The sequence below is a fragment of the Comamonas koreensis genome (assembly GCF_021026195.1).
Lineage (GTDB): Bacteria > Pseudomonadota > Gammaproteobacteria > Burkholderiales > Burkholderiaceae_C > Comamonas > Comamonas koreensis.
Window position 1 is genome coordinate 57,672 of the sequence record NZ_JAJNCT010000028.1, and the last position, 115,343, is coordinate 173,014.

Genomic DNA, 115,343 nt, shown 5'->3' on the forward strand with positions numbered 1-115,343 from the left:
CCAGGCCAAGTTCCTGCACGTCTGCGAAAAGCTCGCATCGACGGCACAGGCTGGCCGCGCAGCCACCATCCTGTACGCACTGGGCTGGACCCAGCACTCGATCGGCGCGCAGATCTTGCGTACCGGCGCCATGGTCCAGCTGCTGCTGGGCAATATCGGTGTCGCCGGTGGCGGCATGAACGCCTTGCGCGGTCACTCCAACATCCAGGGCCTGACCGACCTGGGCCTGCTGTCCAACGCACTGCCGGGCTACCTGACCCTGGCCAACCAGGGTGAGCAGGACTACCAGAAGTACATCGACGCGCGCACGCAAAAGCCTTTGCGTGCCAACCAGATGAGCTACTGGCAGAACTATCCCAAGTTCCATGTGAGCCTGATGAAGGCTTTCTGGGGACCGGCGGCCACCAAGGACAACAACTGGGCCTATGACTACCTGCCCAAGCTCGACAAGCAGTACGACATGCTGCAGATCTTCGAGTTGATGAACGAAGGCAAGGTCAACGGCTACATCGCGCAGGGCTTCAACCCACTGGCGGCGTTGTCCAACAAGAGCCGCGTGCGCGACGGTCTGGCCAAGCTCAAGTTCCTGGTCGTGATGGACCCGCTGGCCACCGAGACCTCGGAGTTCTGGAAGAACTACGGCGAGCACAACGACATCGACACGGCATCGGTGCAGACCGAAGTGTTCCGCCTGCCCACCACCTGCTTCGCAGAAGAGGATGGCGCAGTCGTGAGCTCGTCGCGTGTGCTGCAGTGGCACTGGAAGGCCTCCGAGCCGCCGGGTGAAGCCAAGACCGACATCGCGATCATGTCGGCCCTGCACCTGCGCATGAAGGCGGCCTACCAGAAGGATGGCGGCAAGTTCCCGGACCCGATCCAGAACCTGTGGTGGCCCTATGCGCAGCCTGCGCACCCTTCGTCCGAGGAAATCGCCAAGGAGTACAACGGCCGGGCGCTGACCGACCTGACCGCGCCCGATGGCAAGGTGCTGCGCCCTGCCGGCCAGCAGCTGTCCGGCTTTGGCGAGCTGCGTGACGATGGCTCCACGATGAGTGGCTGCTGGATCTGGACAGGCAGCTGGACCGAGGCGGGCAACCAGATGGGCCGCCGCGACAACAGCGACCCGACCGGCATCGGCAATACGCTGAACTGGGCCTGGGCCTGGCCGGCCAACCGCCGCGTGCTGTACAACCGCGCATCGGCGGACCTGGAAGGCAAACCGTTCAACCCGAACCGCACCTTGGTCAAGTGGAACGGCAAGACCTGGGGCGGCGCTGACGTGCCGGACTACGGCCCGACCATCGCGCCCGAGACCGGCACCGGTCCGTTCATCATGAACCCGGAAGGGGTGGCACGCTTCTTTGCCCGCAAGGGCATGAACGAAGGTCCGTTCCCGACGCATTACGAGGCATTCGACAACCCGCTGGGCTACAACCCGATGTACCCGAAGAACGACAAGGCCGTCAGCAACCCGGCAGCCCGCGTCTTCCCGGCCATCTGGGAGACCTTCGGCAAGGCGGACGAATTCCCGCATGTGGGCACGACCTACCGTTTGACGGAGCATTTCCACTACTGGACCAAGCACGCGTTGCTCAACTCCATCATCCAGCCCGAGCAGTTCGTCGAGATTGGCGAGGCGCTGGCCAAGGAGATCGGGATTGCGACGGGCGCGATGGTAAAGGTCAGCTCCAAGCGGGGCTACATCAAGGCCGCTGCGGTGGTGACCAAGCGCATCAAGCCCATGCAGATCGAAGGCAAAACGGTGCACCACGTGGGTATTCCTATCCACTGGGGCTTCAAGGGCCTGACCAAGCCTGGCTTCCTTGCCAACACCCTCACCCCGTTTGTGGGTGATGGCAACAGCAACACGCCAGAGTTCAAGACCTTCCTCGTGAAGGTTGAGAAGATCTAAGGAGCAGCGATGTCATCTCTTCAATCATTGGATATCAAGCGCCGCTCCGCCACCACCACCCCATCGCCCAGCGTGCGCAGCCCGCATGGCGGCGAGGTGGCCAAGCTGATCGATGTCTCCAAGTGCATCGGCTGCAAGGCCTGCCAGACCGCCTGCATGGAGTGGAACGATCTGCGTGACGATGTGGGCACGGTTGCGGCCGGGGTCTACGACAACCCGACCGACCTGACGGAAAACTCCTGGACGGTGATGCGGTTTTCCGAATACGAAAACGAAGCCACCGGCAATCTGGAATGGCTGATCCGCAAGGACGGCTGCATGCACTGCGAAGACCCGGGCTGCCTCAAGGCCTGCCCGTCTCCCGGTGCCATCCTGCAGTACACCAACGGCATCGTGGATTTCCAGGAGGAAAACTGCGTGGGCTGCGGCTACTGCGTGACCGGCTGCCCGTTCAACATCCCGCGCATCTCCAAGAAGGACCACAAGGCCTACAAGTGCACCTTGTGCTCGGACCGCGTGGCCGTTGGCCAGGAGCCTGCCTGCGTCAAGACCTGCCCGACCGGCGCGATCATGTTTGGCACCAAGACCGCCATGCAAGAGCGTGCCGAGGAGCGCATTGTCGATCTGAAGGAGCGCGGCTTTGACAAGGCCGGCCTCTACGATCCGCAAGGCGTGGGCGGCACCCACGTGATGTATGTGCTGCACCATGGCGACAAGCCCTCGCTCTACCACGGCCTGCCCGATGATCCATCGATCAGCCCGATGGTGAGCCTGTGGAAGGGTGTGGCCAAGCCACTGGCGCTGGCAGCCTTGGGCGTTGCGGCCGTCGGCAGCTTCTTCCACTACATCACCAAGGGCCCGCTGGAAGTGCCCGAGGAGCTGGAAGAGGAAGAGGCCGCCAGGGCGCGTGCGGAAAAGGGCATTGACCACCACGAGGAGTCTGGACGATGAAAAGCAAGACCCGTGATATTCAGCGCTACACCGCTGGCGAACGCGTCAACCACTGGGTGGTCGCGATCAGCTTTGTGCTGCTGGCCCTGTCGGGCCTGGCCTTCTTCCACCCCTCGTTCTTCTTCATGACGAACCTGTTTGGTGGCGGACCCTGGACCCGCATCCTGCACCCCTACATGGGCCTGGTGATGACCGTCGGCTTCGTGCTGATGTTCTTCCGCTTCTGGCAGCTCAACATCATTCGCAAGAACGATGTGGAGTGGCTCAAGAACGTGCCGGCCCTGGTCAACGGAGAGCACGAGAAGATGCCACCGGTGGACAAGTACAACGGCGGCCAGAAGGCGCTGTTCTGGATGCTGGTGCTGTGCATGGCGGGCCTGCTGGTGACCGGCGTGCTGATGTGGCGCGCCTGGTGGAACCTGCCGGTGAATGTGGTGCGCGCTGCGGCGTTGCTGCATGCACTGTCGGCCTTCGGCCTGATCGGGCTGATCATTGCCCACATCTACGCCGCCATCTGGACCAAGGGCACGATCCGCGCGATGACGCGTGGCACGGTCACCCGCGCATGGGCGCGCTTTCACCATCCGCTGTGGTACCGCCGCATGACGGGCGACAGCTCGGACATGGACAAGCAGGCCCGTCCCAAGCACGGCGCCTGATGCGCTCGCCGGGCATGCCCCGGCAAGCGGCCCTGCCCCGGGTCGGCCCCGCCCTGCCCCCCAACGCCGATAGCCCCGCCAGGACTATCGGCGTTGATTTTTGAGAAAATCCCCGTATGCAACGCATTCTTCAGCCCGGTGAGATCGAGTCGCTCGACCACACCAGTTTTCCACGCGTGCTGCTGCCCAACACCAGCAGTCTGTTTCTTGACCGTGCCCAGCGCATTCGCCAGCTGGCCGACGGCAACCCGATTGCGGATTACCTGCTGTTCATCGCCAAGCTGGTGGAAGCCCAGCACAAGGCGGCCCAGGGCCTGCAAGTCGCCGCACCCGATGCAGCGGCCATGGCCCAGGCCCAGCAGTTCTCGTCGCCACTGCTGCCCGCCGCTGACCACCTGGACCCCATCTGGCACCAGGTGCTGGACGGCATGCTGAGCCAACTGGCCAGTGCCGATGGCCTGCCCCCAGCCCTGCAGCCGCTGATTGCCGAGCTGCAACGCAGCAACACCGACGACCGCAATGCACTGGCCAAGCGCCTGCTGACCAAGGAGCTGGCTGCGCGCGATGTGGGCCTGGCGCCTTTTGTCATGGCCGCCTTGCAGGTGGTGTTTGCCACCCGCGCCAGCCAGCTCAGGCTGGCCGATATTCCCTTTACCGACCCGGCCACCATCTGCCCGGTCTGCGCCACCGAGCCCGTCGCCGGCGTGGTGCGCATTGGCGGCAAGATGGCCGGCCACCGCTACCTGCACTGCGGCTGCTGCGCCACCGAATGGCATATGGTGCGCGTCAAATGCAGCCATTGCGAATCGACCAAGGGCGTGCGCTACCAGGGTCTGGAAGGCGGCAAGGATGTGGTGCTGGCCGAAACCTGTACCGAATGCGGCAGCTACCGCAAGCTGGTCAACCAGGAAAAAGACCCGCTGGCCGAGCCGCTGGCCGATGACCTGGCCAGCCTGATGCTGGACTTGCTGATGAGCGAGCAGACCTCGTTCTCGCGCGCCAGCGGCAACCCGCTGCTGTTTGTGGCCGTGGCCGAGCCGCAGGCGGCCGATGCCGATGGCAGCGTGCCCGATCTGCACTGAGCGCGAGCCCAGCAGCTGAACGTTTTGGCACCATGCCATACTGGACGATGGCGCTGCTGCCGCAGCCCATCGTTTTTTTATTTCTGCCCCTGTTTGAGCTGGTTTGCCCATGAATGCACCGACCCACCTGCCCTCTGTTGACAAGCTGCTGCAGCACCCGCGCACCGCTGCGCTGTTGGACAGCTATGGCAAGGCCCAGTGCACGCAGGCCATCCGCGCCGCGCTGGGCGAGGCCCGCAGCCGCTGGCTGGCACAGGCGGGCAGCAGCGCAGACGGTGCCGATGCCTTGCTCGACGCTGCCGAGCAAAAACTCCAACAGCTGTTTGCGCCGCGCCTGAAGGCCGTCTACAACTTGACCGGCACGGTGCTGCACACCAACCTGGGCCGGGCACTGCTGCCGCAAGAAGCCATTGACGCGGTGGTGCAGGCGCTGGCAACCCCCAGCAATCTGGAATACGACTTGGCCGACGGCGGCCGGGGCGACCGCGATGACCTGGTCGAAGACCTGGTCTGCCGCCTGACCGGCGCCGAAGCGGCCACCATCGTCAACAACAATGCGGCCGCCGTGCTGCTGGTGCTGTCCACCCTGGCGCGCGACAAGGAGGTGGTGGTCTCGCGCGGCGAGCTGGTCGAGATTGGCGGCGCCTTCCGCATCCCGGATGTGATGACGCGCGCCGGCGCCCGCCTGGTCGAGGTGGGCACCACCAACCGCACCCATGAGAAAGACTACGAAGCGGCGCTGGGCGAGCACAGCGCCGCGCTGATGAAGGTCCACTGCAGCAACTACGCGATCAGCGGCTTCACCAAGTCAGTGGCCGAGGCCGATGTGGCGCGCATCGCCCATGCGCGTCAGCTCCCGCTGATCGTGGACCTGGGCAGCGGCACCCTGATCGACATGCGCGACTGGGGCCTGCCCTATGAGGTGACTGTGCGCGAGACCATCGAGGCCGGCGCCGACATCGTCACCTTCAGCGGCGACAAGCTGCTGGGCGGCCCGCAGGCCGGCATCATCGTCGGCAGCAAGGCCTTGATCGCCCAGATCAAGAAGAACCCGCTCAAACGCGCGCTGCGCGTGGGCAAGCTCACCTTGGCCGCGCTTGAACCTACCTTGCGCCTCTACCTGCACCCGGAAAAGCTGGCCGAGCGCCTGACCACGTTGCGCCTCTTCACCCGCCCGGCTGCCGCCATGCAGCAGCAGGCGATCGCGCTGCAGGCACCGCTGCAAAGCCTGCTGGGGCCGGACTACCGGGTGGAGCACGCCGCGATGACCAGCCAGATCGGCAGCGGCGCCTTGCCCGTCGAAAGCCTGCCCAGCCATGGCCTGGTGGTGCGCCCCCAAGAGCGCAAACGCGCCGGGCGCCTGCTGCAGCAGCTGGAAGCCGCGCTGCGCCAGCTGCCGCGCCCGGTGATCGGCCGGCTGCGCGACGATGCGCTCTGGCTGGATCTGCGCTGCCTCGAAGCCGCGGACCAGGCAGCCTTTGCCGCCAACCTGCAGCAGCTGGCACTGGACACCAGCGCCACGGACGGTCAGCCATGATCATCGGCACCGCAGGCCATATCGACCATGGCAAGACCACCTTGGTGCGCGCGCTCACCGGCGTGGAGACAGACCGCCTGAAGGAAGAAAAGGCGCGCGGCATCTCGATCGAGTTGGGTTACGCCTACACCCTGCTGGCCAATGGCGATGTGCTGGGCATCATCGATGTGCCCGGCCATGAGAAATTTGTGCACACCATGGCCGCCGGGGCCGTGGGCATTGACCATGCCTTGCTGGTGGTGGCCGCCGATGACGGCGTGATGCCCCAGACCCTGGAGCATCTGGAAATATTGCAGCTGCTGGGCATCCGCCAGGGCACGGTGGCCCTCACCAAGGTGGACCGCGTGCCCCGCGCCCGCATCGATGAGGTGCGGGACGAGATCACCGCCATCCTGGCGCGCAGCAACCTGGCCGATGCGCCCATCTTTGAAACCGCAGCCGCGCTGCCCGATGATCCGGGCGTCTGGGCCCTACGCCAGCACCTGCACCAGCAGGCCCAGGCCATGCCCCCGCGCGCACAGGGCGGGCTGTTCCGCCTGGCGGTGGACCGGGTCTTCAGCCTGCCCGGCCAGGGCACGGTGGTGACGGGCACCGTCTTCAACGGCCAGGTGGCCGTAGGCGACAGCCTCGTGCATTCGGCCAGCGGCGCGCCCGTGCGCGTGCGCAGCATCCATGCGCAAAACCAGGCCAGCGCTCAGGGCCTGGCCGGCCAGCGCTGCGCGCTTAACCTGGCAGGCATTGCCAAGGAAGCCATCACGCGCGGCGACTGGATCATGGACGCCCGCCTGCGCCAATCCACCCAGCGCATCGATGTACGCCTGCACCTGCTCGCCGATGCGCCACCGCTGGCGCAATGGTCGGCCGTACACCTGCACCTGGGCACCATGCGCTGCACCGGCCATGTCGCCTTGCTGCAGGATGGCGACCTGACCCCAGGCACCGAAGCACTGGCCCAGCTGGTGCTGGATGCACCGGCGCTGGTGCTACCCGGCGACCGCGTCATCGTGCGCAATGCCCAGGCCAACCGCACCATTGCCGGTGCCATGGTGCTCGACCCCTATGCCCCCGCCCGCAAACGCCGCAGCGAAAGCCGCATGGCCTACCTGGCTGCCTTGGCGCACTGGATTGGCACCGCCGACACCGGCCCGCTGCTAGCCGAAGCCCCGCTGGGCCTGGCACGCTCGCAGCTGGTACGGCTGACCGGCAGCGCCATCCCAGCTGTTGCAGAGAACAGCACCCAGCTGCCACTGCCCGACGGCGATGCGCTGCTGGTGGACCAAGCTGCCTGGCAGACGCTGCAGGACCAGCTGCTGCAGGCCCTGCAACGCTTTCATGCACTGGCACCCGATGAACCCGGCATCAACGCAGCCCGGCTGCGCCGCATGGCCCTGCCTGCGCTGCAGCATGGCCACCACGATGCGCTCTACCATGGCCTGCTCGATGCGCTGATCGCTGCCGGCCAGATCGCCAGCAGCGGCGCTTGGCTGCACCTGCCCGGCCACACCGTGCAACTGAGCGACGCCGAGCAGGCGTTGGCCCAGCGCCTGCTGCCCGCCATCACTGAAAGCCGCTTTGACCCGCCCTGGGTGCGAGACCTGGCCCGCGACCATGGCGCCGGAGAGGAAGTGGTGCGCCAGCTGCTCAAAAAGCTCTCGCGTCAGGGTCTGGTGTTCCAGGTGGTCAAGGACTTGTTCTATGCCGCACCCTCGATGGATGCGCTCGCCGCGCTCACCGCAGAATTGGCGCAGCAAGCTGAACGCGGCGAAGTGCAGGCCCATGTGTTCCGCGACGCCACCGCCCTGGGCCGCAAGCGCGCCATCCAGATTCTGGAGTTCTTCGACCGCGTAGGCTACACCCGCCGCGTGCGCGATACGCATGTACTGCGTCCCGGTGTGCGCTGGCAGGCAGGCTCGACCTCGTAAGCCACTTCAGAGTCTGCGGCCGGGCTGGCCGCAGCCCCCCAACAGAGCCGCTACAATCGGCGATCTTGCCCAACACACGCGTGTTGCAGGGAAGGCAATCGTGCCCGGTGGCGCGGCCGGGCTTCAAACCCGGTGAGGGGTGTCAGCCACTCCTGGGTTGGTTCGACTCCAGCTGTCTTCCGCCATCTGGTTCACCCTCCAGGGATACGAACCGGCTGAGTCGTGCACCCACCCCTCCTCAAGTTGCTCCCGCCGCAGACGCAATATCCTGCTGGCTCATGCGGGCTGCATGTTTTTACGCTCGGATCGATGTGCAGCAGACTTCAGCTATACAGGCAGCAGCCGACCACCATTTTCTCGCATGCCTTCTTGTCCAAAAATCAGCGCGTGGCTTATCGCAGCTGTTTATCTTTTTTGAGCGCACTGAGAGGAGATGCATCCCAGGGCAGAGGTTTGAGCCAGCGATTGATATTCTCGCGACAGAGCATATAAAGAGGACGCTCTATGGCGTGATAATAGAGAGCCGATCCGAATAGCAAAGCCAACAGAACCAGAACGGTCATAACGCGATGGAGCTGGCCATCCAAATTATCCCAGGGCAGAAGCACCAACACCATATTGAATGCCAGTATGTGCAGCAAATAGAGAGAGTAAGAATAATTGCCAAGCTTTACCATCAAGAGTGCAATTTTGCTTCGCGGAGAGGGTAACGTCAATGCCAAGCCCATGATAGCCAAAGCAGCTCCGCCGATCAGCAAAGTGCGTTCCGGCCAATAATGAAAATTTGCCAGACCGTATGGATGATCCTCAAAGTGGGGCACCAGATGAATCACCAGTGCGATGGTTGCTATCGCGAATAGGCCCCACATTTTCCATGAAGATGAAGAGTGGGCACGAAGATAATAGTATAAGAAATACCCCATGAAAAATTCCGCGACTATCGGAGCCACATAAAAAAGTTTGATCCAATCGCTCTGTAATGCATCGCCTGTACCAGCGCGGCCTATTAAAAAGTAAACATTTACTACTACAAGCACTCCGAATACAAGTTTCAAGAAATTTTGGCGCTGATCACGAGAGAAAAGAAGGCCTATTGCGATCAAAACGTAAAAATACAACTCGAACATCAGCGACCAAATCACGATATTGATCAAGCCCGAAAGCTCGGTGAAATACAGATAAAAAGAGCCTTGAAAGTTTATATGTGGATCAAGTTGCCGCGTCGCTTTGAAAAATATGACATACAGCAGCAATGCAGGCCACCATCCCATGTAAATTCTTGAAAAGCGGGTGAGAACAAATGTCCCGGCGATACGAGGACCATGCGCTGTGTCTTTTGTAGAATGCGCCATGATCACGCCACTGATGACGAAAAATATATCTACACCTGCATAACCCATACTGACTATAAAATTCAGCCAGTGGGGAAAGTCCGCAAAAACCCCGAGCACAGATCCGTGAAAAACGGCTACCCACATCGCGGCTAAAAATCGAACTATTTGTATATGCTTAATCATTTCCTAGATTGTGAATGGCTCACCAGACCATGCGCATTCTAAGTGTCCCAAGCAGGTCAAAAAGGACGAGTTACTAGATATCTACGAAAAGATGTAACCAATGACCGAGACCATGCGATGGCCGGTCGTTCTATAACGATCCATGAAGCCAGCGCCAGTATCAACACCAGGCTCAACGCTACAACCATGTACACAGGCTTTGAGAGCCCATGTCGAAGACTGATCTCAGCGATCGCCTGCTGGACCGGAAAGGCATAGATGTAGATGCCGTAGGACAGATCATGGCGCAGGCGGATACGGGTCAAGGGCCTCCAGTAGGCGAGCAGAAAAACAACGCAAGGCAAGCAAAGGAAGACCCCGCCCTGTACGACGGCCAAGTTGGTGCCAGTACAGGCAATGACAAAGCCAACCAGCATGGGCGGGATCACCCAATGCCGCTGGTTCACAGGGATGTAGTTGAAGGCCGCACCGGCGAAGAAGATGGCCGCGAATTGCCAGAAATCTCGCCAAGTCACCGCTCCTTCATCCAGGCTGGGATCCTTGACCAGTAGAAAGGCTGCAGCCGAGACGAGCACTGCTGCAACCAAAAGCCGGCGGGACAGCCCAAACGCCATGCCAAACACGACGAGCAGCGCATACATCATGATCTCGTACTTGATGGTCCACAACGAACCGTTGACCGCATGGGGGATCGGGTTGTTTGCAAACACGCCAGGCAGGTCATTCTGCGTGGCGAGAGCGCTGGCATAGTTGAGGAATAACACCCAGGTTTGCTCAGCCGCGAGAAAGTCCGTCAGGTCCAGCGTTGTCATCAACCCACCGATGACAAACACCGATACGAAGGCCGCCACCAGCAGCCCGGGAAAGATCCTTAGCGCACGCTTGGTCGCGAACGAAGCCCATTGTGGGCCTCGGCTCCAGCTCTGGAAATTCAGATAGCCACTGACGAAGAAGAAGACATATACAGAGAGCGATCCAATGCTGTAGACACCGTTGAAAAACGATGAAATCTGTAAATCATAGAAGAGTGAACCATGGGCAATAAAAACGCCCAGCGCTGCCGTCAGCCGCAGTAAATCGAAATTATTTTCTCGCATTCAAGCTTCAACTTAATTTTGCAAAAAGTCCAAAAGCATACTCGATGGCGCATTGAATCTAACGACTTGCACGACAAGGTACACAAAACAATATTTGTTATTTCAATCAATTATGCAACACTGATTAGCAGCTTCTTCTATGGAATAGTCAAGATTGCACATGAGACGGCGAAAGAGAGGACCTAATGCTCCAGTGTGGTTATTAATAGCGACGTGGAGCTTGGCAATTGCAGATGCTGAATGTGCACCTCTTGGGTGATTTCCAGGCGATCGGCTTCGGCACCGTTTGGCCCACCGTCTCGCCTTTCGCAGCGTGGTCGATAGGCACTTCCTCCTCCACAAAACTAGACAGCACACACCCGCCAGCCAAATGCCGATAATGGTGGGTCGCCATTGGCGTTACCGCCTTGCTTGCCACCTTGAACCCATGAGGATGTCTGTATGAATGCCCCCACCGCCCCCCTGCCCGCTTCGCCGCGCCTGACCTCGCTGTCGCATGGCGGTGGCTGCGGCTGCAAGATCGCCCCCGGGGTGCTGGCCGATCTGATGAGCCGCAGCGCGGTACCCAAACAGTTCTATGCACCTTTGCTGGTGGGGACCGAGACGGCAGACGACGCGGCGGTCTACCAGATCAACGACACGCAGGCGATTGTCGCGACCACCGACTTCTTCATGCCCATCGTCGATGACCCCTATGACTTTGGCCGCATTGCCGCGACCAATGCGCTGTCGGATATCTACGCGATGGGCGGCACGCCGCTGATGGCGCTGGCCATTGTCGGCATGCCGATCAATGTGCTGCCCCATGAGGTCATCGCCAAGATTCTGGAAGGCGGCGAATCAGTCTGCCGCGACGCGGGCATTCCGCTGGCCGGCGGACATTCCATCGACTCGGTCGAGCCCATCTATGGCCTAGTGGGCATCGGCATCGTCAACCCCGCGCAGCTCAAGCGCAACCGCGATGCCCAGGCGGGCGATGTGCTGATCCTGGGCAAGGCCATCGGCGTCGGCATCCAGTCAGCCGCTTTGAAAAAAGGCCTGCTCAGCGACAGTGCCTACGCCAGCATGGTGCGCACTACCACCCAGCTCAACCGGCCCGGTGCAGCGCTGGCGCAGCTGGCCGATGTGCATGCGCTGACGGACGTTACCGGCTTTGGCCTGCTGGGCCATACGCTGGAGCTGGCACGGGGCGCGCAGCTGACTGCAGTGATCGACAGCCAGACGCTGCCGCTGCTGCCCGGCGTGCTGGACTTGGCCCAGCAAGGCGTGGTGACCGGCGCATCGGGCCGCAATTGGGCGTCCTACGGCAGCCATGTGGCGCTGGATGCGCAGGTTCCCGATGCCATGCGCAGCCTGCTGACCGATCCGCAAACCTCCGGCGGCCTGCTGGTTTCCTGCACGCCCGATGCTGTTGGCCAGGTGCTGGACATCTTCAAAACCCAGGGCTTTGGCGATGCCTGCGTGGTCGGCCATATGCAGGCGGGCGAGGCCAAGGTAGTGGTGTCATAACACTGCAGTGTCTGGATGCACAAACGCCTGCTGGATGCAGGCGTTTTTGTTGAAGCAGGCCTTGCAAGCCAGGCGTACTGAGGTGCTTAGAACGGCAGCTTGGGCATGCCTCCGCCCATCATGCCCTTCATGCCGCCCATCTTCTTCATCATCTTCATCAGGCCGCCACCCTTCATCTTCTTCATCATCTGCTGCATCTGGCCAAACTCGTTGAGCAGGCGGTTGACCTCTTGCACCTGCACGCCAGCGCCGGCCGCAATGCGCTTCTTGCGCGTGGCCTTGATGAACTCGGGCTTGGCGCGTTCATAGGGGGTCATCGAGCAGATGATGCCTTCCTTGCGGCGCACTTCGCGCTCGGCTTTGTCCATGTCGACCTGACCGGCCTTGCCTGCCAGCTCGGAGGGCAGCTTGTCCATCAGGGTGGACAGGCCGCCCATCTGCTTCATCTGCTGGAGCTGGCCGAGGAAGTCGTTGAGGTCAAAGCCGTCGCCGGACTTGATCTTCTCGGCCATCTTCTGGGCCGCCTGCAGGTCCACGCCCTTGGAGACCTGCTCGACCAGCGCGACGATGTCACCCATGCCCAGCACGCGCTGCGCATGGCGCTCGGCGTCGAACACTTCCAGGCCGTCGAGCTTTTCGGACACACCGGCAAACTTGATCGGTGCACCGGTGATCTGGCGCACCGACAGCGCTGCGCCGCCGCGCGAGTCACCGTCGAGCTTGGTCAGCACAATGCCGGTGAGTGGCAAGGCCTCCTTGAAGGCCTTGGCGGTATTGATCGCGTCCTGGCCCTGCATGGCATCGACGACGAACAAGGTCTCGACCGGCTTCAGGGCGCCGTGCAACTGCTGGATTTCGGTCATCAGCACCTCGTCGATCGCCAGGCGTCCGGCGGTATCGACCAGCAGCACATCAAAGTAGTGCTTCTTGGCGTAATCCAGCGCTGCGTTGGCAATGTCTAGGGGCTTTTGGTCGGGGGTGCTGGGGAACCACTCGGCACCCGCCTGCTGGGTCACCGTCTTGAGCTGCTCGATAGCAGCGGGGCGGTACACGTCACCGGAGACGGTCAGCACTTTCTTCTTGCGGCGCTCGATCAGGTGCTTGGCCAGCTTGGCTGTGGTGGTCGTCTTGCCGGCGCCTTGCAGACCGGCCATCAGGATCACCGCCGGCGGCTGGGCCTGCAGGTTGATGTCGGCCACGCCTTCGCCCATCGTGGCGGCCAGTTCCTTGTTGACGATGGACACCAGGGTCTGGCCTGGCTTGAGGCTGCCCAGCACTTCCTGGCCCAGCGCCTTTTCCTTGACGCGGGCAATGAAATCGCGCACCACGGGCAAGGCCACATCCGCCTCCAGCAGCGCCATGCGCACTTCGCGCAGCATGTCCTGCACGTTGGATTCGGTGATGCGGGCCTGGCCACGCATTTCCTTGACGAGGCGCGAGAGTTTATCGGTCAGTGCGGAAGCCATAGGGTGGAGTCTTGAGTAATCGTGGCGAACGTGGCAAAGAGGGCGCCGAATGGAGGCCGAGACCCGGTACCCGGGCGCAAAGGGCTGGCGCGCAAGGAACCGTGAGCTACATCTGAGCCACAGCCCTGCAAACCCTTGATTCTACCCGCTCACCCCAAAACCGGGGCGGGCCGGGGCTGCCGGCCCGCTGCCACCGCAAGAAACTATGGCCCACGCCTCCCCATAGGCAAATGTTTGCCCGCCCCATGCCAAACGAATTTAGCCTTTGAGGCTGCGCACCTACCTGCCTGGAACCACGACAATACGCCACCGGCCTCTGCATGTCTGTGCGGATGCAGCATGGCCACCCGCAATGTCCCAGCCCGTCACCCGGAGGTGGCGTTTTCTTTGACCAGGATCAACGATGCCAGATACGCCGTATCGCCACTTGCTAGACCATTTCTCGGACGCCTTTTTTGTGACCGATATGCAAGGCCGGATCCTGGATGTCAATGCCCAGGCCTACCAGGAGATGGGTTACTCCCGGGCAGAACTGATGGCCATGAATGTGGCAGATTTTGCGCTGGACCTGTCCCAGGATGAGCTCCATGCCATGTGGCAGAAGATGGCGCCTGGAGACCATGCCGTGGCGACTAATACGCACCAGCGCAAGGACGGCTCCTGCTTTCCGGTGGAGGTGCACATCACCTGCCAGTTGGTGGGCGGAGAAAAGCAGTTTTTCACCATCGCCCATGACATCACCGAGCGCGTGCGCCGCGACCAGGAGATCCAGCTGCTCAATGCGGCGCTGGAGCAACAGGTAGAAAAAAGCACCCAGCAGTGGCGCCATTCCACCCACTTGCTCGATGCGGTGATGCGTGGCACCTCGGACATCGTCTTTGTCAAGGACCGCCAGGGCCGCTATGTGTTCGCCAACCCGGCCGCTGAGGCCATCACGCAGATGCCGCCCGGGGGGCTGATCGGCAAGACCGATGCCGAGATTTTGGGCGGCCGCAACAATTTTGCCGAGGATGATGCTGCCGTGTTTCGCAGCACCACGCCGGTGGTGTCGGAGTCGCATGCGCTGATCGACGGGCGCCGGCTCAGTTTTCAGTCCATCAAAAGCCAGTACCGCGACGAGCATGGCGAGGTCATTGGGCTGCTGGGTATCTCGCGCGACATGACGCAGATGCGCGAATCGGAAAGCCAGCTGCGCCAAAGCTACGATTCGTTGCGCCGCGCCGAGCGCCTGTCGCGTATCGGTAGTTGGACCTTGGACCTGGCCAGCGGTGAGATCGAAGCCTCGGAGATGATGTACGAGATGAATGGCCTGGACCCGCAGGGACCCAAGCTGACCCAGGACAATATCGCTCACATGATGCCGCCGCAGGACTATGCCAAGGTGACTGCCGCCATCGCCCAATGCGCCCAGACCGGCCAGCCCTACCGGCTTGATGTGACCCATTACACGCCCGATGGCGGCCAGTTCCCGGCCAGCATCCTGGGCCAGGCCGACTATGACAGCAGCGGCCGCATCGTCAGCCTCAGCGGCACCTTGCAGGATCTGTCGGAACGCGAACAGGCGCGCCAGCGGCTCGAAGCGCTGGCCGACAACCTGCCCAGCGGCGCAATCTACCGCGTCGAAGGCGACACCGTCCCCTTGCGCATGAGCTATATCAGTGCCGGTATCGAAAAGCTCATTGGCGTCAGCGCCCAGGCGATCATGGCGGACAACGCGGCCTATATCAAAACCATCCACCCGGCTGATCTGGCCATGTACCGGCAGCAGCAGCGCGAGGCGCTGGAGCGCATGAGCCTGTTTGACTGCAGCTTCCGCATCATCCGGCCCGACGGCGGCCTGCGCTGGCTGCGCTGCCGCTCGGCGCCCAGCCGCCAGGAGGCGGGCACGGCCTGGGACGGCATCATGCTCGACATCACCCGCGAGCGCGAGGCCGAGCTGGCGCTGCAAAAAGCCAAGGAAATGGCAGAAGCGGCCGAGCGCGCCAAGTCCGAGTTCCTGGCCACGATGAGCCATGAGATCCGCACCCCGATGAACACCGTCATCGGCATGACGCGCCTGATCCAGCAAACCCCGCTGTTGCCCAAGCAGCGCAACTATCTGGAGAAGGTGGAGCTCTCAGCCAATGCGCTGCTGTCGGTGATCAATGACATTCTGGATTTTTCCAAGATCGAAGCGGGCATGCTCACCTTGGAGAATGTGGAGTTTGCGCTGGACGATGTGCTGGAGACCGTCTCGGCCGTCACCACCTTGCGTGCCGAGGAAAAGGGCATCGAGGTGGTCTACTCGGTCGCGCCCGATGTGCCCCGGCAGCTGAGCGGCGATCCGCTGCGCCTGAGCCAGGTGCTCAACAACCTGGTCAGCAATGCGATCAAGTTCACCCACCTGGGCGAGGTGGTCATCAGCATCCGCACTGCAGAGACAGCCGGCAATCGGCCAGTGGCCCCCGGCAAGATCGTGCTGGAGATCACCGTCAAGGACACCGGCATCGGCATGAACGCGGCACAGATGAGCCAGCTGTTCCGCCCCTTCTCGCAGGCCGACAGCCAGACCACACGGCGCTATGGCGGCTCGGGCCTGGGCCTGGCCATTTGCCAGCGCCTGGTGGGCCAGATGGGGGGTGAGCTCAAGGTCGAAAGCCAACCCGGGCTGGGCAGCACCTTCTCCTTCAGCGTGCAGTTGCACCCCGCCCAGCTGCAGCAGGCGCCCAAGCCGGCCCACTACCACGGCACGCCGGTGGACCGGGTGCTGATCGTTGACGACAACGCCAGTGCGCGCGACATCCTGGCCGAGATGGTGCGCGGCTTTGGCATGCGCGCCGATACCGTGGATTCGGGCGAGCAGGCCTTGTCCGATCTGCAGCTCGCCTCTCGCGTCGGCACGCCCTATGGGCTGGTGCTGATGGACTGGCGCATGCCTGGCATGGACGGCCTGGAGGTGGCGCGCCGCATCCGCGAGGAAGAGCACCTGTCAGCCACGCCGGCGGTGCTGATGGTGACCGCCTATGGCCGCGACGAAGTCATGCGCAAGGCCGAGGCGCTGCGCCTGCAAGGCCTGCTGATCAAGCCGGTGACGCAGTCGGTGCTGTTCAATGCGATTTTGGAGGCGCTGCAATCGCAAGGTGGCAGCGTATCGCGGCGCGCATTGTCCGATGCGTCCGGCCATCCGCAACTCTTGCACAGCAACCCGACGCAGCTCTACCCCCATCTGCAGGGCAAGAATGTGCTGGTGGTGGATGACAACGCGCTCAACCGCGAGGTGGCGGCCGACTTTCTCAGCCTTGTCGGCGTGCAGGTGAGTCTGGCCACCAATGGTGCCGAAGCACTCAGCATGCTGGACCAAAACCACTACGACGCCGTGCTGATGGACGTGCACATGCCGCAGATGGACGGACTGGACGCCACCCGTGCACTACGCCAGCTGCCGCATCTACAGCAGCTGCCGGTGATTGCGCTCACCGCACAGGCCCGGGTGGAAGACCGCGCCGCCATCGAAGAAGCGGGCATGAATGCCCATTTGACCAAGCCTATTGACGAGCGCAAGCTGTACGAGACCTTGAGCGAATGGATCGCCGGCCCAAGCGGTCAAGCCGAATCCCTGGATGCGCCCGAGTCCGAGTTTCTGCGCGACGAGGCCCGCGTGGCAGCCACGCCCGGCATCAACCATAGCAAGATGCTGCAGCGCTTTCACGGCAATGCCGAGCGGGTCGAGCGGGTGCTGGCGGGCTTTTACCGCGACTTTGCCGATGCGCCCCAGACCCTGGTGCTGCATGTGCAGCAGGGGGACTGGCAACCGCTGTCCATGCTGGCCCATTCGCTCAAGGGCGCGCTGGGCTACCTGGATGCCGCTGCGCTGGTGCAGGCCGCTGAAACCATCGAGAACCAGGCCCGGGATTGGACCCAGGCCCCACCACCGGCCGCTCAGCCCCAGCAACAATTGCATGCCGAGACCACCGAGTTTGCCGCCCAACTGCAGACCTTGCTGCAAGGCCTGGCCTCACGCCAGAATCCAGCAGCAGCCCAGCCTGATGCAAGCGAGGAAGCAGCGCCTGCGGCACACCCAGCCCACACCAACAACCTGCGCGAGGAGCTCAAACACCTCAAACGCCTGGTGGCCGATGGTGACTATGCCGCGGTCAGCGAACTCGAGCACATGCTCTCGGCCAGCCCCGCCGCGCGCTGGACGCCACTGCTGCAGCAAATCCTGCAGCATGTGGAAGACCTGGACGCCGATGCCGCGCTGGCCGCGATCGATCGGCTTGAAAACATTCTCCCTTGACGGCTATGCGGCCCGCCCCTAGAGACCTCTTACCATCGCACCATGCAAGCTGAGCCCGATAACGACCAACCCACCATCCTGATTGTGGATGACGAGCGCGTCAACCGCTCCATGCTCGCCGAACTGCTGGGCCAGCAGTACCGCGTACTGCTGGCCAAGGACGGCCCCAGCGCCCTGACCATCGCGGCGCGCGAATCGCACCGCCTGCTGCTGGTGCTGCTCGATGTCAGCATGCCCGGCATGAATGGCTACGAAGTGCTGACCCAGTTGAAAAAACAGGAAGCCACCGCCGGCATCGCCATCATCTTCATCACCGGCCAAAGCGATGCGGCTGCCGAGGAATACGGCCTGCGCCTGGGCGCGGCCGACTATGTCTCCAAGCCCATCCGCCCGGCGGTCGTCAGCGTGCGGGTGCGCAACCAGATCGACCTGGCCTTGCAACGCCAGGCCTTGCAGCGCCTGGCCCAGGTCGATGGACTGACCAGCCTGGCCAACCGCCGGCATTTTGATGACATGCTGCAGCGCTGCCACCGCATGTGTCTGCGCAGAAATGACCCCTTGGGACTGGCGCTGATTGATATCGACCACTTCAAGCTTTACAACGACCACTACGGCCATGTGCAAGGCGACGAGGCGCTCAAGCAGGTGGCAGGCACCTTGGCACGCCATGCCCGCCGCCCCTATGACCTGGCTGCCCGCTTTGGCGGGGAGGAGTTTGCGCTGATCCTGCCCGGCCACGCCGACGCGGTGGAGGTGGTGGAGCGTTTTCGTCTGGAGGTGCAAAGCATGGCGATTGCCCATGCCGCCTCCACCACCGCCCCCGAGCTGACGGTGAGCTGCGGGGTACTGACCATCCATTGCGGCCAGACCGACGGCATGGAGGACTGCCTGCGCCGCGCCGACGAACTGCTGTATGAAGCCAAGACCCGAGGCCGCAACCGCGTCTGCGCGACCAGCATCGGCCTGTGAGTTGGCCTTGCAGCGGATGGCTTCTGTGGTCTATCGCTGGCAATAGCCAGCCGATTGGCAGGCGCTAGCACTGGCGCAGGCTACACAGGCCCTGCGCCGCAGCTATGATAGCGGGCATGCTCTCTCCCGCCATTGCCGCAGCCAGCACCAGCCCCATCGGCTGGGCGCTGGCCATTGCTGCAGCCATTGCCTACGCCATACCCGCACTTGCGGCCCGACGCCTGCAAGAGCCCAGCGCTCGGCTGGGCTTGCGCGCGGCCTGGGCCCTGCACCTGGCAGCCATCGCCTGGAGCCTGATTGGCGATATGCCGCACTTCGGCTTTGCGCCGGCGCTTTCGGTCACCGCCTGGCTGGTGCTCACGGTCTACGTGGTCGAGCAGCAACTCTATCCGCAACTGCGCTCGCGCTGGCCGCTGTCGGCCATGGGCTGCATTGCCGTGCTGCTGGCCGGTGTCTTCCCTGGCAGCCCCTTGCATGTGAATGCCTCGCCCTGGCTGCCGCTGCACCTGGCGCTGGGCATTGCTTCGTATGGCCTGTTTGCCGCCGCCGTGGTGCATGCCGCGCTGATGACCCGGGCCGAGCGCCAGATGCGCCAGGATGGCAGCCATGACGGCGGTCTGCCGCTGCTGGCGCTCGAGCGCCTGACCTTCCGCTTTGTCACCGCCGGCTTCATCCTGCTGTCCGCCACCTTGCTGGCGGGATGGTGGTTTGGTGAGGCGCTGTACGGCAAGGCCTGGGTCTGGAACCACAAGTCGGTGTTCTCGCTGATGGCCTGGCTGACCTTTGCCATCCTGCTGGTAGGCCGCAAGCGCTTTGGCTGGCGCGGGCAGCGCGCCGTCAACATGCTCTATGTGGGTGCCACCTTGCTGCTGCTGGCCTATGTGGGCTCGCGTTTTGTCCTTGAAGTCATCTTGAAACACTGAGCCACCATGAAGTATTTGCTGGTATTGCTGGTGCTGGCCGTAGGCTGGCACATGTGGCGCAGCCAACGGGTCAAGCGCACGCCGCCACCACCGCCCAAGAAAAGCCTGGCCAAGCCCGAACCCATGGTGCACTGCGCGCACTGCGGTGTGCACCTGCCGCAGTCCGATGCCATCCGCTACCAGGGCGCGCATTACTGCTCGCAAGCCCATCTTGCCCAGGCGGTGCCGCCTGGCAAGAGCTGAGCCTTGGGCATCGCGACCATGGCAGCGCTGGAGTTGATGGAAACCCCCTTCAAGCGCCTGTGGCGCGGCTACCTCGTAGCCCGCGTGTTTGTGGCTTTGCTGCTGGCACTTGGCGTGATGGCCATCACGCCAGCGCAGTCGGGCCAGCTGCTGTCGCAACTGGCGCTCCTGGGGGCCTACGGCATCTCGGCCATGCTCTATGCCGCACTCAGCCACAAGCCACCGCCGCAACGCCGTGTCTATGCTTGGCTGCCGACGGTGGGCATGGACCTGCTGCTGATCTCATTGCTGGAAGTCACCAAGACCGGCAGCTACACCCTGACCCCCATGTTTGGCCTGGCGGTGCTGTTTGCCGGCACCTTGGGCGGCTGGCTGGTGACCCTGGGCAGCTGCGCCTACATCACGATTTTTCTGATTGTCGAGTCGCTGAGCTTTCGCTTTTCGCTTCTGGATCCCGATGCGACCCAAAGTACCGTGCAGGCAGGGCTTGCAGGCGCTGCCTATTTTTTGGTGGGCATTCTGGTGCGTCTGCTCGCGTCGCGCGTGGAGCGCGAAACCCTGCATGGCCTGCGCAATGCTGCTGCTGCCAACCAGCAAGAGCAGATCAATGCGCTGATCCTGCAGAACCTGCCCGACGGCGTGATGGTGGCAGATCAGGCCTTGCAGGTACGCATTGCCAACCCGGCAGCGATGGACTTGCTGGGCCATCCCCACCTGCCCCTCGAATTGGCGCAGTTACCTGCCTGGCGCGGCGTTGTCGAGCAGGTCACGCGGACCTTTGCCGAGCAAAAGCCCATCTCGCAAGACCTGGCCCTGACCGCACCGCAGATGGCACCCATTGGCCTGCATGTGCGCACCTGGCTGACCCATCCGCTGCCGACCTTCGGCACCATCGGCAGCCATGACAACGACCCGCTGTGCCTGGTGTTTCTGCATGACCTGCGTGAGATAGAGGCACGGCTGCGCACCGAGAAAATGGCGGCCATGGGTCGCATGTCCGCTGCCGTTGCCCATGAAATCCGCAACCCGCTGACCGCGATCACCCAGGCCAACGCGCTGCTCGACGAGGAGCTGACCGACCCCGGCCAAAAGCGGCTGACCTATATGGTCGAGCAAAATGCCCAGCGGCTGGGCCGCATTGCCGAAGACATTCTGGACATTGCCCGTGTGCACAACCAGATCCAGCCGGGCGATGGCGACTCCATTGCGCTCAATGACACGGTGCTGCAGATCTGCCATGACTGGATGGCGATGGCGCCTGCCGCCCACACGGTAGCGCTGTCGCTCAAAGCCGATGACAGCCTGGTGGCCTTTGACACCGGCCACCTGCGCCAACTGCTCTACAACCTGCTCAACAACGGCCAGCGCTACCGCCGCGACTGCGCGGACTCCTTGCGCGTGAGCACGCACAGCAGCCTGACGGGCACCACCACCTTGTTGGTCTGGAGCGATGGCGCGCCCATCGAGCCCACCATTGAAAAGCATTTGTTCGAGCCCTTCTTCTCGTCCGAGAGCCGATCGAGCGGGCTGGGCCTGTACATCTGCCGCGAGCTCTGCACCCGCCATGGCGCTATGATCCGCTACGAAAGGCAGAGCACGGAGCTGCCCGTGCCGACCCAGGGCAATGCCTTCATTGTGCAGTTTCGCAGGGCCGCCAGCCCCGCGCATCCCCAGCAGACTGATTTGATCCACCAGGCATGAGTTTTGAAAACACCACTGTTCTGGTCGTGGACGATGAGCCCGACCTCAGAACCCTTTATGAGCTGACCTTGCTGCGCGAAGGCTACCGCGTCTACACGGCGGGCTCGGTGCTGGAAGCCCGTGCCCAGCTTCAGCAGCGCCGCTTCGAGATTCTGATCACCGACATGCGCCTGCCCGATGGCCTGGGTATGGAACTGCTGCAGGACCTGCGCAGCCAGGGCCGCAGCGAGCGCGCCATCGTCATGACCGCCTATGGCTCGGCGGACAATGCCGTCGCCGCGTTGCGCGAAGGCGCCTTTGACTACCTGACCAAGCCGGTGGACCTCAAGCAGTTTCGCCAGGTGGTGGCCTCCGCCAGCCAGGGCCTGCAGGATACCCCTGTGCAAGGGCAGGCACAGACCACGTTTCAGCCCCTACCGGCAGCAGGGGCGCCGCCGTCTGGCGCACCTGGCCAGCGCGAGCTGATTGGCCCATCGCTGGTGATGCAGCAGGTGCGCGAGCGCATTGCCAAGGTAGCCGGCAGCATGGCGCCCATTCTGGTACGCGGAGAATCGGGCACCGGCAAGGAGCTGGTGGCCCAGTCCTTGCACCGCAGCAGCCAGCGCGCCAACGGCCCGATGGTGGCGGTCAACTGCGGCGCCATCCCCGAGAACCTGCTGGAAGCTGAGTTCTTTGGCGCGCGCAAAGGCGCCTACACGGGCGCCAACCAGGACCGCGAAGGCTATTTCCAGGCCGCCCATGGCGGCACCCTCTTCCTTGATGAAATCGGCGAGCTGCCGCTGTCGATGCAGGCCAAGCTCCTGCGTGCGATCCAGGAGCGCAAGGTGCGGCCTCTAGGCGCCCAACAGGAAGAGGCGGTAGATGTACGCATTGTCAGCGCCACCCACCGCGACCTGGCCGCCGATGTGCAAGCGGGTCGCTTCCGCCAGGACTTGTACTACCGCTTGAACGTCATCGACATCTTTATCCCACCGCTGCGCGAGCGCCGCGAGGACCTGCCCGCACTGTGCCAGGTGCTGCTGGAGCGCATTGCCAATGAGAGCGGCCAGCCCGTGCCCCAGCTCAGCGCCGAAGCGCTGCAGACCTTGGCAGGCCATGCGCTGCCGGGCAATGTACGAGAGCTGGAAAACCTCTTGCTGCGCTCGGTGGCGCTGAGCGACGGGGCTTTCCTGCAGGTGGAGCCGGCCGACGCCGCATCCCCCGTGCCGGTGCCAGCCAGGGTGGCCGAACGCATGCCCACCTATGAACCAGGCGCTGCACCGCCGGAGCCGAAGGCCGAAGCTGCGGCGCCCAGCAGCCTGCAGCGCTTTCCTCCGCCGCAGGATCTTCCCTCCGATCTGCAGTCCTGGCTCGATGCGATCGAGCGCGACATCCTTGTGCGCGCTCTGCAGGAGTTTGGCTTTAACCGCACCGCCGCTGCCAACCGCCTGGGCATCAGCCTGCGCCAGATCCGCTACCGCATGGAGCGGCTGCAGATCCACGACCCCAGCGATGGGGTGCAGCCCTAGGGCCTGAGACGATGGCAACCACACCGGGCAACCCTGCCGACATCGACCCGCCAGCGCCAACGCAAGCGCTCTGGCAGGACGGCTGGCTGCGCAGCGCCAGGCACTGCCCCTCGCCCAATTTCGGGCCCCGGCCCGAGGGCGCATGCACCGACCTGGTGGTCGTCCACTCCATCAGCCTGCCGCCCGGCATCTACGGCACGGGCGATGTGCAACGCCTCTTTACCAACCAGCTCGACTGGGATGCCCACCCCTATTTCCAAAGCATCCGGGGCCTGCAGGTGTCCTCCCATTTCTTCATCACCCGCCAAGGGGAAGTGTGGCAGTTTGTCAGTGCCGACCTGCGCGCCTGGCATGCTGGCCAATCGTTCTGGCGCGGCCGGCCCCTCTGCAATGATGACTCCATCGGCATCGAGCTCGAAGGCCTGGAGGGCCAAACCTTCGAGCCCGCCCAGTACGACAGCCTGGTGCAGCTGTGCCAGCAGATCCGCGCGCAGTATGCGATTGCCTATATTGCCGGCCATGAGCACATTGCGCCGGGCCGCAAAAACGACCCGGGCCCGGGCTTTCTCTGGCCCCGGCTGCAGCAGGACCTGGGCTGGCCGGCAGCCATGTTCCCCGCCTCACTCCATCTCTGAATCGGGCTATTACCAAACTCTCTAAGCAGCCTGCATTTGTCATGCATCCGGGCGCAATGCAAGGCATACGCGCCACAAAAAACACAGCAAATCTCCACATCTGAAAAAAATTTTTTCAGATGCAATGCCTATGTTTTACGCAGGCTCGCAACGGGGATGGCGCAGAAACACACACACAGCGGTGGTTTGCCTGCGCAAACCACGACGCCATGCGCAGTTGCCGCCGTTTTGCTGCGCAGCATGGTCCACAGCGCTACACACAAAGCGCGCAATGCGCCATACACTACAGGTAGTGTCCAGCGCTTCAAAAAACACTATATGTAGTGTCAGGTGGTATCCGGCGGCTCAGTGATACCGGCATGCCCAGCGCTGTTTCTCCGGCTTTTCACACACGACAGAGAGGACATCATGAGCGCTGCTTCGCTTTCCGAGCTACGGGCCACACCGGCCGCCAGCTCGCGCACCCTGGATGGATTCACCGTACTGCCGGACTACCAGATCATGCGGCGCAACGGAGCAGTCGTCCCTTTCGAGCCCCCCAAGATCACCACCGCCATCATGAAAGCCTTTCTGGCCGTGCATGGCAGCCAGGGCTCGGCATCGGCCAGCGTGCGCGAAGTGGTCGAGAACCTGACCCACACGGTGGTGCGTGCGCTGATGCGTTCCCGCCCAGGCGGCGGTACCTTCCATATCGAAGACGTGCAGGACCAGGTCGAGCTGGGCCTGATGCGTGGTGGCAACCATGAGGTGGCACGCGCCTATGTGCTGTACCGCGAGCGCCGCAACCAGGAGCGCACGCAGCTCCAGGCCCAGCACACACCGGCCCATGCCAGCTTGCATGTGCAGGACCGGGGCCAGCAGGTGCTGCTCGATGTCAAGAAACTCCATGACCGCATTGCCGCCGCCTGCCAGGGCCTGGGCCAGGACGTCGACCCCGCGCCCATCCTGAGCGAGACCCTGCGCAACCTCTATGACGGCGTCAACATGGACGAGGTGTTCAAGGCCTCCATCCTGGCCGCCCGCACCCTGATCGAAAAGGACCCGGACTACAGCCTGGTCACCGCGCGCCTGCTGCTGCATACCATCACGCGCGAAGTGATCGGTCAGGACGTCAGCAGTGCCGACATGGGCACCGCCTACCGCAGCTACTTCCCCGGCTTTGTCGCGCAGGGGGTGGAACATGAACTGCTCACCCCTGAGATGCTGGACTTCGACCTGCCACGCCTGGCCGCAGCCCTCCAGCCCGAGCGTGATCTGCAGTTTGACTACCTGGGTCTGCAGACCCTGTATGACCGCTACTTCCTGCATGTGCGCAAGCAGCGCATCGAGCTGCCCCAGGCCTTCTTCATGCGCGTGGCCATGGGCCTGGCGCTGAAAGAGGACGACCGCAATGCCAGGGCCATCGCCTTCTATGACCTGCTCTCTTCCTTCGACTTCATGTCGTCCACCCCCACCCTGTTCAACAGCGGCACTTTGCGCTCGCAGCTGTCGTCCTGCTACCTGACCACGGTGGCCGATGACCTGGGCGGCATCTACGATGCGATCCGCGAGAACGCGCTGCTGTCCAAGTTTGCCGGTGGCCTGGGCAATGACTGGACCCCTGTGCGAGCGATGGGCGCCCGCATCAAGGGCACCAATGGCGAATCGCAAGGCGTGGTGCCTTTTCTCAAAGTGGTCAACGACACCGCCGTCGCCGTCAACCAGGGTGGCAAGCGCAAGGGCGCCGTCTGCGCCTACCTGGAGACCTGGCACCTGGACATCGAGGAGTTTCTGGAGCTGCGCAAGAACACCGGCGATGACCGCCGCCGCACCCATGACATGAACACCGCCAACTGGATCCCCGACCTGTTCATGCAACGGGTCATGGAAAAAGGGACGTGGACCTTGTTCTCCCCATCCGATGTTCCCGATCTGCATGACCGCTTTGGCCAGGACTTTGAGCGCGCCTATACCGCCTACGAGGCCAAGGCCGCGACCGGCGAACTGGCGCTGAGCAAGACGCTGCCTGCGGTCGATCTGTGGCGCAAGATGCTGTCCATGCTGTTCGAGACCGGCCATCCCTGGATCACCTTTAAGGATGCCTGCAACCTGCGCTCGCCCCAGCAGCATGCCGGCGTCGTGCACTCGTCCAACCTCTGCACCGAGATCACGCTCAACACCAGCGACACGGAAACCGCTGTCTGCAACCTGGGCTCGGTCAACCTCGCTCGCCACCTGAAGGACGACGGCCAAGGCGGCCTCACCCTCGACCATGACAAGCTCAAGCGCAGCATCGCCACGGCCATGCGCATGCTCGACAACGTCATCGACATCAACTACTACGCGGTCGACAAGGCACGCGACTCCAACCTGCGCCACCGCCCGGTAGGCCTGGGCATCATGGCCTTCCAGGACAGCCTCTACCAATTGCACATCCCCTACGCCAGCGATGCGGCGGTGCAGTTTGCCGACACCTCGATGGAGGCCGTCTGCTATTACGCCTACTGGGCCTCGACCGAGCTGGCGCGCGAGCGCGGCGTCTACAGCAGCTACCCTGGCTCGCTGTGGAGCCAAGGCATTCTGCCGCTGGACACGCTGGACCTGCTCGCCCAATCGCGCGGCCAGGCCGACTATGTCCAGGTGGACCGCAGCATGCAGCTGGACTGGGAAGCCTTGCGCCGCAAGATCGCACAGGACGGCATGCGCAACTCCAATTGCGTGGCCATTGCGCCGACGGCCACCATCTCCAACATCGTCGGTGTCGATGCCTCCATCGAGCCCTCGTTTGGCAACCTGTCGGTCAAGTCCAACCTCTCGGGTGAGTTCACCGTGATCAACCAGTACCTGGTGCGCGACCTCAAGAAGCTGGGCCTGTGGGACGATGTAATGGTGATGGACCTCAAGCACTTTGATGGCTCGCTGCGCCCCATCGACCGCGTGCCCCATGCGCTCAAGGCCCTGTATGCCACGGCCTTCGAAGTCGATCCCGTCTGGCTGGTGGAAGCGGCCTCGCGGCGCCAGAAATGGATAGACCAGGCGCAGAGCCTCAATATCTATATGGCAGGGGCCTCGGGCAAGAAGCTCGACGACGCCTACAAGCTTGCCTGGGTGCGCGGCCTCAAGACCACCTACTACCTGCGCACCACCAGCGCGACGCAGGCCGAAAAATCCACCGTCCAAAGCCGCGTGCTCAATGCCGTGCCCAGCAGCCATGCCTCACCCGTTGCCCAGGCCGTAGCCAACGCCGCCGCTGCTGCATCGCAGGCCGGCGCGCCCGGCACCGACATCCGTTTTTGCGCCATCGATGACCCCGGCTGCGAAGCCTGCCAGTAGACCCCGCTGACCGTCTGAACCTGGCCGCAGCAGCGGCCACCACCAGGAGCATTCATCCATGCTGAGCTTTGAAGAAGAATCCATGGACGCGCTGGCCACGCCAGTCACACCGGCCCCCGCGGCTGCCGCGCCTTTGGCATCACAACCTGCAGCTACTTTCAAGCGCGTCAATGCCGCCGACAAACGCATCATCAACGCCAAGACCGATGTCAACCAGCTGGTGCCCTTCAAATACAAATGGGCCTGGGAGAAATACCTGGCTACCTGCGCCAACCACTGGATGCCTCAAGAGGTAAACATGACGCGTGACATCGCACTGTGGAAATCGCCCAATGGCCTGACCGAGGATGAGCGCCGCATCGTCAAGCGCAACCTGGGCTTCTTCGTCACCGCCGATTCGCTGGCCGCCAACAACATCGTGCTGGGCACCTACCGCCACATCACCGCACCGGAGTGCCGCCAGTTCCTGCTGCGCCAGGCCTTTGAAGAAGCCATCCACACCCATGCCTACCAGTACATCGTGGAGTCGCTGGGCCTCGATGAGGCCGAGATCTTCAACGCCTACAACGAGGTCCCGTCGATCCGCAACAAGGATGCTTTCCTGATCCCCTTTATCGAGGCGATCATGGACCCCAACTTCCAGACCGGCACGCCCCACACTGACCAGACCCTGCTCAAGAGCCTGATTGTTTTTGCCTGCCTGATGGAGGGTCTGTTCTTCTATGTGGGCTTCACGCAGATCCTGGCGCTGGGCCGCCAGAACAAGATGACTGGCGCGGCCGAGCAGTACCAGTACATCCTGCGCGACGAGTCCATGCACTGCAACTTCGGCATCGACCTGATCAACCAGCTCAAGCTCGAGAACCCGGACCTGTGGACCACAGCATTCAAGGACGAGATCAAGGCCTTGTTTATTCAAGCAGTCGAACTTGAATACCAATATGCAGAAGACACGATGCCCAGAGGAGTTCTGGGCATGAACGCATCGATGTTCAAAGGCTACCTGCGCTACATCGCCAACCGCCGCGCAACGCAGATCGGACTCGATGCATTGTTCCCCAACGAGGACAATCCTTTCCCGTGGATGAGCGAGATGATCGACCTGAAAAAGGAGAGAAATTTCTTCGAGACGCGCGTCATCGAATACCAGTCCGGTGGCGCGCTTTCCTGGGATTGACGCCGTCCCTGATGTGCAAACCCCGTCAGAATGTGGTTTTCCTGAGAGAAAACTGTGAAATTTGGCGTCTTTATTGAGGTTTGCACTATGCCAGTTGCTAGCAGCTGATGCACAATTCAGTTTGCTATCAAAACTTCGTGTCGAATTCAATCAGGCATGAAGTCTGCTTTCTAAATTGACCCGAAGGAGAAGAGCATGGCAACGTCCAAAGCAAGCAAGAAAACTGCTGACACCAAGGCAACTGCCAAGAAGGCAGTTGCAACCAAGGCAGCCGCCCCCAAGGCAGCTGCAAAGCCCAAGGCCGCTGCCAAGCCAGCAGCCACCAAGGCAGCGGCAAAGCCTGCTGCCAAGGCCGTCGCCAAAAAGGCAGCTGCTAAGCCAGCCGCCAAGAAGGCAGTCGCCAAGCCCGCAGCCAAATCCACCGCAGCCGTGAAGAAGGCCGCAGCACCAGCCAAGAAGGCTGCTGCTCCTGCGAAGAAGGCCACCGCTCCAGCCAAGAAGGCTGCGGCTCCTGCGAAGAAGGCTGCTCCAGCTAAGAAGGCTGCAGCTCCCGCCAAGAAGGCTGCTCCAGCTAAGAAGGCCGCAGCTCCTGCCAAGAAGGCTGCTCCAGCTAAGAAGGCCGCAGCTCCTGCCAAGAAGGCTGCTCCAGCTAAGAAGGCTGCAGCTCCTGCCAAGAAGGCTGCTCCAGCTAAGAAGGCTGCAGCTCCTGCCAAGAAGGCCGCTCCAGCTAAGAAGGCTGCAGCTCCTGCCAAGAAGGCCGCTCCAGCTAAGAAGGCTGCAGCTCCTGCCAAGAAGGCCGCTCCAGCTAAGAAGGCTGCAGCTCCTGCCAAGAAGGCCGCTGCTCCAGCTAAGAAGGCTGCCGCTCCTGCCAAGAAGGCTGCTGCTCCAGCTAAGAAGGCTGCCGCTCCTGCCAAGGCTCCAGCGCCCGCCAAGAAGGCAGCTGCTCCTGCCAAGGCCCCTGCTCCTGCCAAGGCCCCTGCTCCAGCAAAGGCTGCAGCTCCTGCCAAGAAGGCTGCACCCGCCAAGAAGGCAACCGCTCCTGCCAAGGCACCATCTGCTGCGCCTGCCGCTGCAGAGCCTGTCAAGACCGTGCTCAGCACCAATGCTGCATGGCCTTTCCCTACCAACAGCCGCCCACAATAAGACTACCAAGCCGGGCAACATGCCCGGGTGCTGCAAGGCACCGCTTGGTCACCAAGGCAACGCAGTGCGTTGCCTTTTTTCTTGTCTGTCGTGCGCCGCTATTCATGTCTGGCTACAAGGCCTCCCAAATGCCAGACAATACGGGCTCATGAACGATGCCCTTCCCACACCGCCAGCCAACGCGCATGCAGCCACTGCCGCGATGGCACGCAAACCCAGTGCTGCCCGCCTGCGCAAGATTGACATGATCCTGAGCTCGGCAGAGCGGCATTTCGCGTTGCTGGGTTTTGAAGGTGCACCACTGGAGCAGATCGCGCAGGACGCCGGCTTCAGCCGCCACAACCTGCTGTACTACTACCCCAGCAAAGAGGCGCTGTACCAGGCCGTGCTGGCCTCGGTGATCGATGACTGGCTGGGCCATATGACGGGCCTGTCCAAGGACGGAGACCCGGCGCAGCAGATCCGCCAGTACATCCGCGAGAAGTTCGAGTTCGCCCGCACCCGCCCCTATGGCAGCCAGCTGTTCACCAAGGAGATGATTGCTGGCGCCCCTTTTGCGGCCTCTGCGGTGCGCGAGCGCATCGCACCGTTGCTGGCGGCCAATGTGGCGGCGTTTGCGCACTGGGCCGAACAAGGCCTGATCGCGCCCGTCAATTTCCAGCATCTGATGTTCAGCATCTGGGCCATCACCCAAGGCTATGTCGACCAGCAAACCCAGTTTGCCTTGCTGCAGGACAAGGCTGCTTTGGACGCTGGCGACTTCGCCCAAGCCGAGGCTTTGCTGGTGCAGATGCTGTCGGCCACGCTCAAGATTGAACTGCCGGATTGAGCACGGGACTGCGCCCCCCGGAACGCCGCAGCGTAACCCATGGTGCAGCGCTTGTCCCCTGCGCTGCATGCTGCACTCGCATGCGAACCTACAAATTTGATAGCAACACCCAAAGCATCCATCAATGCTTGCGCGAATCCCGCGCTGAGGGATCGCGATTCGACAGCACAGCCCGCACGATTTTTTAGCCCCCGCAGTCTTGAACTGTCATCAAATGACCTTATTATTAGCACTCGAAGGGGTAGAGTGCTAAAACCACCGCTTCTCAAACATTTTTGCGTATTTGGCGCGGCATCTGCTGGGCCATCTTTCATCCAACCTGGTATTGAAATTGAAGGAGTTGTTATGAACCTGCGTCCTCTGCACGATCGCGTGATCGTTAAGCGTCTGGAAAACGAAACCAAGACCGCTTCGGGCATCTACATCCCCGACAACGCTGCTGAAAAGCCAGACCAAGGCGAAGTGCTGGCGGTTGGCCCAGGCAAGAAGAACGACAAGGGCGAGTCCATCACCCTGGGCGTGAAGGTCGGCGACCGCGTGCTGTTCGGCAAGTACTCCGGCCAATCGGTCAAGGTGGACGGCAATGAACTGCTGGTCATGAAGGAAGAAGACCTGTTCGCTGTCGTAGAGAAGTAATGCAGTGGCGCTGCTGCGAATGGCTGCAGCGCGCTCGATGCCCTGACCGGGCCAACTCTCCCAGTTTTCATAGCTGCTGACCCTTGCGCAAGACGCGCTCCAGCAGTCCCATTGATTCAGATTTTAGGAGCCAAAAATGGCAGCAAAAGACGTAGTATTCGGCGGTGAAGCACGTGCACGCATGGTTGAAGGCGTGAACATTCTGGCTAACGCCGTCAAGGTGACCCTGGGCCCTAAGGGCCGCAACGTGGTGCTCGAGCGTTCGTTCGGCGCCCCTACCGTGACCAAGGACGGTGTGTCCGTGGCCAAGGAAGTGGAACTCAAGGACAAGCTGCAGAACATGGGCGCCCAGCTCGTGAAGGAAGTGGCTTCCAAGACCAACGACATCGCTGGTGACGGCACCACGACCGCTACCGTGCTGGCCCAAGCCATCGTGCGCGAAGGCTCCAAGTACGTGGCCGCCGGCCTGAACCCGATGGACCTCAAGCGCGGTATCGACAAGGCTGTCGCCGCCCTGGTGGAAGAGCTGAAGAAGCAATCCAAGGCCACCACCACCTCCAAGGAAATCGCCCAAGTCGGTTCGATCTCCGCCAACTCCGATGAATCCGTGGGCAAGATCATTGCTGACGCGATGGACAAGGTCGGCAAGGAAGGCGTGATCACCGTGGAAGAAGGCAAGTCGCTGGACAACGAACTCGACGTCGTTGAAGGCATGCAGTTCGACCGTGGCTACCTGTCGCCCTACTTCATCAACAACCCAGAAAAGCAAGCCGCGATTCTGGACAACCCCTTCGTGCTGCTGTTCGACAAGAAGATCAGCAACATCCGTGACCTGCTGCCTACGCTGGAAGCCGTGGCCAAGGCCGGCCGTCCTCTGCTGATCATTGCAGAAGACGTCGAAGGCGAAGCACTGGCTACCCTGGTGGTCAACACCATCCGTGGCATCCTGAAGGTCGTGGCTGTGAAGGCTCCTGGCTTCGGCGACCGCCGCAAGGCCATGCTGGAAGACATCGCCATCCTGACCGGCGGCAAGGTGATCGCTGAAGAAGTGGGCCTGTCGCTGGAAAAGGTGACCCTGGAAGACCTGGGCCAAGCCCAACGCGTCGAAATCGGCAAGGAAAACACCACCATCATCGACGGTGCTGGCCAAGCTGCTGAAATCGAAGCCCGCGTCAAGCAAATCCGCGCTCAGATCGAAGAAGCCACCTCCGACTACGACCGTGAAAAGCTGCAAGAGCGCGTGGCCAAGCTGGCCGGCGGTGTTGCCGTGATCAAGGTGGGCGCTGCCACCGAAGTCGAAATGAAGGAAAAGAAGGCCCGCGTGGAAGACGCCCTGCACGCTACCCGCGCTGCTGTGGAAGAAGGCATCGTGGCCGGTGGTGGCGTGGCTCTGCTGCGCGCCAAGCAATCCGTGGGCGCCCTGGCTACCGGCAATGCCGAGCAAGACGCTGGTATCAAGCTGGTGATGAAGGCCATCGAAGCGCCTCTGCGCGAAATCGTGTCCAACGCTGGTGGCGAGCCATCGGTGGTGGTGGATGCCGTGCTCAAGGGCAATGGCAACTTCGGCTTCAACGCTGCCAACGACACCTACGGCGACATGCTGGAAATGGGTATCCTGGACCCCACCAAGGTGACCCGCACCGCGCTGCAAAACGCTGCGTCCGTGGCTTCGCTGCTGCTGACCACCGAGTGCATGATTGCTGAAGCCCCCAAGGCTGACGCAGCACCTGCCATGCCCGACATGGGCGGCATGGGTGGTATGGGCGGCATGGGCATGTAATTGCCCCGGCTGTCATAGCGCAGCACCAAGCCTGCAAGCAAGCTTGCGGGCTTGGTGCCAGACACCAAAAAACCCGGCACCGTCAAGGTGGCCGGGTTTTTTATCGTCTCTGGCTCAGCGAGTCCATCCGCACCGACTCAGCGGCAGGCGCGCTCCAGCATCGCATGCAGCAGCACATTGCAGCCTGCGGTGATGTGCTCGGGCTTGGCGTCTTCGATCTCGTTGTGCGAGATGCCATCCTTGCAGGGGATGAAGATCATGCCCGCCGGCGCCAGGCGCGCCATATAGACGGCATCATGGCCCGCGCCGGAGACGGCATCCATGTGGGAATAACCCAGCATCTGCGCGCCGCGCCGCACGGCATCGATGCAATCGGGGTTGAAGGGCTGGGCGGTGTAGCTGGACACCAGGTCGATCTTGATAGGCAGGCCGGTCTCCTGACTGATGCGCGCGGCCACCGCGCGGATGTCCTGGTCCATCGATTCGCAATCGGCATCGGTGGCATTGCGCAGGTCGATGCTGAATTTCACCTCGCCCGGAATCACGTTGCGGCTGTTGGGGTGCACATGCACCATGCCCACCGTGCCGCGCCCGTGCGGCGGATGGCGGTGCGCGCAGGCCACCACCTCCTGCATTACCTGGGTGGCAACCTGCAAGGCATCCTTGCGCAGCGCCATCGGCGTGGGGCCCGCATGCGCTTCCATGCCGGTGACGGTACAGTCATACCAGCGGATGCCGAGCACGCCGGTCACCACGCCAATGGTCTTGTCGTGGTCCTCCAGCACCGGGCCTTGCTCGATATGGGTTTCAAAGTAGTGGCCAATCGGGTGGTCACCTGGTTCCTGCGGGCCGATATAGCCGATGCGCGCCAGCTCGTCCTGCACGCTTTTGCCGTCGGTATCCTTGGCGGCATAGGCATGCTCCAGGCTGAAGGCTTTGGCAAATACGCCCGAGCCCATCATCACCGGCACAAAGCGCGAGCCCTCCTCATTGGTCCAGAAGGCCACCTCGATGGGCGCCTCGGTCTCGATGCCATGGTCATTGAGCGTGCGCACCACCTCGATGCCGGCGAGCACCCCATAGTTGCCATCAAACTTGCCACCCGTCGGCTGCGTATCGATATGGCTGCCAGTCATGATCGGCGGCAGGCTGTTGTTGCGGCCCGGGCGGCGCATAAAGCCATTGCCGATCTTGTCGATGGTGACCGTCATGCCCGCCTCCTTGGCCCAGCGTGTCACCAGGTCGCGGCCCTGGCGGTCCAGGTCGGTCAGGGCCAGGCGGCAGACGCCCCCTTTGGGGGTGGCACCAATCTGGGCCAGCTCCATCAGCGATGCCCAGAGCCGGTCGCCATTGATGCGCAGCTGGCTGGTATCCGTTTTCACTTTTGTGTCCATGCTCAATCTCCTTGTTTCATTGCGCGCGTGCCACGGCCGTGGGCGCCGTCTCTTGCGCACGCTTTTGCACCGCCTGGAAGTTGGGGCCAAAAGCCGGGCGCTTGAAATACTGGCCAGCGCCCTTCTCGGCCCGCAGGTCGCCATTGGCATATACCAGCCGGCCTCGGCTGATGGTGTGGCTGGGCAGGCCCGTCACCTGCCGGCCTTCAAAGATGTTGAAGTCGCCCTTGGAATGCTGGGTCTTGGCAGACAAGGTCTTGGTGGCCTTGGGGTCCCAGAGCACCACATCGGCATCGGCGCCCACACCGATAAAGCCCTTGCGCGGGTAGACATTGAAGAGCTTGGCCGTGTTGGCCGAGGTGATCGCGACAAACTCGCTGGGCGTCAGGCGCCCGGTGTTCACCCCGGCATCCCAGACCACGGCCATGCGTTCTTCGACGCCGCCAGTGCCATTGGGCGTCTTGGCAAAATTGTCCTTGCCCACCGCCTTTTGCTCGGCGCAGAAGGTGCAGTGGTCCGTCGCCGTGGTGTGCAGGAGCCCGGCCTGCAGGCCGCGCCACAGTGCCTCCTGGTGTTCCTTGGGGCGGAACGGCGGGCTCATCACATAGGCGGCGGCGGTGGCGTAGTCCGGATGGCGGTAGACGCTGTCGTCAATCGTCAAATGGCCGGCCAGCACTTCGCCGTAAACACGCTGGCCCCTCGCCCGGGCACGCGCAATGGCGTCGGCCGCCTCAATGCAGCTCACGTGTACCACATAGATGGGCACGCCCAGCACATCGGCAATCGCAATGGCGCGGTTGGCGGCCTCGGCCTCCACCATCGGCGGGCGTGACAGCGGATGCCCTTCTGGGCCAGTGATGCCCATGCGCGCCACCTCCTGCTGCAGCAGGTAGACCAGCTCGCCGTTCTCGGCATGCACGGTGGGCATGGCGCCCAGCTCCAGCGCGCGCCGGAAGCTGTTCACCAGGGTTTCGTCGTCACACATGATGGCGTTCTTGTAGGCCATGAAGTGCTTGAAGCTGTTGATGCCCTCGTCGCGCACCAGCCGGCCCATGTCCTCGCGCACCTGGTCGCTCCACCAGGTCACCGCCACATGGAAGGAGTAGTCCGCCGCCGACTTCTCGGCCCAGCCGCGCCACTTGCGGTAGGCCTCCATCAGCGGCTCCTGCGGCGCAGGAATCACAAAGTCGATGATGCTGGTGGTGCCACCGGCCAGGCCGGCGGCGGTGCCCGTGAAGAAGTCGTCAGCCGTGACCGTGCCCATGAAGGGCAGCTGCATATGGGTGTGCGGATCGATGCCGCCGGGCATCACATACTGGCCGCTGGCATCCAGCGTTTCGGTACCGGCCGGCGCCTGGGCCGCAGCGCCCTCACCGACGGCCACGATCTTTCCGTCCACCAGCAGCACATCGGCGCGCTCTTCGCGGTCCGCATTCACGACGGTACCACCACGGATCAGAAGGGGGTGGCTGGATGTGCTCATCATGTCTCTCCTTTGCGTTCAGGTCACAAAATCGGCCGCTACTGCGCTCAAGCGCGCCGCAGCATGGCCTGCGAAGCCGCCACATGGCTGGCCATGCCGATGCGGTACACCACACCGGCAATGAACAGGCCAATGAACCAGGCATAGGCATACAGGTCTTTGAAGATCACGCCCACATCGGGGAAGCTGGCAGGAAACGCGGCATTGAGAAAGCCCGGAATATTGGGCGCCACGCCGCAGACAAACGCGGCCACGGCCACCCAATTCCAGCCGCCGGAATAGCTGTACTTGCCGCCCTCGCGGTAGAGCTCTTCCACATCCAGCTGGGTGCGGCGAATCAGGAAATAGTCGACCATCAGGATGCCGGCGATCGGGCCCAGCAGCGCCGAGTAGCCGATCAGCCAGGTGAAGATGTAGCCCTGGGTGGACTCCAGAATCTTCCAGGGCATCATCAGGATCGCAATCGCCACGGTGATGTAGCCGCCCGTGCGGTAGCTGATGCGCTTGGGGTTCAGCGCAGAGAAGTCATAGGCCGGCCCCACCAGGTTGGCAGCCAGATTGACGCTCACCGTATCCACCAGCAGCACGATGAGGGCGATGAGCACCGCTGCGCCCGTCATGCGCGCCGCCACATCCACCGGATCCCACAGCGCCTTGCCATAGATGACGACGGTGGCCGAGGTGACGATCACCGCCAAGGCCGCGAGCAGGCCCATGGGCACCGGCAGGCCAATCGCCTGGCCCACCATTTGGTCCCGTTGCGAGCGGGCAAAGCGGGTGAAGTCGGGAATGTTCAGCGCCAGGGTCGCCCAAAAGCCAATCATGGCCGTGAGCGACGGCCAGAAGGTGCCCCAGAACTGGCCCGCCTTGGCTTCGCCTGCCGCAAAGGCCGACGGTTTGCTCAAGATCGGGCCAAAGCCGCCCGCCTTGTCATACACCCACCACAGCAGCACAAAGCAGATCACGATCTTGGCCGGTGCCGTATAGGTCTCGAGCTTGCGGATGGATTCGATGCCATGCACCACAAAATAGAACTGGATGGCCCAGAACACCAGGAAGCAGACGAGCTGCGCAATGTTGATGCCCAGCCACGAGATCTTCTCGCTCTCCAGCGGATGGCCCAGGATCACCCCGAGCAAGGTATAGATCATCAGGCCGCCGAACCAGGTCTGGATGCCATACCAGCCGCAGGCCACCAGCGCGCGCAGCACCGCAGGCAGCTTGGCGCCCCGGGTGCCGAAGGAGGCACGGGCCAGCACCGCATACGGGATGCCGTACTTGGCGCCCGCATGCCCGATCAGCAGCATCGGCACCAGCACAATCAGGTTGGCCAGAAACACCGTCATCACCGCCTGGAACGCCGACATGCCGCCCTCCACCAGGCTCGCCGCCAAAGTGTAGGCGGGAATGCACATCACCATGCCTATCCACAACGCCGTGAAGTGGTACCAGGTCCACGTTCGCTGTGATGCTTGCGTGGGTGCGAGGTCGTCGTTCCAAAGGCCACCGGCTTCACTGCCAGTGGCACCTCCTGCTTGCGCGTCATGGGACATTGCTCACTCCTTGAGTGGTGTTATCGAGAGGTTCTAAGCGTCCAAATCCAAATCCGAATCCAAAGTCTTGCGTTCCATCCTGTAGCCAGGTTCAATCATGCAAAAAGCGCGCCATCCCGGTTGATGGCGCGCTTGCGATTCAGGGTGATATCTGCGCGGCCACCCTGGATGGGTTGTTGGGGTGGGTGGTCCAGTTGGCGTACTCGCCGGTGACGGTCTTGCCGGTGCGCGCGTCCACCTCGCCGGGCTGCAGGCTGCGCATCACAATCGTGTCGGGCACCGGGCAGATGGAGACGCAGAGGTTGCAGCCCACGCATTCGGCCTCGTTCACCTCAAAGCGGCGCTCACCGGCATCGCCCTTCTGGTAGAAGATGGCCTGGTGCGAAGTGTCTTCGCAGACCACATGGCAGCGGCCGCACTGGATGCAACTGTCCTGGTTGATCACCGCCTTGTCGATGTGGTTGAGGTTCAGGTCCTTCCAGTCCTTGACGGTGGGCACCGCGCGGCCCTGAAAGTCGTCGATGGTCTGGAACCCATGCGCATCCATGTAGTTCGACAGGCCGTCGCACATGTCCTGCACGATCTTGAAGCCATACACCATCGCGGCGGTGCAGACCTGCACCGTGCCGCAGCCCAGCGCAATGTATTCGGCGGCATCCCGCCAAGTGGTGATGCCGCCAATACCCGAAATCGGCAGGCCCGCAGTCTGCGGATCGCGGGCGATCTCGGCCACCATGTTCTGCGCAATCGGCTTGACCGCCGGGCCGCAGTAGCCGCCGTGCGAGCCCTTGCCATCGGTACTGGGGTGCATCACCAGGGTGTCCAGGTTCACGCCCATGACGGAGTTGATCGTGTTGATCAGCGACACCGCATCGGCGCCGCCGGCCTTGGCGGCACGTGCCGGAAAGCGCACATCGGTGATGTTGGGCGTGAGCTTGACGATCACCGGCAGGCGGCTGTAGTGCTTGCACCATTCGGTGACCATCTGGATGTACTCGGGCACCTGGCCCACCGCAGCGCCCATGCCGCGCTCGCTCATGCCGTGCGGGCAGCCAAAGTTCAGCTCTATGCCATCGGCACCAGTGTCTTCCACCATCGGCAGGATGCGCTTCCAGCTCTTCTCCACACAGGGCACCATCAGCGAGGCAATCAGCGCCCGGTCCGGCCAGGCCCGCTTCACGCGGGTCATCTCGTCCAGGTTGATCTGCAGGGGCCGGTCGGTGATCAGCTCGATGTTGTTCAGACCCATGACGCGCCGGTCCTGCGACATCAAGGTGGAGTAGCGCGGCCCGTTAACGTTGACCACATGCGGGTCCTCGCCCAGGGTCTTCCAAACCACACCGCCCCAGCCTGCTTCGAAGGCGCGGGTGACATTGATTTCCTTGTCGGTCGGCGGCGCAGAGGCCAGCCAGAAGGGGTTGGGACTGCGGATGCCCAGAAAATTGCTGCGAATATCGGCCATGGCGATTCCTTGGTTCGGTGAATGGAGGGCGGGGGCTGTGCCGTCAGGCGCTGACGCCCACTTCGCGCATCAACATGCGGTGCATCGCGGCTGCGGCGCGCTTGCCGTGCTCCACGGCTTCCACCGTCAGGTCACGCCCGCCCCAGCGGCAGTCCCCGCCCGCCCACACCCGCTCCAGGCTGGTCTGGCCGTCTTCGTCCGTCGCAATCCGCCCTGCCTTGAGGGCAATGCGCGCACCGGCCGGCTCGGCGATATAGCTCTGGCCAATGGCCTTGAGCACCATGTCGGCCGCCAGCACCGTGGTCTCGCCAGTGGTTTGCAGCTTGCCATCCACCTGCTGGGTGCCGGCCAGGCGGATGCCGCTGACGGCACCGTTGTCCACCAGCAGCTCCTGCGGCGCTTCCCACAGCCGGATCGTCACCCCATGGGTCTGCGCCCATTGCTGCTCCACGGCAGAGGCTGACATCGCATCCTGGCCGCGCCGGTACACAATGCTGACCTCTTCGGCGCCCAGCAAGCGCGCCTGCACGGCGGCATCCACGGCCGTCATGCCGCCGCCAATCACCACCACGCGCCGGCCTACCGGCACCGTGGATTTGTCGGAAGCCTGGCGGATATCGGCAATGAAATCGACCGCATTGCGCAGGCCCTGCGCGCTGGGCTCAGCGATGCCCAGGTCATTGACTCCTGCCAGGCCCAGGCCCAGAAACACCGCATCATGGCTGGCCAGCAGGCTGTCGATGGTGAAGTCGCGGCCCAGGCGCTGGTTGTTGCGCGGGGCAATGCCACCCACGGACAGCAGCCAGTCAATTTCCTTCTGCGCAAAATCGTCAGTGGTCTTGTAGCTGGCCAGGCCATACTCGTTCAGGCCGCCCAATTTAGGCTTGGCATCAAGCAGGCTGACATCATGGCCCTGCAAGGCCAGCAGGTGGGCACAGGCCAGCCCGGCAGGGCCGGCGCCCACAACGGCCACTTTCTTGCCCGTTGGCTCGGCACGCTTGAACAGCGGCGCGCCGCCAGCAGCCATGAAGCGGTCGGTGGCATAGCGCTGCAGCGCGCCAATCTCCACCGGCTTGTCCTCATTGGTGTTGCGCACGCAGGCCTGCTCGCAGAGCACCTCGGTAGGGCACACCCGGGCGCACATGCCGCCCAGCGGGTTCGATTCGAGAATGGTCTTGGCAGCACCCCGGATGTTGTCCTGCGCAATGCGGGCAATAAAGCTGGGGACATCAATGCTGGTGGGGCAAGCCGTCGCGCAGGGCGCGTCGTAGCAGTAATAACAGCGCTCGGCTTCGATCGATGCCTGCGCCCATGTCAGCGGCGGGTGCGCATCCGAGAAATTTTCAGCATATTGGTCCGCGCCAAGCCGTCCTGCGCGCACACCGCATCCCTTGGGTCCATTCATGGCTCATCCTCCTCGACTGGGTTACCAGCGCGAGTGCGAACGGCTCCTTGAGCATGCCGCCTGCGACCGCGCCACTGCATCTACAACCGGGTGCGGTAAATGGCATTGCTGTGCAAGGCATTCACCGCCAAAGCTGCACCAACCAGGGAGGGTTCATCAGGCCCTCATCGTGGGTGTTTTATCCAAGCTGCGCTGCTGTTTTCGCAACGCTTATGAACCCATTAAAAGCCTGAATAAAATTTTACGCACTGGTAAAAACACTAGGCTAAGAGAATTAATGAATAGCTCATGCCATGCATGGAACGGCGACGCTGCACGCTCCGCTGGTGCGATTTTTGCGTCCTCAAAAGGCACAGGAAAAACAGCCAGCGATGGTGTCGCAGGCCGCATGCGGTGGAGGTTTGAAGCGGTGTTGCAGCATCGGTGGCTGCGCGCTGGAAAGCCACAATGGCCGGCATAGGCGGAGCAGGATTTGACTCTGAGGCTGCTGCTAGCAGGCCTGATGGCGCCGAAGAATGCGCGGCCCTGGGCGCTGCGGCTCGGCAAGAAGCGGTTAACGGCATTGCCCTAGGTTGCGGCGCAATCAGCGATAATGATAACAATTCCCATTTGCGTGTGTAGCAAGCTTGCGTCCCCGAACGCGAGGACAGCGTCCACCGGTTGCGAAGATCCCTTCTCTCTTTTTGGCCGCCTGGTGTTTGAGCGCTACTACCGCGAATTGCTGAACTTTCTGTCCCGATCCGTGCATGACCGTGATACGGCTGCCGATCTGGCGCAGGAGAGCTACGCCCGTGTGCTGGCGGCCCAGCAGACCGGGCAGGCGGTGCAAGACCCGCGCGCCCTGCTCTACCGCACCGCACGCAACCTGGTGATCGACCAGCACCGGCGCAGCAGCCTTCGTGCCGAGCTGGAGACGGCGCCGCCATCGGCAGGCGATGCGCCGGCGCTGGAGCACCTGCCCGGCCCACGCAGCCTGGAGCCCGAGACCATCCTCGCCTCCCGCGAAGGCCTGGCGGCCCTGGTCGCCACCATCGACCAATTGCCGCCGCGCTGCCGCGAAGCCTTTATGCTCTACAAGTTCGACGGCCTGAGCTATGCCCAGATCGCCGAGCAGATGGGCATCTCCCCGCGCACCGTCGAGATGCAGCTGCAAATCGCGATGGAGGCCTGCTGGCGTTGCCAGGACCGGCTCGATGGTGTGGCCCCGTCTGCCCCGCATCGGCGGTCCCGCAGCAAACGCGCGCTGCCATGAGCGGCCCAGCCTGTCCCCCAGAATCCAGCATTGACCACGAGATGAACGCACCGCCCCTGCCACCAGACAATGCCGCTGGCCTGCGCCAGCAGGTGCTGGACTGGTTTGTCCGGCGCCAGCGTGCGGGCTGGGGCGCGGCGGATGAGCAGGCCTTCCAGCAGTGGCTGCAGGCCGACGCCACGCATGGCAGCGCCTATGCACAGTGGGAGCAGCACTGGAGCGCCATCGATGCCGTGCCTGCCGACACCATCGCCCAGCTGCGCCGCAACCTGGCGCATGACAAGGCGCAGCTGAGCGCTGCCCAACAGACGCCCCCGCGCGCGGCCACCGCACCTGCAGCGCCTGCGGCAGCCATCACAGGCCTGCGCCGCCGCTGGCTGCTGCCCTCGCTGGGCATGGCCGCTGCGGTCGTGGTGGCCAGCGGCACAAGCCTGCTGGCCTGGCAGCATTGGCAGGCACAACCTGTGTTCCGGCAGGCCTATGCCTCGCAGCGCGGCCAGCAGCTGGAAGTGCAGCTGCCCGATGGCAGCCAGCTGCGCCTGGACACCGCCACCCGGCTGGAAGTGACCTACTACCGTGACCGCCGCGAAGTGCTGCTGCACGAGGGCCAGGCCGTCTTCAGCGTGCAGGCCAGTGCGCAGCGCCCCTTCCATGTGCTGAGCGGCCCGGTCGGCATCACCGTGGTGGGCACCCGGTTCTCGGTGCGCTACACGCCGGGGCTGGCCGGCAGCGATGGCGTGCGCGTGGCGGTGGAAGAAGGCCAGGTCCGCGTGGTACGCCGCGATGGCGCTCCCGGCCTCGCGCTGGCGCAGATCGCCGACGCCCAGACCTTGGTGGCCGGCCAGCAGATCACGGCCGATGCCCAAGGCAGCCTGCACCCCATCCAGCCCGTCGCCGCCGAAGGCATTGCCGCCTGGCGCGAGCACCGCATCAGCTTCGTCAACACGCCGCTGTCCCAGGCATTGGCGGAGTTTGAGCGCTATGGCAGCACTGGCCTCACGATCAGCGACCCGGCCGTGGCCGCACTGCGCCTGAGCGGCACCTTTGACCCCAGTGACACCCCGACCCTGCGCAAGCTGCTGCCCCATGCGCTGCCGGTGCGCTTGCAGCAGGTGGCGGGCGGACTGGAAATACGCGCTGCGCGCTGACATCCCGGCATCGGCACATTTTTTAAAAAATTTTCGCGGCCACTACCGTATTTCCCGCATCTCGTGCGTCTACCTCAGTAGGAATGATTTGCATTGACTACTTTGAGGATCCCGATGTCGTACCCCCTTCTGCGTCCCGCTCCACTGGCATTGGCCATTGCTCTGGCTCTGGGCTCGGTGGCCGCCCATGCGCAAAGCGCCGCACTGCCGACCGCACCGCTGGCCTTCCGCATCCAGGCCCAGCCGCTGGCCGAGGCGCTCAATGACTGGGCACGGCAAACGCGCATCCAGCTGATTGCCCAGCAAGGCCTGGTCGCCGGCAAGCGGGCGCCGGCCATCGTCGGCACGTTGACGCCCAACCAGGCGCTGGACCGCCTGCTGGCCGGCACCGGCCTGGTAGCCACGGTGGAGGGCCAGGCCGTGGTCATCAAGGCCGCATCGGTGGGCGAGGAAGGCGCGACCCTGGCGACCGTGACGGTGACGGCCGATGCCCAGCGCGACGGTGCCACCGAAGGCACTGGCAGCTACACCCAGCGCGGCCCCAGCGCGACGGCCACCGGCTTGAGTCTGAGCCTGCGCGAAACCCCGCAATCCGTCAGCGTGATGACGCGCCAGCGCATGGACGACTTCAAGCTCGACACCTTGACCGATGTGATGGAACAGACCCCGGGCATCGGCACCTACCGCCAGGGCAATGCCACCGACTTCCAGGCGCGCGGCACCTCGGTCAATCTGCAGACCGATGGCATGAGCCAGGTGCGCAGCGGCTGGTACTACCTGACCAGCACCTTGTTCTCGCTAGACGACATGGCCGAGATTGACCACATCGATGTGCTCAAGGGCTCATCAGGCCTGGTGGTGGGCAAGGGTGAGTACGGCGCCACCGTCAACATGGTTCGCAAGCGCCCCACCCGTAGCTTCCAGGCCAGCGTACAGGCCAGCGCCGGCAGCTGGGACAGCTACCGCGCACAGGCCGATATTGGCGGGCCTCTCAATGAAGCGGGCACCCTGCGCGGCCGCCTGGTGGCATCGGCCACCGATGCCGGCAGCTTTCGCGACCATGAAGACAGCAGAGGCAAGATGCTGTTTGGCACGCTGGAGGCCGATCTGAGCCCGGACACCTTGCTGAATGTCGGCTTCACCTACCGCCAGCGTGCGGCCAACGGCATCGGCACCACCCAACCCATCCAGGGCTACACCCGCGCTGGCGTCCAAACGCCCGACCGGCCGCGCTCCTTCAACACCGGCGCGCCCTGGGGCGGCTATGACCAGAACGCGACCACCCTCTTCGGCAGCCTGGAGCAGCGCCTGGGCAATGGCTGGACGAGCAGTCTCAAGTTCTCGCACCAGCAGGTGCGCATGGACGACATGTTTGCCGGCTACCTCTACGACCAGGACCGGGTCAACTACGGCCGCTGGACGGACATGCGCAACAACAACTGGACCGTGAACCTGGACATCAAGGGCCCTTTCAGCCTGCTGGGACGCGAGCATGAGCTGCTCGCCGGCATCGGTATCTCGCGCTTCCAGAGCAGCGTCAAACTCCCGCTGAACGCGCAGGCCCTGCTACCGCTCGCTGGCCTGGGCACCAGCTACGACCAGGGCGGCGCCTACCTGCCCGAGCCCGACACCAGCAGCTGGGTCTATGGCGATAACCGCTTCAGCCAAAAGCAGCGCTATGCCTATGCGGCAGGCCGCTTTCAACTCAGCGATCCGCTGCAGCTGATTGCCGGCTTGCGCGTGACCAAGTTCGAAGAGCGCGACACCACCCCCTACTGGTGGAACTACGACATGAACGAGAGCGCGGTCTACACGCCCTACGCCGGTCTGGTCTATGACTTCCACCCCAACATGTCCGCCTACGCCAGCTACGCCAGCATCTTCCAGCCGCAAACCTCGCAGGATGAGCAGGGCCGCACCCTCAAGCCCGAAGAAGGCAACACCTATGAAATCGGCATCAAGGGCGAGTTCTTGGACAAGCGCCTGAACGCCAGCATCAGCCACTACTGGATCAAGACCAAGAACACCGCCGAGGAGACGGGCGGCCTCACCCCTGGCGGCGATACCGCCTACCGCTCCGTCGCCTCTGCCACCCGCCACGGCTGGGAGCTGGAGCTGTCGGGCGAGTTGGCAAGGGGCTGGCAGGCCCAGGGCAGCCTGGTGCGGCAGAACAGCTCGCTGAGCAACACCAGCCAGTACCCAGAGTACCAGTTCAAGCTGGGCAGCACCTACCGCTTTGACGGAGGCGCTCTGCGCGGCCTGACCGTCGGTGCCTCGACCCGCTGGCAGGACAAGACCTCCGTCAGCAACAGCGCCGCCACCCTGGCGCAAGGCAGCTACGCGCTGCTGGACCTGATGGCCCGCTACCAGGTCGACAAGCAGCTGTCCTTCAGCCTGAACATCAACAACGCGTTGGACAAGCACTACAAGGCCGGCGTGAACAACTTCAGCGCCATTGGCCTGTACTACACCTGGGGCGCACCGCGCAGCGTGAATGTGGGGATGCGTTACGACTTTTGATGGCTGGCAATGGCGCAGGGCTGGGCTGATGGACCAGCGGCAGCACCGACGCGTTTTTGGCCATGTAGAAGAGCCCGCATCCTGACTTGGGATGCGGACGCGCTTCGCTGGTGCACCACGGCTTGCAGTGGTGGCTGACGGTAAATTCGATGAACGCTGCACCGGCTGCCCACTGCCTCATGGTTCAGGTGGCACCTGCCATCCCGGGCTGCTGGTGGCAGGCACCGTACGCCGCAGCACCGTGCCGGTTCTGCTACCCAGGTACACACCCTGTTCGTAAGCGATGGCCCCATTGACAATGACGCAGTCGATGCCAGCAGCGGGCTGTTTAGGATCGTCAAAGGTGGCAGTATCGCGTACGGTCTGCGGGTCAAATATGCAGAGATCGGCATAGTGGCCTTCGGCCAGAACGCCACGCTTTTCGATGCCAAAGACCTGGGCGGTCAGGCCCGTCATTTTCCAGACAGCGGTCTCCAGCGGGAACAGACCAAGCTCACGGCTGTAGTGGCCCAGTACGCGGGGAAAGGTGCCCCAAAGGCGCGGATGCGGGCGTTCGTTGGAGGGGACGCCGTCCGAACCAATCATTGTCGGGCCAAAGGCCAGGATGCGCCGCACATCGCTTTCGTCCATATTGAAATAGATGGCGCTGGCCGGCTGCAGGCGGGCGGAGGCCTCGGCACGCGAGACCTGCCAGCGCCGGGCAATGTCGCCCAGCTCCTGGCCTTGCAATTCAGGATGGGGCTTGCTGTCAGCAATGACGATCTTGCCCGCCAAGCGCTCTTCGTCCAGGTGCAGGATGGTGGAGCTGGCATGGTAGGGATAGCAATCGAGAGACACACATTGGTGCTGCATCGCTGCGGCGACCTGCGGCAAGGTCTGCACCGACTGCCCCCAGTTATCAAATCCCTGCAGCTTGTGGTGGGAAATGACCACCGCAGTCCGCGCAAATAAGCCGATCTGCAAAGTCTCGTCGATGGCTTCCTGGCTGTGCGCTCCCTCATTGCGTAGATGGCTCACATACAGTGCGCCGTATTCAGCGAGTGGCTGGGCCACCCGACAAAGCTCTTGGGTGCTGGCTGCAGCCGCCGGAGGGTAGTAGGTACCAGAGGACAGCCCGACGGCCCCGGCCTCCAGCGCCTCGCGCAGCAAGACCTGCATCTGGGCGATCTCATCCGGGTTGGCGGCGCGGTTCACATCAGCCATCGCCTCGACCCGTAAGGTGCTGTGCCCCACCAGCGGGATGACGTGCACCGCAGGCGGCGCTGCGCGCAGCGCCTGCACATAGGCCGCGAAGCTGGGAAAACGTGTGCTGGCATCGCTGAGCAGATTCAGCGGCGCGGGCACGGGCGTGTCGGGATGCAGCGGCGCCGCGCTGATGCCGCAGTTGCCGGTGACCACGGCGGTGACGCCCTGCGAAAGCTTGAACGGCATCTGCGGCTGCAGCAGCAATGCCTGGTCATCGTGCGAATGCGCATCGATAAAGCCCGGTGCAACAACTTTGCCTCGCGCATCGATCACGCGGTGGGCGGTGGCTGCGGACAAATCGCCCACAGCCGCAATGACGGCGCCGCGCAGGCCCACATCGGCACGGTAGCGTGGTCGCTTGCTGCCGTCGATCACCTCCCCGCCCCGGACGATGACATCAAATGCCTGGGTGTGCATATCGCCTCCTTGAGACCTTCAGTCAACTTTCGCACCGCTGGCCTTGACCACTTCGCCCCAGCGTGCGCGCTCGGAATCGGCAAGTGCCTGGAAGTCCTCGGGCGTTCCGGGCAACGGTGTGTAAGCCATTTTTTCGAGCTGCGCCCTGATCTCCGGCGTTTTCAGCACCTGGTTCAGGGCAGTGTTCAGGTGCACCACCACCTCGCGAGGCGTGCCAGGCGGCACCAGCAATCCACCCCATGCGTTCATCACAAAGCCGGGTACACCCGCCTCCTGCATCGTCGGAATGTGCGGGTACTGCACATCGCGTTGGGCGCTGGTCACAGCCAGGGCGCGTACCTTGCCTGCCTGAAGCTGGGGCGCCGCAGTGACGATGTTCTCAAAGTAATAGTGCAAGCTGCCTCCAACCAGGTCGTTCAGCGCCTGCGGCGAACCCTTGTAGGGAATGTGCTGCGCTGATTCGAGTCCCATCCGCGCCTTGAACAGCTCCGCCCCCAAATGGCTGGTGGTGCCAATGCCGCCCGAACCATACTGCACCGGCTTGCCCGCACTTCTCACATAGGTCACCAGCTCTTCAAGCGTGGTGACCGGCATCTGCATATTGACCAGCAGGAAGCTGCTGGTGGTTGCCATGCCCCCGACAGCCACGAGAGCACGCGGATCGTAGGGGAGCTTGCTGAACAGAAACTCGTTGGTTGTCAGCGTGGCGTTGTTGCCATAGCCCAGGGTATAACCATCGGGCGCTGCCGCCATCAGGGCTTGCATGCCGATGTTGCCGCCTGCACCACCCCGGTTCTCGATCACCACCGGCTTGCCCAGTTGCAGCGACAGCCCGTTTGCAATCAGCCGCGTGAGCACATCGGGGCTGCTCCCGGCGACGCTGGGCACGATGATTTTGAGGGGTCTGTCAGGGTAGGCCGCAAAGGCGGCGCAGGCCAGTGAACAAAAAGCGGCAATCGCCAGACGACGTGAAAACCAGGCAAGCATGGCATAGCTCCAAAAGTGAGGCCAACATGCAACGCTGTGGTTTCAACGGAAAAACCGCGTTATCGCCCCGGCATTGCACCGAATGAGCCAGCGCGCAAGGGCGCGCAGGGCCGGGCCATTGTGCGGGGTCTGAATAATAAAATCCCCATAATTAACAACAACATACCCAAGCAACAAATCCCTGAGGCGCAAGCACACAGCAGACAGTCCCATGGCCTGCCAAAAAGCAGCGACAAAAAAGGCCCGCTGGCATTCATGCCAGCGGGCCCGGATGCTACGGAGTCAATAGCGTTTACTTGGCCTTATCAAATGCTTCTGTCAGCCTATCGACTGCCTGCCCAATCTGGGCGACATCGGGCGCGGCAAACGACAGGCGCATCGAATGCAGGTTCGCGTTGTCGGCATAGAAGGCCTTGCCCGGCACAAAGATCACATGGGCCGCCACTGCGGCATCAAACAGCTTTTGCGGATCAATGCGGGCATCAAAGGTCATCCAGACAAACATGCCGCCAGCGGGCTGCACAAACTGCACCAAGTCACCCAGACGCGCCTTCAGGCCCTGGGTGAGGGCCAGCATGCGGCGCAGGTATTCGGCACAGGCCTTGGCCACCGCCTGGCCATAGCGGCCGGACTGCAGGTAGCTGGCGGCCACAGCTTGCGCCAGTGGGGAGGTGCACAGGTCATTGGTCTGCTTGGCCACGGTGCAGCGGCGCAGCACGGCCGGGTCGGCCACCATCCAGCCCACGCGCAGGCCGGGGGCCACGGTCTTGGACAGGCTCGACAGGTAGACCACGGGGTTCTCACCCTCGCCCACCTGCTGCTGGGCCGCAGCGTAAACCGGTGCGGGGCGGGCATCGGTGAAGGCCAGCTCGCCATAGGGATCGTCCTCGACCACGACAAAACCATACTGCAGTGCCAGCTGCACCAGGCGCTCGCGGCGCTGCTGCACCAGCAAGGTGCCGCAGGGGTTGGAGAAGTTGGGCACGGTGTAGAGCAGCTTGGGGCGCTCGGCCACCGGCAACGCGGCCAGCATGGCGGCCAGGGCCTCCACATCCAGGCCATCGCCATCCACCGGCGTGCTCAGGATCCTGGCACCCGCCTGGCGCAGCGCCGCAAGGGTGGCGGGATAAGCCGGGGTCTCCACGCAGACGGTGTCGCCAGGCTGGATCAGCACGCGCAGCAGCAGGTCAAAGCCCTGTTGCGAGCCGGTGGTGACCAGCACGTCGCCAGCGCTGCAGCGGATGCCGCGGGCCTGGCACTGGGCCGCCAGCTGCTCGCGCAGCGCGGGTGAGCCTTCGGTGGCGCCGTACTGCAGCGCAGTGGCGCCCGTGGCCATCGCCTGCGCGGCAGCTGCAGCCAGGCCTTCCTGGTCGAACAGGCTGGGCGAGGGATAGCCACCCGCCAGCGAGATCATGCCCGGGCGGCTCAGGTAGGGAAACAGCTCGCGGATGGGCGAGCCCTGGGGGTTGGCGAATGCGGGAGTGAATTGAAAAAAGGACATGGCCTTGTCTCGCTGGTTTGTCTCTGGTTGTGGTTATGGGCCCTGCCTGCCAACGCGGGCACAGCCGGGGTCTTAGTTCTTGGCGGTGCCCAGATCCACGGTGCCGCACAGGTGCCGGGGATCGAGCCGGTCGCGCCAGCCATCGGCCCATTGCTGCAGCAGCGGCGGCGTAAAGCGCTGGTAGTAGGTCAGGTTGTGGGGGCCCACGCCATGCTCGGCGCTGTAGCTGCCGCCAAAGTCCTGCACCACCATGCCGTAGATGGCATCGCGCAGGCGCTGCACCACGGCCGGGTCGTACTGCTCGGGCGCATCCTTGCGCCAGATGACGTTGAAGTGCACACCACCATCGGCGATATGGCCAAAGTCCACCACCGTGAGGAAGGGGTAGTCGCGCGCCACCAGCTCGCGGCCCTTGCGGCAAAACTCCATGATGCGCGAGCGCGGCACCGACACATCAAACGCGATGGGCTTGCCCAGCGCACGCGCGCCTTCGCTGATGCTATGGCGCAGGTGCCACAGCTCGGTGGCATTGCCCAAGGCCGCGTTGACAATGGTCGATTCGAACTGGTCTTCCAGGAAGCTGTTGAGCGCCTCTTGCAGATCCAGCTGGCTGTATTTGGCAGCGGCATTGGCCTCCAGCTCGACCAGGATGGCGAACTCGGGCGCATCGTCCGGCGCAAAGGGGTTGCGCAGGTTGGGCACATGGTCAATGGCCGCCTGCATCGCATTGCCCGAGATGCCTTCAAACGCGGCCAGCCAATCGCCCAGGTCGCGCTCAAAGGCCTGCAGCAGTTCCATCACCGCCTCGTCCGAGGCCGGCACCACCAGCGCCGTGGCGCGTTGCGCCGGGCGGGCATGCACCTGGATGGTGGCCTGCGTCACGATGGCGCCCGCACCGGAGCCGCCGACAAACAACTGCTTCCAGTCCACGCCGGTGTTGTTCTTGCGCAGCGCGCGGCCCAGCTCCACCACCTCGCCGGGCGGGTCCATCAGCACCACTTGCAGCGCCATCAGGTTGGAGCGCACATCACCGTAGCGGATCAGGCGCGTGCCACCGGTGTTGGTGGCCACCATGCCGCCGATCGAGGGGTTGGCCCCCAGATCGATCGGGAACCACAGGCCGTGGGGTTCGAGCTGGTCGTTGAGCTCCTGCAGGGTCACGCCCGCATCCACCACCACGCTGCGGTTGGCCACATCCACCTCGCAGTGGCTGCGCAGACGCGAGAGGCTCAGCACCAGCTGGGTGCCGCTCATGTCCGGCGTGCTGGCGCCCACCATGCCGGTGTTGGCGCCTTGGGGCAGCAGCGCCAGGCCGCGCTCGGCACACAGCCGCACTACGGCCTGCACCTGTGCCACATCGGCGGGGCGCACCACCAGGCGCGCACGGCCCTGGCCGTAGCGCGCGCCTTCTTCATAGGCGGCCATGTCGGCGCCTTGCAGCACCCCGACTTCGCCCACAATGGCGTGCAGCGCGCCCAGCAACTCGCTGTTGTCCAGATCAGAGGCGGCCATCGCTCAGGCCACGCTTTCTGCCACAGCGGCTTGTGCCAGGGCCTCGCGCACCGCTTGCAAGGATGCGTCCTGCATCGCCTGGTACAGCGCGATCTCGTCATGCACCTGGGCGCCCAGGTCGGCCTCGAACGCCTGCTGCGCCTGGTTGGCTTCATAGTGCTTTTGCTCTTCACCACCCAAGTTGGACTGGAAGATACCGGCCGCGCTCACCGGCAGAAAGTCCTCGTACACGATCGGCTCGGCACGCACCACGCCGTCGGCAATCAGTGTCTCGATATCGGCCGAGGCATCGCCCACCGGCTGCTGCAGCACATAGCGGTAGAAGGCCAGGCCTTGCTGGCGCATGGCATCGTGGCTGTCGGGGAAGGCCGCGAACGACGACTCCAGGCGGTCCTGGTAGTTGGCGCTGGCGCTGCCGGCATTGCCCATGCTGCGCACATTGGCCAGCAGGCTGTCGTACAACGCACGGCCCTTGCGGGTCAGCGCCACGCCGCGCTGTTCGATCTCGCCAAAACGGGCGGTGTGCGTGCCCTGGTCATCGCTGCCGGGGAAGTTCACGCGCTCCTGCAGCGCCTTGAAGCTGGTCTGGCGCAGCAGGATCGGGCAGGCGCGGCGGGGTGGGCCTTCGACCACATCCTTGGCATCCATGCCATGGGCAGGCATGCCCAGCTGGGCGGCATCGATATCGAGGGTGCGCGGCGTCAGGTGGTTGATGTGCGGGCCCTTGAAGCAGACCACATCGGCCACCAGGCGGTGCGCCTTGTGCAGTTTGTCATAGGTGGCAGCGTCCACGGTTGCCTCGCTGTGCCAGCGGAAGGTCTCCAGCGCTTCGCGCACAAACTCGTCGGCTTGGTCATCGGTCAGGCCACCGGCGGCTTCGCACTGGGCGATCAGCGCCAGCGCGCGCTCGGTAAAGATCTGGCGGCGCGCCAGGATGGCGGCCGACTGTGCGCGCAGCGCCTCATCGGCCAGCAGGTCCAGACGCAGCAGCGAGGTGAACACGCGGAAGGGGTTGCGGTTGAGCGAGCTGCCCAAGACCGGGCGGAAGGCGGTGGAGTGCACCGGCACGCCCGCCACCGACAGGTCGTAGTAGCCCACGGCTTCCATGCCCATCACGGCAAACAGGCGCCGCAGGGTGGACAGTTCTTCCTTGGTGCCCACGCGGATCGCGCCATGGCGCTCCACATCCAGGCGGTCCAGCTCATCGGCCTGCGCCATCGCCTGCGCGAGCGCGGGCTGGGCCTTCAGCACTTCGCCATTGACCTGGGCCACCAGTGCCATCAGGTTGCCGTATTGCGGCACTTCGTCGCGGTACATATCGGACATGGCGCGGGAGAAGCGCGAACGAACCTCATCGGGGTGCACAAATTGGGTCATCGTGGGTACCAGATCAATAGCTAATAAAACGGGGAAACGGGCCTGGTGCCAGCCACCACAGACAGCGGGCGCACCAGGTCAGCACTGCGCGTCATGCTAGGCAGTGCCTTGTGCCAGGTCAAACGACAATAGCGCGGCACATTATTCCAATTACGCACAACATGGCCAGGGGTCGCGTCTGCGATGCGCGATGCGATGTGGGGCGCGCCCATCGATGGCCTTGGTGCGCGGCCTGCGGGCATAAAAAAACCCAGCCGGGGCTGGGTGGGGTGCAGGGTGCAAGCGCCTGGCTTACTGGTCGGCGTAGGCTTCCAGTGGCTTGTCGTTCGGCTCTTGAAGCAGCTTCTTCAGGGTGTCGCTCATCGGCAGGTTCAGCGCCTGGCCCTTGGGCGGGATAGGTTGCATGAACCACTTGTCATAGACCTTGGCCAGCTCGCCGGACTTCATCATCTTGGTCAGGCTGTCGTCCACGGCCTTCTTGAAGGCGGGATCGTCCTTGCGGAACAGCAGCGCAATCGGCTCCGATCCCAGCGCCTCGCCGACAATCTTGTAGCCCGCCGGGTTGGCCGAGTTGGCGATCACGCCTGCCAGCAGGTTGTCATCCAGCACAAAGGCGTCGGCACGGCCCGATTCCAGCAGCATGAAGCTCTCGAAGTGGTCCTTGCCCAAAGTGGTGGGCAGGTTGATGCTGTTGTCCTTGGCGAACTTGCGCAGCAGCTGCACGGCGGTGGTACCGGCCGAGGCCGCCACGGTCTTGCCATCGAGCTGCTTGACGCTGGTGATGTTGGAGTCAGCTCGCACTGCTGCGCGCACCTGGCTCACATAGGTGGTCACCGCAAAGGCTACTTGCTTTTGGCGGCTCAGGTTGTTGGTGGTGGGGCCGCAGCCGATGTCCACGGTGCCGTTTTGCACCAGTGGCATCGTGTTCTGGGCCGTCAGCGCCATGTATTCAATCTTGGCCTTGGGCGCGATGTCCTTGAGCACGCGCTCACACAGCTCGACGTGGTAGCCGCCGAAGGTCTGGTTGGAACCGATGGCATAGGCCATTGGGGCCGAGCTTTCACGCACGCCGACAACCACCTTGCCGGTGCTGTTGATCTTGTCGAACGTGCTTTGCGCAAACGCCGCGCCGCCTGCAGCAAAAGCCACGGCTGCAGCAACCATCTTGATGCTGAATTTCATTATGTACTCCTTGGAAATGACGAATTGGCAGCCAGGCGTGGGCCCGAAGCTGCTCCACCAGCTTTGTGATTGCGCTGGCTTGGCACGCTGCGCATGCGCGCTTGAAGACCAAATGGATGCACAGGTTTTGCGCCAGCGCATCCAGCCTCCGAGTATTCCAGAGAGTCGCGCCAATCCCTAGCGCGTATTTCGAAGCATGTGTTGCTGTTTTGGAAACACCGTGCTGCACTGCCGTATCTGCGGTAGCCGCAGACGGCAGTGCCTGGCGAGCAGCCTTATGGCGCCAAGCGGCTGACCAGTGCCACGGTTGATGGGTCCACGCCCTGCCAGTCGCCCTGGTCGCGGCGGGCAAACAGGTCCTTGGCCAATTGCTTGCCCAGCTCCACGCCCCACTGGTCAAAGCTGTTGATGCCCCAAAGCGCACCGCTGACAAACACGCGGTGCTCGTACAGCGCGATCAGCGCACCCAGCGAGGTGGGAGTGAGCTTGTCCATCAGCAAGAAGGTGCTGGGGCGGTTGCCCGGGCAATACTTGGGGCCCTGCTCTTCGGTGCGGCCCACCAGCAGCGCCTGCGCCTGCGCAATGGCATTGATCACCAGGTTGTTCTGGTGGCTGGCCAGGTTCTTGCCGCCCTCACGTGCGGCAATGAACTCCACCGGAATCACATCGCGGCCCTGGTGGATCATCTGGAAAAAGGCATGCTGGCCATTGGTGCCGGGCTCGCCCCAGACCACGGGCGATGTGGCATAGGGCAGCGGCTGGTTCTGCACATCGCGGCCCTTGCCGTTGCTTTCCATCTCCAGCTGCTGCAGGTAGGCCGACAGCCGGCGCAGGCCATGGCTGTAGGGCGCCACACAGCGCGTGGCAAAACCGTGGAAGTTGCGGTACCAGACATCGAGCAGGCCCAGGCGCACCGGCAGGTTCTGCGCCAGCGGCGCGGTCTTGAAGTGCACATCCATGTCATGCGCGCCTTGCAGCATCGCCCGGAAGGACTCGGTCCCCACCGCAATCGCAATTGGCAGGCCGATCACCGACCACAGCGAGTAGCGGCCGCCGACCCAGTCCCAGAAACCCAGTGTGGTGTCGATGCCAAAGGCTGCTGCCGCCTCGGTATTGGTGGTCAGCGCCCAGAAGTGCTTGGAGATTGACAGCGCCGCGCTGCGGTCCTCGCTGCCGCCTTGCGCGATGAACCAGTCGCGCGCCGAATGGGCGTTGACCATGGTCTCCAGAGTCGTGAAGGACTTGGACGCGACCAGGAACAAGGTGCTCTCAGGCCGGGTCTGCGCCAGCACATGGCCCAGCTCATGCCCGTCCACGTTCGACACAAAGTGGAAGCGCTTGCCGGCAATGCGCCAGTCCTCCAGCGCATTGACCACCATGGCCGGGCCCAGGTCCGAGCCACCGATGCCGATATTGACGATATCGGTGATTTGCGGATTGGCGCGCACCTGCTCGGCCAGCGCCAGCATCTGTGCCAGGCTGTCCTGCACATCGGCCAGGGCTTCGCGCACGAAGGCGGGGCTATCGGGCAACCAGCGCTCCAGGCCCTCGGCGGGCTGGCGCAGCAGCCAGTGCATGGCCGCCCGGCCTTCGGAGCCGTTGACCTGCGCACCGGCAAACATCGCATCGCGTGCCTGCTCCAGATCGCAGTCGCGGGCCAGTTGCAGCAACAGTTGCTGGGCTTGGCTGTCGATCAGGTTCTTGGACAGGTCGGCCCACAAATGGGGCGCCTGCTGGCTGAACTGGTCCAGCCGCGTTGCATCGTCGGCAAAGGCCGCACGCAGGTTGAGGCCCCGGCCCTCCGCGTCGTAGTATTTTTGCAGTTCTTGCCACGCGGGGGTTTCATCGCAGCGCTTGCGCTGCGTCGCACATTCTCGGTTCATAGGGCAGTGTAAATGGCTGCACGGGGCTGCCAGGCGGGCTGGCAGCCGCTCGATCAGGCCGATTGCAACAACTTGTCGAGCTTGATGGCATCGGCCACAAAGGCGCGGATGCCTTCGGCCAGCTTTTCAGTGGCCATCGCGTCTTCGTTCAGTGCAAAGCGAAACCCCGCTTCGTCGTACTGCACGCGCTCCAGCGACAGTGCCTTGGCGGCTTCAGCATTCAACGCGGGCTGCAGCGGGGCATCAGCAGCGGCCAGTTGGGCCAGCAGCTCGGGCGAGATGGTCAGCAGATCGCAGCCGGCCAGCGCGGTGACCTGGCCAATATTGCGGAAGCTCGCGCCCATCACTTCGGTGGCGATGCCGAAGTGCTTGTAGTAATCAAAAATGGCCTTGACCGATTTCACACCCGGGTCGTTGGCACCGGCCATCGCGGCCTCGTCCCAATTGCTGCCGGCCTGCTTCTTGTACCAGTCGTAGATACGGCCGACGAATGGCGAGATCAGCTGCACCTGGGCCTGGCCGCAGGCAATGGCCTGGCACTGCGCAAACAGCAGGGTCAGGTTGGTGTGGATGCCTTGCGCTTCCAAGGCCTTGGCGGCCTGGATGCCTTCCCAGGTCGAGGCGATCTTGATCAGCACGCGGTCGATGTGCACGCCCTCGGCCTCGTACAGCGCGATGATGCGCTGGGCCCGGGCCACCGTCGCATCGGTGTCGAACGACAGGCGGGCATCGACCTCGGTCGACACGCGGCCCGGAATGATGGACAGGATCTCGGCGCCAAAGCGCACCAGCAGGCGGTCCATCACCTCGTCCAGCGGCTTGCCACGGAACTTTTGCACGGTCTCGGTCAGCAGCGGCGCGTAATCGGCCTTCTGCACGGCCTTGAGGATGAGGGACGGGTTAGTCGTCGCGTCTTGCGGCTGGAACTGGGCCAGCTGGTGAAAGTCACCGGTGTCTGCCACCACCGTGGTCAGCGCTTTGAGTGCATCGAGTTGGTTCATGGTCTGCTCTTGGTCAATATCCGGTCTGACGTGCTTGTCTCCCCTCCTGCGCACGGCGGCCAACACGGGGGGCGCTCAAGCTTAACCGAACTTTTGCGCGGTTTGAGGCTGTCTGCATTCTACGGCTTCTCCCAAGACATGAAACTGAGTTACATTAATACCTGCCTTGATGTTCAGGAAGTTTCATGCGTTTTGATCTGGTTTTGTTTGGCGGCACCGGCGATCTGGCCTGGCGCAAATTGCTGCCCGCGCTGTTTCAATCTTTCCGCCATGGCAGCCTGCCTGCCGACGGGCGCATCATCGGCGTAGGCCGTGGCGCGATGAGCGACGACGAATATCGCGCGCTGATCGCCCAGCGGCTGGCCGAGGTCGAAGCCGACAAGCGGCCCAGCGATGCGGAATTTGCCCGCTTTGCCCAGCACCTGCACTACCTGCGCATGGACCTGTCGCAGCCGGCCGACTATGCCGCGCTGCGCGAGCTGCTGCAGGCGCGCGATGCCGACACCGTGGTGATGTACCTGGCCACGGCGCCCTCGCTGTTCACCACCGTCTGCGAGCAACTGGGCGCTGCAGGCCTGGCCACCGAGCGCACCCGCGTGGTGCTGGAAAAGCCGCTGGGCCATGACCTGCCTTCGAACCGCGCCATCAACGCGGCCGTGCGCGAGGTGTTTTCCGAAACGCAGATCTTCCGCATCGACCACTACCTGGGCAAGCCCTCGGTCCAGAACCTGCTGGCCCTGCGTTTTGGCAATGCCATCTTCGAGCCACTGTGGCGGCGCGAGAACATCGCCAGCATCGAGATCACGATGGCCGAGCAGCTGGGCGTGGAAAAGCGTGGCGAGTTCTACGAAAGCACCGGCGCGCTGCGCGACATGGTGCAAAACCATGCGCTGCAGCTGCTGTGCGCGATAGGCATGGAGCCGCCCATCAGCGCCGATGCCGATGCGATCCGCAATGAAAAGCTCAAGGTGCTGCAATCGCTCAAGCGCTGGACGCCGGAGACGGTGATCCGCGACGTGGTGCGCGGCCAATACGCGGCCGGCCAGATTGCCGGCAAGCCGGTGCCGGGCTACCGCCAGGAAGAAGGCGTCTCGCCCAACAGCCAGACTGAAACCTTTGTGGCGCTGCGCACCGAGATCAGCAACTGGCGCTGGGCCGGCGTGCCGTTTTTCATCCGCACCGGCAAACGCCTGGCCGGGCGCGAGGCCTCGATCGTCGTGCATTTCCGCCAGGTGCCGCATGCCATCTACCGCACGCCGCTGGGTGCGGCCAACCGCCTGACCATCCACCTGCAGCCCAAGGATGGCCTGACCCTGCAGCTGATGGCCGCCGCGCAGAGCCAGGCCGATACCGGCGGCGTGCAGACCTTGTCGCCTGCGGCGCTGGACCTGGACTTTGACCAGCGCTTTGGCACCGAGCGCGTGGGCGCCTACGAACGCCTGCTGCTCGATGTGATCGCCGGGCGCCTGAACCTGTTTGTGCGTGCCGACGAACAAGAGGCCGCCTGGCAATGGGTGGAGCCGATTCTGGAAGCCTGGCAACAGGCCAATGCCCGCGGCGAAAGCCCGCGCCCCTATGTGGCCGGGCATTGGGGCCCGGGCGCAGCCAGCGCATTGGTGGCGCGCGACGGCCACAGCTGGATGGAAGAGTTTTGAACGCCACCACCCACCACCGCTTCACCCGCTTCAAGGTAACGCCATGCTAGACCGCATCACCGCCTCCCTCCCCTCGCTGGCACCGGCCGAGCAGCGCGTGGCGCGCCTGGTGCTGGCCGATCCGCGTGCCTTTGCCTCGCGCCCGGTGCGCGAGCTGGCCGAGCTGGCCCATGTCAGCAAACCCACCGTGGTGCGCTTTTGCCGCAGCATGGGCTATGACGGCCTGGCCGATTTCAAGCTCAAGCTGGCCGGCAGCGTCAGCGAAGGCGTGCCCTTTATCCACCGCAGCGTCGATGCCGATGACAAGACCAGCGATGTACTGGTCAAGGTGGTGGACAACTCGGTCGCGGCCTTTCTGGCCTACCGCAATGCGGCCAGCACCACGGCGCTGGAGGCCGCATCCAGCGCCATCGTGGCGACCTGGCAGGCGGGCAAGCGCATTGAGTTCTATGGCGTGGGCAACTCCGGCATCGTTGCGCAGGATGGGCAGCACAAGTTCTTTCGCCTGGGCGTCACCAGCCTGGCGACCAGCGATGGCCATATGCAGGTGATGAGTGCGACCATGCTGGGCGCGGGCGACTGCGCCATCGTCATCTCCAACTCCGGCCGCACCCGCGACCTGATGGATGCCACCGACATCGCCAAGCGCAATGGCGCCACGACGATCGCCATCACCGCCAGCGGCTCGCCGCTGGCACGCGCGGCCAATATCCACCTGGCTGCCGACCACCCCGAAGGCTACGACCGCTACAGCCCGATGGTTTCGCGCCTGCTGCACCTGCTGATCCTGGATGTGCTGGCCACCAGCGTGGCGCTGCGCATCGGCGAGCCGCTGCAGCCGGTGCTGCAGCAGATGAAGGACAACCTGCACGCCAAGCGCTATACCTGAGGGCGTTTTCGGCTGGACGCAACGAAAAACGGGGCAGCCAAGGCTGCCCCGTGGTCATGCGGGGTCAGCGATCAACGCGCGTCCACAAAGCTCTTGGTGCTGTACAGGTCGGTGGACAGGCGCTTGAGCGCTGGCAGACCGGTCGTTGCATCCTTGGGCTGCGATTCGATGTAGTTGAAGAACACATCGGCATCGAGCACGCCGATGTCGAGGCGGCGCGCTGCAGGCACGGAGGCCAGGGTCTTGTAGCCGTCACCGCCGTTGGCGTTGAAGCTCAGCACGAACAGGCGGTAGGTCTTGCCCTGGTCCAGCGCAGCCCATTGGCCGGTGGTGGTGTCGCGCACTTCGATACCCGTGACACGGCTGCCAAAGGCGGCCTTGGCATTCACGTCAAAGCGCATACCGCCGGTGTAAGGGTAAGGGCCGGTCGAACCGCCAGCGCCGTACACGGCTTCCAGGCCGTCTTCGAGCATGCCCTTGACTTCCGTGCCGGTGACATCCAGGCGGAACAGCATGTTGCCAAACGGCAGCACCTGGATCGCATTGGCAGCGGTCACTTCACCGTTCAGCGGAATGCGTACGCCACCGCCGCTTTGCAGCGAGATGTCGGCACCGCCGTAGTGTTCGTTGGCCACTTCCAGGTAAGACTGGGCCACCAGCTGCTGGATGTCGCCACCGCGCAGGCTGACGCTGCCTTCGGTGTTGCAGGCCGCGCTGGAGCGGCTGTAGTCCGAGCTGCCTTCGCCGCCCGGTACACGGCGCGAGCACAGCTCTTGCGGTGCATAGGCCACCTTGGTCACGTTGAAGCTGGCAACCTTTTCGGTGAAAGGCTTGAGCACGGCGGCGGCCTGGGCCGAAGGCGCGGTGATGCGCAGGAAGCCGGCGGCATTCACGCTGCTGATGATGGACGTGCGCTGGGCTTCGGTCGCGGCAGTGCCGGCGATCTTGAAGTCATCGCCGATCAGCACGTGGGGCGTGCCTTCGCACTGGCTGACCACGCCGTCCTTGTCGAACTTGACCTTCAGCTCGCCCACGACTTGCGAGTATTCCCAGGCCTGCACGATGCAGACGGGCTTGCCGTCGAGGTCGGTGGTGTTGGTGGGGTAGGCGCCGCCTGGCGTGCCCACGCCGATGGTCTTCATCGCGTCTGGGCCCAGCAGGGTGTGCGAGTCACCGCCGACGATCACGTCCACACCGCGCAGCTTTTTGGCGATGCTGCGGTCGTTGTCGTAGCCGATGTGGCTCAGCAGCACAATGCGCTTGACGCCCTGGGCCTGCAGCTTGTCGATTTCGCGCTGGGCCGCCACGGCTTCGTCTTCGAACAAGGTGTCCTTGTCGGGGCTGGAGGAGGCCTTGGTCTTTTGCGCAATGGTCAGGCCGACGATACCGATCTTCTGGCCGCCACGTTCCACCACGGTGGAGGGCGAGACCATGTTCGGTGCGCGGCTGGGGTTCAGCGCCGAGTTGGCGCCAAACTGCACGTTCGCGCTCAGCACCGGCGTGGCACATCGGCCCGTCTTGAGGCGGTCCAGGATGCCCTTGAGACCCGAGTCGCCCTTGTCGAATTCGTGGTTGCCCAGGGTGTAGGCATCAAAGCACACGGTGTTGAGCATGGCCATGTCGGCCTCGCCATCGGCACCTGCGCGGTTGAAGTACAGGGTACCGGTCACCGCATCGCCGGCGTGCAGCTTCAGCACATGGGTCGACTGGGCAGCGATCGCGTCGATGGCGGCCGTCACGCGGGGGAAACCTGCGGCGTCCACGGTCACGGCCGTGGTCTTGCCGTCCACCGGCAGTTGCAGGGTGGCCGTCTTGCTGGCCAAGGTGGAGTGGTGGTCGTTGATGTGCAAGATCGTCAGCACATCGTCTTTTTCGCTGTCGTTGTCGCTGGAGCCGCCTCCACCGCAAGCCACCAATACGGCAGCCGCCACACCGCACACCGTCCAAACCATCACCTGACGTGCACCCTCTCGCACTGACAATGCAACCATTTCTGCTCTCTCCGTTATGACAAAGAGCTCTATGGTTTGTCCGCTAGATGACGTAGGTGTGACTTTCTGTAATAGCAAAGGGGCTTAGCAAGCGGGTGCGCCCCACAGCAAAACCGGCGCCTGAGACGCCGGTTTTGCAAAAGACCGGTGTTTTACAGCACCGGAATGCGTCCTTCCTCGACCGCATGGCAGGCCACTTTCACGCCGGCATCATCGATCAGCTGTGGGCGCTCGCTGCGGCAGCGCTCATTGGCCAGCGGGCAGCGCGGATTGAACGCGCAACCGGTGGGAGGATTCAGCGGATTGGGCACCTCGCCCTGCACGGGTGTGCGTGCCTTGCCGGTGTCGTGCATCTTCGGGATGGCATCGAGCAGCATGCGCGTATAGGGGTGGCGTGGTTTGGCAAACAGGGTTTGCTTATCGGCCAGTTCTACAAGCCTACCCAAATACATGACACCCACCTGATCGCTGACATGGCGCACCACCGCGAGGTTGTGCGAGATGAACAGATAGGTCAGACCGCGCTTTTTCTGCAGGTCCTTCATGATGTTGAGCACCTGGGCCTGCACGGAGACGTCGAGCGCCGAGGTGGGCTCGTCGCAGACCAGAAACTCCGGCTCGGTCGCCAGTGCGCGGGCGATGGAGATGCGCTGGCGCTGCCCGCCCGAGAACTGGTGCGGGTACTTAAGCATGTCCATCGGCGCCAGGCCCACCTGCACCAGCAGCTCGGCAACGCGGGCCTTGAGCTGCTCGGTGTTGGTGATCAGGCCATGCTCCTTGAGCGGCTCGCCAATGATCTGCTCGACCGACCAGCGCGGGTTCAGGCTGGCATAGGGATCCTGGAAGATCATCTGCACGCGGCGGCGCATCGCACGCGCGTTCGGGTCGCGGAAGGCGGCATGCGCATCCTGGCCGTCGAAGGTGAAGGTGCCGCGCGTGGGGCCGTACAAGCCCACCAGCAGGCGCGCCACCGTGCTCTTGCCGCAGCCGGACTCGCCCACCAGGGCCAGGGTCTTGCCCTTTTCGATGTCAAAGCTCACGCCATCGACGGCGCGCAGCAGGCTGCGCGGCTTGCGCTCCAGCACCCGGTTGAGCCAGGGTGCGGACACATCAAAAGTCTTGGCTAGGTCACGGGCCTGCACCAGGGGCTGCTTGTCGCCAGCGCTTGGCAGCGCTGCTGCGTCCTTGTTCGTCATGGTTGCCATCTCGCTCATACCGTGTCCTCGGTGGCAGCCACTTGGGGCTGGTAATCGGGCGCATGCAGCCAGCAGGCGGCCTGCGTGGCGCCAGCCATCATCAGCTCGGGGCGCTGCTCCATGCAGCGGTCAAACACCTGGGGGCAGCGCGGGTTGAAAGCGCAGCCCTTGGGGATGGCATTGAGCCGGGGCATGGCGCCGTCAATCTGGTTGAGGCGTTCGCGGTCGGCTTCCATATCGGGGATGGACGCCATCAGGCCCCGGGTATAGGGGTGCGCCGGGTGGTTGATCACCTCATGCACCGGGCCGATTTCTGCAACACGGCCGGCATACATCACCGCGACCCGGTCACAGGTCTCGGCGATCACGCCCATGTCATGGGTGATCAGCATCACGGCCGCGCCTCGGGTGCGGCAGATGTTCTTGAGCAGGCTGATGATCTGCGCCTGGATCGACACGTCGAGCGCCGTCGTGGGCTCGTCGGCCACGATCAGCTTGGGCTCGGCCGCAAGCGCCAGCGCAATCACCACCCGCTGGCGCATGCCGCCAGAAAACTGGTGCGGAAAATGGTCGATCCGCTCTTCGGCTGCCGGAATGCCGGTATCCTTGAGCAGCTGGATCGCACGCTGGCGCGCCTCCGCCGCCGAGAGCTGGAGGTGGGTCTGGATGGTCTCGATCAGCTGGCGGCCCACGGTGTAGAGCGGGTTCAGCGAGGTGAGCGGGTCCTGGAAGATCGCGCCAATGCGGCGGCCCCGGATGTGGCGCATCTTGTCCGCGGACAGGTTGTCGATGCGCTCGCCTTCGAGCACGATCTCGCCCGAAGCCACATGGCCTGGCGGCTCCAGCAGGCCGATGATGGACGCGCCAGTCAGCGACTTGCCCGCACCCGATTCGCCGACCACGCCCAGGATCTCGCCGGGGGCGATGGAAAAGGAGATGTTGTCCAGCGCCCGCAGCACACCATGGCGATTGGGAAACTCGACCACCAGATTTTTAACTTCCAACAATGACATCGTGGTTGTTCCTTGTTCGTCTTGTGTCCGCACCATCAACGCAGGCGCGGGTTGAGCGCATCGCGCAGCCAGTCGCCCAGCAGGTTGACCGACAGCGCGATCAGCACCAGCATCAGGCCCGGGAAGATCGTGATCCACCACTCACCGGAGAACAGGTAATCATTGCCCACGCGGATCAGGGTGCCCAGCGAGGGCGAGGTGGGCGGCGCGCCCACACCCAGGAAGGACAGGGTCGCCTCGGTAATGATGGCCGTCGCCACCTGGATGGTGGCCAGCACCATGACGGGGCCCAGCACATTGGGCAGCACATGCTTGACCATGATGCGCAGCGGTGCCACGCCGGTAACGCGGGCGGCCTGCACGTATTCCTTGTTGCGCTCCACCATCGTGGAGCCACGCACCGTGCGCGCATACTGCACCCAGCCCGTCAGCGAGATCGAGAGGATCAGCACGCCAAAGGCCAGCGACTCATTGGCATTGGGAAACACCGCACGGCCCACGCCAGCGATCAGCAAGGCCACCAGAATGGCGGGGAAGGACAGCATCACATCGCACAGGCGCATCAGCACCGAATCGATCCAGCCGCCCTTGAAGCCGGCCAGCAGGCCCAGGCCCACACCTACGACGACGGACAGGGCCACCGAGGCCAGGCCCACGATCAGCGAAATGCGGGCGCCATACATCAGCGCCGACAGAATGTCGCGGCCCTGGTCGTCGGTGCCCAGGATGTATTTCCAGCCTCCCTCTTCGCTCCAGACCGGCGGGATGCGCGCATCGCTCAGCTCGAGGGTGGTCAGGTCAAAGGGATTATGGGGCGCCACCCAGCCGGCAAACAGCGCGCAGAACACGCATACCGCCGCAATAAGGGCCGCCACGATGGCCGTGGGCGACTTGCGAAAGCTGTAGCCCACATCGCTGTCCATCCAGCGCCTGATTCGGTTTTTCATCGTCATCTTCTCTCTCTAATCGCTGGCCGCTGCAGCGCAGCGGCCCAGGCATTTACTTCTTCACCGTCATCCACTTGAAAGGCATGAAGCCATCGGCCATCTGCACCAGCTCCACGTTCTTGCTGACACCCCAGTTCATGAACTGCTGGTGCAGCGGCAGGTAGCCCACGTCGTCGGCCACGGTCTGCAGCGCTTCGTGGATCGCCTGGTTGCGCTTGGCCGTATCGGTCTCGGACTGCACCTGGCGGGTCAGCGCATCGACCTTGGGGTTGCAGTAGTTGCCATAGTTGAACGCGCCCGCACCCTTGCCGTCATTGCAGTTCATCAAGGCCAGCAGCGGGTTGTGTGCGTCGTAGGTCGAAGGCGTCCAGCCGAGGATGTAGAAGGCGGTTTCATGGCGCATGATGCGCGGGAAATAGGTGCCCTTGGTCTCGGCATTGAGCTGCACCTTCACGCCGATCTTGGCCAGGTTGGCCGAGACCGCCTGGCAGATGCGGCTGTCATTGATGTAGCGGTCGTTCGAGCAGTTCAAGGTCAGCGAGAAGCCATCGGGGTAGCCCGCCTCGGTCAGCAGCTTCTTGGCGGCGGCCGGGTCGTAGGGCAGGCGCTTGATGTCATCGGCGTAGCCATTGACACCCTTGCCGATCAAGGTGGCCAGGTTGCCCGATGCCCCGCGCATCACCTGCTTGTGCAGGCCTTCGATATCGATGGCCTGGTAGAAGGCCTGGCGCACGCGCTTGTCCTTGAACGGGTTCTTGCCCTTGACGCTGGCGTTCAGCAGCTCATCGCGCTTCTGGTCCATGCCCATGAAGATGGCGCGCAGCTCCGGCCCGGACACCACGCGGGTGCTGCCGGTGTTGGCCACGCGGTCTAAGTCCTGCACTGGCACCGGGTCGATCACATCGACCTGGCCCGACAGCAGCGCGGCCACGCGGGTGGCATCGTTGGCGACCGGCGTGTAGACGACTTCCTGCACATTGCCGTCGATCTTGTCCCAGTAGTTGGCGCTGCGGTTGAAGACGGTGCGAACATTGGGCTGGCGCTCGCGCACACGGTACGGCCCGGTGCCATTGGCCTTGAACGAGGCCGTGTTCTCGATGCCCTTGCGGCGGTCCACCGGGTTGACGGCATTGTTGGCCTCGGACCAAGCCTTGCTCATGATGTAGACCTGCGAGATCATGCTCGGCAGGATCGGTGCCGGGTCCTTGGTCTCGATATCGACCGTGTAGTCGTCGACCTTGCGCGTCTCCTTGATGGGGTTGGTGTAGGACTTCATGTCCGAACCCTCCAACTGGGTGCGCATCATCGAGAACACCACATCATCGGCCGTGAACGGCGTGCCATCGTGGAACTGCACGCCCTTGCGCAAGGTAAAGCGCCAGACGGTGGGCGAGGTCTGCTCCCATTGGGTGGCCAGCACCGGGCGCAGGCTCAAATCCCTGTTGCGGCCGGCCAGGGGCTCGTAGACGTTGCCGGTCACGCTCAGCTGCACCGTCTCATTGAAGGAATGCGGGTCCATGGACAGGGCATCGCCCTGGGAACCGATGCGCACGGTCTGCGCGCCGGCGGAAACATAGGCGGCAGCCAACATCGATACCAACAAGGTCTTGCTCATCGTGTGTTTCATCGTTCTCCCCTTTTATCAAGTCCGGCCCAACCGGGGCCGGGAGCTGAGGCTTTAGCCCAATGCAAGTGGCATGCCACGCTCGACGATGCCGGCATGCAGCGCTGCTCCCAGCGGCAGCACATCGTCATTGAAGTCATAGCGGTTGTTGTGCAGCGGAATGATGTCGTCACCGACGGCCTGTCCCAGGCGCAGATAGGCCCCCGGCTTTTGCTGCAGCATGAAGGAGAAGTCCTCGGCGCCCATGCTCGGGTCCATGTTGCGCACCACCAGCGGCTCGCCGACCAGATCGGCCGCCACATCGCCGGCAAACAGCGCTTCTTCCGAAGTGTTGATCGTCGCCGGATAGGAGCGCTCGTACTGCAGCTGCGCATTAACGCCAAAGGCCAGGCCCAGCGCCTGGCACAGCTCGCCCAGGCGGCGCTCGATCATGTTCTGCACATCGGGGTTGAAGGTACGCACGGTGCCCACCAAGGTGGACGTGCCTGGCGTCACGCTGTAGGCGGCCAGGTCACCGGATTGCACCGCGCAAATGCTGATAACGGCTGCATCGATCGCGCGCACATTGCGCGAGACGATGGACTGGATGGCGGTGATCAAATGGGCCGATGCCAGCACCACATCATTGGTCTGGTAGGGGTGCGCGCCATGCCCGCCCTTGCCGCTGATATTGATCTGGATGCGGTCGGCCGCCGCCATCATGGCGCCGGGGTTGATGCCGATCATGCCCTGGCGCATCGCAGGCCAGTTGTGCATGGCATAGACCGAATCGACCGGGAAGCGATCGAACAGTCCATCCTGGATCATCTCGCGCGCACCGGCGTAGCCTTCTTCGCCCGGCTGGAAGATCAGCACGGCGGTGCCATCAAAATTGCGGGTCTCGGCCAGGTAACGCGCCGCGCCCACCAGCATGGCGGTGTGGCCGTCATGGCCGCAGGCGTGCATCAGCCCCTGTTTGCCGGAGCGCCAGCTGCAGTTGCCCTGTTCGGTGATCGGCAGTGCATCCATGTCTGCGCGCAGGCCAATCATGCGGCCGCTGCCGTGCTTCTGGCCCCGGATCACGCCAACCACGCCAGTCTTGCCGATGCCCTGGTGGATCTCGTCCACACCGCAGAGGCGCAAGGCCTCGCTCACGCGGGCAGCGGTGTATTTTTCTTCGAAGCCCAGCTCCGGGTTGGCATGCAGGTCACGGCGGAAGGCCGTCAGTTCCGGATGGATCTGGGCCAGGTGCGAAAAGGCACGCGAGCTCGCGTTATAAGGCAGACGAGGCATCTCAGTGCCCTCCCGATTTTTCGACGCGCAGACGCGGGTCAACAGCAAAATACAACAGATCGACCACGAGGTTGATCACCACAAAAATCAGCGCAATCAGGCATAGGTAGGCGGCCATGACGGGGATATCGGCAAAGGTCACCGCCTGGATGAACAGCAGGCCCATGCCCGGCCACTGGAACACGGTCTCGGTGATGATGGCGAAGGCAATCAGGCCGCCCAGCTGCAGACCGGTGATGGTCATCACCGGCACCAGCGTGTTCTTCAAGGCATGGCCAAAGTAGATGGTGCGGTTGCTCAGGCCCCGGGCCTTGGCAAACTTGATGTAGTCGGTGCGCAGCACCTCCAGCATCTCGGCGCGCACCAGGCGCATGATCAAGGTGAGCTGGAACACCGCCAACGTGATGGCCGGCAGGATGATGTGGTGCCAGCCCTTGGCGCTCAGCAGGCCGGTGCTCCAAAAGCCCAGCTGCATCGTCGTGCCACGGCCAAAGCTCGGGAACCAGCCCAGATGCACCGAGAAGATCAGGATCAGCAAGATACCGATCAGGAAGGTGGGCAAGGACACGCCCAGGAGCGACAGGGTCATGAACACTTGACTCATGAAGCTGCCACGCCGCAGCGCAGCATACACGCCCATCGGCACGCCAATGACCAGGGCCAGCAAGGCAGCCACCATAGCCAGCTCGAAGGTCGCCGGGAAGCGCTCGGCAATCAAGGACGAGACCTTGGCCCCCTGGCGAAGGCTGATGCCGAATTCGCCCTGGGCGGCATTCACCAGAAAGTGCCAGAACTGCACGAAGAACGGTTTGTCCAGCCCCAGCGCGCTGCGCAACTCGGCAATCTGCTGTGGGGTGGCATCCTGGCCCAGCAGGAAGGTGACCGGATCACCCACATACTGGAACAACATGAAGGAAATGAACGCCACGGCGATCATCACGATCACCGCCTGTATCAATCGGCGCAATATGAATGCAAACATGGCTGACTCTCATCGTGACAAACAGAGGGAAGGTGCCCAGGACCCTTTGCAAAACGCTCCGCCATGGTCTGAACGCAGGCCCGGGCGAGCCGCTGGCGTCTCGTCCCGATCGGTGTCCATCCCGTTTTGGCGAGGGCTCTGCAGAGGATCCCCAGCACCCGTGTTGTCTGCCTATTCTTCTTTCGCTTTTTATGGAACAGCCTGCCACCCTATCGGGCGGCAGGCCTGCAAACGGCTCGCCGCTGGTCAGCGGACTGTCACCAGCTTGATGTCGACCCGGTTGTCAGCACGGTGCACCAGGTCGATGTTCTTCTTCATCGCCCAGGGGATCACTTGGTCATACAGTGGCAGGTGGGAGACCGTGTCGTTGGACAGCTGCAAGCCCTCGGTCAGCATGCGGGTGCGCACGGGCTGGTCGGTTTCCGTTTTGACGCGATCGACCAGGTAGTCCATGCGTTCATTGCTGTAGCGGCCGACATTGTAGTTTCCGTCGCCGCCCTTGCCGACGGTGCGCACCAGCGACTGCAGGCTGTAGAGCGAATCGAAGGTAGGCACGCCCCAGCCCAGCATGTAGATGCTCGCTTCGTTGCGCTGGATCATCGGGAAGTAGGTGACCATCGGCAAGGTGCGCAGCTTGGCCTTGACCCCTACCTTGGCCCACATCGCGGTGACCGCCTGGCAGATCGCCTCGTCGCTGATATAGCGGTTGTTGGGGCAGGCAAAGTCCACCTCAAAACCATCGGGGTAACCCGCTTGAACCAGCAGCTTCTTGGCGGCCTCCTGGTCATAGGGCAGACGCTGACCGACTGCCTCGGTCCAGCCGTTGACCTGAGGTGCCACCAAGGTGCCGGTGGGCTTGCCCAGGCCACGCAGGATGGTCTTGGTGATCGCCTGGATATCGATGGACTGGTACAGCGCCTGGCGCACCTTCTGGTCCTTGAGCGGGTTCTTGCCTTTGACGTTCGACCCGGGCAGCTCGTCACGGAACTGGTCCATGCCGAAGAAAATCGTACGATTCTCCAGGCCTTCGAGGATCTTCAGATCCGGGCTGGCGCGCAGGCGGTTCAGGTCCTGGGGTGTGGGATCGAGCACCATGTCCACTTCACCCGACAGCAGCGCCGCCATGCGGGTGGGCGCCGACTTGATCGGGGTATAGGTGATCGAGGTCACATTGCCCGGCATCTGTCCCCACCAGTTGGGGTTCCTCTTGAGCACCATGCGTACATCGGGCTGCCAGGATTCGAGGATGAAAGGCCCCGTGCCCATCGCATTGCGGTGGGCAAAATTCTCGTCGGACTTCTTGATGTCCATCGGTTCGGTGGACTTGTTCTTCTCCGACCAAGCCTTGCTCATCATGCGCAGCTCGGTCATCTGGCGCAGCAGCACCGGGTTGGGGTCGACCATGAAGATGTCAATAGTCGCGTCATCGACCTTGACGACCTTCTCGATGCCCTGCACAAAGGGGCCATAGTTCGATGTCTTGGCCATCGCACGCGTGATCGAGAACACGGCGTCATCGGCGGTAAAGCTCGATCCGTCCTGGAACTTCACGCCCTGGCGCAATGCAAAGCGCATCTGCTTGGGGGTCACCTCTTTCCAAGAGGTGGCCAGCAGTGGCTCGACCTCAAAGGTCTTGCTGTTATAGGTAACCAGGGTCTCGTAGACGTAAGGGTGAATGGCGTTGTGCAGGCCATTGTTTTGCGCGTGGATATCCCAGCTGGCAACATCGGCCTGGCTGGCCCACTTGAAGGGCTTGGCCTGGGCCACGCCAGCTGACAAAACGGTGGCTACCGCTATCGCAACCAGAGCAAGAGAAGGCTGTTTCATAAGTCCTCGCAGAATAGTAGTGCTTCACTATGCCGCAAGGAATCGATCTTCCGCATGGTGCTTCCCCCAAGGCGGGGATATTCCCGAGTTCCATTTATTTCTGCTAGGTGACCGGCAAAAGCAGGTGTTTTGTCGGGCAAAACACGGCTTCGTCTGCCAAATAGGCAAAGGCCTGCATTGCAGGCCTGCACTGACACCTGCTCTCTCTGTGTGCAAGAAAGCACAACAGCAGCATCTTGGGGGCTATCAGCAGCGATACAGAGCGCTGCTTGTAGGAAGACTGCAACAGGCCACGCTGCAGTTAGCTGTTAGCGTTGGCAGAAAGGAACAGCAGGCCAGGAGTTTGAAGCCTATCCAAGGCGCAGCCTCCTCATCCGGCATCAGCCGTGAGGGCATGCAAATGCGCGAACCAGCATGGATGCCGCCGCAACAGTGCCTGAATCCCTGCCAGCCAGCGAGCGACTGCCAGCGAACAGGCAAAAAAAAGCCCGTCTTTCGACGGGCTTTTTGCATTTCAGGTTGAGTAGCTAGGTCACCCTAGCCATTCATTAGAAAGCGTGACGCACACCAACGGTGATAGCGTTTTGGTTCTTGCCAGCGCCAGCTGGGTCGATGCCCAGGCCGTTAGCCGACAGGCTCATGGTTTCGCTCTTCTGGTTCTTCAGGAAAGCGTAGGTGCCGTACAGAGCGGTGCGCTTCGACAGGTTGTGGACATAGCCCAGCGACAGCTGGTGAGCCTTGCCTTCGATTTCCTTGTTGTCGTAGTAGTTGTAAGCCAGACGTGCTTCGCCAGCAGCGCCGACAGCAGCCGTTGCGCCCAGACCAGCGGACTGGAACTTAGCCTTGCTGCCACCACCAACTGGGGTGCTTTGCACTTGACGGACCAGGCCCGACAGCTTGAAAGCGCCGAAGTTGTAAGCAGCGCCCAGACCCAGACCTTGAGCCTTTTCGAAGCTGGCGGTAGGATCGTTTTGCTGGTCGTAAGCAATACCGGCGCTCAGAGGGCCGTTGTTGTAACCAGCGGACACGCCGATGTAACGCTTAGCGGAGCTGTCACCAGCGGTTTCGCCGAAGCCGTAGTTCACGCCAGCGGTGAAGCCGGACATGTTAGGGGTGTAGTACGAAACCATGTTGCCCACGCGAACTGGGTCGCCGAAGCCGTAGGTGCCGTTGCCGAAGCTGAAGTTTTGGCCGATACCGACTTGGCCGAACACGTCGTAGCCAGACACGGTGTTGTAAGCTGCGGTCAGTTCACGACCCAGACGCACTTCACCGAAGTTGCCCATCAGGGACACGGTGGAACGACGCTTGAACTCGAAGCCAGGACCTGCAGCGCCGCCGCCGGAAGCGGTACCGCTGTCGTTCTGGATTGCGCCTTCCAGCCAGAAACCAGCCTTCAGACCGCCACCCAGATCTTCCACGCCGCGGAAGCCCAGACGGCTGGTGGCGTTACCGGAGTTGGTCAGACCGTAGTTGCTTTCGCCACCGCTGGTCTTAGCGTAGGTCACGCCAGCATCAACGATACCGAACAGGGTCACGGAAGATTGAGCCATTGCGGCGCCGGAAGCGGCCAGCACTGCCAAGGCAACAAGAGATTTTTTCATTGCGAGTTACTCCAAGGTTTAACAGACGGCGCTGGTACGGGGGGGTTGATGTCAGCCTCACGGTTCTGCACAACTTCTACCTGCTCCCGCGCCAACCTCCTAGTGTGGAAGTTCTCTCTATTTCAACAGACCGCAGGCGGTTGCGCAAACAAATTCCCCCATTTGAGGACCTATTCGCTGCAAATCGTTGCTTGAGTGCAACGTTTAACGAATGTCAGCCGCCGTCCCATTTTTCGACAAAAATTTGCTGCAAAACAAGCCGTTTCAGAGGAGATTCGCCATGTTTGCAGCGGGGTGTATTCTACTGGTTAGCATGGCAACCTATGCAAGAACGACTCCTTTGCGCAGCAGATACTGCGCTGCGCACCCTGTTTGCAACGCCCCGTGCGGCCACCCCCTCGCCTGCCACGGGCATGGACGAGCCCGATCTCAGTCCTGAGGAGAAAAAACTCTCCGCCTCCTATATGCGGGTCAACCATGTGGGCGAGGTCTGCGCACAGGCGCTCTACACCGCCCAGGCCATGGTCACGCGCGATGAGCATCTGCGCGAGCACCTGCTCGAAGCCGCCCAGGAAGAGATGGACCACCTGGCCTGGACCCACCAGCGCCTGCAGGACCTGGGCGAGCGCCCCAGCTTGCTCAACCCGCTGTGGTTTGCCGGCGCTTTTGTGATCGGCACCGTGGCGGCCAAGGTCAGCGACCGCGCCAGCCTGGGTTTTGTCGAAGAAACCGAAAACCAGGTGTCCCTGCACCTGCAGTCCCACCTGGAGCTGTTGCCAGCACACGACGCTCCATCGCGGGCCGTCGTCAGCCAGATGAAGGCCGACGAGGAGCGCCATGCCGCTGCAGCGGTGGACGCAGGCGCCCTGCCCGTGCCCCTGCCCGCCCGGATGCTGATGAAGATCGCCTCCAAGGTGATGACTGTTACGGCGCACCATATATAAAGAGGGCCGTCTGTCCACAGAAACTGCCGGCCAAGCTGCCCAACAAAAAGCCGCCCTGCAAGGCGGCTTTTCTACAACATCGCTTGCGCGCTGCGTTTTTAGGCCTCCACCAGGTCAAACCCCGTGGTGATCTCGGCCGTCTTGCTCAGCATGATGCTGGCCGAGCAGTATTTCTCGTGGCTCATTGCGATGGCGCGTTCCACTGCGGCTGGCGGGATGCCTTTGCCGGTGACGGTGAACTGCATATGGATCTTGGTGAACACCTTGGGTTCGGTGTCGGCGCGCTCGGCCTTCAGGGCCACGGTGCAGTTTTTCACATCGTGGCGGCCGCGCTTGAGGATCAGCACCACGTCATAGGCGGTGCAGCCGCCGGTGCCTGCCAGCAGCAGCTCCATGGGGCGGGCAGCCAAGTTCTGGCCGCCGTTGGCCGGGTTGGCCGCGTCGGGCGCGCCATCCATGGCCACCACATGGCCGCTGCCGGTTTCTGCCACAAAGCCCATTCCCGAGCGGGCGCCACTCGCACCCGTCCACGTCACCGTGCATTCCATTGCATCTCTCCAAAAATCAGACGTCACAAGTGTGGCAGATCTGCCCTAACCCCTGCTATTTGTTGCTGTCTATCAACAGCATTGGAGAAAAAAATGGTTGCGGGCATTATTTTGCTGCATCGCAGCAGAAACATCGCTATACTTGGACCCATCTGCTGCTCCACAGCCAGGCCATGCCAAAACTGCTGGATGTAGCTTGCAAGTTGTCTCCTCCACCTCTCAAATGGTGGTTTCAAGCCCCTGATTCACATCAGGGGCTTTTTTTCTGCCCGCCTCAGGCGCAAATCCACTGCCGGTCCGCTCCAGTGAACGCCAGCGGTTATAGTGCATCGGTCTTTCGATCACCTGATGCCCGCCACCCCCGCCCATGCCGCGACCCGCGCATGCCTTGCGGGCTGGCGCATCAACCAGGCGCGCCATCCGCATGCGCTACCTTCTCGTTGCCTCATTTCTCTAGCGTGCATCCCTATGCCCTCCAAGACTGCTGCCGCGCTGACGCCGGCCGATTACCTGAAGAAAATCCTCACTGCGCGTGTCTATGACGTGGCCATTGAATCCAGCCTGGACTCCGCCAAGAACCTCAGCCGCCGCCTGCACAACAAGGTGCTGCTCAAGCGTGAAGACCAGCAACCCGTATTCAGCTTCAAGCTGCGCGGCGCCTACAACAAGATGGCCCACCTGACGGCCGAACAGCTCAAGGCAGGCGTCATTTGCGCCTCGGCAGGCAACCATGCCCAGGGCGTGGCACTGTCGGCCAGCCGCATGGGCACCCGCGCGGTGATCGTGATGCCCACCACTACGCCGCAGGTCAAGGTCGATGCCGTCAAGGGCCTGGGTGGCGAAGTGGTGCTGATGGGCGAAAGCTTCAGCGATGCCTATGAGCACTCGCTCAAGCTGCAACAGGAACAGGGCCTGACCTTTGTCCACCCCTTTGATGACCCCGATGTCATCGCCGGCCAGGGCACGATCGCGATGGAGATCATGCGCCAGGTGCAGAAAATCGGCTCCTCGCCGCTGAATGCGGTCTTTGTCGCGATTGGCGGCGGCGGCCTGATCGCCGGGGTGGCCAACTACATCAAGGCCGTACGGCCCGAGATCAAGGTCATCGGCGTGCAGATGAACGATTCGGACGCGATGGTCCAGTCGGCCCGCGAAGGCAAGCGTGTGGCACTGAACGATGTGGGCCTGTTTGCCGATGGCACCGCCGTCAAGCTGGTGGGCGAGGAAACCTTCCGCGTCGCCCATGGCCTGGTCGATGAATACATCACCGTCGACACCGATGCCGTCTGCGCTGCGATCAAGGACATCTTTGTCGATACCCGCTCCATCGTCGAGCCCTCGGGCGCGCTGGCCGTGGCCGGTATCAAGCAGTATGTGGCCAAGAACAAGACCAAGGGCGAGACCTATGCCGCGATCCTGAGCGGCGCCAACATGAACTTTGACCGCCTGCGCTTCGTCGCCGAGCGCGCCGATGTGGGCGAGGAAAAGGAAGCGCTGTTTGCCGTCACCATCCCTGAGGAGCGCGGCAGCTTCAAGCGTTTCTGCGAAGTCATTGGCAACCTGCCCGGTGGCGCACGCAGCGTGACCGAATTCAACTACCGCATCAGCGATGACCGGCGCGCCCATGTCTTTGTCGGCATCTCGACCAACAGCAAGGGCGAGTCGGAAAAGATCTGCCGCAACTTCCAGAAGAACGGCTTTGAAGCGCTGGACCTGACCTTTGATGAGCTGGCCAAGGAGCATGTGCGCCACATGGTCGGCGGGCGCTCGCAGCTCGCGCAGGACGAGCGCCTGCTGCGCTTCATCTTCCCCGAGCGGCCCGGCGCGCTGTTCAAGTTCCTGAGCCTGATGGCCCCGAACTGGAACATCTCGCTGTTCCACTACCGCAACCAAGGTGCAGATTACGGCCGCATCCTCGTGGGCATGCAAGTGCCCCAGGAAGATTCGCAGAGCTTTGAGCAGTTCCTGAACAACCTGGGCTACCCCTGGATCGAAGAGACCCAGAACCCGGCCTACCGCTTGTTCCTGCAGGCCTAAAGCCCAACCACCCCACCCGCAGCATGCAAGCCTTGCGCCATTTTCTGTTGGCGGTGCAGTTTTTCACCCGCATTCCGGTCACCGGCAAGCTGGGCGATTGGGTAGGCTACAGCCCCGAGATGCTGCGCGCCAGCGCCGGCCACTTCCCCGGCGTAGGCTGGATCGTGGGCCTGGTGGGCGCCGGTGTGCTGGCCGCCAGCAGCCTGCTGCTGCCGTCTGGCAATGGCTACAGCCCACTGGTCGCTGCCGTGCTCAGCACCTTGGCCACCGTGCTGCTCACCGGCTGCTTCCATGAGGATGGTTTGAGCGATGTGGTCGATGGCCTGGGCGGCAGCCACCAGCGTGAGCGCGCGCTGGAGATCATGAAGGACTCGCGCATCGGTGCCTATGGCGCGATGGCCATGGTGCTGGCCGTGCTCAGCAAGACCGCCCTCATCGCGCTGCTGGCCAGCCACAGCCTGTCCTTGGCCATGGCGAGCTTGGTGGCCGCCCATGTCATCGCCCGCCTCTGGCCCATGTTTGTGGTGCGCAGCCTGCCCCATGTGGGCGACAGCGCCTCGTCCAAAAGCAAGCCGCTGGCGGCCTTTATCAGCCGCAAAGGCCTGGCTTGCTGTGTAGCCTGGTCCTTGCCCGCCGCCCTGCTGCTGGGCCTGGTCGAAGGCTGGGAGGTCCTGTTGCTCGCCCTGGTGCTCAGCGCCGCCGCTGCGCTGTGGATGCGCCAATGGCTGCAGCGCCGCCTGCAAGGCTTTACCGGCGATGGCTTGGGCGCTGCTGAACAGGTCAGCGAGATAGCGTTCTATCTGGGTGCAGCGCTGTCGCTGGGCCCTGCCGGCAGTTGGCTGGCCCAGGCGCTGGCATGACGGCGCTGTGGCTGCAGCGCCATGCCCAGCCGCTGGTGGCGCCGGGGGTCTGCTACGGCCGCACGGACCTGGCCGCCGACGACAGGGCTACCGCCGCCGCCGCGCAGGCTCTGCAAGGCGCCTGGACGGCCGAGGCGCTGCCGGCCGGCACCGTCTGGCACTCCCCGCTGCAGCGCTGCACGCAGCTGGCCACCGCCTTGCAGATGCAGGCACCCGCATTCCAGCTGCGTGCCTGCAATGATCTGGCAGAAATGGACTTTGGCGCCTGGGAAGGCCAGCGCTGGGATGGCATTGCGCGTGAAGAGATGCAGGCCTGGACCGCCGACTTCATGGCCTATGCGCCAGGCGGCGGCGAATCACTGGCCACGATGATGGCGCGCGTCACGCGTGCGCTGGATGCCGCACGCCAGCAGGCGCGGGAAACCGGCCAGCCCGTTCTCTGGATCAGCCACGCTGGTGTCGCCCAATGCGCGCACTGGCTGCTGACAAGGGGCCAAAGGCTGCCGCTGGCCAAGGACTGGCCCTCGGTCAAACTCGCTTATGGGGAATGGCTGCGATTGCCGCTGTTCAGCGATCTTTGACCGCTACTGCCCGCGCCCAACAAACTTTTACGTAAAGCCCAGGCGATCAGTCGCGTAGCGAACCCGTGCTGCGGTCCACATTGGCCGCAGCCGCCGGCACGGGCACGGGCGCAGGTGCAGGTGCAGCAGCTTGCGGGGCCGCAGGCACGGCATTCGGAGCATTGGCCGAGATTGGTGCAGCCACCACATCCACTGGGCGCAACGCAGGCAGGTTGATGGTGACAGCGGCCGGGCCATCGACACCAGCGCCCAGGCTCACGGCGCGCGGGGCATCACTGCGCAGGGCCTGCAGCACCAGGCCATCGGCAACGGTAGCGCCTACGCGGAACACCTTGGCTGGCTGGTCATCGACGGCGATGACGGCAGCGCCTCCGCCACTGTCCTTGCCCACCATCACGCCCAGCAGGCGCCAGCGGGTGGGGGCGGCGGGCGCCGCAACGGGCGCGCCATCCTGCACGCCAAAGAGGCGCGCCATCGCAGCGCCATCAACCTGCACCTGGGCTGGGCCACCGGCCTGGGGGGCCGACAGCACCTGGCGCGGCACCGACAGCTTGAGACCCCAGAACACCGCCAATGCCGCAGCGCCAGCCCATAAAAGGCCGGCCGCCAGCCGAGGAGACCAGGGGTTGCGTGATAGTGTCACCATTCGCAGATTATGATGCACCCAGATGTCAGTTTCACCACTTCGACCCCCTTTGACCTGAGAGCATGATGTTTTCCTTCCGCCCGCAGTCGGCTGCACGCCGCATCCAAGCCAACATCCAGCGCGGCTTTACCCTGATCGAGCTGATGGTGGTGCTGGTCATCATCGGCGTGCTGGCCGCGCTAATCGTGCCCAATGTGATTGGCGCTGCCGACGAAGCACGCGTGACCGCCGCGCGCACCGATATCACCAACATCAGCGGCGCGCTCAAGCGCTACCGTTTGGACAACCAGCGCTACCCCACTGCCGAGCAAGGCCTGGCCGCGCTGATCAACCGCCCTACCACCGGCCCCGCGCCGATGAACTGGAAGCCCTACCTGGAAAAGCTGCCCAATGACCCCTGGGGCCACCCTTACCAGTACCTGAACCCTGGCGTCAAAGGCGAAGTCGATGTGATGAGCTTTGGTGCAGATGGCCAGGCCGGCGGTGAAGGCAACAATGCCGACATCGGCAGCTGGCAATAAGCGGCACTGAGCCCGCCTGATCCCTGCTTTCTGCCTTTTTCCGCTGCCCTGCTCTCCGGCCCCCATGCCCTTTCCACACCCCCTCCAGCCGCGCCGCCAGCGCGGCTTTACCTTGATGGAGCTGCTGGTCGTCATCACCTTGATGGCTCTGGCCAGCGCCGGCGTGGTGTTTGCGATGGGCGACAACGGCCAGGACCAACTCCAGCGCGAAGGCCAGCGCCTGGCCGCGCAGCTGGAGGCCGCCCGGGCCCAGTCCCGTGCCAGCGGCCAGCCGGTGCGCTGGCGGGCGGACAGCCAGGGCTTTGTGATCGAAGGCCTGCAAGGCGGCACCCGCCAGGGCGCGTGGCTGCACCCGCCGGTGGCGGTGCGCAGCAGTGGCGATATCATCCTGGGGCCCGAGGCACTGATCGGCCCACAGACGGTGGTGCTGGCCTATCCCAACCGCAGCGCGGGCAGCATTGCCGTGGCCACCGATGGTGTGCGCCCCTTTGAGCTGCAGGCCCCCTGAACCCTTTCCTGACAAGCACCGCGTGCGCAGCAAGTCCTCGCCCCACTCCGGCTTCACCCTGATCGAGGTGCTGGTCGCGCTCGCCATTGTCGCGATCGCCTTGCTCGCCGGCGGCAAGGCCATGAACGCGCTGACCCAGACCGCAGGGCGCCAAAGCGATGTGATGCTCGCGCAGATCTGCGCCGAAAACCAGCTGATCGCCGCGCGCCTCTCCCAGCAACTGCCGGGCCTGGGCACCACCAGCGTGGCCTGCGAACAGGCCGGCCGCATGTTCGATGTGCGTGTGGGCGTGTTTGCCACGCCCAACCCGGATTTCCGCCGCATCGATGCCCATGTGTTCTCCGGCGGCGCACCTATGCTGCGCCTCAGCACCATCGTGGGGAGGTACTGATGCAGCGCTTCCTCCGTTTTAGTCAGCAGCGCAGCCAGGGCTTTACCTTGATCGAGCTGTTGATCGCCATCTCCATCCTGGCGGTGATGACCATCGCCAGCTGGCGCGGCATCGACGGCATGGTGCGCGCCCAGCAGCAGGCCCGCGATTACAGCGAAGAGGTGATGGTGGTGCAGGCCGCGCTGTCGCAGTGGAACACCGACCTCAATGGCATCGAGCGCGTTTCCGGCACCACCCCGATCGACTGGGATGGCCGCGTGCTGCGGCTCACACGCCGCAGCAGCGACATCAACGAACAAGGCCTGCGCGTCGTCAGCTGGGCCCAGCGCAGCCTGGGCAACCGCGCCTACTGGGTGCGCTGGCAATCATCGCCGGTGCGTGATCTGCAGCAGTGGCAGCAGGCCTGGGACATGGCCGCCCATGCGGTTACCAACAGCGCCATGACCAACAATGCCGGCGACGGCGGCCCGCAGCAAACCGTGCTGATGCCCCTCAGCGGCTGGCAGCTGCTGTATTTCCGGGGCAACAGCTGGAGCAACCCGCTGTCCAGCCAGGGCGCCAATCCCCAGACCGATGCCAACAACCCCACCACGGTGGCGCTGCCCGATGGCATCCGCCTGAGCCTGGAGCTGCCCGCTCCGGGCGCGCTGTCGGGTGTTATCACCAACGACTGGGTCAACCCCATCGTGTCGGGCAACAAATCATGAAGCCGCTCCGCCTACCCCGCCGCAGCCAGCGCGGCGCAGCACTGCTGGCCGCCATGCTCACCGTGACCCTGGTGGCCACCATTGCCGCCAGCGCCGTCTGGCAGCAATGGCGCAATCTGGAGGTGGAAGGCGCCGAGCGCACCCGCGTGCAGGCCGCCTGGCTGCTGCTGGGCGGGCTGGATTTCTCGCGCCAGGTGCTGCGCCAGGATGCGCGCGTGGGCGGCCCCGATTCGCTGTCCGAGCCCTGGTCGGTGCCGCTGGCCGAAGCACGCCTGTCCACCTTTTTGCAGGCCTCCAACAACCAGAGCAATGCCGACGACAGCAGCATCGATGCCGCGCAGGCTTTCTTGTCGGGCGCGATTGTCGATGCCCAGGCACGCCTTAACATCCGCAACCTGGTCGCCAACAACCAGATCAATACCGTTGCGCTGCGCCAGTTCCAGCGCCTGTTCGAGCGCCTGGGCCTGCCCGGTGCCGAGCTGACCGTCCTCAGCCAGCAGGCGCTGGCCGCGCTGCGCAGCGAGGGCAAGGCCGCCAATGCGCCGCTGCTGCCCCGCACCTACAAGGAGCTGGCCTGGTGGGGCCTGTCGCCGTCCACCCTGACCCAGCTGGAGCCCTATGTGGTGCTGCTGCCCCAGGAGAGCAGGGTCAACGTCAATACCGCCTCGGCCACCGTCATCTGGGCCGCCGTGGAGGGCCTGGATTTTGCAACGGCCCAGCAAATCACCCAGATGCGGCTGAACAAGGCTTTCGAGAGCACCTCCGAGCTGCAGCAGCGCTTCAGCAGCAACACCGCGCTCACCAATGCCAACGCACTGCTCGATGTCAAATCGGTGTATTTCGAAGTCTGGGCGCGCCTGCGCTTTGACGAGCTGGTGGTGCAGGAGAAATCCCTGGTCTACCGCCAGGGGCTGAATGTAACGACCGTGGTGCGCGAGCGCGGTGCCGCGCTAGCCACCAGCCTGATGGGCGATGGCAGCGGCAACCCGGTGGCGGCGCGCTAACAGAAACATGATGACAAACGTATTGCAGTTTGGTGAAGCCGAGCCCTCTACAATGCAGCGCACAACACGCTCATGAGTACCTTACTGATTTCACTGCCGCTGGCCTCGGGGCCAGATACAGGGCCCAGCTCGGCCTGGAGCTACAGCTATGCCCTGTCGCCCGATGGCGTGACCATCGGCCAGCAAGGCAGCACCACCGCCGGCCTGCTGCCCCAACCCGGCCGCGCCGGTGAAGTGGTCGCCGTGGTGCCCGCGGCCATGCTGTCTTGGCAACGGGTCAGCCTGCCCCAAGGCGTAGGCCCAGGCTCGCCCCGGCTGCGTGCCGTGCTCGAAGGCCTGCTCGAAGAGCGCCTGCTGGACGACCCGGCCCAATTGCACTTCGCCTTGCAACCCGATACCCGTGCCACCGGCCAGGGCGAACCCATCTGGATCGCCTGCTGCCCGCGCCAGTGGCTGCGCGAGCACCTGCAGGCGCTGGAAGCCGCAGGCCGCGCCGTAGCCCGTGTGGTGCCCAGCCATGCACCGGGTGAGCCCGCACCCGATGGCGCGCAGATCCTCGTCACCGGCAGCCCTGAGCTGGCGCAGGCCGTGGTGTTTGGCACCGACAGCGCCGATGCGGTGCTGGTGCTGCCCGTCTCGCGCGAGAGCGCAGCGCTGCTGCCCCCGCTCGGGCCCGACAGCATCGTGCATGCCGAGCCGGCCGTGGTCAGCACTGCCGAGCACTGGCTGCAGCGCCCGGTGCAGCTCTACAGCCCCGCACAAACCATGCGCGATGCCGCACGCAGCGACTGGGACCTGGCACAGCTCGAATTTGCCAACAGCGGGCGCAACCGGCTGCAGCGGCGCCTGGGCAGCGGCCTCAATGATGTGCTGCATGCCCCGGCATGGCGCCCGGCGCGCTGGGCCGTGCTGGCCCTGGTGGTGCTTACGCTCGTGGGTGCCAATATCTGGGCCTGGCAAGAGCGCCAGCAGCTGCAGGCCAAAGGCACACTGGTGCGCAGCACCTTGACCCAGGCCTTCCCCAATGTGCAAGTCGTGGTCGATGCGCCCGTGCAAATGGCGCGCGAAGTGGCCAACCTGCGCCAGGCCTCGGGCGGCTTGTCGCCGTCAGACGCCGAACCGCTGCTGGCCGCCGCTGGCCAGGCGCTGGCCAGCCTGCCCGCCGGGACGGTGCCCAGCACGGTCGAATACAGTGGCGGCGAGCTGCGCCTGCGCGGCCTGCCCACCGATGGCTTTGATGCATTCAGCCAGAAACTGCAAGCCCAGGGCCTGCAGGCCCAGATGCAAAACGACCAGTGGGTCATCCGCGCGCAGGCCCAGCCATGAAGAAGAACTCCTCCCGACCGTCGGCATCTGCAGCGGCTTCGTCCTCCGCAGCCCAACTGCTGCGCCAACGCTGGCGCGCGCTGGATGCGCGTGAGCGCCGGGGCGTCAGCCTGGCCGCTGGCGTGGTGCTGATTGCGCTCTTGTGGTGGCTGGCGATTGCGCCGGTGCTGCAAACCTGGCGCAGCGCGCCCGCCGCACATGCCCAGCTGGACCAGCAACTCGCCCGCATGCAGGCACTGCAGGCCGAAGCGCGCCAGCTGCAATCGGCCACGACGATCACCGCCACGCAGGCACGCCAGCAACTCGAAGCCTCGCTCACGCAGCAGCTGGGCACCAGCGCCAAGCTGGCCGTGCTGGGCGAACGCGTAACCGTCACGTTGAGCCGCGCCTCGGCTGCCTCCACCCAGCGCTGGCTGGGCCAGGTGCGTGCCAATGCGCATGCGATTGCCACCGAGCTGCGCCTGACCCGCGACGAGCCGGCCAAGGGCGCAGGCCCCGCTGCCGCGCCCACCTGGTCGGGCAACATCGTCTTGCAGTTGCCGGCCCAGTAAGCGGCACACAGCGCATGGCCCGGCAACACTCGAACCCCACCCTGCCCCACGGCAGCGCCCGTGCGCCCTGGCGCTGGGCAGCAGTGGGCGCCTGCACCGGCGGCCTGGCCGCGCTGGTACTGTTTGCGCCAGCGCACTGGTTGGCGCAGGGCCTGGCCTGGGCCAGCCAGGGCCAGCTGCAGCTGCGCGAGCCGCGTGGCACCGTCTGGAACGGTTCAGCCCAATGGGTATTTACTGGTGGCCAGGCCAGCCGCGACCAGATGGCCCTGCCCGGCCGGGTGGACTGGGCACTGCGCCCCAGCCTGCGCGGCCTCAACATGCACTGGAATGCCAGCTGCTGCATGGCCGCGCCCATGCCCATCCGCATTCAGCCCCACTGGGGCGGTGCCAAGGTGCAACTGGGCGCGCATGAAAGCCGCTGGCCGGCATCGCTGCTGGTGGGCCTGGGCACGCCATGGAACACCATCCAGCCCCAGGGCCAGCTGCTGCTCAAGACCCGTGATCTGTCGCTCGCGCTCAATGCCGGGCGACTGCAGGTCGAGGGCGGCGCCGATCTCGATGTGATGGCGGTGACCTCCCGCCTGTCCACGATACAGCCGCTAGGCAGCTACCGCCTGCAACTGCAAGGCGGTGACAGCACCAGCTTGCAGCTGTCCACCCTGGATGGCGCGCTCCAGCTCAGAGGCCAGGGCCAATGGGTGGGCCAGCGCCTGCGTTTTCAGGGGGAAGCCTGGGCTGCCGAAGGGCGCGAGGCAGCTCTCGCAAATCTATTGACTATGATTGGGCAGCGCAGCGGAAGCCGCGTGCTGCTCTCGGTTGGTTGAACATATGATGCATTACCACTCTCCCATTTATCGATTTGCGCTGCACTCCATCGCAGCAAGCGTCCTTCTAATGGGCGGCAATGGCGCGGCGCTTGCGCAAACCGCCATCACCACCGGCACCGCCAGCATCCGTGCGGGCGAGCCGGTGACCCTGAACTTTGCCAATGCCGACATCGAGTCCATCGCGCGCACCATGGCCACCATCACCGGCAAGAGCGTGGTGGTAGATCCGCGCATCAAGGGCACGATGAACCTGGTGACCGACCGGCCCGTCTCGCCGCAAGCCGCTTTCGAGCAGTTCCTGGCGGCCTTGCGCCTGCAGAACTACACCGTGGTCGAGGCCGCAGGCCTCTACAAGGTCGTGCCCGAGGCCGATGCCAAGCTGCAGGGCGGCACGGTGCGCATCACCCAGGGCGGCGCCGGCGGCCAGGTGCCCGGTGGCGGCCAGATCGTCACCCAGATCTTCAAGCTCAACTTCGAGAGCGCCAACAACTTGGTGCCGGTGCTGCGTCCGCTGATCAGCCCCAACAACACCATCAATGTGAACCCGGGCAACAACTCCCTGGTCATCACCGACTACGCCGACAACCTGCAGCGCCTCTCGCGCATCATCGCGTCGATGGATGTGGCCAACGCCAGCGATGTGGAAGTGGTGCAGCTGGAACACGCAGTCGCCACCGACATCGTGCCCATGCTGCAGCGCCTGCTGGAAGGCGGCCAGACCGTGTCCGCCAGCGGCAGCGCCACCACCGGTGCAGCCCCCGGCGCCGCACAGACCGACAACGCCTACCGCACCTCGGTGCTGGCCGACCCGCGCACCAACAGCATCCTGCTGCGCGCGGCCAACCCGGCACGCCTGTCGCAGGCCAAGATGCTGATCGGCAAGCTCGACAGCCCCAGCCGTGGCGGCAATGCCTCGGGCAATATCCATGTGGTCTACCTGCGCAATGCCGATGCCACCGCACTGGCCACCACCCTGCGCGCGGCACTGGCCGGCCAGGACGGCAACAGCGCCAGCCCCTCCACCAACCTGTCGAGCAGCGGCAGCAGTGGCGGCCTGAGCACCAACACGCGCAGCGGCCTTACCTCGCTCAGCGGCAGCACCAGCGGCACGCTGGGCAGCAGCGCCAGCAATAGCAGCGCAGGCGGCTTGGGTTCAGGTGCACGCCTGGGCACGGGCACCTCGCTGGGCACCTCCGGCGACAGCGGCAGTGCCACCGGCGGCATCATCCAGGCCGACACGGCCACCAACTCGCTGATCATCACGGCGCCCGAGCCGCTGTACCGCCAGATCCGCGCGGTCATCGACCAGCTCGACAGCCGCCGCGCCCAGGTGCTGGTCGAGAGCCTGATCGTCGAAGTCAGCGCCGAGAAGGCCGCGCAGTTTGGCGTGCAGTGGCAGAGCCTGCTGGGCCAGGGCAACAACGTCGTCGGCGTCATCGGCAACAACTTCACCGTGGGCGGTGCCAACCTGTTCAACCTGGCCGCCGGCATTGCCAACGGCACCTACAGCACCCTGCCCAGCGCCGGCATGAACGCCGGCATCGCCTTCAAGCACAACGGCGAATATGTGCTGGGCGCGCTGGCCAACCTGCTGCAGTCCAATGCCGATGGCAATGTGCTGGCCACCCCCAACCTGCTGACCCTGGACAACCAGGAAGCGCAGATTCTGGTCGGCCAGAACGTGCCCTTCGTCACCGGCTCCTACGCCAACAGCACTGGCAGCAGCACCGTCAACCCCTTCACCACGGTGGAGCGCAAGGACGTGGGCCTGACCCTGCGTGTGCGCCCACAGATCAATGCCAATGGCACCGTCAAGCTGACGATCTACCAAGAAACCTCCAACGTGCTCGACGGCACGACCACCAATGCCAACGGCCCCACCACCAACAAGCGCTCGATCGAATCGACCGTGCTGGTGGACGATGGCTCGGTCATCGTGATCGGCGGCCTGCTGCAAGACCAGTACTCCGGCTCGGTGCAGAAGGTGCCTTACCTGGGCGATATCCCCGGCATTGGCGCGCTGTTCCGCAGTGACACCCGCTCGCGCAAGAAGACCAACTTGATGGTCTTCCTGCGTCCCGTGGTGATGCGCGATGCCGCCGCCACCCAGCAGGTCAGCATGGACCGCTACGAGCTGATGCGCGGCGCGCAGATTGCCGCCCAGCCTGAGCAAAGCACGCGCGTGCCGATCAACGACTCGTCCATCATCACGCCGATGGGCCAGCAGACCTCGGGCACGCCGTTGGGCTACTCCGAGACGCCAGTGATCGAGTCCCGCCCGCTGACCGTGACGCCGCAAGGCATGCGCTTCGAGCCCTGATAGCGCGCACAGAGAGCCGAACCCATGCGTCACCCCCTGCCCTATGCCTTTGCGCGCAGCAGCCAGCTGCTGCTGGAAGAAGATGCCGGCCAGCACCTGCTCTGGCACGGCGCGCAGCCCCAGGGCTCCGCGCTGTCCGAGGTGCTGCGCAAGTACCCCGTGCAGCACCTGGCCCAGCTGGGCGATGCCGAGCTGGCACAGCGCATCAGCGCCGCCTACTCGCACAGCGAATCCAACGCCGCCACCGTGATCAGCGAGGTGGAAGAAGGCACCGACCTCTCGCGCATGATGCAGGACATCCCCGCCGTCGAGGACTTGCTCGAATCGGCAGGCGATGCGCCCATCATCCGCATGCTCAACGCACTGCTCACCCAGGCGGCACGCGACGGCGCCTCGGACATCCACATCGAGCCCTATGAGCGCCATTCCAGCGTGCGCTTTCGCATCGATGGCTCGCTGCGCGAAGTGGTGCAACCCCACCGCGCGCTGCATGCGGCGTTGATCTCGCGCCTCAAGATCATGGCCGACCTGGACATCTCGGAAAAACGCCTGCCCCAGGACGGCCGCATCAGCCTGCGCCTGGGCACCCGCGCTATCGATGTGCGGGTCTCCACCCTGCCCAGCGCCCATGGCGAGCGCGCCGTGCTGCGTCTGCTCGACAAGAGCGAGTCCAAGCTCAGCCTGGGCTCGGTCGGCATGCAGGGCGAGACCCTGGAACGCTTTGAAAAACTGGTGGCCCAGCCGCACGGCATCGTGCTGGTGACCGGCCCCACCGGCTCGGGCAAGACCACCACCTTGTATGCGGCGCTCAGCGGGCTCGATGCCAGCCAGGGCAACATCATGACGGTGGAGGACCCGATCGAGTACGAGCTGTCAGGCATCGGCCAGACCCAGGTCAACCCCAAGATCGACCTGACCTTTGCCAAGGCGCTGCGCGCCATCCTGCGCCAGGACCCGGACATCATCATGATTGGTGAAATCCGCGATTTCGAAACCGCGCAGATCGCCATCCAGGCCTCGCTGACCGGTCACTTGGTATTGGCCACTTTGCACACCAACGATGCAACCAGCGCCATCACCCGCCTGACCGACATGGGCGTCGAGCCCTTCCTGCTGTCCTCCTCGCTGCTGGGCGTGCTGGCGCAGCGCCTGGTGCGCCGCATCGACGACAGCGACCCCAGCGGCTACCGGGGCCGCACCGGGATCTTTGAGTTGCTGGTGGTGGACGAGGCCATCCGCGCCCAGATCCACGCCCAGGCACCCGAGTCCGAGATCCGCAACCAGGCGATGGCCAACGGCATGCACCTGATGCGCGAGGACGGCGAGCGCCTGGTGCGCGAAGGTATCACCAGCGCAGAAGAAGTTGTGCGCGTCACCCGCGATTAACCACAATTGTCTAAGAACGTGTTTACGATCTCCTCGCGCCGCGACAGTGGTTTTGCGGGATGGGATGCGAGGCGCAATACCGCAGCAATAGCCATGCTATTGCGAGGATTTGCAACGACGCAGACCGCCCGCAAAACCCCCGTCCCTACGGGTTGGAGTGAAATCGGGCGATTTCTTCGCGCTGGCCCTTGCTTGCACCCCGGTGCAAGCTGCGGACCAGCCCTTCGAACTCATCCCGATTGCACTCCAACGCGGCTGCGTAGAGATCGTAAACACGTTCTATTACCCCGTAGGCGCCGCCCGCGCCAACGGGTATTGGCGATTTGACACAATCGCCCCATGTTGGAATCGCTCAATACCCTCGTCGCGCCCTACGGCGGCATGTTGTTTCTCTGGCTCACCGTGCTGGCCATCGCCAGCCTGGCAGCGCTGCGCCATTTTCAGCCGCGCATGTCCACCGCGCAGCTGCGCCGGCTGATGCGTATCGCCGGCCTGATGGCGCTGGTGATCTCCTGGTTTGCGATGCAGCAAGGCGAGCGCTACCTGGCGACGGCGCTGCTGGTGCTGCTCTGGGGGATTCTGGTGGGCATCAGCTGCGCACGGGCGATTCGGCAGCGCTGAATTCAGGCAGCTTTTGCGCTGCCTCGGTCTGACTAAAACAAGGCTCCGGCCTACGCATTTCCCCCATACCCACAGTCAGCAAAGGATATTTGCCTAGGCAAGAATGTCCGCATGACTGAGACAAAAACACCCCCCGCGCTTTCGATGTTGGACCTGGTGGCCGTGCGCGAAGGCGGCACCGTTGCCCAGGCTTTGCAACTGGCCGTGCGCACGGCGCAGCATGTCGAGTCGCTCGGCTTTACGCGCTACTGGATGGCCGAACACCACAACATGCCGGGCATTGCCAGCTCGTCCACGGCCGTGCTGATCGGCCATGTGGCTGGGGCGACCCAGCACATCCGTGTGGGCTCGGGCGGCATCATGCTGCCCAACCATGCACCGCTGGTGGTGGCCGAGGCCTTTGGCACCTTGGCCGAGCTCTACCCGGGCCGTATCGACCTGGGCCTGGGCCGCGCGCCGGGCACCGATGGCATGACGATGCGCGCGCTGCGCCGTGACCGGGTCGAGACCGAAGAAGATTTCCCCCGCGATGTGATGGAGCTGCAGCGCCTGCTGGGCCCCGCCCAACCTGGGCAAAAGCTGGTGGCCACGCCGGGCGCTGGCACCAATGTGCCACTGTGGTTGCTGGGATCGAGCCTGTTCTCGGCCCAGTTGGCCGCGCACCTGGGCCTGCCCTATGCCTTTGCCTCGCACTTTGCGCCGCGCATGCTGCAGCAGGCCGTGCAGCTGTACCGCGACCTGTTCAAGCCCTCGGCCACCCTGGACAAGCCCTATGTGATCGTCGGCGCGCCGGTGATTGCAGCGCCTACCGACAGCGAGGCCGAGTTCCTCGCCAGCAGCACCTACCAGCGCGTGCTGGGCATTGTGACCGGCAAGCGCGGTCTGCTGCCGCCACCGGTCGAAGGCTTTATGGACAGCCTGAACATGGCCGAGCGCCAGGCGATCGAAGGCTTTTTGGCCGTGGCATCCATTGGCGGGCCCGAGCGGGTGCAGCAGCGCCTGAAGGTGCTGGCCCAGCACACCGGGGCCGACGAACTGATGCTGGTTTGCGATATCTATGATGGCGATTTGCGTCTGCGCTCGCTCGATATTGCGACGCAGGCCTTGCGTGCAGGCTACGCCGCCTAAACAGCGGCTTAGCCTGCGCCTTTCGCCCTGATCGGCGCCCTTTTTTAAGTAAAGGCGGCGCCGGTCCCGCCTCACCCAGGCTATGCTTGCGCCATGTCTGTCCCCTATAGAACCACCCTGCCAGCGGCATTGACGGCCTGCACCTTGCTGGCCGGCTGCATGCAGCAGCCACCCGACGATCCCCCACCGGCGCCCCAGGCCCAGCAGGCCGCGCCGGCCGTGGCCCCGCCTGCAGCGGCCGCCCAGCCCCAGACCAGCGCCGGCAACGAAGACCCCGCGCTGGCCGCGCACATGCAAACGCCCGAGTTCCGCCGCGAATACCGTACCAAGCAAGAGCAATTGCAGAACGAGGCCGAGGTGCAGGAGCAGGCCCCCTGGTTGGGCAGCACAGGCCTGACGGAAGCCCAGGAGCGCTCCGTGCCCCGCTATGTGCGCATGGAACTGGGCCAGTCGCTCAGCAGCGCCGACCCGGTGCGTGCCGAGGATTTGCAGTACATCGGCCACTTTGCCGAGATGGATGGCACCGTCTACTACTGGCGCATTCCCGACAAGGCCCATGCCCATGGCGACACCCATGCCGGCCCGGCCTATGTCTACATCCGCAAGGACACGGCGGGTGTGTTCTACACCGACTGGGGCAACCGCACGCCACCGGGCTAGATCGCGCAGCTGTACAGCGGTGGCCAGGAATAACGTCTATTCCACCTGCACGCGCCGCCTGCTTTCATAATGGCCAGCGGAGACCTACCGCATGAGCCACACCCCATCCCCAGCGCTGGCCGATCCCCGGCGCGATCCCCAGCAGTTTCTTCTGGACCTGTACCAGCGCGCTGTGCAGCGCGCGCAACCGCTGCACAGCATGGCGCAGTACCTGCCGCCACCGCCCAAAGGGCGCACCTTGGTGCTGGGCGCCGGCAAGGCAGGCGGCTCGATGGCGCAGGCGCTCGAAGCCCTCTGGCCCCAGGATGCGCCGCTGTCGGGCCTGGTCGTCACGCGCTACGGCCATATTCCGCCCCGCCCCCCAGGGCTGGCCCAGCGCCTGGAGGTGGTCGAAGCCGCACACCCGGTACCCGATGCTGCCGGCCTGGCGGCGGCCGAACGCATACTGGCGCTGACCCAAGGCTTGACCGCCGATGACCTGGTGCTCTGCCTGATCTCGGGCGGTGGCTCGGCGCTGCTGACCTTGCCCGCCGAAGGCATGGGCCTGCAGGACAAGCAGCGCATCAACCAGGCCCTGCTGGACAGCGGTGCCGCCATTGGCGAGATGAACTGCGTGCGCAAGCACCTCTCGCGCATCAAGGGCGGGCGCCTGGCCGCTGCCTGCTACCCCGCCAAGCTGGTGACCCTGACCATCAGCGATGTGCCCGGCGACGATCCCTCGGTCATCGCCAGCGGCCCCACGGTGCCCGATGCCTCGACCTGCGCCGAGGCGCTGGCGATTCTGAACCGCTACCAGATCCCGCTGCCCGACAGCCTGCGCGCCGCGCTGGAGGATGGATCGCTGGAGACGCCCAAGCCCGGCGATCCACGCTTTGCCGGCCATGAGGTGCATCTGATCGCCACGCCTCAGCAATCGCTGGATGCTGCAGCCCAAGCCGCCGTCGCCGCCGGTATCGCCGCCCATGTGCTGTCCGATGAGATCGAGGGCGAGTCGCGCGAGATCGGCAAGATGCATGCGGCGCTGGCACGTGCCGTGGCCCGCTACGGCAGCCCGTTCGCCAAACCCTGCGTCATCCTCTCGGGGGGCGAGACCACCGTCACCATCCGCCCGCGCCAGCCCGGGGCGGCCAAGGGGCGCGGTGGGCGCGCAGGCGAGTTCTGCATGGGCCTGGCGCAGGCCCTGCAAGGCCAGGGCGGTGTCTGGGCGTTGGCGGCCGATACCGATGGTATCGATGGTGTGGAAGACAATGCCGGCGCGCGTGTGGCACCCGACACATTGCAGCGCGCTGCGGCGCTGCAGCTGCGCCTCAGCGACCACCTGGACCGCAACGATGCCTATGGCTTTTTCGAGGCGCTGGGCGACCTGGTGGTGACCGGGCCCACGCACACCAATGTCAACGATTTCCGCGCCATTCTGATTCTGTGATGCGGGCAGCCAGCTGGGCGGACGCCCCGCGCCTAGCCGCCTTGGGGCAGGTTCTCCCACCAGGCCGCATCAAAGCTGCCCTGCAAGAACGCGATAAAGGACTGCACCTTTTGCGGCACCAGGCGCGGCGAGGGGTAGACGGCGTGGATCTCCTGCTCGGGCAGGCGGCAGGTCTTGAGCACCTCGACCACGCGGCCCGCCTTCAGCGACTCATGCGCCACATAGCGCGGCAGTGCAGCCACGCCCATGTGCGAGCGCGCAGCGGCCAGCAAGGCCGAGAGGTTGTTGGAGCGCAGCCGACCCGTGACGGGCACGGAAACGGACTCGCCACTGGCATTGCGCAGGCGCCAGACATCATTGCCCTGCACGCTGCTGTAGATCAGCGCCGAATGCTCTTTCAGGTCTGAAGGCCGGCGCGGCGTGCCGTGCTTGCGCAGGTAGGCGGGCGAGGCCACCAGCACCCAGGGATTGACGCCCAGCATGCGCGCGCCCAGCGATGAATCCGCCAGCTTGCCCAGGCGCAGCGCCACATCGATGCCCTGGGCCACCAGGTCGGTGTAGCGGTCTTCAAAGCTCAGGTCCACCTGCACCTGCGGGTTGTGCTTCATGAAATCCATCGCCAGCGGAATCAGCACGCGCCGCCCAAACGCCACCGAGCTGCCAATGCGCAGCTGGCCCTGCACCTGCGTCTGCCGCACCTGCACCACATTGTCGGCATCGGCCACATCGCTGACGATGCGCTTGCATTTCTCGTAGTACAGCGCACCCGCCTCGGTCAGGCTCACGCCCCGCGTATTGCGGTTGAGCAGGCGCACTTTGAGCCGCGCCTCCATCGCTGCCACCTGCTTGGTCACCGTGGGCTGGGTCGATGAAAACTCCTGCGCCACCTTGGTGAAGCTGCCCGTTTCCACCACGCGCACAAACATGTGCATGGCATCGAGTCGGTCCATGGTTGTGTCTCCTGGGATTGCTGCGGCCTGGCATGCCGCAAGTCACACGCAGGGCGCTTCTTGGAACAGGTTCTTAGCGCCTCTGCGCCCGATGATGCGGCATGCAGTGCCGTGCCGTCCATTCCTGGGTGGAATAAATTTTATGGTCCGCCTGCGCCTTCCGGCAAACGCCTGGCTTCCCTACAGTCGATCCCAGCTGTAAAGGAGACCCCATGGCCAAAATGAAAGCGATCGAAGCCGCAGTCCGCGTGCTGGAAAAAGAAGGTGTGAGCGTCGCATTCGGCGTTCCTGGCGCTGCCATCAACCCGCTGTACGCAGCGATGAAGGAGCATGGCGGCATCGGCCATATCCTGGCCCGCCATGTCGAAGGCGCCAGCCACATGGCCGAGGGTTATACCCGCGCTGTGGCAGGCAATATCGGCGTCTGCATCGGCACCAGCGGGCCGGCCGGCACCGACATGATCACCGGGCTGTACTCGGCCAGCGCCGATTCGATCCCGATCCTGTGCATCACCGGCCAGGCGCCGCGCGCCCGGCTGCACAAGGAAGACTTCCAGGCTGTGGACATTGCCTCCATCGCCAAGACCGTGACCAAGTGGGCCGCTACCGTGCTGGAGCCCGCCCAGGTGCCCGGCGCCTTCCAGCAGGCCTTCCACCTGATGCGCTCAGGCCGCCCCGGCCCGGTGCTGATTGACCTGCCCATCGATGTGCAGCTGGCCGAGATCGAATTCGACATCGACACCTACGAGCCCCTGCCGGTCTACAAACCTGCCGCTACGCGCAAGCAGGCCGAAAAGGCCATCGCCATGCTCAATGCCGCCGAGCGCCCGCTGATCGTCAGCGGCGGCGGCGTCATCAACGCCGATGCCGCCGACCTGCTGGTGGAACTGGCCGAGACCCTCCATCTGCCGGTGATCCCCACCTTGATGGGCTGGGGCAGCATCCCCGATGACCATCCCTTGATGGCTGGCATGTGTGGTCTGCAAACCAGCCACCGCTATGGCAACGCCAGCATGCTGGCCTCGGATTTTGTGCTGGGCATCGGCAACCGCTGGGCCAACCGCCATACCGGCTCGGTCGATGTCTACACCAAGGGCCGCAAGTTCATCCATGTCGATATCGAGCCCACGCAGATTGGCCGCGTGTTTGCGCCTGACTTCGGCATCGTCTCGGATGCCAAGGCCGCGCTGGAGCAGTTCGTCGCCGTCGCCAAGGACTGGAAGGCCGCTGGCAAGCTGCGCGACCGCAGCGCCTGGGTGGCCGACTGCCAGGGCCGCAAGAACAGCATCGACTACCTGCGCAAGACCAACTTCGACAACGTGCCGATGAAGCCCCAGCGCGTCTACCAGTGCATGAACCAGAGCCTGGACCGCGACACCACCTATGTCTCCACCATTGGGCTGTCGCAGATTGCCGGGGCGCAGTTTCTGCATGTCTACAAGCCGCGCAACTGGATCAATTGCGGCCAGGCCGGCCCCTTGGGCTGGACCACCCCCGCTGCGCTCGGCGTGCGCGTGGCCGATCCGCAGCGCAAGATCGTCGCGCTGTCGGGCGACTACGACTTCCAGTTCATGATCGAGGAGCTAGCCGTGGGCGCGCAGTTCAAGCTGCCCTACATCCATGTGCTGGTCAACAACAGTTACCTGGGCCTGATCCGCCAGGCGCAGCGCGCTTTCAACATCGACTACTGCGTGCAGCTTGCCTTTGACAACATCAACATGGATGCCGACGAGGCCGCACGCGGCTATGGCGTGGACCACATCAAGGTCGTCGAAGGCCTGGGCTGCAAGGCCATCCGCGTGCACCGCCCCGAAGACTTTGCGCCCGCAATGGAGCAGGCCGAGGCCTGGATGGCCGAGCACCGCACGCCGGTCGTCATCGAATGCATTCTGGAGCGGGTGACCAATATCGCGATGGGCACCGAGATCGACAACGTCGTCGAGTTCGAAGGCCTGGCCACCGACAAGGCCGACGCCCCCAGCGCCCTCGCGCTGCTGGATTGAAGAGCCCCTCGTTTTTTAACCGGAGTTTTGCCATGCCCCGTTTTGCTGCCAACCTCAGCATGCTGTTTACCGAAGTGCCCTTTCTCGAACGCTTTGAGCGCGCCGCCCAGGCCGGTTTTGAGGCCGTGGAGTTTCTGTTTCCCTATGCCCATAGCGTCGAAGAGATCCAGCAGCGGCTCGATGCGACGGGCCTGCAGATTGTGTTGCACAACCTGCCTGCGGGCGATTGGGAGGCCGGCGAGCGCGGCATTGCCTGCGATCCCCGGCGGGTGGATGAATTCCGCGCCGGCGTTGCCAAGGCCGTCACCTATGCCCATGCGCTGGGCGTGCCCCAGCTCAACTGCCTGGCCGGCAAGGCGCCCGCCGGTGTGGATGCCGCCACGTTGCGTCGCACCCTGGTCGACAACCTGCGCTTTGCCGCTGCGGCGCTGAAGATGGCCGACCTGCGCCTGCTGGTCGAGCCCATCAATACCTTCGACATCCCCGGCTTCTACCTGAGCCGCACCGACCAGGCACTGGCCATTCTGGATGAAGTCGGCGCCGCCAATGCCTTTGTGCAGTACGACATTTACCATGCCCAGCGCAGCGAAGGCGAGCTGGCCGCCACCCTGCAAAAGCACCTGGCCCGCATCGGCCATGTGCAGCTGGCCGACAACCCGGGACGCCACGAGCCGGGCACGGGCGAGATCCACTACCCCTTCCTGTTCGCACACCTGGACCGCATCGGCTACAGCGGCTGGGTGGGTTGCGAATACAAGCCCGCGCAGAGCACCGAGGCAGGCCTGCACTGGCTGCAGACCGTGGCGGGCCAGAAGCGGGCGACGGCCACCGCCTGATCGCGCCAGAGCCACACACCCTTATCCATAAAAAACCAAGGAGATTTCTGCATGCATGCAACGCCACTCAAACTGGGCTTTATCGGCCTGGGCATCATGGGCGCGCCCATGTGCAGCCACCTGATCGCCGCCGGCCACCAGCTGTTCATCAACACGCGCGGCAAGGTGCCGGCCCACATCGCAGAAAGCTCAGCCACCCAATGCACATCGGTGCGCGGTGTGGCCGAGCGGGCCGATATCGTCTTTGTGATGGTGCCCGACACGCCCGACGTCGAGCAAGTGCTGTTTGCGGCTGATGGCCTGGCCGCCGGCCTCAAGGGCAGCAGCGGCAAGATTGTGGTCGATATGTCGTCCATCTCGCCGGTAGCGACCAAGGACTTTGCCAAACGCATCACGGCGCTGGGCGCGCAGTACCTGGATGCGCCGGTATCGGGCGGCGAGGTGGGGGCCAAGAACGCGACCCTGTCCATCATGGTGGGTGGCCCGGAAGCAGCCTTTGAACGGGTCAAGCCGCTGTTCGAGACCCTGGGCAAGAACATCACCCTGGTCGGCGAGAACGGCGACGGCCAGACCGCCAAAGTGGCCAACCAGATCATCGTTGCCTTGAACATCGAGGCGGTGGCCGAGGCCCTGCTGTTTGCATCGCGTGCTGGTGCTGATCCGGCGCGGGTGCGCCAGGCGCTGCTCGGCGGCTTTGCCTCGTCCAAGATTCTGGAGGTGCATGCCGAGCGCATGATCCAGCGCACGTTTGATCCCGGCTTCCGCATCGCGCTGCACCAAAAGGACCTGAACCTGGCGCTGTCCAGCGCACGCCAGCTTGGCGTGGCGCTGCCCAACACCGCCCAGGCGCAGGAGCTGTTCAACAGCTGCGTGGCCCATGGCGGCGCGGGCTGGGACCATTCCGGCCTGGTGCGCGCGCTGGAGATCCAGGCGAATTTCGAGATCGGGCAAAAAGCGCCGAGCTGAGCCGGTTGCAGGGCTGGCAGACCGGCTATGCTTGCGCGATGTCCCGCCCTGCCCGCCTGCTCCGCCTGCTCGATCTGTTGCGCCGCGCCCGCCAGCCCCAAACCGGCCCGGCGCTGGCCCAGACCTTGGAAGTGAGCCTGCGTACCCTCTACCGTGATATCGCCAGCCTGCGCGAGCAAGGCGCAGCGATAGAGGGCGATCCCGGCATTGGCTTTGAGATGCGGCCCGGCTTTTTGCTGCCGCCGCTGATGTTCAACGCCGATGAGTTGGAGGCCCTGCTGCTGGGCGCGCGCTGGGCCAGCCTGCAGGCCGACCCGCAGCTGGCCAGTGCCGCCAGCGCTGCGATGGACCGTATCCGCAGCGCCCTGCCGCTGGAGCTGCGCATTGCAGTCGATACCAGCGGCCTGATGGTCCCCAACATGCAGCCCAACCCCCAGCCCGAAACCTGGCAGACCGGGCTGCGCCGCGCGATCCGTGCCGAGCACAAGGTGGTGTTGCACTACGAAGACCAGCACGGCCGCCTGACCGAGCGCCTGGTCTGGCCCTTCGCGATGGCCTATTTCGACCGCAGCCGGGTGGTGTCCGCCTGGTGCGAGCTGCGCCAGGGCTTTCGCCACTTTCGGGCCGACCGGGTGCATGCGATGCAGGAGCTGCAGGAGCGCTATCCGCAAAGCCGGCACAGCCTCCTCCAGCAGTGGTTAGCAGAGACCGGCTATACCCTGGACGGCTGGTCCTAAGAACCTGCGGCGCCATGTCAGCTGCTGACAGTTTCTGTCAGCCTCCCTGCCTAACCTACGGGGCATGGCGATTTTGCCTGTCACCCGAAGGACCAAGACATGACCCCCAACAACGCCCCGCTGCGCTTTTTCTACCACCCCCAGTCCCGCGCCCGCATGGTGCGCTGGATGCTGGAAGAGTGCGGCGCCGTCTATGAACCGGTGCGGCTGGAGTTTGGCGGCACGATGAAGTCGCCCGACTACCTGGCGCTCAACCCCATGGGCAAGGTGCCGGCGCTGCAGCATGGCGACACGATGGTGAGCGAGACCGGCGCGATCCTGGCCTACCTGGCCGACCTCTACCCCGAGAAAAAGCTGGCACCGGCGCTGGACAGCCCCGAGCGCGGCAGCTACTACCGCTGGCTGTTCTTTGTGGCCGGACCGGTCGAGGCGGTATCCACCGCCAAGGCGGAGGGTTGGCTGCAGAACCAGAGCGAGCGCCAGGCGCTGTCGGCCGGCTATGGCCGTTTTGACGATGTGCTGCGCAGCCTGCAGCTGGCGGTGACCGGCAAGCGCTATGCCTGTGGCGACCATTTCACTGCGGCCGACCTGTACCTGGCCAGCTATATCGGCTGGAGCATGCAGGAAGGCACCCTGCCAAGCCTGCCCGCCTTCCAGGACTACGCCTTGCCGCTGCTGCAGCGCCCCGCCGCCCAGCGTGCCGATGCGCTCGATGGCCCCGTGCAGATGCCCAGCGCAGCCGCTGCCTGATCGGGCCGCTGCCATCTGCATGCCACGTGGATCAGGCACAATAGCCCGGGGTGGCCGTGGCGCCACCTTGTTTTATCCACCAGTCCATGCCCGCTTTTTCGTACGAAGTTCTAGACGCCCAGGGCCAGACCCGCAAGGGCATGATCGAAGCCGACAGCGCCAAGGCGGCACGCAGCCTGCTGCGTGCCCAGGCCATGGTGCCGCTGGCGGTCGAGCCGCTGGGCGATGTCGACGACAGCGGTGCCAGCACGGTGCGCAGCCGGCGCGCGGTCTTCAATGCCACCAGCCTGGCAGTCTGGACGCGCCAGCTCGCCGGCCTCATCAGCTCCGGCCTGCCGCTGGAGCGGGCGCTGACCGCGCTGATCGAAGAGATCGACAGCGAGCCCCAGCGCCAGCTGGTGGCCAGCCTGCGCGCCGAGGTCAATGGCGGCTCCACCTTTGCCAAGTCGCTGGCCCTCTACCCCCGTGATTTTTCGCAGATCTACCGCGCCGTGATCGATGCGGGCGAGCACAGCGGCCACCTGGACCAGGTGCTGTCGCGGCTGGCCGATGATCTGGAAGAGCGCGACCAGCTCAAGAACAGCCTCATCGGTGCCTCGCTCTACCCGGCCATCGTTACCTGCTTTGCCTTTGTCGTGGTGATGGTGCTGATGAGCTATGTGGTGCCGCAGGTGGCCGAGGTGTTCTCGGGCACCAAGCATGCGCTGCCGCTGCTCACCCGCATCATGCTGGGCTTCAGCGACCTGATCCGCCACTGGTGGTGGCTGGGCGCGGGCCTGGCTATTGTCGGCACCGTGATGCTGCGCCTGTCGCTGCGCCAGCCTGCCTTTCGCCAGCGCTTTGATGCCGGCTGGCTGCAGCTGCCCGTCATCGGCAAGCTCTCGCGCAACTACAATGCCGCCCGTTTTGCCTCGACCCTGGCCATGCTCAGCAATGCCGGCGTGCCCATCTTGAAGGCGCTGCAGGCCGCTGCGCAAACCGTCTCCAACCAGGCCATGCGCCAGGATGCCATCGATGCGCTGGACATGGTGCGCGAGGGCGCACCGCTGGCATCGGCCCTGGCCCAGAAAAAGCGCTACCCCGCGCTGCTGTCGATGTTTGCCCGCCTGGGCGAGCAGACCGGCGAGCTGCCGCAAATGCTGCAGCGCGTGGCCAACCAGCTGGCCGGCGATGTAAAGCGCCGCGCAATGCGCCTGGCCACCATCCTGGAGCCGCTGCTGATTGTCGGCATGGGCATCGTAGTTGGCATCATCGTGATGGCGGTGCTCATGCCCATCATCCAGCTCAACCAGTTTGTGCGCTGAACGCTGCAGGCCAGGGCGCCGTGCGGCGCGCCTGGCCTGGCTCAGCCCTTACTCCGCGTGGATCTTGTTGGCCTTGACCACATCGCCCCAGAGCTTGTACTGCGCGCGCGTCATCGCATCCAGCTGCTCAGGCGTGCCGCCGCCCGGCTGGTCACCACGTTCCTGAAAGCTGCGGATAACCGCTGGCTCCTTCAGCACCGTGTTGATGGCGGCATTGAGCTTTTGCACCACCTCCGGGCGGGTGCCGGGCGGGCCGTACATGCCGATGAAGGAGATGATCTCGAAATCCTTCAGGCCCACTTCGGCGGGGGTCGGCACATCGGGCAACGAGGCCACGCGGCTGCTGCTGGTCACCATGATGGCGCGCACCTTGCCGGACTTGATATAGGGATCAAACACCGAGGTGGCATCAAACATGGCCTCGATGCGGCCGGCCATCAGGTCGATCACGGCCGGGCCGCTGCCCTTGTAAGGCACATGGTTCATCGCCGGGCTGCCCAGGCGCTCGCGCATCAGCTCGGTGGTCACATGCACCAGCGAACCGGCACCCGGGGTGCCATAGTCCACACCCTTGCCAGCCTTGGCGCGCTCCTTGACGAGGGCGGCAAACTGCGCAAAGTCCTTCACCGGCGACGCGGCCGGCACCACCAGCACCAGCGGCGACTGCAGCAGAATGCCCACCGGCACAAACTTGGTAGGGTCCACAATGCCCAGGGTCGGGAAGACATGCGGGGTCACCGTCATCGAGCCATTGCCCACCAGCATGCGGTAGCCATCGGGGGCTGAGCGCATGATGTCGGCCGAGCCCAGGTTGCCGTTGACGCCGGCCTTGTTCTCGATGACCACGCCCTGGCCCAGATTGGCCGCCAGGCTGTTGCTGATCACACGGGCGGCAAAATCGGTCTGACCACCTGGCGGAAAGCCCACCATCAGGGTGACCGGCTTGGTCGGGTAGGCGGTTTGCGCCAGTGCCGGGGTGCCGACCAGGCCGGTGCCCAGCGCCAGCCCCAGGGCCAGGCCTTGGGTCAATTGGCGGCGCAGCATCGCGTGCTGTGTTGTCTTGGTCTTCATTGTTATGTCTCCTTGGTTTGAAATCAGACTGCAGCAGGCGCTGCGCTGTCTTGCTGCTCGGGTGAGAACTTGTCCACCGCTTCCCACAGGCCGTTGATGTAGACGGCGCCCAGTGCCCGGTCGTAGAGGCCATAGCCGGGCTTGCCGGTTTCGCCCCAGATCATGCGGCCGTGGTCCGGCCGCACATAGCCTGCAAAGCCCACATCGTGGTAGGCCTTGACGATGGCCGCGATATCGAGCGAGCCGCAGGTCGAGAGGTGGGCGGTTTCTTCGAAATCACCGTCAGGCGACACCTTCACATTGCGGATATGCGCAAAGTGGATGCGGCCCCGGCCGCCAAACTCGCGCACCAGCGCCTCGACATTGTTCTGCGGGCCGGCGCCCAGCGAGCCCGAGCACAGGGTCAGGCCATTGGCGGGGCTGTCGATCAGGTCGACGATGCGGGCCAGGTCGTCGCGGTTCTTCACGATGCGCGGCAGGCCAAAGATCGGGCGCGGTGGGTCATCGGGGTGGATGGCCATCTTGATGCCGCATTCCTCGGCCACCGGGATGACGGCCTGCAGAAAATAGGCCAGGTTCTGCCAGAGCTGCTCGGCATCGACCTGGCGGTAGGCCTGCAGCAGGCCTTGCAGCTCGTCGCTGCGGTAGCTGCTGTCCCAGCCAGGCAGCGAGATGCCTTTTTCCGCATCGATGCTGTCGGCCATGCGGCTGTCAAAGGCCAGGCAGGTGGAGCCATCGGGCAGCTGCTTGGCCAGCTCGGTGCGGGTCCAGTCAAACACCGGCATGAAGTTGTAGCAGACGACCTGCACACCGGCGGCGGCCAGATGGCGCAGGGTTTGCTGGTAGTTGGCGATCAGCTGGTCGCGGCTGTCGCGGCCGAGCTTGATGTCCTCGTGCACCGGCACCGATTCCACCAGCTCAAAAGCCAGGCCGGCCTCTTCGATCTGCTGCTTGAGCGCCTCGATCTTGGCCAGCGGCCAGACGGCGCCCACCGGCTCGTCGTAGATCGCCGAGACGATATGCGTGACCCCGGGAATCTGGCGGATATAGGCCAGGGACACCGGGTCCGAGCTGCCAAACCAACGAAACGACATCTTCATGGATGAACCTTTTCCTGCAATCAAAAATCTGGTTAGACCAATTCTACAAACTGGCTAGACCATTTAGATTGATGGTTTACCACTATGTTCGGTATTTGCCGCATTTGGGCCAGACGGCGGCTTACACTGCTGCTGGCCCTCCGGTTTTGGCGGAGTGGCCCATGAACGGAATACGCGCAAGATGCCCAACAAGCTGGTCCCGACGGTTGACGACGACAGCCGCACCACCGGTGTCAGGTCCTACCAGGACCTCGCCAGAAAAATCCTGGAAGAAACCGCCGCCGACAGCGCGGCGGCCGACCAGCGCCTGCCCTCGGAGCGCACCCTGGCCGACATGTTCGGCGTCAGCCGCACTGCCGTGCGCGAGGCCATCATTGCGCTGGAGGTGCAAGGCCTCGTCGAGGTGCGCCTGGGCTCGGGCATCTACCTGCAGCCCACGGGTGCCAGTGGCCCCAGCCGCCTGCCCGCCTTTGATGTGCCCACCGGCCCCGGCCCGCTGGAAACCCTGCGCGCCCGCGTGCTGGTCGAGGCCGAGATAGCAGCCGCCGCTGCCAGCGAGCGCCGCGATGCCGACCTGGACCGCATGCTCGACGCCCTGGCCACCATGCGCCTGCAGCTGGCCGACAAAGACGCCTACGACGCGGCCGACCGGCGTTTTCACCTCGCCATTGCCGAGGCCACCGGTAACCGCGTACTGCAGCACATGGTGGAAGCCATGTGGGACAACGCCCGCCAGGACCCGCGCTGGGACAAGATCGAGCAGCATTTCCACTCCGAGCAGCTGCGCGAGGCCAGCCTCAAGGACCACCAGGCCATCTTCGCCGCGATTGCCGAGCGCCAGCCCGAGCAGGCGCGCCAGGCGATGCAGCAGCATCTCGGCCGGGTTATTTCGCAATTCTCCCAAGCCTGGTATTGAGTACCAACCGCGCTGCCACTGCGCTATATTGGCCCCAGTTCAGCAACAAGGACGGCCATGGCTGCCACTCTCGAAAACAAGCTGGTGGTCGCGATCTCCTCGCGGGCGCTGTTCAACTTTGAAGAAGAAAACCGGGTTTTCGAGCAGGACAAGGACCAGGCCTATGCCCGGCTGCAGCTGCAGCGGCTGGATATTCCGGCGCCGCCGGGGGTGGCATTCTCCTTGGTGCGCAAGCTGCTGGCTTTCAACAGCGGCACGGTGCAAAAGGTCGAGGTGGTGCTGCTGTCGCGCAATGACCCGGTCAGCGGCATGCGGGTGTTCCGCAGCTGCAAGGCCCATGGCCTGCATTCGATCCAGCGCGGGGTGTTCACCCAGGGGCGCGACCCTTTCCGCTACCTCAAGCCGCTGGGCGCGCACCTTTTCCTGTCGGCCAATGCCACCGATGTGCAGCAGGCACTGCAGCTGGGCTTTCCGGCCGCGCGGGTGCTGACCGAATCGGCCCAGGCGCAGGACAGCCACCCCGATGAAGTGCGCATTGCCTTCGATGGCGATGCCGTGCTGTTCTCCGATGAGGCCGAGCGGGTCTTCCAGGCCCAGGGGCTGGATGCGTTCCAGCGCCATGAGATCGAACATGCCACCCGGCCGCTGCCCGATGGCCCTTTCAAACCACTGCTGGCCGCGCTGCACCGGCTGCAGCAAGACACGCAAAGCCAGATGCGCATCCGCACCGCGCTGGTCACCGCCCGCAGCGCCCCCGCGCATGAGCGCGCCATCCGCACCCTGATGGACTGGAACATCGGCGTCGATGAAACCATGTTCCTCGGCGGCCTGGCCAAGGGCGAGTTCCTGCGCGAGTTCGAGCCCGACTTCTTCTTTGACGACCAGACCGGCCATGTAACCAGCGCAGCAGCCCATGTACCGGCCGGGCATGTGAGCAGCGGCATATCCAACCTCTGATCGCCTGCGCCCCACGCAGGCGCAAAAAAGCCGCTGGCTCCTGGTGGAGACAGCGGCTTTGGCGTTCAGGCTTCTACAGCCAGCAGCTTAGAACTGCTTGATAAAGCCCAGCGAGACCGCACGGCCCTGCAGCGGCGCCGCGTTCTTGATGAACGAGGTGTGCACGTAGGCCAGCTTGTTGGTCAGGTTGTCCAGCTTCAGGTAGATCTGCCATGGCGTGCCATCGCTGGAGGTCTGGTGGTAGCTCACGCGCCAGTTCAGCATGCCGTAGCCCGGGGTCTCGGTTTCATAGTCCGCCACCTTGTTCTGGCGTTGGACCAGCTGCCACTGCGCCTCGCTGCGCCAGTTGGCCCATTTGCCAGCCACGCGCAAACCTACGCGGGCAGGGGCCAGGCGCGGAATCTTGCTGCCGTCTTCGAGCTTGGCATGCACCAGGTCACCGGTGGCGCCCACCGTCCAGTTCGCATCGATGCGGTGCTGGATCTGGCCTTCCAGGCCGGTGAAGGTGGCGGTCTGCTGCGCATACTGCAGCAGCTGCAGGCCTTCATGCTCATCAACGGTGCGGCCGTAGATGTAGTTGTTCACCCGGTTGCGGTAGACATTGACCGAGTAGGTCGTGTCGCCTGCGGTGCGTGCAATGCCAATGTCGATATTGCCCGAGCGCTCCTTGCGCAGGTCGGGGTTGCCCAGCTCATAGGTCGAGGTGGCCATGTGCAGGCCCCTTGCATACAGCTCCTCGGCGGTGGGCAGGCGGCTGGCCGAGGTGACATGGGCGCTCAGGCGGTAACCCGGCATAAAGCGCCAGCTGCCGCCCAGCGACAGCGAATTGCCCTTGTGTTTGCGCACCAGGCCGTCGTCATTGGCATAGACGCTTTGCCAGTCGTGGCGCAGTGCGGCTTCCACGCCAAAGTCGCCAAAGCGGCGCTCTTCCAGCAGGTAGACGCCCTGGCTTTGCGTGCGGGTCGGCTGAACATAGGCTTCGTCACCGGTGGCGCTGAAGCGGCGCTGCGCGGCCTCAAAGCCGACCAGGCCGGTCCAGCCGGCAATCGGCTCATGCAGCACATCGACACGCATGTCATGCGCGCGGTTCTTGAAGCTGGTGGAAATCTCGCCGCCCTCGATCTCGTCGTGGTGGTAGCGCGTCACGCCACCGCGCACACGGATGGCCGACACGCCGGCGAAGGGCTGGCGCCACTCGGAGCGCAGGTCATAGCGCTCGCTGTGCATGTCCACCACCGGCACGCCTTCTTCCTCATGGTCGTGGTCATGGTCATGGCCGTCTTCGCCGTGGTCATGGTCATCATGGCCGCCGCAGTGCAAGTGCAGACCATGGGTGTGGCAGCCTTCAAAGCTGTGGTTGTGGCCGGGCAGGCCGTAGCGTGCCTGGGTGCGGGTGTAGGCCAGGCCCACATAGCCGCTGTCGCCGATCCAGGACAGGCCAATGCTGCCGCCGGCATTGCGCGCGCGGCTGCCGTCCACCTTGTTGCCCAGGCCCCAGCCGCTGCCCACGCGGTAGTCATCGGCATTGCGGGCCATGCCCTCCACATGCAGGGCAAAGGGGCCCGAGCCGGCCGTCAGCGACAGCGCCGTCGCCGCATCATTGGCGCCCGTGCCGGCGCGCACTTCGACCTGGCCTTCATAGCCCTTCTCCGGCACCTTGGTGGGGATCTTGTTGTCCAGCACATTGACCACACCGCCGATCGCGCCGGCGCCATAGATCAGCGCCGAGGGGCCACGCAGCACCTCGATCTGGGTCGCCAGCATGGGCTCGCTCACCACGGCATGGTCGGGGCTGATGGTCGAGGCATCCTGGATCACTGCGCCATCGTTCAGCACCTTGACCCGCGCACCATCCATGCCGCGAATCACCGGGCGGCTGGCACCGGCACCAAAGTGCGTGGCCTGGATGCCGGGCTCATTGGCCAGCGTCTCGCCCAGGCTGGCACCGCGCTTTTGCACCAGCTCATCGCCTTGCAGCACGCTCACCGGCGTGGTCATGTCATCGACCGTGCGGTTGGTGCCGCTGGCCGACACCGTCACCTCGGGCAAGGTGGTGGTTGCCGACGTGCTGTCTTCAGCGTTCTGCGCCAGCGCGGCGCTGCTCAGCAGCAGGCCGATCACCGCTGCTGCCACCGGACGCAGATCACGCGCCTGCGGCTTGAAAATTGCTGTGCGCGCCATCAGCGGCTGCGCCTGTTGTGCATGGAAACCCATGGTCTACCCCTCGAAAAGCACATGCATCCCCAGCATGTGCAGGCGCAGCCCCGCCCTGCGGGCTGAACCGGCCAGGCGCCATAACGCCCGGCAGCTGCGCGGAAAAAACAAGACAGACCGGCCTGCGCTGCCCTGCACCATCAAAGCTCAGGGGTCAACGGCCGTGTCAATGAAACAAGGAGGGGGAGAGGGAGGGAGGGCCACGCGCAAAGAACAGCGCCGGGCTTTGCCGCAGCAAGATGGCCAGCACGGTCGGTGCTGCTTCCTGCACCGACCGCAGCAAGGGCGCTTGCAGCGCATCGCAGAGCAGGCCGGCACCCAAGGCCATGTGCGAGAAGCCCTGGCAATCGGCTTCGGAGTGCTTGCCAAACAGGTCATGCACACCATGGCCGGGGACGACCACGCTATCGCTGCCGTCGCGCTCGCCAGCCGAGGCCGACGATGTCGCTACAACAGCGGCCTGCAGCGCCCCGGCATAGAGGTGGCTGATGTCATGGAGCTTGCCCAGCAGCGGCATGCACAGCTGCGCAAAACACAGCCAGCACAGCAACGCCACCGCCCAGCCACGCAGCGGCCTCGGCGCATGCGCCGAGACAGACAGGGGATGGAAGAAGCGCAGGGAAGACACGGGCGAGGCAGGCGATCAAACCAAGTGGCGCACTCCCCCGAGAGCCGGGGCAGACGCGCCACTATTGCAAATGAATTGCATTATGCCTGCAAATGGCAGACCGACTAAAGCAAGGGGGACAGGAACAACACTCCAGGGCCCCCTAAAAACCAAGGCCCGGAAAACCGGGCCTGGGGTACGGGGGTGTGGATAAGCCGCTTAGAGAAAGCGCTCCAGCAGCTTGCGCGACGCCTTGTCCAGCCGGTTGGTATCGGGCAGGCGGTAGTGCACACCATCGGCCGAGGTGATCAGCAGGTTCTGGCGGCCGTGCAGCTTGCGGATGTCCTCCTCGGCTTTCAAGGTCATCTGGACGGGCCCCCGGTCGGTCTCCAAGGTCCAGATGCTGGGCACCGAGAAGGTCGAGACGCTGAGGATGCGCTCGATCAGCGGCTGGAACTCGCGCGCGGCCAGGTCCTCGTCGAGCAGTGCACGGGCGGCCGGGTCCACGGCCTCCATATCGGCGATCCACAGCACTTCCTTGCCGTCTTCACCAATGAGGGAGATGCCGTGCAACGGGGCCGACAGCGGAAAAGCGCGCACCGGGTTGACCTGGTGCGGGGCGCCGTCCTTGAGAAACACCAGGCGGCCGAAGGCATTGCGGCTGAGCGGCAGCGGTGCGGAAGAAGTAGTCAAAGTCATGGCAAGGCTTTCCAGGGCTGCTGATCAGCGGTTTTCATCGGACCCGTCCACATGGGACTTGGGGAGGGACTGCATGTCATAGGTCACGCCCGCAGCACGCGCGGTGACCACGCCAGCGGCTTCGGCATCCTCCTCGGCACGGCGCGCCTGCGCCATGTACAGGCGCCAGTAGGCGCCCTCTTGGGCCATCAGCGCGTCATGCGATCCGACTTCGACGATCTCGCCACGGTCCATCACCACCAGGCGGTCGGCCTTGCGCAGGGTCGACAGGCGGTGGGCAATCGCAATCGTGGTGCGGCCTTGCACCAGGTTGTCCAGTGCACGCTGGATTTCCTTTTCGGTCTCGGTGTCCACGGCCGAGGTGGCCTCGTCCAGGATCAGGATGCGCGGGTCGATCAGCAGCGCGCGTGCAATCGAGATACGCTGGCGCTCACCGCCGGACAGGCCCTGGCCACGCTCGCCCACCAGCGAGTCATAGCCATGGGGCAGGCGCAGGATGAACTCATGCGCATGGGCGGCGCGGGCTGCGGCAACGATCTCTTCGCGCGTCGCATCGGGCTTGCCGTAGGCAATGTTCTCGGCAATGGTGCCGAAGAACAGGAAGGGCTCTTGCAAAACCAGGCCGATATTGCTGCGGTAGTCGGACACCGCAATGCGGCGCACATCGACGCCATCGAGCTGGATCGAGCCATCGGTCACATCGTAGAAACGGCTGATCAGATTGACCAGGGTGCTCTTGCCCGAGCCGCTGTGGCCCACCAGGCCAATCATCTCGCCGGGGCGGATCTGCAGGTTCAGGTCCTTGATGACGGTGCGGCTGCCATAGCGGAAACCGACGTTCTCCATCGTGATGGCGCCCTGCACCTTGCCCAGCTTGACCGGGTTGACCGGGTCGGGGACGTTGCTCACATGGTCGAGGATGTCAAAGATGCGCTTGGCGCCGGCAGCGGCCTTTTGCGTCACCGAGACGATGCGGCTCATCGAATCCAGACGCGTGTAGAAGCGGCCGATGTAGGCGATGAAGGCGGTCAGCACACCGACGGTGATCGAGCCACCCGCCACCAGGTAGATACCAAAGGCCCAGACGATCAGCAGGCCCACTTCGGTCAGCAGGGTGACCGTGGGGGTGAACAGCGACCAGGTCTTGTTGACCCGGTCATTGGCTTCCAGGTTGACCTGGTTGGCGGCGGCAAAGCGGTCGGCCTCGCGCTGCTCCTGTGCAAAGGCCTTCACGACGCGGATACCGGGAATCGTGTCGGCCAGCACATTGGTCACTTCGGACCAGACGCGGTCGATCTTCTCGAAGCCGGTGCGCAGCTTGTCGCGCACCGTATGGATCATCCAGGCGATGAAGGGCAGCGGCACCAGGGTGACCAGGGCCAGCCAGGGGTTGATCGAGAACAGGATGGCCGAGGTCATCACGATCATCAGCACATCGGTCGCAAAATCCAGCGCGTTGAGCGACAGAAACAGGTTGATGCGGTCGGTTTCGGCGCCGATACGGGCCATCAGGTCACCGGTGCGCTTGCTGCCGTAAAAATCGAGCGAGAGCTTGAGCAGGTGGTTATAGGTGGTGGTGCGCAGGTTGGCGCCAATGCGCTCCGAGACGCGCGCCAGCACAAAGGTGCGCGCCCAGCCCAGCAGCCAGGCGATCAGCGCCGAGATCAGCAGCGCGCCCAGGTAGAACCGCACCAGGCCAGCATCGATCTTCTCGCCGTTCTGGAACGGGATCAGGATCTTGTCCATCAGCGGAATCGTCAGGTAGGGCGCCACCAATTGGGCGGCCGTGGTGCACAACGTCAGCGCGAAACCCAACAACAATTGCATTTTGTAGGGTTTGGCAAAGCGCCACAGCCGCAGCAGCACCCAGCTGGATGTCGGCGCATTCTGCTGGCGGGCGCAGGCCGGGCATTCCTCGCTATCGGGGGGCAGCACGCTGCCGCAGACCGGGCAGAGCGCGCGCTCGTCTTCGACCACCTGGTAGGCCTCGTTGCGCAGCAGGCGCTCACGTTGGCGTTCGAACTGCTGCATCAGGCCCAGCACTGCGGTCTGGTGGCTCAAGGTGATGCGCCACAGGCCCAAACGCTGGGTGCTGTCATGCAGCTCCAGGCTGCCGACACCGCCATGGTCAAAAAAGCGCAGGCTCAGATCAGGCGCAAGTACCCACTCACTCCACTGCTGAACATCAGGATCAAAAGCCAGAAGACGCTCGGAAGTCAGCACCACCTGGCCGCTGCCAAAGCGCAAATCTGCGGTCAAGTCAACGGGAGTGGCGGCAAGCACGTTTTCCAGAGTATTGAGCTTGGCTCGCAATTGGGTTCCTAGCGGACCCGCAAAGAATGCTGACGCGTCCGCGGAATGTTGATGTTGCATATGGCGATTTTCTCTCCGCACAGGGCGGTGGCAGTTGTCCGGTGAACAACCGCATATTATTGTGGCGAACGGCGGCCTGGGCCGCCCCGCCCTCATCTGTCTTTAACGTCTGACACGCCCAATAGGCTGACAGCGATTAATCTGCCTCATTTGGGCGCACAATGCTTTCCCATCTACGGCGATTCCCCCGGAATTGTTACTTATGTTTATCCGTTGATCGATATGGCGAAATTCAATACCATCCAACTCTTGCGCACCACGTTTTTGCGCGGCCCCAGCGTCTGGACTTACCGCCCCGTATTGGAGGTCTGGCTGGACCTGGGAGAGCTGGAGGACTATCCCTCGAACAAGATCCCCGGGCTGAACGAGCGCCTCACCACCTGGCTGCCTGACCTGATCGAGCACACCTGCGGCGTCGGTGAACGCGGCGGTTTCATCCAGCGCCTTGAAGGCGGCACCTGGATGGGCCATGTGATGGAACACGTGATCATCGAGCTGCTGAACCTGGCCGGCATGCCGGCCGAGTTCGGCCAGACGCGTGAGATCTCCAAGCGCGGCGTCTACCGCATGGTGTTCCGCTGCCCGGAAGAGGCCGTGGCCCGCGTCGCGCTGGAGCATGGCCACCAGCTGCTGATGGCCGCGATCAACGACGAGCCCTACGACATCAAGCCGGCGATCCATGCGATCAAGACGGCGATCAATGACCGCTACCTCGGCCCCTCGACCGGCTGCATCGTCGATGCCGCCAGCGAGCGCCGCATTCCCCATATCCGTCTCAATGATGGCAACCTGGTCCAGTTGGGCTACGGCGCCGCGCAGCGCCGCATCTGGACGGCCGAGTCCGACCAGACCAGCGCGATTGCCGAAGGCATCGCCCAGGACAAGGATTTCACCAAGCGCCTGCTGACCGCTTGCGGCGTGCCGGTGCCCGAAGGCCAGATCGTGGCCAGCGCCGAAGAAGCCTGGGAAGTGGCCCAGGAAATCGGCTTCCCCGTCACCGTCAAGCCCTCCGACGGCAACCACGCCCGTGGCGTGACCCTGGAGCTGTCCAAAGAGGCCGACATCAAGGCCGCATTTGCGCTGGCCCAGCCCGAAGGCTCGGATGTCATCGTCGAGAAGTTCATCGACGGCGTCGAACACCGCCTGCTGGTGGTGGGCGACAAGGTGGTCGCTGCCACCAAGGGTGAGACCGTCAGCGTCTACGGCAATGGCAAGGCCACCCTGCGTGAGCTGGTGGCCGTGCTCAACGAAGACCCCCGCCGTGGCCCCGAGCAGGAATACCCGCTCGACTGGATCAATCTGGAAGCCGGTGCGGTCAAGCTCGAACTCAACCGCCAGCATGTCACCCCGGACAGCGTGATCGCCCAAGGCCAGAGCGTGCTGCTGCAACGCAATGGCAACATGGCCATCGACTGCCTTGATGATGTGCACCCCGACGTCGCCTACTACGCCGTTCTGGCCGCCAAGATCGTCGGTCTGGACATCGCCGGCATGGACATGATCCTCAAGGACGTGTCCCAGCCGATGCAAGGCCAGGGCGCGATTCTGGAAGTCAATGCCGGCCCCGGCCTGCTGATGCACCTCAAGCCCACCAGCGGCGCGCCGCGCCCGGTCGGCATGGCCATTGCCGACCACCTCTTCCCCCGCGAAGAAGGTGCAGGCGCAGGCCGCATCCCGATTGTCGGCATTGTCGGCACACAGAACAACGCCTTTATCGCGCGCCTGGTCGGCTGGCTGCTGCAGCTGTCGGGCAAGCTCACCGGTGTGGCCAGCGACGAGGGCATGTTCCTGTCCAACCGCCAGACCCAGAAGACCAATACCGCCAACTGGACCGGCGCGCACCGCCTGCTGACCAACCGCCTGGCGCAAGCAGCGGTGATCCAGACGACGGCCCGTTCCATTCTGGAAGAAGGCCTGGCCTATGACCGCTGCCTGGTCGGTGTGGTGACCGACATGCAAGGCTTTGAGAGCCTGGCGGACCACGATGTGCTGGAAGCCGGCCAGATGCGCCGCGTGATGCGCACCCAGATCGATGTGGTGTTGGACGAAGGCGCTGGCGTGCTCAACGCCGACCTGCCCGAAGTGGCCGACCTGGCCGAGCTTTGCGATGGCGAAGTCGTGCTGTACACGACCCAGGCGGAGAACGAGGCCGTGGCCGCCCACCGCGCCAACACCGAAGCCCAGCACGAAGGCGGCCGCGCCGTCATCATCAAGGGCAACAACGTGGTGCTGGCCACCGGCGCGCAAGAGCGCGTGCTGGGCACCCTCGATGCGCTGAGCCTGCCGGGTGGCAAGAAGCCCGACACCTCGGCCCTGCTTGCCGCCATCGCCACGGCCTGGGCGCTGGATATCACCCCCGATCTGATCGGTGCCGGTATCAAGACCTTCGAGTACAACGCCTGATACGCCGGACACGGCTCTCCACGACGACAAGCATGCACGGCCCGCTGATTCAGCGGGCCCTCCATCTGAAAGAAACACTATGCAGCTCTCCCGCACCCGTGCCTTGCGTGGCCCCAACCTCTGGACCCGCAGCACCGCCATCGAGACCATCGTGCGCTGTGAAGACAGCGAACAGCGCTACAGCACCATCCCCGGTTTTGAAGAAAAACTGCGTGCGCGCTTCCCCAACATCGCCCCCCTGCAGCCCCATGGCGCCGACCAGGCCCTGTCGCTGGCCCATGTGCTCGAAGTCGCCGCACTCTCGCTGCAGGCGCAAGCCGGCTGCCCGGTCACCTTCAGCCGCACCCATGTGACGACCGAGCCCGGCACCTACCAGGTCGTTGTCGAGTACACCGAAGAAGCGGTGGGCAAGCTGGCGATGGAAAAGGCCGAAGCGCTGATCCAGGCCACGTTGAACGACAGCCCCTTTGATGCCGACGCCGCCATTGCCGCGCTGCGCGAGCTCGATGAAGACGAGCGCATCGGCCCCTCGACCGGCGCCATTGTGGACGCCGCTGTCGCCCGTGGCATCCCCTTCCGCCGCCTGACCACCGGCTCGCTGGTGCAGCTGGGCTGGGGCTCTAAGGCCCGCCGCTTCCAGGCGGCCGAGATCGATTCGACCAGCGCCGTGGCGGAATCCATTGCACAGGACAAGGACCTGACCAAGCGCCTGCTGCATGCCGCTGGCGTGCCCGTGCCCATGGGCCGCCCCGTGGCCGATGTGGAAGAAGCCTGGCAAGTGGCGCTGGAAGTGGGCCTGCCCGTCGTGGTCAAGCCCCAGGATGGCAACCAGGGCAAGGGCGTGGTGGTCAACATCAACACCCGCGAAGGCCTGGAAGCCGCCTACAAGACCGCCAGCGAATTTGGCGACGAGATCATGGTCGAGCGCTTCCTGCCCGGCCACGACTTCCGCCTGCTGGTGGTGGGCGGCCAACTGGTCGCCGCTGCCCGCCGCGAGCCGCCCCAGGTGCTGGGTGACGGCCAGCACACCATCCGCGAGCTGGTGAACCTGGTCAACCAGGACCCACGCCGCGGCACCGGCCACGGTACCGCGCTCACCAAGATCCGCCTGGACGACATCGCCATCTCCCGCATCGCCAGCGAAGGCATGACCCCCGACAGCGTGCCTGGCCAAGGCCAGCGCGTGGTGCTGCGCAACAATGCCAACCTGTCCACCGGCGGCAGCGCCACCGATGTGACCGATGACGTGCATCCCGAAATCGCCGCCCGCGCGATTGAAGCGGCCCAGACCATTGGCCTGCACATCTGCGGCGTGGACGTGGTCTGCGAGACCATGCTCAAGCCGCTGGAAGAGCAAAGCGGCGGCATTGTCGAAGTCAACGCCGCCCCTGGCCTGCGCATGCACCTGGCGCCCTCCTTCGGCAAGCCCCGCCATGTGGGCGTGCCCATGGTCGATGAGATGTTCAGCGCTGGCAACGACGGCCGCATCCCGCTGGTGGCGGTGACCGGCACCAACGGCAAGACCACGACCACCCGCGTCATCGCCCATCTGTTCACCTCGCACGGCTGGCGCACGGCAATGACCAACACCGATGGCGTCTACGTCAACGGCCGCCAGATCGACAGCGGCGACTGCTCGGGCCCGCGCAGCGCGCGCAATGCCCTGGCCCACCCCGAAACCGATGCCGCCGTGCTCGAATGCGCACGCGGCGGCATTCTGCGCGAAGGCCTGGGCTTTGACCGCTGCCAAGTGGCCGTGGTCACCAACGTGGGCGAAGGCGACCACCTGGGTCTGAACTTCATCACCACCAAGGAAGACGTGGGCGTGCTCAAGCGCGTGATCGTGCAGAACGTGGCGCCCACCGGCTACGCCGTGCTCAACGCCGCCGACCCGCTGGTCGCCGCAATGGCCCATGTCTGCCCCGGCAAGGTGATCTTCTTCGCCGCCGACCGCCACCACCCCGTGATGGCCACGCACCGTGCCCAGGGCAGCCGCGTCGTCTATGTCGATGGCGACAGCATCGTGGCCGCCGAAGGTTCCTGGCGCGAGTCGATCCCGCTGCGCGAGATCCCGATCACCCGCAACGGCGCGATCACCTTCCAGGTCGAGAACGTCATGGCCTCCATCGGTGCCGCCTGGGCCGCCGGCCTGCCCTGGCAGACCATCCGCCGTGGCCTGGCAGGCTTTGTCAATGACAGCGACAACGCCCCTGGCCGCTTCAACGTGATGGACTACCGCGGTGCGACCATCATTGCCGACTACGGCCACAACCCGGATGCCATCCGCGCGCTGATCCAGGCCGTGGAAGCCATGCCCGCCAACAAGCGCAGTGTGGTCATCAGCGGCGCCGGTGACCGCCGCGACGAAGACATTCGCGTCCAGACCGAAATGCTGGGCGAGGCCTTCGACGACGTCATCCTCTACCAGGATGCCGCCCAACGCGGCCGCGCCGACGGCGAAGTCATCGCACTGCTGCGCCAAGGCCTGCAAGGCGCCAGCCGCACCAGCTACGTGACCGACATCCACGGCGAGTTCATCGCCATCGACCACGCGCTGGCACGCCTGCAGCCGGGCGACCTCTGCCTGGTCCTGGTCGACCAGGTCGAAGAAGCGCTGGAGCACCTGCAGCGCCACGTGGCCCAGGCCGCCGCCCAGGCCTGATCCTCTGCTCCCGCATGCACCGGCCTTGGCGCCGGTGCAGTCCCTTCCCTTTTCCGGAAACCCTCCATGCTGACCACCACTTCCTGGCGCCACGCCGTCGTCGTCGCAGGCTGCCTGGCCGCCACCGCCGCCTGGGCCCAACCGGACACCATCGGCTCGGTGGACACGGTGTTCAAGTTCATTGGCCCCGACCACAAGATCGTTGTCGAAGCCTATGACGACCCGCTGGTCAAGGGCGTGACCTGCTATGTGTCTCGCGCCCGCACGGGTGGCGTCAAGGGCGCATTGGGTCTGGCTGAGGACCGCTCGGAGGCCTCGATTGCCTGTGTGCAGGCGGGGCCGATCAGCATCGAGAAGCCTTTGAAGCAGCAGGAAGAGGTGTTCAGCGAGCGGACCTCGTTGCTGTTCAAGCGTTTGCGGGTGGTGCGCATGGTGGATGCGGCGCGTAATACGTTGGTCTATATGACGTACTCCGACAAGGTGATTGAGGGCTCTCCGCAGAACAGTGTGACGGCGGTGGCGGTACCTGCTTCTACGGTTATTCCGGTCAAGTGACCGGTCGCTGCTCTGCGCTGAACTGCGCTTGTTGATTTGGTCTTTTCAGCGCCTATTAATGGGCGCTGTTTGCTACTGGCGTAGGGCTGCTGGCCGGATTTCGCCCGGCGGGCGAGGTACTTTTCTTGGCGACCAAGAAAAGTACCCAAAAGAAGGTCGCCCCTGCTGCTTGCGACCCTTCGCTTTGCGAAGGGCAACCTGTGTCGTGGCGTTTGTGGGGTGTGCCGCGAAACTCACTACGCGCCAAGGCGCTCCGTTCGGACAGACGCGGCAAGCTAGATGACGATGCACTGGCACTCTGCGGTGCCAGTGCCACCCCACAAACACCACGCCCCAGGCGCATGCAAAAGGGGAATGCGAACAACCCAACAGCCAAATACCAATAGGCCATCGCTACGCTCGGCCCCCAAAACAGGCCGAGCGCAGCGATGGCCCGCGTCTGCTCAAGCCCCTTCTGAATGCGCCGAGGAGCACAGGGTATGGGCTGGGCAGTTGCACCGCAGAGTGCAACTGCATCGTGAACTGACTCACCGCGTCTGTTTGAACGAAGCGCCTCTGGCGCGTAGTGAGTTTCGCGGTGCAGCCCATACCCGAGCACCACAGGTTGCCCGCAGCGCAGCGAAGGGACGCAGTCAGCAGGGGCAGCCTTCTTTTGGGTACTTTTCTTGGCTGAGCAAGAAAAGTACCTCGCCTGCCGGGCGAAATCCGGCCGACAGCAATAAAGCTACAACCGCTGTCAAAAAGAAAGAAAACATGCCGAGCGCAGCGATGGCCTGCGTCTGCCAATACCCCTTCTGAATGCGCCGAGGAGCACAGGGTATGGGCTGGCAGTTGCACCGAAGAGTGCAACTGCTTCGTGAACTGACTCACCGCGTCTGTCCGAACGCAGCGCGAAGCGCGTAGTGAGTTTCGCGGTGCAGCCCATGCCCGAGCACCACAGGTTGCCCGCAGCGCAGCGAAGGGACGCAGTCAGCAGGGGCAGCCTTCTTTTGGGTACTTTTCTTCGGCCGGCGATCCGGGGCTGAGCAAGAAAAGTACCTCGCCCGCCGGGGCGAGACCCGGCCAGCAGCCCTACGCCAGTAGTAAACAGAACTAGTAAGAAGCACAAAAAATCAAGCCTGCCGCTCCAACGGCTTAACAAGCCCCTGCCACAACAAACAAGCATCCGCCAACCCAGCCACCCGACCAATCACCATCATGCAAGGACTCCCCAACCCACTCCCCTGCAAACAACTCACCAAACAAGACAAAGACGTCAACACCGACCGCTGAGAAGACAAACTAGCGTTCTGCACCAAGGCCACCGGCGTATCCGGCGCCAAGCCGCCGGCCAACAGACCAGCCTCAATCAAAGGCGCCGCCCCCACCCCCATGTACACCACCAGGCTGAGCGACATCGCCTCAGCCGTAGCGCCCAACTGGCGCCAATCCAGAGGCGCCCCACCCGGCTTGGCATGGCCGGTCACAAAGACAACGCCATGGGCATAGTCGCGGTGCGTCAGCGGCACGCCCAGGCTGGTGGCGGCGGCCAGGCCCGAGGTGATGCCGTTGATCACCTCCACCTGCACGCCTTGGGCCTGCAGGTGGGCGACCTCCTCGCCGCCCCGGCCGAAGATGAAGGGGTCGCCCCCTTTGAGGCGCACCACCGTCTCGCCTTGGCGGGCGGCCATCACCATCAGCTTTTCGATAAAGGCCTGCGAGGTGCTGGCCCGGCCGCCGCGCTTGCCCACATAGATGGTGCGGGTGGCAGCCGGCGCCAGCGCCACGATGTCGGCGGAGACCAGGTCGTCCACCAGCAGCAAGGTGGCGGCCTGGATGGCGCGCCAGGCGCGCAGGGTCAGCAGCTCGGGGTCGCCGGGGCCGGCGCCCACCAGGTAGCAGCGGCCGGCGGCGAGGGGTGTGGTGGCAATGGCATGCATGGCAAGACCTTTCAAAAGCATCAGGCAGAAGGGGCCAGCGCGGCCGGGGCCACGCGCTGCACCAGCTGCTTGAGTTGGGGAATGCAGGAGCCGCAGCGCGTGCCGCAGCCCAAGGTGTTTTTAAGTTCCAGCAGGCGCTGCTCCGGCGCGCCGTCGATGCGGGCCAGGGCCTCGCCAATGGCGGCCTCGTCCACATTCATGCAGGCGCAGACCTGGCGCGCAC

At 64.1% G+C, this 115,343-nt stretch carries 90 protein-coding genes and 1 tRNA gene (2 of these 91 cut by a window edge); 55 read left to right on the plus strand and 36 right to left on the minus strand.

The window, feature by feature from the left end; translation table 11 throughout:
* The 7 genes from fdnG to LPW39_RS19675 all read left to right on the plus strand — a co-directional run.
* Positions 1-1,912, plus strand: partial view of a formate dehydrogenase-N subunit alpha gene (gene fdnG / locus LPW39_RS19645; protein ID WP_230778981.1) — the 3' portion only. The gene continues 1,151 nt to the left of window position 1, outside the view; 1,912 of the gene's 3,063 nt are visible here — the last part of the coding sequence; its start codon lies off the left edge, out of view; the stop codon is at positions 1,910-1,912.
* 9 nt (positions 1,913-1,921) lie between these two features.
* Positions 1,922-2,863: a formate dehydrogenase subunit beta gene (gene fdxH / locus LPW39_RS19650; RefSeq protein WP_230778984.1), complete on the plus strand. Its 942-nt coding sequence runs from the start codon at positions 1,922-1,924 to the stop codon at positions 2,861-2,863.
* A complete protein-coding gene (locus LPW39_RS19655; RefSeq protein WP_230778987.1) occupies positions 2,860-3,522 on the plus strand; it encodes a formate dehydrogenase subunit gamma in 663 nt (220 codons plus the stop codon). Before fdxH ends, LPW39_RS19655 begins: the two co-directional genes overlap by 4 nt.
* 116 nt (positions 3,523-3,638) lie before the next feature.
* Positions 3,639-4,604, plus strand: a complete 966-nt coding sequence (fdhE, locus tag LPW39_RS19660) for a formate dehydrogenase accessory protein FdhE (RefSeq protein ID WP_230778989.1) — start codon at positions 3,639-3,641, stop codon at positions 4,602-4,604.
* Between the two features lie 109 nt (positions 4,605-4,713).
* Positions 4,714-6,141, plus strand: a complete 1,428-nt coding sequence (gene selA, locus LPW39_RS19665; protein ID WP_230778991.1) for an L-seryl-tRNA(Sec) selenium transferase — start codon at positions 4,714-4,716, stop codon at positions 6,139-6,141.
* On the plus strand, positions 6,138-8,063 hold the full coding sequence (gene selB / locus LPW39_RS19670) for a selenocysteine-specific translation elongation factor (protein ID WP_230778993.1): 1,926 nt from the start codon (positions 6,138-6,140) through the stop codon (positions 8,061-8,063). Before selA ends, selB begins: the two co-directional genes overlap by 4 nt.
* Positions 8,064-8,152: 89 nt before the next feature.
* A tRNA-Sec gene (locus tag LPW39_RS19675) sits at positions 8,153-8,248 on the plus strand.
* A 207-nt stretch (positions 8,249-8,455) separates the two neighbouring features.
* Here LPW39_RS19675 and LPW39_RS19680 read toward each other — a convergent pair.
* Together LPW39_RS19680 and LPW39_RS19685 are read right to left on the minus strand one after the other, a co-directional pair.
* Positions 8,456-9,580, minus strand: coding sequence for an acyltransferase family protein (locus LPW39_RS19680; RefSeq protein ID WP_230778995.1), 1,125 nt, complete (start codon positions 9,578-9,580; stop codon positions 8,456-8,458).
* 56 nt (positions 9,581-9,636) lie between these two features.
* Positions 9,637-10,677 (minus strand): acyltransferase family protein, encoded by a 1,041-nt coding sequence (locus LPW39_RS19685; RefSeq protein WP_230778997.1) that lies wholly within the window; start codon positions 10,675-10,677, stop codon positions 9,637-9,639.
* A gap of 441 nt (positions 10,678-11,118) precedes the next feature.
* On the opposite strand from LPW39_RS19685, the gene selD reads away from it, so the two are divergent.
* Entirely contained in the window at positions 11,119-12,186 is a 1,068-nt protein-coding gene (selD, locus tag LPW39_RS19690) for a selenide, water dikinase SelD (protein ID WP_230778999.1), read from the plus strand.
* A gap of 86 nt (positions 12,187-12,272) precedes the next feature.
* Here selD and ffh read toward each other — a convergent pair whose 3' ends face one another.
* Positions 12,273-13,652 carry a signal recognition particle protein gene (gene ffh, locus LPW39_RS19695; protein ID WP_230779001.1) on the minus strand — a complete coding sequence of 460 codons (1,380 nt, stop codon included), beginning with the start codon at positions 13,650-13,652 and terminating at the stop codon, positions 12,273-12,275.
* A gap of 403 nt (positions 13,653-14,055) precedes the next feature.
* Here ffh and LPW39_RS19700 point away from each other — a divergent pair, with 403 nt between their 5' ends.
* The 13 genes from LPW39_RS19700 to groL all read left to right on the plus strand — a co-directional run bounded on the left by LPW39_RS19700 (position 14,056) and on the right by groL (position 32,784).
* The gene (locus LPW39_RS19700) at positions 14,056-17,928 is read left to right on the plus strand and encodes a response regulator (protein ID WP_230779004.1); all 3,873 of its coding nucleotides are present in this window, start codon (positions 14,056-14,058) and stop codon (positions 17,926-17,928) included.
* A gap of 42 nt (positions 17,929-17,970) precedes the next feature.
* A complete protein-coding gene (locus LPW39_RS19705; protein WP_230779007.1) occupies positions 17,971-18,897 on the plus strand; it encodes a diguanylate cyclase in 927 nt (308 codons plus the stop codon).
* A gap of 116 nt (positions 18,898-19,013) precedes the next feature.
* The gene (locus LPW39_RS19710) at positions 19,014-19,820 is read left to right on the plus strand and encodes a cytochrome C assembly family protein (protein WP_230779011.1); all 807 of its coding nucleotides are present in this window, start codon (positions 19,014-19,016) and stop codon (positions 19,818-19,820) included.
* A 6-nt stretch (positions 19,821-19,826) separates the two neighbouring features.
* Positions 19,827-20,063 carry a PP0621 family protein gene (locus tag LPW39_RS19715; RefSeq protein ID WP_230779014.1) on the plus strand — a complete coding sequence of 79 codons (237 nt, stop codon included), beginning with the start codon at positions 19,827-19,829 and terminating at the stop codon, positions 20,061-20,063.
* Positions 20,064-20,066: 3 nt separating this feature from the next.
* Positions 20,067-21,764, plus strand: a complete 1,698-nt coding sequence (locus LPW39_RS19720) for an ATP-binding protein (protein WP_230779017.1) — start codon at positions 20,067-20,069, stop codon at positions 21,762-21,764.
* Positions 21,761-23,272 (plus strand): sigma-54-dependent transcriptional regulator, encoded by a 1,512-nt coding sequence (locus tag LPW39_RS19725; protein ID WP_230779020.1) that lies wholly within the window; start codon positions 21,761-21,763, stop codon positions 23,270-23,272. Before LPW39_RS19720 ends, LPW39_RS19725 begins: the two co-directional genes overlap by 4 nt.
* An 11-nt stretch (positions 23,273-23,283) precedes the next feature.
* Entirely contained in the window at positions 23,284-23,907 is a 624-nt protein-coding gene (ampD, locus tag LPW39_RS19730; RefSeq protein ID WP_230779022.1) for a 1,6-anhydro-N-acetylmuramyl-L-alanine amidase AmpD, read from the plus strand.
* 408 nt (positions 23,908-24,315) lie between these two features.
* A complete protein-coding gene (locus LPW39_RS19735; protein ID WP_230779025.1) occupies positions 24,316-27,219 on the plus strand; it encodes a ribonucleoside-diphosphate reductase subunit alpha in 2,904 nt (967 codons plus the stop codon).
* 58 nt (positions 27,220-27,277) lie between these two features.
* Entirely contained in the window at positions 27,278-28,396 is a 1,119-nt protein-coding gene (locus LPW39_RS19740; protein WP_230779029.1) for a ribonucleotide-diphosphate reductase subunit beta, read from the plus strand.
* Positions 28,397-28,591: 195 nt separating this feature from the next.
* Positions 28,592-29,539, plus strand: a complete 948-nt coding sequence (locus LPW39_RS19745; protein ID WP_269075897.1) for a hypothetical protein — start codon at positions 28,592-28,594, stop codon at positions 29,537-29,539.
* Positions 29,540-29,687: 148 nt separating this feature from the next.
* On the plus strand, positions 29,688-30,368 hold the full coding sequence (locus tag LPW39_RS19750; protein WP_230779032.1) for a TetR family transcriptional regulator C-terminal domain-containing protein: 681 nt from the start codon (positions 29,688-29,690) through the stop codon (positions 30,366-30,368).
* A 345-nt stretch (positions 30,369-30,713) separates the two neighbouring features.
* Positions 30,714-31,004 (plus strand): co-chaperone GroES, encoded by a 291-nt coding sequence (locus LPW39_RS19755; RefSeq protein ID WP_021025779.1) that lies wholly within the window; start codon positions 30,714-30,716, stop codon positions 31,002-31,004.
* Between the two features lie 136 nt (positions 31,005-31,140).
* On the plus strand, positions 31,141-32,784 hold the full coding sequence (gene groL / locus LPW39_RS19760) for a chaperonin GroEL (protein WP_230779034.1): 1,644 nt from the start codon (positions 31,141-31,143) through the stop codon (positions 32,782-32,784).
* Between the two features lie 137 nt (positions 32,785-32,921).
* On the opposite strand, the gene LPW39_RS19765 is transcribed toward groL, so the two are convergent.
* The 5 genes from LPW39_RS19765 to LPW39_RS19785 all read right to left on the minus strand — a co-directional run bounded on the left by LPW39_RS19765 (position 32,922) and on the right by LPW39_RS19785 (position 40,081).
* The gene (locus LPW39_RS19765; protein WP_230779037.1) at positions 32,922-34,178 is read right to left on the minus strand and encodes a Zn-dependent hydrolase; all 1,257 of its coding nucleotides are present in this window, start codon (positions 34,176-34,178) and stop codon (positions 32,922-32,924) included.
* A 16-nt stretch (positions 34,179-34,194) separates the two neighbouring features.
* The gene (gene hydA, locus LPW39_RS19770; protein ID WP_230779330.1) at positions 34,195-35,661 is read right to left on the minus strand and encodes a dihydropyrimidinase; all 1,467 of its coding nucleotides are present in this window, start codon (positions 35,659-35,661) and stop codon (positions 34,195-34,197) included.
* A gap of 47 nt (positions 35,662-35,708) precedes the next feature.
* A complete protein-coding gene (locus tag LPW39_RS19775; RefSeq protein WP_230779040.1) occupies positions 35,709-37,214 on the minus strand; it encodes an NCS1 family nucleobase:cation symporter-1 in 1,506 nt (501 codons plus the stop codon).
* A gap of 139 nt (positions 37,215-37,353) precedes the next feature.
* Entirely contained in the window at positions 37,354-38,676 is a 1,323-nt protein-coding gene (gene preA / locus LPW39_RS19780) for an NAD-dependent dihydropyrimidine dehydrogenase subunit PreA (RefSeq protein ID WP_230779043.1), read from the minus strand.
* A 43-nt stretch (positions 38,677-38,719) separates the two neighbouring features.
* Positions 38,720-40,081, minus strand: coding sequence for an NAD(P)-dependent oxidoreductase (locus LPW39_RS19785; protein ID WP_230779046.1), 1,362 nt, complete (start codon positions 40,079-40,081; stop codon positions 38,720-38,722).
* Positions 40,082-40,775: 694 nt separating this feature from the next.
* Between LPW39_RS19785 and LPW39_RS19790 the strand changes: the two genes are divergently transcribed.
* The 3 genes from LPW39_RS19790 (at position 40,776) to LPW39_RS19800 (ending at position 45,001) form a co-directional block, all read left to right on the plus strand.
* A complete protein-coding gene (locus LPW39_RS19790) occupies positions 40,776-41,333 on the plus strand; it encodes an RNA polymerase sigma factor (RefSeq protein ID WP_230779049.1) in 558 nt (185 codons plus the stop codon).
* Positions 41,334-41,374: 41 nt separating this feature from the next.
* Positions 41,375-42,481, plus strand: a complete 1,107-nt coding sequence (locus tag LPW39_RS19795; RefSeq protein WP_230779051.1) for a FecR family protein — start codon at positions 41,375-41,377, stop codon at positions 42,479-42,481.
* 114 nt (positions 42,482-42,595) lie between these two features.
* On the plus strand, positions 42,596-45,001 hold the full coding sequence (locus LPW39_RS19800; RefSeq protein ID WP_230779054.1) for a TonB-dependent siderophore receptor: 2,406 nt from the start codon (positions 42,596-42,598) through the stop codon (positions 44,999-45,001).
* A 177-nt stretch (positions 45,002-45,178) separates the two neighbouring features.
* Here the strand turns inward: LPW39_RS19800 and LPW39_RS19805 are convergent, their stop codons facing one another.
* The 8 genes from LPW39_RS19805 to tal form a co-directional block, all read right to left on the minus strand.
* Positions 45,179-46,663: an N-acyl-D-amino-acid deacylase family protein gene (locus tag LPW39_RS19805; protein WP_230779057.1), complete on the minus strand. Its 1,485-nt coding sequence runs from the start codon at positions 46,661-46,663 to the stop codon at positions 45,179-45,181.
* An 18-nt stretch (positions 46,664-46,681) separates the two neighbouring features.
* Positions 46,682-47,650: a Bug family tripartite tricarboxylate transporter substrate binding protein gene (locus LPW39_RS19810; protein WP_230779059.1), complete on the minus strand. Its 969-nt coding sequence runs from the start codon at positions 47,648-47,650 to the stop codon at positions 46,682-46,684.
* A gap of 292 nt (positions 47,651-47,942) precedes the next feature.
* On the minus strand, positions 47,943-49,151 hold the full coding sequence (locus LPW39_RS19815) for an aminotransferase-like domain-containing protein (protein WP_230779062.1): 1,209 nt from the start codon (positions 49,149-49,151) through the stop codon (positions 47,943-47,945).
* A gap of 72 nt (positions 49,152-49,223) precedes the next feature.
* A complete protein-coding gene (locus LPW39_RS19820) occupies positions 49,224-50,663 on the minus strand; it encodes an FAD-binding oxidoreductase (RefSeq protein WP_230779065.1) in 1,440 nt (479 codons plus the stop codon).
* Between the two features lie 3 nt (positions 50,664-50,666).
* Entirely contained in the window at positions 50,667-52,040 is a 1,374-nt protein-coding gene (hglS, locus tag LPW39_RS19825; RefSeq protein ID WP_230779068.1) for a 2-oxoadipate dioxygenase/decarboxylase HglS, read from the minus strand.
* Between the two features lie 291 nt (positions 52,041-52,331).
* Positions 52,332-53,222 carry a transporter substrate-binding domain-containing protein gene (locus LPW39_RS19830; protein WP_230779071.1) on the minus strand — a complete coding sequence of 297 codons (891 nt, stop codon included), beginning with the start codon at positions 53,220-53,222 and terminating at the stop codon, positions 52,332-52,334.
* Between the two features lie 275 nt (positions 53,223-53,497).
* Entirely contained in the window at positions 53,498-55,105 is a 1,608-nt protein-coding gene (gene pgi / locus LPW39_RS19835) for a glucose-6-phosphate isomerase (RefSeq protein WP_230779075.1), read from the minus strand.
* 53 nt (positions 55,106-55,158) lie between these two features.
* Entirely contained in the window at positions 55,159-56,106 is a 948-nt protein-coding gene (gene tal / locus LPW39_RS19840; RefSeq protein WP_230779078.1) for a transaldolase, read from the minus strand.
* A 185-nt stretch (positions 56,107-56,291) separates the two neighbouring features.
* On the opposite strand from tal, the gene zwf reads away from it, so the two are divergent.
* Both zwf and LPW39_RS19850 read left to right on the plus strand, forming a co-directional pair.
* Positions 56,292-57,761 (plus strand): glucose-6-phosphate dehydrogenase, encoded by a 1,470-nt coding sequence (gene zwf / locus LPW39_RS19845; RefSeq protein ID WP_230779081.1) that lies wholly within the window; start codon positions 56,292-56,294, stop codon positions 57,759-57,761.
* A 43-nt stretch (positions 57,762-57,804) separates the two neighbouring features.
* Entirely contained in the window at positions 57,805-58,650 is an 846-nt protein-coding gene (locus tag LPW39_RS19850; protein ID WP_133857719.1) for a MurR/RpiR family transcriptional regulator, read from the plus strand.
* Between the two features lie 71 nt (positions 58,651-58,721).
* On the opposite strand, the gene LPW39_RS19855 is transcribed toward LPW39_RS19850, so the two are convergent.
* The 9 genes from LPW39_RS19855 to LPW39_RS19895 all read right to left on the minus strand — a co-directional run bounded on the left by LPW39_RS19855 (position 58,722) and on the right by LPW39_RS19895 (position 71,106).
* Positions 58,722-60,641, minus strand: coding sequence for a bifunctional metallophosphatase/5'-nucleotidase (locus LPW39_RS19855; protein WP_407928881.1), 1,920 nt, complete (start codon positions 60,639-60,641; stop codon positions 58,722-58,724).
* A gap of 152 nt (positions 60,642-60,793) precedes the next feature.
* The gene (locus tag LPW39_RS19860; protein ID WP_230779335.1) at positions 60,794-61,846 is read right to left on the minus strand and encodes an ABC transporter ATP-binding protein; all 1,053 of its coding nucleotides are present in this window, start codon (positions 61,844-61,846) and stop codon (positions 60,794-60,796) included.
* 5 nt (positions 61,847-61,851) lie between these two features.
* The gene (locus LPW39_RS19865) at positions 61,852-62,850 is read right to left on the minus strand and encodes an ABC transporter ATP-binding protein (protein WP_230779084.1); all 999 of its coding nucleotides are present in this window, start codon (positions 62,848-62,850) and stop codon (positions 61,852-61,854) included.
* A gap of 35 nt (positions 62,851-62,885) precedes the next feature.
* Positions 62,886-63,797: an ABC transporter permease gene (locus tag LPW39_RS19870; RefSeq protein WP_230779087.1), complete on the minus strand. Its 912-nt coding sequence runs from the start codon at positions 63,795-63,797 to the stop codon at positions 62,886-62,888.
* A gap of 52 nt (positions 63,798-63,849) precedes the next feature.
* The gene (locus LPW39_RS19875; RefSeq protein ID WP_230779091.1) at positions 63,850-65,424 is read right to left on the minus strand and encodes an ABC transporter substrate-binding protein; all 1,575 of its coding nucleotides are present in this window, start codon (positions 65,422-65,424) and stop codon (positions 63,850-63,852) included.
* Positions 65,425-65,475: 51 nt separating this feature from the next.
* A complete protein-coding gene (locus tag LPW39_RS19880) occupies positions 65,476-66,693 on the minus strand; it encodes a M20 aminoacylase family protein (protein WP_230779095.1) in 1,218 nt (405 codons plus the stop codon).
* Between the two features lies 1 nt (position 66,694).
* Positions 66,695-67,675 carry an ABC transporter permease gene (locus LPW39_RS19885; protein ID WP_133857713.1) on the minus strand — a complete coding sequence of 327 codons (981 nt, stop codon included), beginning with the start codon at positions 67,673-67,675 and terminating at the stop codon, positions 66,695-66,697.
* Between the two features lie 246 nt (positions 67,676-67,921).
* A complete protein-coding gene (locus tag LPW39_RS19890; protein ID WP_230779098.1) occupies positions 67,922-69,502 on the minus strand; it encodes an ABC transporter substrate-binding protein in 1,581 nt (526 codons plus the stop codon).
* 548 nt (positions 69,503-70,050) lie between these two features.
* The gene (locus tag LPW39_RS19895) at positions 70,051-71,106 is read right to left on the minus strand and encodes a porin (protein ID WP_230779101.1); all 1,056 of its coding nucleotides are present in this window, start codon (positions 71,104-71,106) and stop codon (positions 70,051-70,053) included.
* 323 nt (positions 71,107-71,429) lie between these two features.
* Between LPW39_RS19895 and coq7 the strand changes: the two genes are divergently transcribed.
* Positions 71,430-72,050 carry a 2-polyprenyl-3-methyl-6-methoxy-1,4-benzoquinone monooxygenase gene (gene coq7 / locus LPW39_RS19900; protein WP_230779104.1) on the plus strand — a complete coding sequence of 207 codons (621 nt, stop codon included), beginning with the start codon at positions 71,430-71,432 and terminating at the stop codon, positions 72,048-72,050.
* Between the two features lie 98 nt (positions 72,051-72,148).
* Here coq7 and LPW39_RS19905 read toward each other — a convergent pair whose 3' ends face one another.
* On the minus strand, positions 72,149-72,598 hold the full coding sequence (locus LPW39_RS19905) for an OsmC family protein (RefSeq protein ID WP_133857709.1): 450 nt from the start codon (positions 72,596-72,598) through the stop codon (positions 72,149-72,151).
* Positions 72,599-73,066: 468 nt separating this feature from the next.
* Between LPW39_RS19905 and ilvA the strand changes: the two genes are divergently transcribed.
* Genes ilvA through LPW39_RS19920 form a run of 3 tightly spaced genes read left to right on the plus strand, consistent with a single transcriptional unit; the run spans position 73,067 to position 76,076 of the window.
* Positions 73,067-74,635 (plus strand): threonine ammonia-lyase, biosynthetic, encoded by a 1,569-nt coding sequence (gene ilvA, locus LPW39_RS19910; protein ID WP_230779107.1) that lies wholly within the window; start codon positions 73,067-73,069, stop codon positions 74,633-74,635.
* A gap of 23 nt (positions 74,636-74,658) precedes the next feature.
* Positions 74,659-75,495, plus strand: a complete 837-nt coding sequence (gene cobS / locus LPW39_RS19915; RefSeq protein WP_230779110.1) for an adenosylcobinamide-GDP ribazoletransferase — start codon at positions 74,659-74,661, stop codon at positions 75,493-75,495.
* Entirely contained in the window at positions 75,492-76,076 is a 585-nt protein-coding gene (locus LPW39_RS19920; RefSeq protein WP_230779113.1) for a histidine phosphatase family protein, read from the plus strand. The genes cobS and LPW39_RS19920 overlap by 4 nt, the downstream gene beginning before the upstream one ends.
* Positions 76,077-76,122: 46 nt before the next feature.
* Here the strand turns inward: LPW39_RS19920 and LPW39_RS19925 are convergent, their stop codons facing one another.
* Complete coding sequence (locus LPW39_RS19925; protein ID WP_230779116.1) at positions 76,123-76,722, minus strand: type II secretion system protein N; 600 nt, start codon at positions 76,720-76,722, stop codon at positions 76,123-76,125.
* A gap of 62 nt (positions 76,723-76,784) precedes the next feature.
* On the opposite strand from LPW39_RS19925, the gene gspG reads away from it, so the two are divergent.
* The 14 genes from gspG to LPW39_RS19995 all read left to right on the plus strand — a co-directional run bounded on the left by gspG (position 76,785) and on the right by LPW39_RS19995 (position 90,098).
* Positions 76,785-77,243: a type II secretion system major pseudopilin GspG gene (gene gspG / locus LPW39_RS19930; RefSeq protein WP_330166624.1), complete on the plus strand. Its 459-nt coding sequence runs from the start codon at positions 76,785-76,787 to the stop codon at positions 77,241-77,243.
* Positions 77,244-77,307: 64 nt separating this feature from the next.
* Positions 77,308-77,751 (plus strand): pilus assembly FimT family protein, encoded by a 444-nt coding sequence (locus LPW39_RS19935; protein WP_230779119.1) that lies wholly within the window; start codon positions 77,308-77,310, stop codon positions 77,749-77,751.
* Positions 77,717-78,142 carry a type II secretion system minor pseudopilin GspI gene (gspI, locus tag LPW39_RS19940; protein WP_269075898.1) on the plus strand — a complete coding sequence of 142 codons (426 nt, stop codon included), beginning with the start codon at positions 77,717-77,719 and terminating at the stop codon, positions 78,140-78,142. The genes LPW39_RS19935 and gspI overlap by 35 nt, the downstream gene beginning before the upstream one ends.
* Entirely contained in the window at positions 78,142-78,849 is a 708-nt protein-coding gene (locus tag LPW39_RS19945) for a prepilin-type N-terminal cleavage/methylation domain-containing protein (protein WP_230779125.1), read from the plus strand. Before gspI ends, LPW39_RS19945 begins: the two co-directional genes overlap by 1 nt.
* Entirely contained in the window at positions 78,846-79,853 is a 1,008-nt protein-coding gene (gene gspK, locus LPW39_RS19950; RefSeq protein ID WP_230779128.1) for a type II secretion system minor pseudopilin GspK, read from the plus strand. Before LPW39_RS19945 ends, gspK begins: the two co-directional genes overlap by 4 nt.
* A gap of 72 nt (positions 79,854-79,925) precedes the next feature.
* Entirely contained in the window at positions 79,926-81,179 is a 1,254-nt protein-coding gene (gene gspL, locus LPW39_RS19955) for a type II secretion system protein GspL (protein ID WP_230779130.1), read from the plus strand.
* Complete coding sequence (gspM, locus tag LPW39_RS19960) at positions 81,176-81,730, plus strand: type II secretion system protein GspM (RefSeq protein WP_230779133.1); 555 nt, start codon at positions 81,176-81,178, stop codon at positions 81,728-81,730. The genes gspL and gspM overlap by 4 nt, the downstream gene beginning before the upstream one ends.
* Before the next feature lie 14 nt (positions 81,731-81,744).
* Positions 81,745-82,554: a type II secretion system protein N gene (gene gspN, locus LPW39_RS19965; RefSeq protein ID WP_230779136.1), complete on the plus strand. Its 810-nt coding sequence runs from the start codon at positions 81,745-81,747 to the stop codon at positions 82,552-82,554.
* Positions 82,555-82,558: 4 nt separating this feature from the next.
* Positions 82,559-84,877 (plus strand): type II secretion system secretin GspD, encoded by a 2,319-nt coding sequence (gene gspD / locus LPW39_RS19970; RefSeq protein WP_407928883.1) that lies wholly within the window; start codon positions 82,559-82,561, stop codon positions 84,875-84,877.
* Positions 84,878-84,901: 24 nt separating this feature from the next.
* Positions 84,902-86,263, plus strand: a complete 1,362-nt coding sequence (locus tag LPW39_RS19975) for a GspE/PulE family protein (protein ID WP_230779142.1) — start codon at positions 84,902-84,904, stop codon at positions 86,261-86,263.
* Positions 86,264-86,602: 339 nt separating this feature from the next.
* On the plus strand, positions 86,603-86,884 hold the full coding sequence (locus tag LPW39_RS19980) for a hypothetical protein (protein WP_021025524.1): 282 nt from the start codon (positions 86,603-86,605) through the stop codon (positions 86,882-86,884).
* 111 nt (positions 86,885-86,995) lie between these two features.
* Positions 86,996-88,012 (plus strand): LLM class flavin-dependent oxidoreductase, encoded by a 1,017-nt coding sequence (locus LPW39_RS19985; RefSeq protein WP_230779145.1) that lies wholly within the window; start codon positions 86,996-86,998, stop codon positions 88,010-88,012.
* Positions 88,013-88,105: 93 nt separating this feature from the next.
* The gene (locus LPW39_RS19990; RefSeq protein WP_230779148.1) at positions 88,106-88,672 is read left to right on the plus strand and encodes a hypothetical protein; all 567 of its coding nucleotides are present in this window, start codon (positions 88,106-88,108) and stop codon (positions 88,670-88,672) included.
* A 91-nt stretch (positions 88,673-88,763) separates the two neighbouring features.
* Complete coding sequence (locus LPW39_RS19995; protein ID WP_230779151.1) at positions 88,764-90,098, plus strand: glycerate kinase type-2 family protein; 1,335 nt, start codon at positions 88,764-88,766, stop codon at positions 90,096-90,098.
* 32 nt (positions 90,099-90,130) lie between these two features.
* On the opposite strand, the gene LPW39_RS20000 is transcribed toward LPW39_RS19995, so the two are convergent.
* On the minus strand, positions 90,131-91,048 hold the full coding sequence (locus tag LPW39_RS20000) for a LysR family transcriptional regulator (protein ID WP_230779153.1): 918 nt from the start codon (positions 91,046-91,048) through the stop codon (positions 90,131-90,133).
* A gap of 212 nt (positions 91,049-91,260) precedes the next feature.
* Here LPW39_RS20000 and gcl point away from each other — a divergent pair, with 212 nt between their 5' ends.
* The 6 genes from gcl (at position 91,261) to gspF (ending at position 97,644) form a co-directional block, all read left to right on the plus strand.
* On the plus strand, positions 91,261-93,051 hold the full coding sequence (gcl, locus tag LPW39_RS20005; RefSeq protein ID WP_230779155.1) for a glyoxylate carboligase: 1,791 nt from the start codon (positions 91,261-91,263) through the stop codon (positions 93,049-93,051).
* Between the two features lie 32 nt (positions 93,052-93,083).
* On the plus strand, positions 93,084-93,887 hold the full coding sequence (hyi, locus tag LPW39_RS20010; protein WP_230779158.1) for a hydroxypyruvate isomerase: 804 nt from the start codon (positions 93,084-93,086) through the stop codon (positions 93,885-93,887).
* Positions 93,888-93,938: 51 nt separating this feature from the next.
* Positions 93,939-94,853: a 2-hydroxy-3-oxopropionate reductase gene (locus LPW39_RS20015; protein WP_230779161.1), complete on the plus strand. Its 915-nt coding sequence runs from the start codon at positions 93,939-93,941 to the stop codon at positions 94,851-94,853.
* Between the two features lie 38 nt (positions 94,854-94,891).
* The gene (locus tag LPW39_RS20020; RefSeq protein ID WP_230779164.1) at positions 94,892-95,590 is read left to right on the plus strand and encodes a helix-turn-helix transcriptional regulator; all 699 of its coding nucleotides are present in this window, start codon (positions 94,892-94,894) and stop codon (positions 95,588-95,590) included.
* A 99-nt stretch (positions 95,591-95,689) separates the two neighbouring features.
* Positions 95,690-96,340 carry a glutathione S-transferase family protein gene (locus LPW39_RS20025; RefSeq protein ID WP_230779167.1) on the plus strand — a complete coding sequence of 217 codons (651 nt, stop codon included), beginning with the start codon at positions 95,690-95,692 and terminating at the stop codon, positions 96,338-96,340.
* Positions 96,341-96,426: 86 nt separating this feature from the next.
* Complete coding sequence (gspF, locus tag LPW39_RS20030) at positions 96,427-97,644, plus strand: type II secretion system inner membrane protein GspF (protein ID WP_230779170.1); 1,218 nt, start codon at positions 96,427-96,429, stop codon at positions 97,642-97,644.
* 48 nt (positions 97,645-97,692) lie between these two features.
* On the opposite strand, the gene LPW39_RS20035 is transcribed toward gspF, so the two are convergent.
* Both LPW39_RS20035 and uxuA read right to left on the minus strand, forming a co-directional pair.
* Positions 97,693-98,715 carry a Bug family tripartite tricarboxylate transporter substrate binding protein gene (locus tag LPW39_RS20035; RefSeq protein WP_230779173.1) on the minus strand — a complete coding sequence of 341 codons (1,023 nt, stop codon included), beginning with the start codon at positions 98,713-98,715 and terminating at the stop codon, positions 97,693-97,695.
* Positions 98,716-98,738: 23 nt separating this feature from the next.
* Positions 98,739-99,815 carry a mannonate dehydratase gene (gene uxuA / locus LPW39_RS20040; protein WP_230779176.1) on the minus strand — a complete coding sequence of 359 codons (1,077 nt, stop codon included), beginning with the start codon at positions 99,813-99,815 and terminating at the stop codon, positions 98,739-98,741.
* A 181-nt stretch (positions 99,816-99,996) separates the two neighbouring features.
* On the opposite strand from uxuA, the gene LPW39_RS20045 reads away from it, so the two are divergent.
* Entirely contained in the window at positions 99,997-100,731 is a 735-nt protein-coding gene (locus LPW39_RS20045) for a FadR/GntR family transcriptional regulator (RefSeq protein WP_230779179.1), read from the plus strand.
* Between the two features lie 57 nt (positions 100,732-100,788).
* A complete protein-coding gene (locus LPW39_RS20050; protein WP_230779182.1) occupies positions 100,789-101,688 on the plus strand; it encodes a 5'-nucleotidase in 900 nt (299 codons plus the stop codon).
* 87 nt (positions 101,689-101,775) lie between these two features.
* Here LPW39_RS20050 and LPW39_RS20055 read toward each other — a convergent pair whose 3' ends face one another.
* The 4 genes from LPW39_RS20055 to LPW39_RS20070 form a co-directional block, all read right to left on the minus strand.
* The gene (locus LPW39_RS20055; RefSeq protein WP_230779185.1) at positions 101,776-103,869 is read right to left on the minus strand and encodes a TonB-dependent receptor domain-containing protein; all 2,094 of its coding nucleotides are present in this window, start codon (positions 103,867-103,869) and stop codon (positions 101,776-101,778) included.
* 199 nt (positions 103,870-104,068) lie between these two features.
* On the minus strand, positions 104,069-104,530 hold the full coding sequence (locus LPW39_RS20060) for a hypothetical protein (RefSeq protein WP_230779187.1): 462 nt from the start codon (positions 104,528-104,530) through the stop codon (positions 104,069-104,071).
* A gap of 198 nt (positions 104,531-104,728) precedes the next feature.
* Positions 104,729-105,208, minus strand: a complete 480-nt coding sequence (locus tag LPW39_RS20065; protein ID WP_230779190.1) for a cyanophycin metabolism-associated DUF1854 family protein — start codon at positions 105,206-105,208, stop codon at positions 104,729-104,731.
* 24 nt (positions 105,209-105,232) lie between these two features.
* Complete coding sequence (locus LPW39_RS20070; protein WP_230779193.1) at positions 105,233-107,581, minus strand: cyanophycin metabolism-associated ABC transporter; 2,349 nt, start codon at positions 107,579-107,581, stop codon at positions 105,233-105,235.
* A 222-nt stretch (positions 107,582-107,803) separates the two neighbouring features.
* On the opposite strand from LPW39_RS20070, the gene LPW39_RS20075 reads away from it, so the two are divergent.
* The 3 genes from LPW39_RS20075 to LPW39_RS20085 all read left to right on the plus strand — a co-directional run bounded on the left by LPW39_RS20075 (position 107,804) and on the right by LPW39_RS20085 (position 113,201).
* Positions 107,804-109,984, plus strand: a complete 2,181-nt coding sequence (locus LPW39_RS20075; RefSeq protein WP_230779196.1) for a cyanophycin synthetase — start codon at positions 107,804-107,806, stop codon at positions 109,982-109,984.
* A 79-nt stretch (positions 109,985-110,063) separates the two neighbouring features.
* On the plus strand, positions 110,064-112,646 hold the full coding sequence (gene cphA, locus LPW39_RS20080; protein WP_230779199.1) for a cyanophycin synthetase: 2,583 nt from the start codon (positions 110,064-110,066) through the stop codon (positions 112,644-112,646).
* A gap of 66 nt (positions 112,647-112,712) precedes the next feature.
* The gene (locus LPW39_RS20085) at positions 112,713-113,201 is read left to right on the plus strand and encodes a CreA family protein (protein ID WP_230779203.1); all 489 of its coding nucleotides are present in this window, start codon (positions 112,713-112,715) and stop codon (positions 113,199-113,201) included.
* A gap of 1,112 nt (positions 113,202-114,313) precedes the next feature.
* On the opposite strand, the gene cobA is transcribed toward LPW39_RS20085, so the two are convergent.
* The gene (gene cobA, locus LPW39_RS20090; protein WP_230779206.1) at positions 114,314-115,120 is read right to left on the minus strand and encodes a uroporphyrinogen-III C-methyltransferase; all 807 of its coding nucleotides are present in this window, start codon (positions 115,118-115,120) and stop codon (positions 114,314-114,316) included.
* A 20-nt stretch (positions 115,121-115,140) separates the two neighbouring features.
* A protein-coding gene (locus LPW39_RS20095) for a nitrate reductase (RefSeq protein ID WP_230779209.1) crosses the window boundary here: on the minus strand, positions 115,141-115,343 show its 3' end. It continues 2,659 nt past the right edge of the window; only the last 203 of its 2,862 coding nucleotides appear in the window; its start codon lies off the right edge, out of view; its stop codon occupies positions 115,141-115,143.

Excerpts from the sequence above, each read along its gene's own strand:
- fdxH (WP_230778984.1), top strand. The coding sequence starts at position 1,922 with ATGTCATCTCTTCAATCATTGGATATCAAGCGCCGCTCCGCCACCACC.
- LPW39_RS19655 (WP_230778987.1), top strand. The coding sequence starts at position 2,860 with ATGAAAAGCAAGACCCGTGATATTCAGCGCTACACCGCTGGCGAACGC.
- fdhE (WP_230778989.1), top strand. The coding sequence starts at position 3,639 with ATGCAACGCATTCTTCAGCCCGGTGAGATCGAGTCGCTCGACCACACC.
- selA (WP_230778991.1), top strand. The coding sequence starts at position 4,714 with ATGAATGCACCGACCCACCTGCCCTCTGTTGACAAGCTGCTGCAGCAC.
- selB (WP_230778993.1), top strand. The coding sequence starts at position 6,138 with ATGATCATCGGCACCGCAGGCCATATCGACCATGGCAAGACCACCTTG.
- LPW39_RS19680 (WP_230778995.1), bottom strand. The coding sequence starts at position 9,580 with ATGATTAAGCATATACAAATAGTTCGATTTTTAGCCGCGATGTGGGTA.
- LPW39_RS19685 (WP_230778997.1), bottom strand. The coding sequence starts at position 10,677 with ATGCGAGAAAATAATTTCGATTTACTGCGGCTGACGGCAGCGCTGGGC.
- selD (WP_230778999.1), top strand. The coding sequence starts at position 11,119 with ATGAATGCCCCCACCGCCCCCCTGCCCGCTTCGCCGCGCCTGACCTCG.
- ffh (WP_230779001.1), bottom strand. The coding sequence starts at position 13,652 with ATGGCTTCCGCACTGACCGATAAACTCTCGCGCCTCGTCAAGGAAATG.
- LPW39_RS19700 (WP_230779004.1), top strand. The coding sequence starts at position 14,056 with ATGCCAGATACGCCGTATCGCCACTTGCTAGACCATTTCTCGGACGCC.
- LPW39_RS19705 (WP_230779007.1), top strand. The coding sequence starts at position 17,971 with ATGCAAGCTGAGCCCGATAACGACCAACCCACCATCCTGATTGTGGAT.
- LPW39_RS19710 (WP_230779011.1), top strand. The coding sequence starts at position 19,014 with ATGCTCTCTCCCGCCATTGCCGCAGCCAGCACCAGCCCCATCGGCTGG.
- LPW39_RS19715 (WP_230779014.1), top strand. The coding sequence starts at position 19,827 with ATGAAGTATTTGCTGGTATTGCTGGTGCTGGCCGTAGGCTGGCACATG.
- LPW39_RS19725 (WP_230779020.1), top strand. The coding sequence starts at position 21,761 with ATGAGTTTTGAAAACACCACTGTTCTGGTCGTGGACGATGAGCCCGAC.
- ampD (WP_230779022.1), top strand. The coding sequence starts at position 23,284 with ATGGCAACCACACCGGGCAACCCTGCCGACATCGACCCGCCAGCGCCA.
- LPW39_RS19735 (WP_230779025.1), top strand. The coding sequence starts at position 24,316 with ATGAGCGCTGCTTCGCTTTCCGAGCTACGGGCCACACCGGCCGCCAGC.
- LPW39_RS19740 (WP_230779029.1), top strand. The coding sequence starts at position 27,278 with ATGCTGAGCTTTGAAGAAGAATCCATGGACGCGCTGGCCACGCCAGTC.
- LPW39_RS19745 (WP_269075897.1), top strand. The coding sequence starts at position 28,592 with ATGGCAACGTCCAAAGCAAGCAAGAAAACTGCTGACACCAAGGCAACT.
- LPW39_RS19750 (WP_230779032.1), top strand. The coding sequence starts at position 29,688 with ATGAACGATGCCCTTCCCACACCGCCAGCCAACGCGCATGCAGCCACT.
- LPW39_RS19755 (WP_021025779.1), top strand. The coding sequence starts at position 30,714 with ATGAACCTGCGTCCTCTGCACGATCGCGTGATCGTTAAGCGTCTGGAA.
- groL (WP_230779034.1), top strand. The coding sequence starts at position 31,141 with ATGGCAGCAAAAGACGTAGTATTCGGCGGTGAAGCACGTGCACGCATG.
- LPW39_RS19765 (WP_230779037.1), bottom strand. The coding sequence starts at position 34,178 with ATGGACACAAAAGTGAAAACGGATACCAGCCAGCTGCGCATCAATGGC.
- hydA (WP_230779330.1), bottom strand. The coding sequence starts at position 35,661 with ATGAGCACATCCAGCCACCCCCTTCTGATCCGTGGTGGTACCGTCGTG.
- LPW39_RS19775 (WP_230779040.1), bottom strand. The coding sequence starts at position 37,214 with ATGTCCCATGACGCGCAAGCAGGAGGTGCCACTGGCAGTGAAGCCGGT.
- preA (WP_230779043.1), bottom strand. The coding sequence starts at position 38,676 with ATGGCCGATATTCGCAGCAATTTTCTGGGCATCCGCAGTCCCAACCCC.
- LPW39_RS19785 (WP_230779046.1), bottom strand. The coding sequence starts at position 40,081 with ATGAATGGACCCAAGGGATGCGGTGTGCGCGCAGGACGGCTTGGCGCG.
- LPW39_RS19795 (WP_230779051.1), top strand. The coding sequence starts at position 41,375 with ATGAACGCACCGCCCCTGCCACCAGACAATGCCGCTGGCCTGCGCCAG.
- LPW39_RS19800 (WP_230779054.1), top strand. The coding sequence starts at position 42,596 with ATGTCGTACCCCCTTCTGCGTCCCGCTCCACTGGCATTGGCCATTGCT.
- LPW39_RS19805 (WP_230779057.1), bottom strand. The coding sequence starts at position 46,663 with ATGCACACCCAGGCATTTGATGTCATCGTCCGGGGCGGGGAGGTGATC.
- LPW39_RS19810 (WP_230779059.1), bottom strand. The coding sequence starts at position 47,650 with ATGCTTGCCTGGTTTTCACGTCGTCTGGCGATTGCCGCTTTTTGTTCA.
- LPW39_RS19815 (WP_230779062.1), bottom strand. The coding sequence starts at position 49,151 with ATGTCCTTTTTTCAATTCACTCCCGCATTCGCCAACCCCCAGGGCTCG.
- LPW39_RS19820 (WP_230779065.1), bottom strand. The coding sequence starts at position 50,663 with ATGGCCGCCTCTGATCTGGACAACAGCGAGTTGCTGGGCGCGCTGCAC.
- hglS (WP_230779068.1), bottom strand. The coding sequence starts at position 52,040 with ATGACCCAATTTGTGCACCCCGATGAGGTTCGTTCGCGCTTCTCCCGC.
- LPW39_RS19830 (WP_230779071.1), bottom strand. The coding sequence starts at position 53,222 with ATGAAATTCAGCATCAAGATGGTTGCTGCAGCCGTGGCTTTTGCTGCA.
- pgi (WP_230779075.1), bottom strand. The coding sequence starts at position 55,105 with ATGAACCGAGAATGTGCGACGCAGCGCAAGCGCTGCGATGAAACCCCC.
- tal (WP_230779078.1), bottom strand. The coding sequence starts at position 56,106 with ATGAACCAACTCGATGCACTCAAAGCGCTGACCACGGTGGTGGCAGAC.
- zwf (WP_230779081.1), top strand. The coding sequence starts at position 56,292 with ATGCGTTTTGATCTGGTTTTGTTTGGCGGCACCGGCGATCTGGCCTGG.
- LPW39_RS19850 (WP_133857719.1), top strand. The coding sequence starts at position 57,805 with ATGCTAGACCGCATCACCGCCTCCCTCCCCTCGCTGGCACCGGCCGAG.
- LPW39_RS19855 (WP_407928881.1), bottom strand. The coding sequence starts at position 60,641 with ATGGTTGCATTGTCAGTGCGAGAGGGTGCACGTCAGGTGATGGTTTGG.
- LPW39_RS19860 (WP_230779335.1), bottom strand. The coding sequence starts at position 61,846 with ATGGCAACCATGACGAACAAGGACGCAGCAGCGCTGCCAAGCGCTGGC.
- LPW39_RS19865 (WP_230779084.1), bottom strand. The coding sequence starts at position 62,850 with ATGTCATTGTTGGAAGTTAAAAATCTGGTGGTCGAGTTTCCCAATCGC.
- LPW39_RS19870 (WP_230779087.1), bottom strand. The coding sequence starts at position 63,797 with ATGAAAAACCGAATCAGGCGCTGGATGGACAGCGATGTGGGCTACAGC.
- LPW39_RS19875 (WP_230779091.1), bottom strand. The coding sequence starts at position 65,424 with ATGAAACACACGATGAGCAAGACCTTGTTGGTATCGATGTTGGCTGCC.
- LPW39_RS19880 (WP_230779095.1), bottom strand. The coding sequence starts at position 66,693 with ATGCCTCGTCTGCCTTATAACGCGAGCTCGCGTGCCTTTTCGCACCTG.
- LPW39_RS19885 (WP_133857713.1), bottom strand. The coding sequence starts at position 67,675 with ATGTTTGCATTCATATTGCGCCGATTGATACAGGCGGTGATCGTGATG.
- LPW39_RS19890 (WP_230779098.1), bottom strand. The coding sequence starts at position 69,502 with ATGAAACAGCCTTCTCTTGCTCTGGTTGCGATAGCGGTAGCCACCGTT.
- LPW39_RS19895 (WP_230779101.1), bottom strand. The coding sequence starts at position 71,106 with ATGAAAAAATCTCTTGTTGCCTTGGCAGTGCTGGCCGCTTCCGGCGCC.
- coq7 (WP_230779104.1), top strand. The coding sequence starts at position 71,430 with ATGCAAGAACGACTCCTTTGCGCAGCAGATACTGCGCTGCGCACCCTG.
- LPW39_RS19905 (WP_133857709.1), bottom strand. The coding sequence starts at position 72,598 with ATGGAATGCACGGTGACGTGGACGGGTGCGAGTGGCGCCCGCTCGGGA.
- ilvA (WP_230779107.1), top strand. The coding sequence starts at position 73,067 with ATGCCCTCCAAGACTGCTGCCGCGCTGACGCCGGCCGATTACCTGAAG.
- cobS (WP_230779110.1), top strand. The coding sequence starts at position 74,659 with ATGCAAGCCTTGCGCCATTTTCTGTTGGCGGTGCAGTTTTTCACCCGC.
- LPW39_RS19920 (WP_230779113.1), top strand. The coding sequence starts at position 75,492 with ATGACGGCGCTGTGGCTGCAGCGCCATGCCCAGCCGCTGGTGGCGCCG.
- LPW39_RS19925 (WP_230779116.1), bottom strand. The coding sequence starts at position 76,722 with ATGGTGACACTATCACGCAACCCCTGGTCTCCTCGGCTGGCGGCCGGC.
- gspG (WP_330166624.1), top strand. The coding sequence starts at position 76,785 with ATGATGTTTTCCTTCCGCCCGCAGTCGGCTGCACGCCGCATCCAAGCC.
- LPW39_RS19935 (WP_230779119.1), top strand. The coding sequence starts at position 77,308 with ATGCCCTTTCCACACCCCCTCCAGCCGCGCCGCCAGCGCGGCTTTACC.
- gspI (WP_269075898.1), top strand. The coding sequence starts at position 77,717 with ATGGTGTGCGCCCCTTTGAGCTGCAGGCCCCCTGAACCCTTTCCTGAC.
- LPW39_RS19945 (WP_230779125.1), top strand. The coding sequence starts at position 78,142 with ATGCAGCGCTTCCTCCGTTTTAGTCAGCAGCGCAGCCAGGGCTTTACC.
- gspK (WP_230779128.1), top strand. The coding sequence starts at position 78,846 with ATGAAGCCGCTCCGCCTACCCCGCCGCAGCCAGCGCGGCGCAGCACTG.
- gspL (WP_230779130.1), top strand. The coding sequence starts at position 79,926 with ATGAGTACCTTACTGATTTCACTGCCGCTGGCCTCGGGGCCAGATACA.
- gspM (WP_230779133.1), top strand. The coding sequence starts at position 81,176 with ATGAAGAAGAACTCCTCCCGACCGTCGGCATCTGCAGCGGCTTCGTCC.
- gspN (WP_230779136.1), top strand. The coding sequence starts at position 81,745 with ATGGCCCGGCAACACTCGAACCCCACCCTGCCCCACGGCAGCGCCCGT.
- gspD (WP_407928883.1), top strand. The coding sequence starts at position 82,559 with ATGATGCATTACCACTCTCCCATTTATCGATTTGCGCTGCACTCCATC.
- LPW39_RS19975 (WP_230779142.1), top strand. The coding sequence starts at position 84,902 with ATGCGTCACCCCCTGCCCTATGCCTTTGCGCGCAGCAGCCAGCTGCTG.
- LPW39_RS19980 (WP_021025524.1), top strand. The coding sequence starts at position 86,603 with ATGTTGGAATCGCTCAATACCCTCGTCGCGCCCTACGGCGGCATGTTG.
- LPW39_RS19985 (WP_230779145.1), top strand. The coding sequence starts at position 86,996 with ATGACTGAGACAAAAACACCCCCCGCGCTTTCGATGTTGGACCTGGTG.
- LPW39_RS19990 (WP_230779148.1), top strand. The coding sequence starts at position 88,106 with ATGTCTGTCCCCTATAGAACCACCCTGCCAGCGGCATTGACGGCCTGC.
- LPW39_RS19995 (WP_230779151.1), top strand. The coding sequence starts at position 88,764 with ATGAGCCACACCCCATCCCCAGCGCTGGCCGATCCCCGGCGCGATCCC.
- LPW39_RS20000 (WP_230779153.1), bottom strand. The coding sequence starts at position 91,048 with ATGGACCGACTCGATGCCATGCACATGTTTGTGCGCGTGGTGGAAACG.
- gcl (WP_230779155.1), top strand. The coding sequence starts at position 91,261 with ATGGCCAAAATGAAAGCGATCGAAGCCGCAGTCCGCGTGCTGGAAAAA.
- hyi (WP_230779158.1), top strand. The coding sequence starts at position 93,084 with ATGCCCCGTTTTGCTGCCAACCTCAGCATGCTGTTTACCGAAGTGCCC.
- LPW39_RS20015 (WP_230779161.1), top strand. The coding sequence starts at position 93,939 with ATGCATGCAACGCCACTCAAACTGGGCTTTATCGGCCTGGGCATCATG.
- LPW39_RS20020 (WP_230779164.1), top strand. The coding sequence starts at position 94,892 with ATGTCCCGCCCTGCCCGCCTGCTCCGCCTGCTCGATCTGTTGCGCCGC.
- LPW39_RS20025 (WP_230779167.1), top strand. The coding sequence starts at position 95,690 with ATGACCCCCAACAACGCCCCGCTGCGCTTTTTCTACCACCCCCAGTCC.
- gspF (WP_230779170.1), top strand. The coding sequence starts at position 96,427 with ATGCCCGCTTTTTCGTACGAAGTTCTAGACGCCCAGGGCCAGACCCGC.
- LPW39_RS20035 (WP_230779173.1), bottom strand. The coding sequence starts at position 98,715 with ATGAAGACCAAGACAACACAGCACGCGATGCTGCGCCGCCAATTGACC.
- uxuA (WP_230779176.1), bottom strand. The coding sequence starts at position 99,815 with ATGAAGATGTCGTTTCGTTGGTTTGGCAGCTCGGACCCGGTGTCCCTG.
- LPW39_RS20045 (WP_230779179.1), top strand. The coding sequence starts at position 99,997 with ATGCCCAACAAGCTGGTCCCGACGGTTGACGACGACAGCCGCACCACC.
- LPW39_RS20050 (WP_230779182.1), top strand. The coding sequence starts at position 100,789 with ATGGCTGCCACTCTCGAAAACAAGCTGGTGGTCGCGATCTCCTCGCGG.
- LPW39_RS20055 (WP_230779185.1), bottom strand. The coding sequence starts at position 103,869 with ATGGCGCGCACAGCAATTTTCAAGCCGCAGGCGCGTGATCTGCGTCCG.
- LPW39_RS20065 (WP_230779190.1), bottom strand. The coding sequence starts at position 105,208 with ATGACTTTGACTACTTCTTCCGCACCGCTGCCGCTCAGCCGCAATGCC.
- LPW39_RS20070 (WP_230779193.1), bottom strand. The coding sequence starts at position 107,581 with ATGCAACATCAACATTCCGCGGACGCGTCAGCATTCTTTGCGGGTCCG.
- LPW39_RS20075 (WP_230779196.1), top strand. The coding sequence starts at position 107,804 with ATGGCGAAATTCAATACCATCCAACTCTTGCGCACCACGTTTTTGCGC.
- cphA (WP_230779199.1), top strand. The coding sequence starts at position 110,064 with ATGCAGCTCTCCCGCACCCGTGCCTTGCGTGGCCCCAACCTCTGGACC.
- LPW39_RS20085 (WP_230779203.1), top strand. The coding sequence starts at position 112,713 with ATGCTGACCACCACTTCCTGGCGCCACGCCGTCGTCGTCGCAGGCTGC.
- cobA (WP_230779206.1), bottom strand. The coding sequence starts at position 115,120 with ATGCATGCCATTGCCACCACACCCCTCGCCGCCGGCCGCTGCTACCTG.